Origin of the sequence: Actinomadura rayongensis, assembly GCF_009831215.1 — a bacterium.
Taxonomy (GTDB): Bacteria; Actinomycetota; Actinomycetes; order Streptosporangiales; family Streptosporangiaceae; genus Spirillospora; species Spirillospora rayongensis.
Map to the genome: position 1 here is coordinate 284,276 of NZ_WUTW01000004.1, position 112,832 is coordinate 397,107.

The 112,832-nt window shown below is 73.7% G+C and carries 106 protein-coding genes, 1 tRNA gene and 1 other RNA gene (2 of these 108 running past the window's edge); 40 read left to right on the forward strand and 68 right to left on the reverse strand.

Annotated features, from left to right (window positions below; translation table 11 throughout):
• Positions 1-640: the 3' portion of a potassium channel family protein gene (locus tag GQ466_RS20530; RefSeq protein ID WP_161104610.1), read on the forward strand. 20 nt of this gene lie to the left of the window's left edge; 640 of the gene's 660 nt are visible here — the last part of the coding sequence; its start codon lies off the left edge, out of view; the stop codon is at positions 638-640.
• A gap of 20 nt (positions 641-660) precedes the next feature.
• Here the strand turns inward: GQ466_RS20530 and GQ466_RS20535 are convergent, their stop codons facing one another.
• The 7 genes from GQ466_RS20535 to GQ466_RS20565 form a co-directional block, all read right to left on the reverse strand.
• Positions 661-1,359: a DUF3159 domain-containing protein gene (locus GQ466_RS20535; protein ID WP_337193557.1), complete on the reverse strand. Its 699-nt coding sequence runs from the start codon at positions 1,357-1,359 to the stop codon at positions 661-663.
• 35 nt (positions 1,360-1,394) lie between these two features.
• Entirely contained in the window at positions 1,395-1,802 is a 408-nt protein-coding gene (locus GQ466_RS20540) for an OB-fold nucleic acid binding domain-containing protein (RefSeq protein WP_161104612.1), read from the reverse strand.
• A 53-nt stretch (positions 1,803-1,855) separates the two neighbouring features.
• On the reverse strand, positions 1,856-3,184 hold the full coding sequence (locus GQ466_RS20545) for an FtsX-like permease family protein (protein WP_161104613.1): 1,329 nt from the start codon (positions 3,182-3,184) through the stop codon (positions 1,856-1,858).
• Positions 3,181-3,966, reverse strand: a complete 786-nt coding sequence (locus tag GQ466_RS20550) for an ABC transporter ATP-binding protein (protein WP_161104614.1) — start codon at positions 3,964-3,966, stop codon at positions 3,181-3,183. The genes GQ466_RS20545 and GQ466_RS20550 overlap by 4 nt, the downstream gene beginning before the upstream one ends.
• A gap of 136 nt (positions 3,967-4,102) precedes the next feature.
• A complete protein-coding gene (locus GQ466_RS20555; RefSeq protein WP_161104615.1) occupies positions 4,103-4,912 on the reverse strand; it encodes a DUF3710 domain-containing protein in 810 nt (269 codons plus the stop codon).
• A gap of 12 nt (positions 4,913-4,924) precedes the next feature.
• Positions 4,925-5,410: a dUTP diphosphatase gene (gene dut / locus GQ466_RS20560; RefSeq protein ID WP_161104616.1), complete on the reverse strand. Its 486-nt coding sequence runs from the start codon at positions 5,408-5,410 to the stop codon at positions 4,925-4,927.
• Positions 5,411-5,504: 94 nt separating this feature from the next.
• Entirely contained in the window at positions 5,505-6,386 is an 882-nt protein-coding gene (locus GQ466_RS20565) for a metal-dependent hydrolase (protein WP_161104617.1), read from the reverse strand.
• A gap of 248 nt (positions 6,387-6,634) precedes the next feature.
• On the opposite strand from GQ466_RS20565, the gene GQ466_RS20570 reads away from it, so the two are divergent.
• On the forward strand, positions 6,635-7,342 hold the full coding sequence (locus GQ466_RS20570; protein WP_161104618.1) for a TetR/AcrR family transcriptional regulator: 708 nt from the start codon (positions 6,635-6,637) through the stop codon (positions 7,340-7,342).
• A 7-nt stretch (positions 7,343-7,349) separates the two neighbouring features.
• Here GQ466_RS20570 and valS read toward each other — a convergent pair whose 3' ends face one another.
• Positions 7,350-9,884: a valine--tRNA ligase gene (gene valS / locus GQ466_RS20575; RefSeq protein WP_161104619.1), complete on the reverse strand. Its 2,535-nt coding sequence runs from the start codon at positions 9,882-9,884 to the stop codon at positions 7,350-7,352.
• Positions 9,885-9,977: 93 nt separating this feature from the next.
• Here valS and GQ466_RS20580 point away from each other — a divergent pair, with 93 nt between their 5' ends.
• On the forward strand, positions 9,978-10,271 hold the full coding sequence (locus GQ466_RS20580) for a DUF4235 domain-containing protein (protein ID WP_161104620.1): 294 nt from the start codon (positions 9,978-9,980) through the stop codon (positions 10,269-10,271).
• A 58-nt stretch (positions 10,272-10,329) separates the two neighbouring features.
• Here the strand turns inward: GQ466_RS20580 and GQ466_RS20585 are convergent, their stop codons facing one another.
• Positions 10,330-11,178 (reverse strand): hypothetical protein, encoded by an 849-nt coding sequence (locus GQ466_RS20585; RefSeq protein WP_378186550.1) that lies wholly within the window; start codon positions 11,176-11,178, stop codon positions 10,330-10,332.
• Between the two features lie 20 nt (positions 11,179-11,198).
• A complete protein-coding gene (locus tag GQ466_RS20590) occupies positions 11,199-11,495 on the reverse strand; it encodes a DUF4193 domain-containing protein (protein ID WP_019631276.1) in 297 nt (98 codons plus the stop codon).
• A 546-nt stretch (positions 11,496-12,041) separates the two neighbouring features.
• On the opposite strand from GQ466_RS20590, the gene GQ466_RS20595 reads away from it, so the two are divergent.
• The gene (locus tag GQ466_RS20595) at positions 12,042-13,736 is read left to right on the forward strand and encodes a serine/threonine protein kinase (RefSeq protein ID WP_161104621.1); all 1,695 of its coding nucleotides are present in this window, start codon (positions 12,042-12,044) and stop codon (positions 13,734-13,736) included.
• Between the two features lie 55 nt (positions 13,737-13,791).
• Positions 13,792-16,539, forward strand: coding sequence for an ABC transporter substrate-binding protein (locus GQ466_RS20600; protein ID WP_161104622.1), 2,748 nt, complete (start codon positions 13,792-13,794; stop codon positions 16,537-16,539).
• Here GQ466_RS20600 and GQ466_RS20605 read toward each other — a convergent pair.
• Both GQ466_RS20605 and GQ466_RS20610 read right to left on the reverse strand, forming a co-directional pair.
• Positions 16,532-17,770, reverse strand: a complete 1,239-nt coding sequence (locus tag GQ466_RS20605) for an ATP-binding protein (protein ID WP_161104623.1) — start codon at positions 17,768-17,770, stop codon at positions 16,532-16,534. The two genes, GQ466_RS20600 and GQ466_RS20605, sit on opposite strands and share 8 nt — an antisense overlap.
• A complete protein-coding gene (locus GQ466_RS20610; protein WP_161104624.1) occupies positions 17,767-18,420 on the reverse strand; it encodes a response regulator in 654 nt (217 codons plus the stop codon). Before GQ466_RS20610 ends, GQ466_RS20605 begins: the two co-directional genes overlap by 4 nt.
• A 184-nt stretch (positions 18,421-18,604) precedes the next feature.
• On the opposite strand from GQ466_RS20610, the gene GQ466_RS30950 reads away from it, so the two are divergent.
• Complete coding sequence (locus GQ466_RS30950; protein ID WP_202420818.1) at positions 18,605-18,769, forward strand: hypothetical protein; 165 nt, start codon at positions 18,605-18,607, stop codon at positions 18,767-18,769.
• Here the strand turns inward: GQ466_RS30950 and GQ466_RS20615 are convergent.
• Complete coding sequence (locus tag GQ466_RS20615; RefSeq protein ID WP_161104625.1) at positions 18,753-19,976, reverse strand: DUF3089 domain-containing protein; 1,224 nt, start codon at positions 19,974-19,976, stop codon at positions 18,753-18,755. The genes GQ466_RS30950 and GQ466_RS20615 overlap by 17 nt on opposite strands.
• A gap of 57 nt (positions 19,977-20,033) precedes the next feature.
• On the opposite strand from GQ466_RS20615, the gene GQ466_RS20620 reads away from it, so the two are divergent.
• Positions 20,034-20,681, forward strand: coding sequence for a TetR/AcrR family transcriptional regulator (locus tag GQ466_RS20620; protein ID WP_161104626.1), 648 nt, complete (start codon positions 20,034-20,036; stop codon positions 20,679-20,681).
• On the opposite strand, the gene GQ466_RS20625 is transcribed toward GQ466_RS20620, so the two are convergent.
• From GQ466_RS20625 to GQ466_RS32915, 3 genes are read right to left on the reverse strand one after another with little or no spacing between them, the layout of a single operon-like run.
• Positions 20,678-21,487 carry an inositol monophosphatase family protein gene (locus GQ466_RS20625; protein ID WP_161104627.1) on the reverse strand — a complete coding sequence of 270 codons (810 nt, stop codon included), beginning with the start codon at positions 21,485-21,487 and terminating at the stop codon, positions 20,678-20,680. The two genes, GQ466_RS20620 and GQ466_RS20625, sit on opposite strands and share 4 nt — an antisense overlap.
• Entirely contained in the window at positions 21,484-22,413 is a 930-nt protein-coding gene (locus GQ466_RS20630) for a ferrochelatase (RefSeq protein WP_161104628.1), read from the reverse strand. Before GQ466_RS20630 ends, GQ466_RS20625 begins: the two co-directional genes overlap by 4 nt.
• 14 nt (positions 22,414-22,427) lie before the next feature.
• Positions 22,428-23,585: a lytic murein transglycosylase gene (locus GQ466_RS32915; RefSeq protein WP_161104629.1), complete on the reverse strand. Its 1,158-nt coding sequence runs from the start codon at positions 23,583-23,585 to the stop codon at positions 22,428-22,430.
• A gap of 136 nt (positions 23,586-23,721) precedes the next feature.
• Between GQ466_RS32915 and GQ466_RS20640 the strand changes: the two genes are divergently transcribed.
• Positions 23,722-25,032, forward strand: a complete 1,311-nt coding sequence (locus tag GQ466_RS20640) for a D-arabinono-1,4-lactone oxidase (RefSeq protein ID WP_161104630.1) — start codon at positions 23,722-23,724, stop codon at positions 25,030-25,032.
• A gap of 4 nt (positions 25,033-25,036) precedes the next feature.
• Here the strand turns inward: GQ466_RS20640 and GQ466_RS20645 are convergent, their stop codons facing one another.
• Entirely contained in the window at positions 25,037-25,945 is a 909-nt protein-coding gene (locus GQ466_RS20645) for a hypothetical protein (protein WP_161104631.1), read from the reverse strand.
• A gap of 443 nt (positions 25,946-26,388) precedes the next feature.
• On the opposite strand from GQ466_RS20645, the gene sepH reads away from it, so the two are divergent.
• Entirely contained in the window at positions 26,389-27,801 is a 1,413-nt protein-coding gene (gene sepH, locus GQ466_RS20650; RefSeq protein WP_161104632.1) for a septation protein SepH, read from the forward strand.
• On the opposite strand, the gene GQ466_RS20655 is transcribed toward sepH, so the two are convergent.
• Together GQ466_RS20655 and GQ466_RS20660 are read right to left on the reverse strand one after the other, a co-directional pair.
• On the reverse strand, positions 27,773-29,260 hold the full coding sequence (locus GQ466_RS20655) for a PH domain-containing protein (protein WP_161104633.1): 1,488 nt from the start codon (positions 29,258-29,260) through the stop codon (positions 27,773-27,775). The genes sepH and GQ466_RS20655 overlap by 29 nt on opposite strands.
• Positions 29,257-29,820 carry a PH domain-containing protein gene (locus GQ466_RS20660; RefSeq protein WP_161104634.1) on the reverse strand — a complete coding sequence of 188 codons (564 nt, stop codon included), beginning with the start codon at positions 29,818-29,820 and terminating at the stop codon, positions 29,257-29,259. The genes GQ466_RS20655 and GQ466_RS20660 overlap by 4 nt, the downstream gene beginning before the upstream one ends.
• A 137-nt stretch (positions 29,821-29,957) precedes the next feature.
• On the opposite strand from GQ466_RS20660, the gene GQ466_RS20665 reads away from it, so the two are divergent.
• Positions 29,958-30,932 carry an ATP-binding cassette domain-containing protein gene (locus GQ466_RS20665; RefSeq protein ID WP_161104635.1) on the forward strand — a complete coding sequence of 325 codons (975 nt, stop codon included), beginning with the start codon at positions 29,958-29,960 and terminating at the stop codon, positions 30,930-30,932.
• A complete protein-coding gene (locus tag GQ466_RS20670; RefSeq protein WP_161104636.1) occupies positions 30,929-31,765 on the forward strand; it encodes an ABC transporter permease in 837 nt (278 codons plus the stop codon). The genes GQ466_RS20665 and GQ466_RS20670 overlap by 4 nt, the downstream gene beginning before the upstream one ends.
• A gap of 4 nt (positions 31,766-31,769) precedes the next feature.
• Here GQ466_RS20670 and GQ466_RS20675 read toward each other — a convergent pair whose 3' ends face one another.
• A complete protein-coding gene (locus GQ466_RS20675; protein WP_161104637.1) occupies positions 31,770-35,000 on the reverse strand; it encodes a BTAD domain-containing putative transcriptional regulator in 3,231 nt (1,076 codons plus the stop codon).
• A 98-nt stretch (positions 35,001-35,098) separates the two neighbouring features.
• Positions 35,099-36,460: an NAD(P)/FAD-dependent oxidoreductase gene (locus tag GQ466_RS20680; RefSeq protein WP_161104638.1), complete on the reverse strand. Its 1,362-nt coding sequence runs from the start codon at positions 36,458-36,460 to the stop codon at positions 35,099-35,101.
• A 328-nt stretch (positions 36,461-36,788) separates the two neighbouring features.
• On the opposite strand from GQ466_RS20680, the gene GQ466_RS20685 reads away from it, so the two are divergent.
• The 3 genes from GQ466_RS20685 to GQ466_RS20695 all read left to right on the forward strand — a co-directional run bounded on the left by GQ466_RS20685 (position 36,789) and on the right by GQ466_RS20695 (position 40,340).
• Entirely contained in the window at positions 36,789-37,370 is a 582-nt protein-coding gene (locus tag GQ466_RS20685) for a YbhB/YbcL family Raf kinase inhibitor-like protein (RefSeq protein ID WP_161104639.1), read from the forward strand.
• 266 nt (positions 37,371-37,636) lie between these two features.
• Positions 37,637-39,484 (forward strand): hypothetical protein, encoded by a 1,848-nt coding sequence (locus tag GQ466_RS20690; protein ID WP_161104640.1) that lies wholly within the window; start codon positions 37,637-37,639, stop codon positions 39,482-39,484.
• Between the two features lie 94 nt (positions 39,485-39,578).
• Positions 39,579-40,340, forward strand: a complete 762-nt coding sequence (locus GQ466_RS20695; protein ID WP_337193559.1) for a carbonic anhydrase — start codon at positions 39,579-39,581, stop codon at positions 40,338-40,340.
• Between the two features lie 201 nt (positions 40,341-40,541).
• Here the strand turns inward: GQ466_RS20695 and GQ466_RS20700 are convergent, their stop codons facing one another.
• The gene (locus GQ466_RS20700) at positions 40,542-40,751 is read right to left on the reverse strand and encodes a hypothetical protein (RefSeq protein WP_161104641.1); all 210 of its coding nucleotides are present in this window, start codon (positions 40,749-40,751) and stop codon (positions 40,542-40,544) included.
• Between the two features lie 276 nt (positions 40,752-41,027).
• On the opposite strand from GQ466_RS20700, the gene GQ466_RS31830 reads away from it, so the two are divergent.
• Together GQ466_RS31830 and GQ466_RS20705 are read left to right on the forward strand one after the other, a co-directional pair.
• Entirely contained in the window at positions 41,028-42,938 is a 1,911-nt protein-coding gene (locus tag GQ466_RS31830) for a hypothetical protein (RefSeq protein WP_237418186.1), read from the forward strand.
• Positions 42,842-43,210: an NUDIX hydrolase gene (locus GQ466_RS20705; RefSeq protein WP_337193571.1), complete on the forward strand. Its 369-nt coding sequence runs from the start codon at positions 42,842-42,844 to the stop codon at positions 43,208-43,210. The genes GQ466_RS31830 and GQ466_RS20705 overlap by 97 nt, the downstream gene beginning before the upstream one ends.
• On the opposite strand, the gene GQ466_RS20710 is transcribed toward GQ466_RS20705, so the two are convergent.
• From GQ466_RS20710 to GQ466_RS20735, 6 genes are all read right to left on the reverse strand, one after another.
• A complete protein-coding gene (locus GQ466_RS20710; protein WP_237418187.1) occupies positions 43,149-43,829 on the reverse strand; it encodes a DUF2306 domain-containing protein in 681 nt (226 codons plus the stop codon). The two genes, GQ466_RS20705 and GQ466_RS20710, sit on opposite strands and share 62 nt — an antisense overlap.
• Before the next feature lie 206 nt (positions 43,830-44,035).
• Positions 44,036-44,458 (reverse strand): hypothetical protein, encoded by a 423-nt coding sequence (locus GQ466_RS20715; protein WP_161104643.1) that lies wholly within the window; start codon positions 44,456-44,458, stop codon positions 44,036-44,038.
• A 49-nt stretch (positions 44,459-44,507) separates the two neighbouring features.
• An RNA gene (gene rnpB / locus GQ466_RS20720) (RNase P RNA component class A) lies at positions 44,508-44,892 on the reverse strand.
• A 42-nt stretch (positions 44,893-44,934) separates the two neighbouring features.
• Positions 44,935-46,032 (reverse strand): bifunctional RNase H/acid phosphatase, encoded by a 1,098-nt coding sequence (locus GQ466_RS20725; protein ID WP_161104644.1) that lies wholly within the window; start codon positions 46,030-46,032, stop codon positions 44,935-44,937.
• Complete coding sequence (locus GQ466_RS20730) at positions 46,029-46,772, reverse strand: CT398-like coiled coil hairpin domain-containing protein (RefSeq protein WP_161104645.1); 744 nt, start codon at positions 46,770-46,772, stop codon at positions 46,029-46,031. Before GQ466_RS20730 ends, GQ466_RS20725 begins: the two co-directional genes overlap by 4 nt.
• Positions 46,769-47,587: a Nif3-like dinuclear metal center hexameric protein gene (locus GQ466_RS20735; RefSeq protein ID WP_161104646.1), complete on the reverse strand. Its 819-nt coding sequence runs from the start codon at positions 47,585-47,587 to the stop codon at positions 46,769-46,771. The genes GQ466_RS20730 and GQ466_RS20735 overlap by 4 nt, the downstream gene beginning before the upstream one ends.
• A gap of 212 nt (positions 47,588-47,799) precedes the next feature.
• On the opposite strand from GQ466_RS20735, the gene GQ466_RS20740 reads away from it, so the two are divergent.
• Both GQ466_RS20740 and GQ466_RS20745 read left to right on the forward strand, forming a co-directional pair.
• Complete coding sequence (locus tag GQ466_RS20740) at positions 47,800-48,150, forward strand: DUF6191 domain-containing protein (protein ID WP_161104647.1); 351 nt, start codon at positions 47,800-47,802, stop codon at positions 48,148-48,150.
• An 8-nt stretch (positions 48,151-48,158) separates the two neighbouring features.
• The gene (locus GQ466_RS20745) at positions 48,159-48,521 is read left to right on the forward strand and encodes a hypothetical protein (protein ID WP_161104648.1); all 363 of its coding nucleotides are present in this window, start codon (positions 48,159-48,161) and stop codon (positions 48,519-48,521) included.
• On the opposite strand, the gene GQ466_RS20750 is transcribed toward GQ466_RS20745, so the two are convergent.
• The 5 genes from GQ466_RS20750 to GQ466_RS20770 all read right to left on the reverse strand — a co-directional run bounded on the left by GQ466_RS20750 (position 48,518) and on the right by GQ466_RS20770 (position 56,191).
• The gene (locus GQ466_RS20750) at positions 48,518-49,444 is read right to left on the reverse strand and encodes a hypothetical protein (protein ID WP_161104649.1); all 927 of its coding nucleotides are present in this window, start codon (positions 49,442-49,444) and stop codon (positions 48,518-48,520) included. The genes GQ466_RS20745 and GQ466_RS20750 overlap by 4 nt on opposite strands.
• Positions 49,441-50,679, reverse strand: coding sequence for a glycosyltransferase (locus GQ466_RS20755; protein ID WP_337193560.1), 1,239 nt, complete (start codon positions 50,677-50,679; stop codon positions 49,441-49,443). Before GQ466_RS20755 ends, GQ466_RS20750 begins: the two co-directional genes overlap by 4 nt.
• Positions 50,676-50,936, reverse strand: a complete 261-nt coding sequence (locus GQ466_RS20760) for an acyl carrier protein (RefSeq protein WP_161104650.1) — start codon at positions 50,934-50,936, stop codon at positions 50,676-50,678. The genes GQ466_RS20755 and GQ466_RS20760 overlap by 4 nt, the downstream gene beginning before the upstream one ends.
• A gap of 31 nt (positions 50,937-50,967) precedes the next feature.
• A complete protein-coding gene (locus GQ466_RS20765; protein ID WP_161104651.1) occupies positions 50,968-55,053 on the reverse strand; it encodes a type I polyketide synthase in 4,086 nt (1,361 codons plus the stop codon).
• A 139-nt stretch (positions 55,054-55,192) separates the two neighbouring features.
• A complete protein-coding gene (locus GQ466_RS20770; RefSeq protein ID WP_161104652.1) occupies positions 55,193-56,191 on the reverse strand; it encodes an alpha/beta fold hydrolase in 999 nt (332 codons plus the stop codon).
• Between the two features lie 224 nt (positions 56,192-56,415).
• Between GQ466_RS20770 and GQ466_RS20775 the strand changes: the two genes are divergently transcribed.
• Entirely contained in the window at positions 56,416-56,868 is a 453-nt protein-coding gene (locus GQ466_RS20775; RefSeq protein ID WP_161104653.1) for a universal stress protein, read from the forward strand.
• Between the two features lies 1 nt (position 56,869).
• Here the strand turns inward: GQ466_RS20775 and GQ466_RS20780 are convergent, their stop codons facing one another.
• Both GQ466_RS20780 and glnII read right to left on the reverse strand, forming a co-directional pair.
• The gene (locus tag GQ466_RS20780; protein ID WP_161104654.1) at positions 56,870-57,490 is read right to left on the reverse strand and encodes a DUF6069 family protein; all 621 of its coding nucleotides are present in this window, start codon (positions 57,488-57,490) and stop codon (positions 56,870-56,872) included.
• Positions 57,491-57,674: 184 nt separating this feature from the next.
• Positions 57,675-58,694, reverse strand: coding sequence for a glutamine synthetase (glnII, locus tag GQ466_RS20785; protein ID WP_161104655.1), 1,020 nt, complete (start codon positions 58,692-58,694; stop codon positions 57,675-57,677).
• A gap of 262 nt (positions 58,695-58,956) precedes the next feature.
• Between glnII and sepF the strand changes: the two genes are divergently transcribed.
• On the forward strand, positions 58,957-59,193 hold the full coding sequence (sepF, locus tag GQ466_RS20790; RefSeq protein ID WP_161104656.1) for a cell division protein SepF: 237 nt from the start codon (positions 58,957-58,959) through the stop codon (positions 59,191-59,193).
• Positions 59,194-59,202: 9 nt separating this feature from the next.
• Here the strand turns inward: sepF and GQ466_RS20795 are convergent, their stop codons facing one another.
• Positions 59,203-60,063: a LysR family transcriptional regulator gene (locus GQ466_RS20795; protein WP_161104657.1), complete on the reverse strand. Its 861-nt coding sequence runs from the start codon at positions 60,061-60,063 to the stop codon at positions 59,203-59,205.
• Between the two features lie 95 nt (positions 60,064-60,158).
• Between GQ466_RS20795 and GQ466_RS20800 the strand changes: the two genes are divergently transcribed.
• Entirely contained in the window at positions 60,159-61,340 is a 1,182-nt protein-coding gene (locus GQ466_RS20800; protein ID WP_161104658.1) for an MFS transporter, read from the forward strand.
• 26 nt (positions 61,341-61,366) lie between these two features.
• On the opposite strand, the gene GQ466_RS20805 is transcribed toward GQ466_RS20800, so the two are convergent.
• The 4 genes from GQ466_RS20805 to GQ466_RS20820 form a co-directional block, all read right to left on the reverse strand.
• Positions 61,367-62,818 carry an alkaline phosphatase family protein gene (locus tag GQ466_RS20805; protein WP_161104659.1) on the reverse strand — a complete coding sequence of 484 codons (1,452 nt, stop codon included), beginning with the start codon at positions 62,816-62,818 and terminating at the stop codon, positions 61,367-61,369.
• Positions 62,819-62,991: 173 nt separating this feature from the next.
• The gene (locus GQ466_RS20810; protein ID WP_337193561.1) at positions 62,992-63,828 is read right to left on the reverse strand and encodes an NAD-dependent protein deacetylase; all 837 of its coding nucleotides are present in this window, start codon (positions 63,826-63,828) and stop codon (positions 62,992-62,994) included.
• A 14-nt stretch (positions 63,829-63,842) separates the two neighbouring features.
• Positions 63,843-65,027 carry a thiolase family protein gene (locus GQ466_RS20815; protein WP_161104661.1) on the reverse strand — a complete coding sequence of 395 codons (1,185 nt, stop codon included), beginning with the start codon at positions 65,025-65,027 and terminating at the stop codon, positions 63,843-63,845.
• Positions 65,028-65,090: 63 nt separating this feature from the next.
• The gene (locus GQ466_RS20820; RefSeq protein ID WP_161104662.1) at positions 65,091-66,011 is read right to left on the reverse strand and encodes a TauD/TfdA dioxygenase family protein; all 921 of its coding nucleotides are present in this window, start codon (positions 66,009-66,011) and stop codon (positions 65,091-65,093) included.
• A 136-nt stretch (positions 66,012-66,147) separates the two neighbouring features.
• Between GQ466_RS20820 and GQ466_RS20825 the strand changes: the two genes are divergently transcribed.
• Genes GQ466_RS20825 through GQ466_RS20845 form a run of 5 tightly spaced genes read left to right on the forward strand, consistent with a single transcriptional unit; the run spans position 66,148 to position 73,447 of the window.
• Positions 66,148-67,710, forward strand: coding sequence for an ABC transporter substrate-binding protein (locus GQ466_RS20825; RefSeq protein ID WP_161104663.1), 1,563 nt, complete (start codon positions 66,148-66,150; stop codon positions 67,708-67,710).
• 10 nt (positions 67,711-67,720) lie between these two features.
• The gene (locus GQ466_RS20830; RefSeq protein ID WP_161104664.1) at positions 67,721-68,680 is read left to right on the forward strand and encodes an ABC transporter permease subunit; all 960 of its coding nucleotides are present in this window, start codon (positions 67,721-67,723) and stop codon (positions 68,678-68,680) included.
• Positions 68,677-69,531 (forward strand): ABC transporter permease, encoded by an 855-nt coding sequence (locus GQ466_RS20835; protein WP_161104665.1) that lies wholly within the window; start codon positions 68,677-68,679, stop codon positions 69,529-69,531. Before GQ466_RS20830 ends, GQ466_RS20835 begins: the two co-directional genes overlap by 4 nt.
• Positions 69,528-71,132 (forward strand): dipeptide ABC transporter ATP-binding protein, encoded by a 1,605-nt coding sequence (locus GQ466_RS20840; protein WP_161104666.1) that lies wholly within the window; start codon positions 69,528-69,530, stop codon positions 71,130-71,132. Before GQ466_RS20835 ends, GQ466_RS20840 begins: the two co-directional genes overlap by 4 nt.
• Positions 71,129-73,447 carry an arylsulfatase gene (locus GQ466_RS20845; protein WP_161104667.1) on the forward strand — a complete coding sequence of 773 codons (2,319 nt, stop codon included), beginning with the start codon at positions 71,129-71,131 and terminating at the stop codon, positions 73,445-73,447. Before GQ466_RS20840 ends, GQ466_RS20845 begins: the two co-directional genes overlap by 4 nt.
• 268 nt (positions 73,448-73,715) lie before the next feature.
• Here the strand turns inward: GQ466_RS20845 and GQ466_RS20850 are convergent, their stop codons facing one another.
• The 6 genes from GQ466_RS20850 to GQ466_RS20875 all read right to left on the reverse strand — a co-directional run bounded on the left by GQ466_RS20850 (position 73,716) and on the right by GQ466_RS20875 (position 77,110).
• Complete coding sequence (locus GQ466_RS20850; protein ID WP_161104668.1) at positions 73,716-74,117, reverse strand: hypothetical protein; 402 nt, start codon at positions 74,115-74,117, stop codon at positions 73,716-73,718.
• A gap of 302 nt (positions 74,118-74,419) precedes the next feature.
• Positions 74,420-74,776 (reverse strand): hypothetical protein, encoded by a 357-nt coding sequence (locus GQ466_RS20855; protein ID WP_161104669.1) that lies wholly within the window; start codon positions 74,774-74,776, stop codon positions 74,420-74,422.
• 608 nt (positions 74,777-75,384) lie between these two features.
• Positions 75,385-75,663, reverse strand: a complete 279-nt coding sequence (locus GQ466_RS20860; protein WP_161104670.1) for a hypothetical protein — start codon at positions 75,661-75,663, stop codon at positions 75,385-75,387.
• A gap of 9 nt (positions 75,664-75,672) precedes the next feature.
• Positions 75,673-76,035 carry a hypothetical protein gene (locus GQ466_RS20865; protein WP_161104671.1) on the reverse strand — a complete coding sequence of 121 codons (363 nt, stop codon included), beginning with the start codon at positions 76,033-76,035 and terminating at the stop codon, positions 75,673-75,675.
• A 397-nt stretch (positions 76,036-76,432) separates the two neighbouring features.
• Positions 76,433-76,505 (reverse strand) — tRNA-Val (locus GQ466_RS20870).
• 56 nt (positions 76,506-76,561) lie between these two features.
• Positions 76,562-77,110, reverse strand: coding sequence for a dihydrofolate reductase family protein (locus GQ466_RS20875; RefSeq protein ID WP_161104672.1), 549 nt, complete (start codon positions 77,108-77,110; stop codon positions 76,562-76,564).
• A 113-nt stretch (positions 77,111-77,223) separates the two neighbouring features.
• Between GQ466_RS20875 and GQ466_RS20880 the strand changes: the two genes are divergently transcribed.
• Positions 77,224-77,844 carry a TetR/AcrR family transcriptional regulator gene (locus GQ466_RS20880; RefSeq protein WP_337193562.1) on the forward strand — a complete coding sequence of 207 codons (621 nt, stop codon included), beginning with the start codon at positions 77,224-77,226 and terminating at the stop codon, positions 77,842-77,844.
• A 64-nt stretch (positions 77,845-77,908) separates the two neighbouring features.
• On the opposite strand, the gene GQ466_RS20885 is transcribed toward GQ466_RS20880, so the two are convergent.
• The 6 genes from GQ466_RS20885 to GQ466_RS20910 all read right to left on the reverse strand — a co-directional run bounded on the left by GQ466_RS20885 (position 77,909) and on the right by GQ466_RS20910 (position 83,178).
• Positions 77,909-78,463, reverse strand: a complete 555-nt coding sequence (locus GQ466_RS20885; RefSeq protein WP_161104673.1) for a carboxymuconolactone decarboxylase family protein — start codon at positions 78,461-78,463, stop codon at positions 77,909-77,911.
• Positions 78,460-79,338: an SDR family NAD(P)-dependent oxidoreductase gene (locus tag GQ466_RS20890; RefSeq protein WP_161104674.1), complete on the reverse strand. Its 879-nt coding sequence runs from the start codon at positions 79,336-79,338 to the stop codon at positions 78,460-78,462. Before GQ466_RS20890 ends, GQ466_RS20885 begins: the two co-directional genes overlap by 4 nt.
• Before the next feature lie 45 nt (positions 79,339-79,383).
• Positions 79,384-80,289 carry a PAC2 family protein gene (locus tag GQ466_RS20895; RefSeq protein ID WP_161104675.1) on the reverse strand — a complete coding sequence of 302 codons (906 nt, stop codon included), beginning with the start codon at positions 80,287-80,289 and terminating at the stop codon, positions 79,384-79,386.
• 74 nt (positions 80,290-80,363) lie between these two features.
• Positions 80,364-81,323, reverse strand: a complete 960-nt coding sequence (cbbX, locus tag GQ466_RS20900) for a CbbX protein (RefSeq protein WP_161104676.1) — start codon at positions 81,321-81,323, stop codon at positions 80,364-80,366.
• Positions 81,320-81,745, reverse strand: coding sequence for a ribulose bisphosphate carboxylase small subunit (locus GQ466_RS20905; RefSeq protein ID WP_161104677.1), 426 nt, complete (start codon positions 81,743-81,745; stop codon positions 81,320-81,322). The genes cbbX and GQ466_RS20905 overlap by 4 nt, the downstream gene beginning before the upstream one ends.
• Positions 81,745-83,178 (reverse strand): form I ribulose bisphosphate carboxylase large subunit, encoded by a 1,434-nt coding sequence (locus GQ466_RS20910; protein ID WP_161104678.1) that lies wholly within the window; start codon positions 83,176-83,178, stop codon positions 81,745-81,747. Before GQ466_RS20910 ends, GQ466_RS20905 begins: the two co-directional genes overlap by 1 nt.
• A gap of 219 nt (positions 83,179-83,397) precedes the next feature.
• Here GQ466_RS20910 and GQ466_RS20915 point away from each other — a divergent pair, with 219 nt between their 5' ends.
• Together GQ466_RS20915 and GQ466_RS20920 are read left to right on the forward strand one after the other, a co-directional pair.
• Positions 83,398-84,264 carry a LysR family transcriptional regulator gene (locus GQ466_RS20915; protein ID WP_161104679.1) on the forward strand — a complete coding sequence of 289 codons (867 nt, stop codon included), beginning with the start codon at positions 83,398-83,400 and terminating at the stop codon, positions 84,262-84,264.
• 40 nt (positions 84,265-84,304) lie between these two features.
• On the forward strand, positions 84,305-85,480 hold the full coding sequence (locus tag GQ466_RS20920; protein WP_161104680.1) for a saccharopine dehydrogenase family protein: 1,176 nt from the start codon (positions 84,305-84,307) through the stop codon (positions 85,478-85,480).
• Here GQ466_RS20920 and GQ466_RS20925 read toward each other — a convergent pair.
• Positions 85,440-86,570, reverse strand: a complete 1,131-nt coding sequence (locus tag GQ466_RS20925; RefSeq protein ID WP_161104681.1) for a histidine kinase — start codon at positions 86,568-86,570, stop codon at positions 85,440-85,442. The two genes, GQ466_RS20920 and GQ466_RS20925, sit on opposite strands and share 41 nt — an antisense overlap.
• 112 nt (positions 86,571-86,682) lie before the next feature.
• Positions 86,683-87,339, reverse strand: a complete 657-nt coding sequence (locus GQ466_RS20930; protein ID WP_161104682.1) for a response regulator — start codon at positions 87,337-87,339, stop codon at positions 86,683-86,685.
• 149 nt (positions 87,340-87,488) lie between these two features.
• Here GQ466_RS20930 and GQ466_RS20935 point away from each other — a divergent pair, with 149 nt between their 5' ends.
• The 4 genes from GQ466_RS20935 (at position 87,489) to GQ466_RS20950 (ending at position 91,402) form a co-directional block, all read left to right on the forward strand.
• Complete coding sequence (locus GQ466_RS20935; protein ID WP_337193563.1) at positions 87,489-88,460, forward strand: phosphoribulokinase; 972 nt, start codon at positions 87,489-87,491, stop codon at positions 88,458-88,460.
• A 325-nt stretch (positions 88,461-88,785) separates the two neighbouring features.
• The gene (locus tag GQ466_RS20940; RefSeq protein WP_161104683.1) at positions 88,786-89,778 is read left to right on the forward strand and encodes a trypsin-like serine peptidase; all 993 of its coding nucleotides are present in this window, start codon (positions 88,786-88,788) and stop codon (positions 89,776-89,778) included.
• A 311-nt stretch (positions 89,779-90,089) separates the two neighbouring features.
• Positions 90,090-91,091, forward strand: a complete 1,002-nt coding sequence (locus GQ466_RS20945; RefSeq protein WP_161104684.1) for a trypsin-like serine peptidase — start codon at positions 90,090-90,092, stop codon at positions 91,089-91,091.
• A gap of 95 nt (positions 91,092-91,186) precedes the next feature.
• Positions 91,187-91,402, forward strand: a complete 216-nt coding sequence (locus tag GQ466_RS20950; protein WP_161104685.1) for a hypothetical protein — start codon at positions 91,187-91,189, stop codon at positions 91,400-91,402.
• Positions 91,403-91,622: 220 nt separating this feature from the next.
• Here the strand turns inward: GQ466_RS20950 and GQ466_RS20955 are convergent, their stop codons facing one another.
• From GQ466_RS20955 to GQ466_RS20990, 8 genes are all read right to left on the reverse strand, one after another.
• Complete coding sequence (locus tag GQ466_RS20955; protein ID WP_161104686.1) at positions 91,623-91,934, reverse strand: hypothetical protein; 312 nt, start codon at positions 91,932-91,934, stop codon at positions 91,623-91,625.
• 352 nt (positions 91,935-92,286) lie between these two features.
• A complete protein-coding gene (locus GQ466_RS31835) occupies positions 92,287-92,484 on the reverse strand; it encodes a DUF397 domain-containing protein (protein WP_161104687.1) in 198 nt (65 codons plus the stop codon).
• The gene (locus GQ466_RS31840; protein WP_161104688.1) at positions 92,481-93,290 is read right to left on the reverse strand and encodes a Scr1 family TA system antitoxin-like transcriptional regulator; all 810 of its coding nucleotides are present in this window, start codon (positions 93,288-93,290) and stop codon (positions 92,481-92,483) included. The genes GQ466_RS31835 and GQ466_RS31840 overlap by 4 nt, the downstream gene beginning before the upstream one ends.
• A 316-nt stretch (positions 93,291-93,606) precedes the next feature.
• Positions 93,607-97,683: a trypsin-like peptidase domain-containing protein gene (locus GQ466_RS20970; RefSeq protein ID WP_161104689.1), complete on the reverse strand. Its 4,077-nt coding sequence runs from the start codon at positions 97,681-97,683 to the stop codon at positions 93,607-93,609.
• Positions 97,684-97,746: 63 nt separating this feature from the next.
• Complete coding sequence (locus GQ466_RS20975) at positions 97,747-98,082, reverse strand: CU044_2847 family protein (RefSeq protein WP_161104690.1); 336 nt, start codon at positions 98,080-98,082, stop codon at positions 97,747-97,749.
• A gap of 38 nt (positions 98,083-98,120) precedes the next feature.
• Positions 98,121-98,564 carry a redoxin domain-containing protein gene (locus GQ466_RS20980; RefSeq protein ID WP_161104691.1) on the reverse strand — a complete coding sequence of 148 codons (444 nt, stop codon included), beginning with the start codon at positions 98,562-98,564 and terminating at the stop codon, positions 98,121-98,123.
• Positions 98,565-98,638: 74 nt separating this feature from the next.
• Positions 98,639-99,067: a DUF3052 family protein gene (locus GQ466_RS20985; RefSeq protein WP_161104692.1), complete on the reverse strand. Its 429-nt coding sequence runs from the start codon at positions 99,065-99,067 to the stop codon at positions 98,639-98,641.
• A 192-nt stretch (positions 99,068-99,259) separates the two neighbouring features.
• Positions 99,260-99,673, reverse strand: coding sequence for a YjbQ family protein (locus tag GQ466_RS20990; RefSeq protein ID WP_161104693.1), 414 nt, complete (start codon positions 99,671-99,673; stop codon positions 99,260-99,262).
• A 263-nt stretch (positions 99,674-99,936) separates the two neighbouring features.
• Between GQ466_RS20990 and aceE the strand changes: the two genes are divergently transcribed.
• Positions 99,937-102,723, forward strand: a complete 2,787-nt coding sequence (aceE, locus tag GQ466_RS20995; RefSeq protein WP_161104694.1) for a pyruvate dehydrogenase (acetyl-transferring), homodimeric type — start codon at positions 99,937-99,939, stop codon at positions 102,721-102,723.
• A gap of 135 nt (positions 102,724-102,858) precedes the next feature.
• On the opposite strand, the gene GQ466_RS21000 is transcribed toward aceE, so the two are convergent.
• The 6 genes from GQ466_RS21000 to GQ466_RS21025 form a co-directional block, all read right to left on the reverse strand.
• Positions 102,859-103,236 (reverse strand): VOC family protein, encoded by a 378-nt coding sequence (locus GQ466_RS21000; RefSeq protein ID WP_161104695.1) that lies wholly within the window; start codon positions 103,234-103,236, stop codon positions 102,859-102,861.
• 95 nt (positions 103,237-103,331) lie between these two features.
• On the reverse strand, positions 103,332-104,036 hold the full coding sequence (locus tag GQ466_RS21005; protein ID WP_161104696.1) for a WYL domain-containing protein: 705 nt from the start codon (positions 104,034-104,036) through the stop codon (positions 103,332-103,334).
• 39 nt (positions 104,037-104,075) lie between these two features.
• A complete protein-coding gene (locus GQ466_RS21010; protein WP_161104697.1) occupies positions 104,076-105,032 on the reverse strand; it encodes an alpha/beta fold hydrolase in 957 nt (318 codons plus the stop codon).
• A 99-nt stretch (positions 105,033-105,131) separates the two neighbouring features.
• Entirely contained in the window at positions 105,132-106,319 is a 1,188-nt protein-coding gene (locus GQ466_RS21015; RefSeq protein WP_161104698.1) for an RNA polymerase sigma factor, read from the reverse strand.
• Between the two features lie 5 nt (positions 106,320-106,324).
• Complete coding sequence (locus GQ466_RS21020; RefSeq protein ID WP_161104699.1) at positions 106,325-106,672, reverse strand: YciI family protein; 348 nt, start codon at positions 106,670-106,672, stop codon at positions 106,325-106,327.
• Positions 106,673-106,692: 20 nt separating this feature from the next.
• Positions 106,693-107,094, reverse strand: coding sequence for a DUF6069 family protein (locus GQ466_RS21025; RefSeq protein ID WP_161104700.1), 402 nt, complete (start codon positions 107,092-107,094; stop codon positions 106,693-106,695).
• 227 nt (positions 107,095-107,321) lie between these two features.
• Between GQ466_RS21025 and GQ466_RS21030 the strand changes: the two genes are divergently transcribed.
• From GQ466_RS21030 to GQ466_RS21055, 6 genes are all read left to right on the forward strand, one after another.
• Positions 107,322-108,437 (forward strand): PucR family transcriptional regulator, encoded by a 1,116-nt coding sequence (locus GQ466_RS21030; protein ID WP_202420901.1) that lies wholly within the window; start codon positions 107,322-107,324, stop codon positions 108,435-108,437.
• 113 nt (positions 108,438-108,550) lie between these two features.
• Positions 108,551-109,468 (forward strand): acyltransferase domain-containing protein, encoded by a 918-nt coding sequence (locus GQ466_RS21035; protein ID WP_161104702.1) that lies wholly within the window; start codon positions 108,551-108,553, stop codon positions 109,466-109,468.
• The gene (locus GQ466_RS21040; RefSeq protein WP_202420822.1) at positions 109,465-110,433 is read left to right on the forward strand and encodes a beta-ketoacyl-ACP synthase III; all 969 of its coding nucleotides are present in this window, start codon (positions 109,465-109,467) and stop codon (positions 110,431-110,433) included. The genes GQ466_RS21035 and GQ466_RS21040 overlap by 4 nt, the downstream gene beginning before the upstream one ends.
• A 37-nt stretch (positions 110,434-110,470) precedes the next feature.
• A complete protein-coding gene (locus GQ466_RS21045) occupies positions 110,471-110,728 on the forward strand; it encodes an acyl carrier protein (RefSeq protein WP_161104703.1) in 258 nt (85 codons plus the stop codon).
• A gap of 86 nt (positions 110,729-110,814) precedes the next feature.
• Positions 110,815-112,119 carry a beta-ketoacyl-[acyl-carrier-protein] synthase family protein gene (locus GQ466_RS21050; protein ID WP_161104704.1) on the forward strand — a complete coding sequence of 435 codons (1,305 nt, stop codon included), beginning with the start codon at positions 110,815-110,817 and terminating at the stop codon, positions 112,117-112,119.
• A gap of 41 nt (positions 112,120-112,160) precedes the next feature.
• Positions 112,161-112,832: the beginning of a carboxyl transferase domain-containing protein gene (locus GQ466_RS21055; protein ID WP_161104705.1), read on the forward strand. The gene runs 756 nt beyond the window's last position; only the first 672 of its 1,428 coding nucleotides appear in the window; its start codon is at positions 112,161-112,163; its stop codon lies off the right edge, out of view.

Here is a 112,832-nt window from a genome sequence, read left to right on the forward strand (position 1 = left end):
CGCGGGCGCGGTGGGCCGGTCCATCGCCCAGGAACTGCTGGAGAACGGGCACGAGGTCCTGCTGATCGACAAGAGCCCGAAGGCCATCAAGGTGGAGATGGTGCCGCGCGCCGAGTGGCTGCTGGCGGACGCCTGCGAGATCTCCTCCCTGGACGACGCGGCGCTGGAGCGCTGCCAGGTCGTCGTGGCGTCCACCGGGGACGACAAGGCGAACCTGGTCGTGTCGCTGCTCGCCAAGACCGAGTACGGGGTGCCGCGCGTGGTGGCGCGGATCAACCACCCGAAGAACGAGTGGCTGTTCAACGAGTCGTGGGGCGTGGACGTGGCCGTGTCGACGCCGCGCCTGCTGTCGGCGCTGGTCGAGGAGGCCGTGAGCGTCGGCGACCTGGTCCGGCTGATGACGTTCCGGCAGGGCGAGGCGAACCTCGTGGAGCTGACGCTGCCCGAGGACGCGCCGCTCGGCGGCGAGCGGGTCGGGTCGGTGCGGTGGCCGCGCGACACGGCGCTGGTGGCGATCCTGCGCGAGGGCCGGGTGCTGGTGCCGACGCCCGACGACACGCTGGAGGCCGGGGACGAGCTGATGTTCGTCGCCAGCCAGGACGTCGAGGACGAACTCGCCGACCTGCTCAACGCGCGCTGAGCGCCGGTCCGGGGCCGGGGTCAGGCGTCCTCGGCCTCGGGGCGGGCGGCGAGCGGGGTGTTGCCGCGGGCCAGCAGCGCGACCATCAGGGCGAGCGCGGCGACCTGGAGCGGCCAGCCCATCGCGATCTTGGCGATGCCGAGCGGGCCGCTCTGGTCGCCCGACATCAGCCAGATCGGGTACTGGACGACCACGCGCAGCAGGCACGGCGCCATCAGCAGCCACGTCAGCCGGGAGCACAGCCGGACGACGCCGGGGTCGGAGCGCCAGGCCGTCGGGTCGCCGGTGACGGACCCGATGATGAACCCGACGAGCGGCCAGCGCACCGCGATGGACGCCAGCATCCCGGCGGAGTAGACGGCGTTGTAGATGATGCCGGGCAGGAACGCGTCCTCGGCCTTGCCCGAGCGCAGCGCGAAGAACGCGGCGATCGCGATGCCGACGAGGCTGTTGAGGACGAACTGCGGGTTGGAGCGCTGCGCGACCCGGACGGCCAGCAGCACCACGGCGGCGGCGACCCCGGCGATCACGGCCGTCTTCACGTCCTTGGCGACCAGGTAGGTGCCGGTGAAGCCGATCGTCGGGACGGCCGCCTCGATCATCCCGCGCACGCCGCCGAGCGCCTTGGCGAGCTGGGCGCGGACGGCGGCCTCGACGGTGTCGTGGGCGCGCGCGTCCCGCCGGTCCGCGCTCACGCTCTCATCCACGCTCTGGTCCACGCCGCCTCCCCCGTCCGGGCCGAGCCCCGGCGCGTTCACGAACCGCCGCGCAGCTCGTACCGGGGGTTGAACATGACCTTGCGCCCGTCCTGGACGCTGACCAGGCCCTCGGCGCGGAGCCTGCGGCCCGGGTCGATGCCGGCGATCCGGCGGCGGCCCAGCCACACGAGGCTGATCACGTCGGTGCCGTCGTACAGCTCGGCCTCCAGCGCGGGGGCGCCGCCGCGCGGACGCAACGTCACGGTACGCAGCGTACCCGCCACGCAGTGCCGTGTGCGCTCACCGCAGGCGGTGATGGGCGTGGCGCCCTCGCGGCCGGACGTCTCCTGCAGTTCGGCGGCCTCCAGCTCGGCGTCCGAGGAGGCCATCCGGCGCAGGAAGCGCCGCAGGCCGCGGGGCTCGCGTCGCGTCCCCGGCGCGGCGGCGGCCGGTACGTCGTCCATGAAACGAACTTTAGGCCATCTCGCGCCGTGCTGAACCTTCCGGGACGCCCGGATCAGGCGACCGCCGCGACGGCGGGCGCCCGCAGCGCGCGGCGGGCCGCGAGCCAGGCCGTCCCGCCGGTGAGGACGACGGCCAGCGCCGCGACGCCCACGAAGATCAGCGGGCCGCCGGCGGGCAGGGCCGAGCCCGTCCGGGCGACGGCGAACGGGACGGACGTGAACGCCGACGCGACCGTCCCGGCGGCGATCCCGAGCGCGGCGAGCACCGCCGACTCGACGGCCACCGCCGCGAGCACCTGGCCGGGCGCGGCCCCGGCGAGCCGCTGCTGCCCGAACTCGCGCCGCCGGTCGGCGACGGCCGCGACCAGCGTGTTCACCAGCATGATCGCGGCGAACAGGATGATCATCCCGATGACGACGAGGTTGAGGACCTCGACGGACCGGTCGTCGGCGCTCGCCGCGCGCCCGGCGGACGCGGCGTTCTCGGTGGCCTGGAGGTGGAGGGTCCCGATGCCGATCCCGGTGAACAGGATGATCGGCAGGACGACCGCCGCGAGCCGCCGGGACCGCCGCGCCAGCCCGGCGAGCACGAGGTCACCGACGGCGCCGAGGGCGCGCAGCGGCCCGGCCAGCGCCCGCGCGGCGCCGCCGACGAGCGCGGGGGCGAGCAGGGCGAGGGCGAGCGCGGCGACGATGTCGGCCTGCCCGGACGTGGCCATCGCGTCCAGGCCCTTCCCGCGCATGACCGTGGCGGTCGTGACGGCCTCGCCGGACGCGGCGGCGAGCAGCACGGCGGCCGCGATGATCCGGCCCCGGCCGAGCCCGCCCGCCTCGTCGCCGGACGCGACGGTCGTCCCCCGCACCGCCCGGCGCGCCGCGAACACGCCCCCGGTCAGCGCGGAGGCGAACGTGACGCCGAGCCCGACGCCGAGCGCGCACGGCCCGAACGCGTAGCCGACCGTCTCCGGGACCATCGCGCCGTCGTGCATCAGCGCGAGCACGCCGTGCCCGAGCGCCCAGCCGGGGACGATCGCGAGGACGCCGCCCGCGACCGCGACGAGCAGGCACTCGGCGATGATCATCCGGGCGACCTGCCCGGGGGTGGCGCCCGCGCTGCGCAGGAGCGCGATCTCCTCGGCCCGCTGCCGGACCGCGAGCGACTGCGTGGACGTCACGGCGAACGCCACTAGCAGCAGCCCCCAGCCGCCGACGACGAGCCCGACGGTCAGCAGCGTGTTCCGGGCGGTTCCGGTGGCGTCCCCGGCGACGTCGAGCATCGCGCCGAAGGACATGAGCAGGGCCGCGCCGAGGAACACGGCGAGGAACGTGGCGGTGAAGGCGCTCGCGCGGCGGCGCAGCGAGCGCAGGGCGAGCCCGGTCACGCGGCGGCCCCCCGCTCCACCGCGGCGGCCAGGCGGGTCATGCGCTCGGCGACGGCCTCGGCGGTCGGGGCGTCCAGGCTTCCGGCGAGGGCGCCGTCGGCGAGGAACACCACCCGGTCGGCGTAGGACGCGGCGACGGGGTCGTGGGTGACCATGACGACCGTCCGGCCGTGGACGCGGACGGCCTCGCTCAGCAGCGCCAGCACGTCCCGGGCGCTGCGCAGGTCGAGCGCGCCGGTCGGCTCGTCGGCGAACACCACGTCCGGGGCCGTGACCAGGGCGCGGGCGATGGCGACGCGCTGCTGCTGGCCGCCCGACAGCTCGGCGGGCAGGTGGTGCAGCCGGTCCCCGAGGCCGACGCGGGCGAGGATGTCGGCGGCGGCGGCGCGGTTCGCGCGGCGGCCCGCCAGCTTCGCCGGGAGCAGGACGTTCTGCAGGACGGTCAGCGTCGGCAGCAGGTTGAACCGCTGGAACACGAACCCGACGCGCTCGCGCCGGAACCGCGTCAGCGCCGCCTCACTGCGTCCGGCCAGCTCGGCGCCGGCGAGGAACACGCGTCCCTCGGTCGGACGGTCCAGGCCCGCCGCGCACTGGAGCAGCGTGCTCTTGCCCGATCCGGACGGCCCCATCACCGCCGTGAACGTCCCGGCGGCCAGGCGCAGCGACACGCCCGCCAGCGCCCGGACGCGGTTCCCGTCCGTCCCGTGGACCTTCCCGACGTTCTCCAGCCGCAGTGCTTCCCGCGGGGCCTCGCCCCGGCCCGTGTGTTCCCGCCCTGACATCCGCGTCTCCCGCAGTCACGGCGTCCCGCCTGCCGGAACGCCCGTGGCCACGACGCTACGGAGCGGGCGGACCCGTCACGAGGGGTCCAGGACGCCGCCGGAGGTAGGGGAAAGCCCACCCTCCGGCGGCGGACGGTCAGCGGACCTCGGTGATCTCCGGGCCGCGCTCGAACGGGTCGAACGTCTGCTCGGCGCCCTCGCCGTCCTGCTCGCCCGCCTCGCTGAACTCCTTGGGGATCCGCAGCTCCAGCAGGTCGCGGGGCGGCATCGGCTGGTCGCCGCGGTGGATGACCACGCCGCGCAGCACGTCCTCCAGCACCTGCCACTGCTCCTCGTCCTCGATCGCGGCGCCCTGCACCACGGCCTGGAGGAACCAGCGCGGGCCGTCGATCCCGAGGAACCGGACGACCTGCGGCGCCCAGCCCTGCTCGACGAACTCGGCCGGGATCTGCTCACGGACCTCGGCGGGCATCTCGGCGAGGACCTCCTCGGTCAGCGCGGCCGGGACCATCGCGATCAGCTCGGGGCCGAACGGTCCCTCGCCCTCCTGCGTCTGGCCCTGCGCCTGCTCCTCGATGTCCTTGGCGGTCTCGCGCCGGACGTCGTCCCAGATGCCGGACCGCTTGGGCGCGGCGAAGACCTGGAGCTGCATGGCGCTCTCACCGTGCTGCACGAGGACGGCCACCGGACGGCCGTTGACCGGGTTGCCCTCCTCGTCCACCTCGGTCGCCTCGAAGTTGACCTGGAAGCCGAGCCCCGAGGCCACCGGGACCTGCAGCGCCCCGAAGTCCAGGCGCTGGATGTCCGGGTAGGACTCGGCGGAGTCCCAGGGGCCGCCCTCGGCCGGGTCGGCGGCCTCCGCCTCGGCCTCCTCGACCGCCGGAGCCAGGTCCTCGGCGTCCTCCGCCACCTGCTCGTCGGCCTGCCGGCGACGTCCAAAAGCCACGACACACGCTCCTTATCGACGATCCTCGTTGTCGGCCACCCGGTCCCCTTCCCCGAACCCCCCGGTGGAACCGAAGCCGCCCGCCCCCCGGGCGCTGCCCGGAAGATCGGCGACCTCGTGGAAGACCGCGTGCGCGACGCGCTGCACGACCATCTGCGCGATGCGGTCGCCGCGGCGCAGCCGGACGGTCTCGCGAAGATCGGTGTTCAGCAGGGTCACCCTGATCTCACCTCGGTAGCCGGCGTCGACCGTACCGGGTGCGTTGACGATGGTCACCCCCAACCTAACCCCCAAACCCGAGCGCGGGTGGATGAAGGCCGCGTAACCGTCGGGCAGGGCGATCGACACCCCGGTCGGGACGCTCGCGCGCTCCCCCGGCGGCAGCTCGACGTCGACGGCGGCGTACAGGTCGGCGCCCGCGTCGCCGGGGTGGGCGTAGCCGGGCACCGGCAGCTCCGGGTCCAGCCGCTTGATCAGGACGTCGACCTTCTCGCTCACGTGCCACCTTCGCCGTCGGGATCGGGGGTCCGGCGGACGAGCGTCGCCGCTCACCGGCCGCTCGGATTTTACCGGCGCGGGGCCTCCCCCGCCGTCAGGACGCGGCCCGGGCAGCGGGGGAGGTGGTGAGGTAGGCGGTGGCGAGCCGGGTCGAGCACTCGCGGGACGGGTGGAAGTCGCGGCGCAGGTAGCGGCGGGCGGCGGCGATCATGAAGCGGTTGCTCGGCAGCAGGCCCTTGCGGACGGCCCGCCGGTAGTCGCGGACGCGCGGCCGGACGCCCTTCAGCGTCGGGTCCTGCGCGCACAGGAACACCGCGCCGAGGTAGACCGCGAGCGGCATCGCGACGACCCCCGCGAGGAACGCGATGAAACGGCGCCAGTACGCGCCGGAGACGTGCTGGTACACGTCGAACGCGACCGATCGGTGCTCGACCTCTTCGGCGCCGTGCCAGCGCAGCAGGTCGAGCATCGTGGGGTCGGCGCCGGCCGCGTCCAGCGCGCGGGCCTCCAGGATCCACTGGCCGAGGACGGCCGTGTAGTGCTCGATCCCGGCGATGATGCCGATCCGGGCGTTCAGCCACGCCCGCCGGGGCAACAGCGGGACGGGCGGACGGTCGCCGAGCAGCGTCTGGAACAGCCACTCGATCCGCGCGGTGAGCGGGCGCGGGTCCAGGCCCCGCGCGCGCATCTGCCGGTCCAGGACGCCCTGGTGGGAGTAGGCGTGGACGGCCTCCTGCCCCATGAACCCGCGCACCTCGGCGTGCAGCCGCTCGTCGCCCGCCACCAGCGGCAGCGCCTGCTTGTAGACGCGCACGAACCACCGCTCGCCGGCGGGCAGCAGCAGGTGCAGGACGTTGATGAAGTGGGTGGCGACGGGCTCGCCGGGGATCCAGTGCAGCGGGGTGTCCGACCAGTCGAACCGCACCCGCCGGGGGGCGATGACGGGGTGACGTTCGTCCGGTACGGGGTCGTTCATGCCGCCTCCTCCGTGTGTTCCGCATCACTCGTCGCGTCCGTCCCGGCACGAACTTGCGTCGCACCGGCGATCGGTCCGACGATCGAGGGGAGCCGCCGGACGGGGGGCGCGCCGGACCCGTCGTACTCACGCGAGGCCGGAACCGCGGCGCGGTTTTTGATCGTCCGCGCGTTAACCGCGTCCGCCACGCCAATTAGACTTCCGATCTAATATGAGCAGCCGCTGAACGAAAGTCAAGAGAGGACGCGATGACGGCCCAGGCGAGCCAGGACCAGACCCGATCCGGCCGGCGGGGCGAGGCACGGCGCGGCGCGATCCTGGAGGCGGCGGGCGCGCTGTTCGCCGACCGGCCCTACGACGTCCTGTCCATCGACGAGATCGCCGACGCCGCCGGGGTCGCCAAAGGCCTCATCTACTACTACTTCGGCAGCAAGCGCGGCCTGTTCCTCGCCGTCATCGAGTCCGCCGCGTCCGCGCTGGAGGAGCTGACCGAGGAGTACGACGGCCTCTCCCCCGCCGAACGGCTCATCCGCACGCTCGACGGGTTCCTGTGGTGGGCCGACGGGCACCGCTCGGCGTTCCACACCATCCTCAGCGGCGGCATCGGCGTGGACGACGAGGTCGCCGCGTTCTACCGGCGCGTCCGGACCCGTCTGGCCACCGCGCTCAGCCAGGGCCTCATCGGCTCCCCCGACCCCCGGCCCGTCCTGCGCGTCGCCATCGACGGCTGGATGTCGTTCGTGGAGGGCGCCGCCGTCGCCTGGCTCGAACGCGGCGACCTGGAGCGCGACGACGTCCGCGACCTGTCCGTCCGGGTGCTCGGCGGCGTGCTCCAGGCCGTCGGCGCGACCGACCCGGCGTGCGACCGGCCCGCCGACCGGACCTCCGACCGGCCCACGACCCCGGACGCGCCGCCCGCGGCGGTCCCGGCCGAGGTCGCGGCCGAGACCGCCTGAGGGCCGGTCAGCCCGCCGCCAGCTCCACGTCCACGGCCAGCTCCGCCGGGCCGTCCTCCAGCAGCAGCTCGGCGATCCGGCCCGCCGCCGCGAGGTCGCCGCGCGCCACCCGGTCCGCCGCCGCGCCCCGGACGACCGCGCGCGTCACGTCCGCCCGCATCGACGCCCGCGCCGCCGACTTGGCCCGCCGGACCTCGCGCAGCGCCGCGCCCGTCACCGCGAGGACGTCGGCGTCCCCGGCGTCGGCCAGCTCGGCGGCCTCGGGCCACGGCGCGCGGTGCACCGAGCCCTCCCGCCACCACGACCAGACCTCCTCGGTCACGAACGGCAGGACCGGCGCGAACAGCCGCAGCAGCACGCCGAGCGCCGTCCGCAGCGCCGACCGCGCCGACGCCGCCGCCGGGCCCGTCCCGTACGCGCGGTCCTTCACCAGCTCCAGGTAGTCGTCGCAGAACTCCCAGAAGAACCGCTCGGTGCGCTCCAGGGCCCGCGCGTAGTCGTAGTCGTCGTACGCGCGCGTCGCCTCGTCCACCACGCGCGCCAGCCCGGCGAGCATCGCGCGGTCCAGCGGCTCGGTCGCCGGGCCGTCCGCCGCGCCGAACCCGAGGACGAACTTCGACGCGTTCAGGATCTTGATCGCGAGCCGCCGGCCGACCTTGATCTGCCCGGTGTCGAACGCCGTGTCGGTGCCCGGACGGCCGCTCGCCGCCCAGTACCGCACCGCGTCCGACCCGTACTCCTCCAGCAGCGCGATCGGCGTGACCACGTTGCCCTTGGACTTCGACATCTTCTTGCGGTCCGGGTCGAGGATCCACCCCGACAGCGCGGTGTCGCTCCACGGCAGGCCGCCGTGCTCGGCGTCCGCCCGGACGACCGTCGAGAACAGCCACGTCCGGATGATGTCGTGCGCCTGCGGACGCAGGTCGAACGGGTACACGCGGCCGAACAGGTCCGGGTCGCGCTCCCAGCCGCCCGCGATCTGCGGCGTCAGCGACGACGTCGCCCAGGTGTCCATGACGTCCGGATCGCCGGTGAACCCGCCAGGCTCGCCGCGCTGGTCCTCGTTGTAGCCGGGCGGGGCGTCCGACGACGGGTCCACCGGCAGCTCGGCCTCCGCCGGGACGATCGGCGCGTCGTAGCGCGGCTCCCCGGCGTCGTCCAGCGGGTACCAGACGGGGATCGGCACCCCGAAGAACCGCTGCCGCGAGACCAGCCAGTCGCCGTTGAGGCCCTCGACCCAGTTCTCGTACCGCGCCCGCATGTACGCCGGGTGCCAGCGCAGCTCCCGGCCCCGGGCGAGCAGCCGCTCCCGCCGCTCGGCGTCCCGGCCGCCGTTGCGGATGTACCACTGCCGGGTCGTGACGATCTCCAGCGGGCGGCTGCCCTTCTCGAAGAACTTCACCGGCCGGACGAGCCTGCGCGGCTCGCCGTCCAGGTCCCCGGACGCGCGCAGCAGCTCCACCACGCGCTCCTTCGCCGAGAACACCGTCTTCCCGGCCAGCTCGGCGTACGGCCCGGGCGCGACGCCCGGCGGCGGCTCGGCGGCGAACCGCCCGTCCCGGCCGAGGACGGCGCGGGTCGGCAGGTCCAGCTCGCGCCACCACGTGACGTCGGTGAGGTCGCCGAACGTGCAGACCATGACGATGCCCGAGCCCTTCTCGGGGTCGGCGAGGCGGTGCGGAAGGACGGGCACCTCGGCGTCGAACAGCGGCGTCCGGACCGTCGTCCCGAACAGCTCCTGGTAGCGCGCGTCGTCGGGGTGGGCGACGAGCGCCACGCACGCGGGCAGCAGCTCCGGCCGCGTCGTCTCGATGTAGACCGGACGGTCCGCGCTCCGGAACCGCAGCCGGTGGAACGCGCCGGGCTCGTCGCGGTCCTCCAGCTCGGCCTGCGCGACGGCAGTGCGGAACGTGACGTCCCACAGCGTCGGCGCCTCCGCCAGGTACGCCTCGCCGCGCGCCAGGTTGCGCAGGAACGCGCGCTGGGACGCGGCCCGGGCCGTCGCGCCGATCGTCGTGTAGAGGTGGTCCCAGTCGACCGACAGGCCGACGCGGCGCCACATCTCCTCGAACGCGCGCTCGTCCACCTCGGTGAGCCGTTCGCACAGCTCGATGAAGTTCCGCCGCGAGATCGGGATCTGTCTCGGACCATCCCCGCGGGCGCGGGGCGCACGCTGCGCGAACGGCTCGAATTCAGGATCGTATGGCAGGGACGGCTCGCAGCGCACGCCGAAGTGGTTCTGGACGCGGCGCTCGGTCGGCAGCCCGTTGTCGTCCCAGCCCATCGGGTAGAAGACCGCCCGGCCGCGCATCCGCTGGTAGCGCGCGACCGCGTCGGTGTGGGTATAGGAGAAGACGTGCCCGACGTGCAGGGATCCGGAGACGGTCGGGGGCGGGGTGTCGATGGAGTAGACGTCGGCGCGGGGGCGGGTCCGGTCGAACCGGTACGTCCCCTCCTCTTCCCAGACGCGTACCCACTTGTCCTCCAGGCCGTCGATCGAGGGCTTGGCGGGGACCTGTGGGGTAAACGACTGTCCGGTCATGCGGCCATCGTATTGACCGGCGCGGCCCGGGCGGCCGGGGATGGGCGATTCCGGTAGCGTCGTGATCAGGATTGGACGATCGGGAGGACGAAGATGGCGGACAAGGGCGACATCGGCTGGCGGCTGGTGGCCGGGGCCGCGGCGTTCGCGGGCGGCTGGGCCGCCAAGAAGGCGATCGGCGTCGCCTGGAAGAAGAGCACCGGCAAGGAGCCGCCGGTCAACCCCGAGTCGCCGGACGTGGCGCTGAGCGAGGCGGTCGGCTGGGTCGTCGTCGTCGGCATCGGCGTCGAGGTCGCGCGGCTGCTCGCCACCCGCGCCGCCGCGCGCCAGTGGGCGAAGGGGACCGGCGAACTGCCGTCCCAGCTCGTGGCCGACGCCGCGCCCTGACGCGCGCCGGGGCGGGCGCCGTCGACAAGGCCGCTCCCGCCCCCGGCCGGACGCCGGGTCAGCGCTCGTCGGCGCGCGGGAGGCGCAGGACCTTGCCCGGGGACGTCCCCGGGGCCGCCGACGACACGACGACGCCGGGCCCGGCGCGGCGCAGGTCGGCGCGGACGGCGCCGGCGAGCCTGCGCGTCGCGGCGCGGTTCAGCGCGGCCCCGGCGGCGGCGCCGGTCAGGAACGGGCCGATCGTGGTCAGGCTGCGCCCGAGCGTCTTCAGCAGCCGTTTGCGGAGGGCGGACTTGGCGGCGGTCCCGAGCGCTCCGGTGAGCGTCCCCTCCTCCAGCGGGTCGATGCCCCGCCGTTTGGCCCAGGCCGTCACGTAGGACGTCGCCCGGACCGTTCCCGAGCCCTCGACGCGCACCCCGTACACCTCGTGCAGCTCGGCGATCATCTTCACCTCGATCGCCGCGACCACCAGGGTCTCGGCGACCAGTTGCGCGGGCGCGGTGAGCAGCAGCGGCGGCGCGGTGAACTGCACCGCCGCGAGCGCCCCGCCCGCCGCCCCGACGGCGGTCGTGCCGTGCCCCGCCATCCGCACCACGCTGTCGGCCAGGGCTTCCCCCGCCAGGCCGTGGTGGTGCTCGCGGAGCGTCGCGAGATCGCGGACGGGGATGTGCGGTCCGGCGGCGAGGAGCAGGTCGGCGAGCCAGCGGCCCCCGGCCACCCCGGCCGTCCCGGCACGGCGCGCGCTCGCGCCGAGCAGGCGCGCCAGCCGCGCGAGCAGACGGCCGCGGGTCTCGCGGTCCATGTCGCCCGGCACGGCGAGGCGCCCGATGAGCGCGCCGATCTCGGTGGAGCCGCCGTCGGCCGACTCCGCCTCGTCCCGGCCCGTGCCGGTCGTCCCGTCCGTCATCCCGTCCTTCACCGCGCCGGTCAGGCGGCGCACTCGCGGCAGACCAGCCGGCCGTTCTTCTCGCTGGCGAGCTGGCTGCGGTGGTGCACCAGGAAGCACCGGGTGCACGTGAACTCGTCGGCCTGCCGCGGCACCACGCGGAAGGTCAGCTCCTCGTTGGAGAGATCGGCGCCCGGAAGCTCCGCGACCTCGCCGGCGTCCAGGTCCTCGTCGATGATGCTCGCGGCCTTGTCGGCCCGCCGAGCCTGGAGTTCCTGAAGGCTGTCCTCGTTGATGTCGTCGTCGGTCTTGCGTGGGCTGTCGTAGTCGGTCGCCATCTTGGTGTCTCCATCCCCCTCGATGCTTTATGCGCCCCGTCGCGCGGATCTAACGCGCGAAGGGCCGTTCTTGTGCCCGATCCGGGCGGGAAATTCTGTCACGTGCGGTGAGCTGCGACACACGAGGCGCGACCACCTCCACGGTTGACGGCCGACATCGACATGGCCGCCGATGATGTGGTTTGCGTCACCTTCGTGCAGGTCGTCACGGTGTGGAACAGGCCGTGACTTCCGGCTCGGCAACCCACGGCGGCCGGGATCATATCGGTACCCAGTGCCCGGCGCGCACCAACCTCACACGCGCCGCGCCGGTGCGGGTTCCCGGCGGGTCCGGTGGGACGGGACGCATCTGGCGCGCCGCGGCGGACGCCGAGGACGGTCCGGAGCGAAAGGACCGAACCACGAGCTTCGGTGAAACGTCCGAACTAACGCGATATCGTGCCCGCCTGAGACCGGGGCGGCCCCGTGGAGGACGGGGCGCGCCGCACGGCCGGGCCGGGCCGGGATCGACGGCGGGCACATTCACTGCGGGTGGAGGAACTGGACATGCCGGATGCCGCTCCCCTGGAGCCAGGGGACCCCCGGGCGCTGGGACAGTACGAGGTGGTCGGGCGACTCGGCGCGGGCGGGCAGGGCGCGGTGTTCCTCGGCCGTGTCCGCGGCGGCGGCGCCTATGTGGCGATCAAGCTGCTGCACACCCAGATGGCGGCCGACCCGTCCGCGCGCGCCCGGTTCACCCGGGAGGTCGCGGCGGCGCAGAAGGTCGAGCCGTTCTGCACGGCGCGGGTGCTGGAGGCCGACGTCCAGGGCGACCAGCCCTACGTCGTCAGCGAGTTCATCGACGGGCCGTCCCTGCACGACGCCATCGCCCACAACGGGCCGTTCGGCCGCGAGGAGCTGGAACGGCTCGCGATCGGCACCGTGACGGCGCTCGCGGCGATCCACGAGGCGGGGATCGTCCACCGCGACTTCAAGCCGAACAACGTCATGCTGGCGTCCGACGGCCCCCGCGTCGTCGACTTCGGCATCGCGCGGACCGTCAACTCGCAGGAGAGCGCGGTCACCGCGACGGGCATGGTCGTCGGGACGCCCGGCTACCTGGCCCCCGAGCAGCTCACCGGCGCGCCGCTGACCCCGGCCGTGGACATCTTCGCGTGGGGCGCGACGATGGTGTTCGCGGCGACCGGGCAGTCGCCGTTCGAGGCCGAGACGCTGCCGGTCATCATCAACAAGATCCTCAACGACGAGCCTGACCTGTCGGCGCTGCCGGCGGGCCACCTGCGCGACCTCATCGGCCGCTGCCTGTCCAAGGACGCCGGGCTCCGCCCGCCCGCCGCGCAGCTCCTGCTGTTCCTGCTGGACGGCGCGGGCGCCGCGCCCGCCGGGCAGGGCGCGGACGCCGAGGCGCTGATGAACCAGGGCACCCGGATCGCGTCCCAGCTCCCGGCGCCGCCCGCACCGCCCGCGCCGCGTCCGCCCCAGCAGCCGCCGCACCACCAGCCGCAGCAGGCGATCACGCCGCCGCCGATGCCGCTGAACCAGGCCGGGTTCGGTCAGCAGGGGATGGGCCAGGCGGGGCCGCACACGCCGCCGCCGCAGCCGCTGACGCCCCCGCCGATGCCGATGTACCAGGGCGGTCCGCAGCCGGGTCCGGGGACGCCGCCGCCGATGCGGGGGCCCGCGACGCCGGGGCCGATGATGGCCGGACCGTACGGCCCGCCGCCGCCCAAGCCGTCCGGGACGAACCCGGGGGTGTTCATCGGGATCGGGTGCGGCGTGCTCGCGCTGATCGCGCTCATCGCCGTCGTGGTGGTCGTGGTCGTGGCCAACAGCGGGAACGACGACCCGATCATCGACTACTCGCCGTCCCCGACGTTCAGCTCGGCGCTCGGCGGCGGGCTCATCGGGACGTACAAGGGCACGGGCTACCAGCCGAACACGTCGTCCGGCGGCGAGTCGTTCACGCCGTCGTTCTACCTGTTCGGCAAGGCGGGCACGGCGACGTACACCTACACCGACGGGCACAGCACCTGCTACACCAAGCTGACGCTGATGCCGGAGAACACCAACAGCGTGCGCTACGTGTACCGCGAGGAGTCGCTGCTGTCGGACAAGTCGCAGTGCGCGGACGGGTACGTGAGCTTCCTGCCGTCGTCCTCGACCACGATGCGGTGGGAGTGGCGGCAGAGCACGCCGACGGCCGGCAGCGCCCTCGCGTACGGGACGGTGACCAAGCAGTAGCGGCTGCCCCGCTCGTCCCCCGTCCCGCCGTCCTCCCGTCCGGAGGTGCTCCGCCGTGCCCGCGACCTCGCCCCTGCGTTCCGGCGACCCCGAACGGCTGGGCCGGTACCGGCTGACCGGCCTGCTCGGCGAGGGCGGGCAGGGGTCGGTGTTCCTCGGCGTCGCCACGGACAGGGCCGCGGACGGGCCGGACGAGCGGGTCGCGGTGAAGCTGCTGCACGCCCGGTTCAGCGGGGACGCGCGGGCGCGGTCGCGGTTCGCCGCCGAGGTCGCGGTCGCGCGGCGGGTGGCGCCGTTCTGCACCGCGCGGATCGTGGACGCCGACGTGGACGGCGACCGGCCCTACATCGTCAGCGAGTTCATCGAGGGGCCGTCGCTGCTGGAGGTGCTGCGGATGCGCGGCCCCCGGTCGGGCCCGGAGCTGGACCGGCTGGCGATCGGGACGATGACGGCGCTCGCCGCGATCCACGAGGCGGGGATCGTCCACCGGGACTTCAAGCCGGGCAACATCCTGCTGGCGTCCGACGGCCCGCGCGTGATCGACTTCGGGATCGCGCGGGCGCTGGACGCGACCGGCACGCTGTCCAGCACGGCCGTCGGGACGCCCGCGTACATGGCGCCCGAGCAGATCTCCGGCGCGCCGGTCGGGCCTGCGGCGGACGTGTTCGCGTGGGGCGCGACGATGGTCTACGCGGCGTCCGGACGGCCCGCGTTCGGCCAGGACTCGATCCCGGCCGTCATGCACCGCATCCTCAACCTGCCGCCGGACCTCGGGCTGATGACGGGCCCGCTGCGCGACGTCGTGGCCGACTGCCTCGCCAAGGACCCGGCGCGCCGCCCGGCGTCCCGCGACGTGCTGCTGCGGCTGCTGTCGCTGGCGGGCAGTGCGCCCGCGCCGGGCGGACGCGCCGCCGACGTCCTCGGCCAGGGCGCCGCCGCCGCGTCCACCCACGCGGGCACGACCTCGCCCCCGCACAACGCGCCCACACCGCACGGCGCCGCCACTCACGCACCGAACGGCGCGGGCACGCCGCAGGGCGCAGGCACGCCGCAGGGCGCGGGGGCGCCGCTGGGCGGGCACGGGGCGGTGGCGGCGCCGCCGCTGCCGCCGTGGGGCGGGCCGGGGACGCCGCAGCCGTGGGCGACCGTCCCGGCCGGGCCTCCGGCGCGGCCCGGGCGGCGCAAGGGCCTCGCGCTGCTGGCCGGGGGCGGCGGCGCGGCGGTCGTCGCGGTGGCCGTGGCGGCGGTGCTGCTCCTTCCGCACGACGGCCGGCCCGACGTGACCGCGTCGCCCGTCACAGGACGGGTCGGCGGGACGCTCACGGTCTCCGCGCCCACCCTCCAGTCGTCCACCGGCGCGATCGACCCGGCCGCCGATCTCGGCGGCTCCACCGAGCGGACGATCACCAAGGCCCTCTTCACCGGCCTCACGGAGATCACGCCGGACGGGAAGCTGCTGAACCGGATGGCGACGTCCCTGACCCCGAACGGCGACTGCACGCACTGGACCATCGCCGTCCGGTCCGGGACGACGTTCAGCGACGGCGAGCCGGTCGACGCCGCCGCGTTCGCCCGGGGCTGGTCCCGCACCGCCCAGAACCCCAACGGCAACGCCCTGTACGTCATGGGCGGCATCAAGGGCTACGACGAGGTCGCGGCGGGCAGGGCCGAGACCCTGACCGGCGTGACGGCCGACGGATCGACCCTCCAGGCGGACCTGCGGTCCCCCGACTGCGACTTCCCGCTCCGCGTCGCGAACCTCGCGTTCGCCCCGGCGCCGAAGGACGCGGGACGCTACAACGACGCGTCCTACCGCGTGAACCCGGTCGGGAACGGCCCGTTCAAGCTCGGCGGGACGTCGTCCGGCGTGATCACGCTCGTCCGCAACAAGGCATGGGCGTTCGGTTCGACCCCGCTGGACAAGGTCACCCTGAAACTGAGCAGCGACGCCCCCACGGCCGGGATCGCCGGCCTGGCGTCGGGGACGCTCGGTTTCACCCCGCTCAGCTCGTCCGCGCAGGGAACGACCGGCACGCGGCTCACCCGGGCGATCCCCGGCGCACGGTTCCTGCTCCCGCTCACCGCGCGCGGACCGATGGCCAATGCCACCGCGCGGCAGGCGGTGTCCTACGCGCTGGACCGGCGCCAGGCCGTCGCGGCGGTCGGCCCCGGATACGCCCCCGCGACGGGCATCGTCCCGGCCGCGACGCCCGGCTACAGCAACCCGGGCGTATGCCCGTCGTGCGCGCGGCAGGACGTCGCGAAGGCCGTCGGGCTCGCGACCGACGCCAAGCTGCCGAGCGGGTCGACGGTCCGGCTCTACACGATGAGCTTCCCGGCGCAGCGCGGCCTCGCCGAGGTCGTGCAGAACCAGCTCCGGCAGGTGCTCGGCTGGCGGGTCGAGATCAAGACCTACGACCGGTACCCGGACCTGGCCAAGGCGGTGTCGGCGGGCGACGCGTCCGGGCTCGTCCTGTACGCGTGGACGGCCGACGTCCCGACCGCCCCGCTCCTGCTCGGCCCGCTGCTCGGCGACGCGGGCGTCTACGGCGACCTCGGCCTCGGGAACGTCGCGCGCTGGCGCGACGGACGGTTCGACGCCCTGCTCGCCGAGGCCGCCCGCACCCCGGACGCGTCCCGGCGGCTCGACCTCGCCCGGCAGGCCGAGAAGATCGCGGCGGACGCCCTGGCGATCGTCCCGCTGGTGGACATCGGCGTCGGCGCCGCCTACGACCCGCGCTACACCGGCCTGCGCCTCGACCTGGACGGCGACCCCACGCTCGCCACCGCCGCGCTCAAGTAGGCGGCGCGAGCGGCAGCCGGATCGTGATGATGAGCCCGCCGCCCGTCCGGGACGTCGCGTACAGCGTCCCCCGGTGCGCCAGGACCACCGACCGGACGATCGACAGCCCGAGCCCCGCGCCCTTCGCCGACTCCACCCGGTCGGAGTTCAGCCGCCGGAACGGCTCGAACAGCCGCTCCACCTCGTATCCCGGGACGTTCGGCCCCGTGTTCTCCACCTGGACGGTCGCGAACCCGTCCAGGACGCCGGTCCGGACCCAGACCTCGCCGCCGTCGTCGTTGTGCTTGATCCCGTTGTCCACCAGGTTCGACACCAGGTGCTCCAGCAGGACCGGGTCCCCGAGCGCGGTGCCCGTCGTCAGCTCCGGGTGCAGGACGACGTCGTTGTCGTGGTCGCGGCGCCCGGCGTTCTCCAGGACCGTCCGGGCCACGTCCGCGAGGTCCACCGGGGTGCGGGTCGTCAGCTCCCGCTCGCTGCGCGCCAGCAGCAGCAGGCCCTCGATCAGCCGCTCGTGCCGGGCGTTGGTGGCCAGCAGCGTCCGGCCGACGGCGCGCAGGTCGTCGGAGACCTCCTCGTCGCCGAGCGCGACCTCCAGCAGCGTCCGGTTGATCGCCAGCGGCGTCCGCAGCTCGTGCGACGCGTTGGCGACGAAGCGGCGCTGGGAGTCGAACGCCTGCCCGAGGCGCTCCAGCATCGCGTCGAACGTGTCGGCCAGCTCCTTGATCTCGTCGTTGGGCCCCTGGAGGGCGATCCGCTCGTGCAGGGTGCTCTCCGACAGCCGCCGCGCCGTCGCCGTCACCCGCTGGAGCGGGCTGAGCGCCCGGTCCGCGACGAAGTAGCCGAGGACGACCGCCAGCACGGCCACGCCCGCGAACGCCACCAGCGACCGCGCCACGAGCTGCCGCATCGTCTCCTCGACGAACCGGCGCTGCAGCTCGGCCGCCTCGTCGTCGGTGATCCCGAACCCGATCACCTTGATGTTGCCGAGGATGTTCGCGACGAGCACCGACATCACGAACAGCAGCAGCGCGCCCGCCAGCAGGAACAGCAGCCCGTACAGCGCCGTCAGCCGCAGCCGGACGCTCACCCGCCCGAACGGCCCCCGCATCCCGCCCGGCCGCAGGCTCCTCTGCGCGGGGCGCGGGAACTGCTGCGGCCCGGGCCCGCGCCACTCCTTGTGCTCCGGACGCGGCTCAGGGCGGCTCTCGGGACGCTCGGTCTCCTGCGTCACAGCCGGTACCCCACGCCCGGCACCGTCTCGATCACGGCGGGCTCGCCGAGCTTCTTGCGCAGCGTCATCATCGTCACGCGGACCACGTTCGTGAACGGGTCGATGTGCTCGTCCCACGCCTTCTCCAGCAGGTGCTCGGAGCTGACCACCGCGCCGTCCGCGCCGAGCAGCACCTCCAGCACCGCGAACTCCTTGCGGGTCAGGTCCACCGGACGGCTCTCGCGCCACACCTCGCGCCGCGCCGGGTCCAGCCGGATCCCGGCGCGCTCCAGCACCGGCGGCCGGGGCGCCGCCGCGCGCCGGCCGAGCGCCCGCACGCGCGCGATCAGCTCCTTGAACGCGAACGGCTTGGCCAGGTAGTCGTCGGCGCCGAGGGTCAGGCCCTCGACGCGGTCGTCCAGCTCGCCCGCCGCCGTCAGCATGATGATCCGGGCCGGGTACCGCTGGTCCACCAGCCTGCGGCACACCTCGTCGCCGTGGACCTTCGGCAGGTCGCGGTCCAGCACGATCACGTCGTAGGCGTTGACCGCCGCCCGCTCCAGCGCGCCCGCGCCGTCATAGGCCACGTCCACCGCCAGCGCATCGCGGCGGAGGCCAGTGGCGATGGCGTCGGCGAGCACGCGCTCGTCCTCGACGACCAGAACACGCACGTCCCGTTCCCCCTCCTCGCGGACCCGTCCTCCCAGGTATCCCACGCGGCCCGTAAGACGTCCGTAAGACGTTCACCTGCGGTTCTTATCGTGTTGCCGGGCGACGGGGCAAAATCCTCATTAGAACAGGTTTAGCTTAAGGAAAGATCTGGGTACCGAAAGCCTGATTCCGGGAGGAGGCCTCATGGGCGAGTTGACCCGCACGATCCAGCAGCGCCTCGACGACGCGTACGCGTCGCTGCGCACCGCCCGCGCCGACGGCGACACCTATCTGGCCGACATCCGGCAGGAAGAGATCAACGAGCTGCTGCGGATCGCGGCGAACAACGACATCAACCTGCCGGACTGAGCTTCGGACGGGCGCCCAGGTAGGCGTTCGTCTGGAGCGCCGCCAGGCGCTGCAGGTCCCCCTGGACGAGGTCGTAGTCGGCCATGTGGAGCCCCATGACGTTGCGGGGCGTCGGGACGAAGTAGAACGCGAACGGCGTCATGTCCCCGCCGATGTCGTCCACCCGGGGGTCGGCGGGGTCCCGGTGGACGGTGATCTCGAAGAAGCTGTAGCCGTCCTTGTGGACGCAGCGGCCCGTCACGAAGCGCGGCGTGCGGACGAACGCGGTGGTGACCGTCCCGTGGTCGGCCCGGACCCACGGCCCCGGGGCCTGCCAGGTGAAGTACGGGTACTGGCCGAACGGGAACCGCGTCGGGAAGTAGGAGTCGAGCCAGGTGCTCGCGGCCGGGTCTGCGCTGGGCTTCAGCAGCGTGGCGGGGTTGACGCAGGGGAAGTGCGTCCCGTCGGCGGGGTCGCGCCCGAACAGGGACGGGAGCAGGGCTTTCGCGGTCGGCGCGCGGTCGGAACGGTAGGACGCCCAGGTCACGACGCAGCCGGTCTGCCAGTAGCGCGAGCACAGCGGCGTGGTGGGCGAGGCCCCGTCGGCGGACGGCATGTAGGCGCCGATCAGCCGCGCGTGCAGTTGCGGATCCGGGTCGATCTGCTCCCGCAGGAGGCGCTGGACCATGCCCGCGCCCTGGGAGTGGCCGAGCAGCAGGAACCCGCGTCCGCCGTTGTCGTGCGCGAGGTAGTGCTTCCAGGCGCGCAGCACGTCGGCGTAGGCGAAATCGTCCGCCGCGCGCTGCTTGGCGGTGTCGGACGTGCGGCCGTCGATGATCGCGGTCAGCGTGATCTGCCGGTACCCGGGGGCGAAGACGCGGCAGGTGGATCCGAACCTGGCCGCCTGCTGCCGGGTGATCAGGCCCTCGACGTCGGGCGACCAGTTCGTGTCGCTGTTCATGCCGGGGTCGCCGGAGACGGTCGGGTAGACGTAGAAGCAGTCGACGGGCGGGGCGGTCGCGTGCCGGGCGTGCTCCACCGACAGCCGTCCGTCGGCGGGGACGACGGTGGCGTCGAGGTCGTCGTCGCAGGGCCCGCGGACGCCCGGACGGCAGATCCAGGACCGGGCGTCGCCGTAGTCGGGGTCGCCGTCGGCGCGGGCCGCCGGGGCGGTCAGGAGGGCCAGTACGCTCGCGACCGCGAGCGTGACGAGGGGGTGTGCGCGCATGTTCGGCCTCCCGGCCGCGCGGAGATGGAACCGCCGATAATATACAGATCCTGGATCATGTCTACTTTTTCCGATGACAAGAAACCGGGGCCGACCAGGCGCAGGGGACGGCCCCCGGGCGGCGGGCTCAGCCCGGCGCAGGCCCGGGAGGCGCTGCTGGACGCCGCCGAGCGGGCCGTCCTGGAGTCCGGCACGGCGGCGACGATGGAGGCGATCGCCCGGCGCAGCGGGTACACGCGCGCCGTCCTCTACCGCCATTTCGCGAACCGCGACGAGGTCGTCGGCGCGCTCGCGCTGCGCGCCACCGAGCGGTCCGTCGCCGAGGCGACCGCCCGGTTCGTCGGCCCGTTCGACCCCCAGCGCGTGATCACCGAGTCGCTGGTGTTCGTCGCGACCGAGGTGGCCCGCGACCCGCTGCTCGCCCGGCTGACGGGCGAGGGCGGCTTCGCGCGCCTCGTCACCGCCCATCCGGAGATCGCCGCGCTGCTCACCGAGAGCTATGAGCTGGGCCTCGCGGGCTGCCTGCCGGGGAGCCTGCGGCCGGGGCTCGGTTCCGCCGAGGCGGCCGGGTACGTGCTGTCGATCGCGCTGGCGCTGCTCATGGGGGCCGTCCCGGACGCGGGCGACCCGGACGCGGTCCGCCGCTACGTCCGGGCGTTCGTGCTGCCCGCGCTGTTCACCGACCCGCCGCCGCTGCCCGGCTAGTCGTGCGCGGGGTCCAGCGGGGCCAGCAGGGCGTGCAGGGCCTCGAACGTGCCGGGGCCCGCGGCGATCGTGAACTCGGGGCTCATCGGGGCGCCGTCCAGGCCCTCGACGCGTCCGCCCGCCTCGGCGACGATCAGCGCGCCCGCCGCGACGTCCCACGCCTGGGTGCCGCGCTCGTAGTAGGCGTCCACCCGGCCCGCCGCGACCGCGCACAGGTCGACGCAGGCCGAGCCGCCCCGGCGGATGTCCCGGACGTTCGGCACCACGCCCCGCAGCACCTCGGCCTGGTGCGCGCGGCGCCCGGACGCGTAGCCGAAGCCCGTCGCGACCAGCGCCCGCGCGAGCGGCACGTTCTCGTTGACGCGCAGCCGCCGCCGGACGCCCGCCGCCTCCAGGTACGCGCCGCCGCCCCGGCTCGCCGTGTAGACCTCGCCCCGGCGCGGGATGACGATCGCGCCCGCGACCGGGACGCCGCCGTCCTCCACGCCGATGCTCACCGCCCAGTCCGGCAGGTCGTACAGGAAGTTGACGGTCCCGTCGATCGGGTCGATCACCCAGCGGACGCCCGAGCCGCCGCCGGTCTCGCCGCCCTCCTCGCCGAGGAACGCGTCGTCCGGCCGGGCCTCGGCGATCCGCTCCACGATCAGCTTCTCGGCGGCGCGGTCCAGCGCGGTGACGACGTCGGTCGGGCTCGACTTGGTCTGGACGACGTCGGGTCCGGCGGCGGGCCGCTCGGCGACGAGCATCCGGGCCGCCTCGCGGGCGGTCGCGACGGCGAGTTCGAGCAGGTCCTCGGGGCTGGTCATCGGTCGTCTCCCAGGTCGGCCAGCAGGGCGCGGGGCAGCGTCGCGAAGCGGGGGTCGGCGCCCGGCGTGGCGGCCCGGACGAACGCGAGCCCGAGCTTGTCCGCCACGTCCGCCGCCTGCACGTCCAGGTCGTACATGACCTCCATGTGGTCGGACACGAACCCGACCGGCACGACGACGACCGCGTCGTGCCCGGCGTCGTGCAGCCGCTCCAGGTGGTCCCCGACGTCCGGCTCCAGCCACGGCTGGCTCGGCGGCCCGCTGCGGCTCTGGTAGACGAGGTCCCACGGGTGGCCGGGCGCGGCCCGCTCGGCGACCCGCGCGGCGACGGCCCGCAGTTCGGCCGCGTAGGTCTCCCGTCCGGGCTGCGCGAGCGGGACGCTGTGCGCCGTGAACGCCAGCGGGGCGCCCGCGCGCAGATGGGCGGGCAGCTCGGCGAGCGCGGCGCGGACGGCGTCCACCAGCGGCTCCACGAACCCCGGCCGGTCGTAGTAGACGGGCAGCTTGTCGATCTCCGGCGCCCCCGGGACCTCCGACCGTGCCTGCTCGATCGCCTCCACGTACTGGTCGCACGCCGAATAACCGCTGTAGGCGGACGTGACGAACGCGGCGGCGCGGCGGATCCCGTCGTCGCGCATCGCGCGGACGGCGTCGGCGAGGAACGGGTCCCAGTGCCGGTTGCCCCAGTAGACGGGCAGGTCCACGCCGTGCGCGGCGAAGTCCGCCTCGATCGCGGCCTTCAGCGCGCGGCAGTGGCCGTTGATCGGGCTGACGCCGCCGAACAGCATGTAGTGCTCGCCGACGACCGCGAGGCGTTCGCGCGGGACGTTGCGCCCCCGGGTCACGTTCTCCAGGAACGGGATCACGTCGTCAGGCCCTTCGGGGCCGCCGAACGACACCAGGAGCAGCGCGTCGTAGGACGTCATGCCCCCATCCAACCTCACGGGAAGCGGGTGGCGTACGCACGGGCCAGATTGAGCACCTTCTGCACGTACCAGTCGGCGTGGTTGTAGTGCCAGATCGCCTGGTAGAGGGATCGGCCGCCCTTTCCTGCGCCGTTGGCGCACAGGTACTTGGCCGCGCCGGGGACGGCGTCGTAGGGGTTCATGATGTCGGCCTTGCCGTCGCCGTCGCCGTCCACGCCGTAGGACTTCCACGTGGCGGGCATGAACTGCATCGGCCCGTAGGCGCCCGCGCTGGACCGGCCGGCGTTGCGTCCGTGGTCGCTCTCGACCTGGCCGATCGCCGCGAGCACGGTCCACGACAGGCCGGGGCAGCTCTTCGCGGCCTGCTTGTAGAGGTCGAGGTAGCTGCCGGGCCGCTGGCCGCCGCCGGTCGGCTGGTACCGCTTCTCGTGCAGGTTGACGCCGCTGACGCCCGTCCCGAGGGCCTTCTGGACGGCCGCGGCGAGCTTGGCCGGGTCCACGCCGGGCGCGTTGACGAGCACGGCCACGTTCTCGACCAGGCCCATGTCCGTCCCGGTCTTGCGGCTGACGAGCATGTCGATGCCGGGGATCCCGAGGTCGCCGGACCCGCCCATCGTCACCTGCGGGACGGTCTTGGCGACGATCGGGTACGGCCGTCCGGGGCTCAGCCCGAGCTGGGTCGCGGCGGACTTCGAGGTGACGAACCGGTGCTCGGCGAGGGCCGTCCACAGCTGGGTGTCCTTGGCGGTGCCGGGCGGCGTCCAGGACCGGAACGCCGACGGATCCACCGCGAAGGTGTTGACCGCACGCCCCTGCAACTGGACGGCGCCGCCCGCGACGGCGATGACCGAGTCGATGCGCTTGACGCGCCGCAGCCGGTCGATGCGCTCCTGGGGGATCGGCTGCCCGCTGGAGACCGCGAGGACGTCCGGCGGGACGACCCGGCGCAGCGGCGCGAGCTGCCCGGTGTCGTCCACGGTCGTGACGGGCGAGCCCGTGACGCGCGGCGGGTCGCTGTGCCCGCCGCCGTCCGCGCCGCCTCGCCCGAGGACGGCGTAGGCGCCGCCGCCGAGCGCGGCGGCGGCCAGCGCGGACGCGGCGGCGACCGCGACCACCGGCCGGACGCGGCGGCGCGGGCGGCCGGTGGCGCGGGGCGGTGAAGACGGAGGCACGGCCCATCTCCTGCAAGAGTCGGTACGGGTGAGACGAGACTAACCGCCCGGTCCGGACACCTGCCGCGCCGGTCAGTCCCGCCCGGGATGGAACGTGAACTTTCCTCATGAACACCCGGACGAGTAGCATCCCCCCATGTCTCCCGCGAGCACCGAGAACTGGCGGAACTGGGCCGGGAACCAGCACGCGTCCCCGCGCCGCGCGACGACCCCGCGCACGACCGCCGAGGTGGCCGAGGCCGTGCGGGCCGCCGCCGACGACGGCCTGACCGTCCGCATGACCGGCACCGGTCACTCCTTCACCGGCGCGGCCGTCGCCGAGGGCGTCCTGCTGCGGCCCGGCGGGCTGACGGCCGTGCGCTCGGTCGACACCGCCGGCGGGCTCGTCACGGTCGAGGCCGGGCTGCCGCTGCACCGGCTCAACGCCGTCCTGGCCGACCACGGGCTCGCGCTCGCCAACATGGGCGACATCCAGGAGCAGACCGTCGCGGGCGCCCTCCAGACCGCCACGCACGGCACCGGACGCGACGCCGCCGGGCTGGCGTCCCAGGTCGCGGCGCTGGAACTCGTCCTCGCCGACGGCAGCGTCGTGACGTGCTCGCGCGACGAGCGGCCGGACCTGTTCGACGCAGCCCGCGCCGGGCTCGGCGCGCTCGGGATCGTCACCGCGATCACGTGGCGGACCGTCCCGGCGTTCCTGCTGCGCGCCGAGGAGGCGCCGATGCGGTGGGACGAGGTCGTGGCGCGCATCGACGAGTTCGACGCCGCCAACGAGCACTTCGAGTTCTACTGGTTCCCCCACACCGAGGGGTGCAGCACCAAGCGCAACAACCGGACCGAGGGCCCGGCCGCGCCGCTGTCCCCCGTCAAGTACTGGCTGGACGACAAGTTCCTGTCCAACACGGTGTTCGGGTGGATCAACCGGGTGACCCACCGCGTCCCGGCGGCGGCGCCGGCCATCAACAAGGTGTCGGCCAAGGCGCTGGGCGCGCGGACGTACACCGACACGTCGTACAAGGTGTTCACCAGCCCGCGCACCGTCCGGTTCAAGGAGCAGGAGTACGCGATCCCGCGCGAGCAGCTCGTCCCGGCGCTGAAGGAGCTGCGGGCGCTGTTCGACCGGCGGGACTGGCGCATCAGCTTCCCGATCGAGGTGCGGATGCTGCCGGAGGAGGACGCCTGGCTGTCGATGGCGCACGGCCGCCGGAGCGCGTTCATCGCCGTCCACGTCTACAACCGCGACCCGCACGAGGACTACTTCGGCGGCGTCGAGGACCTGCTGACCGCGATGGGCGGGCGCCCGCACTGGGGCAAGCTCCACACCCGCGACGCCGCGTACCTGGAAACGGTCTACCCGCGCTTCGGCGACTTCCGCGCGCTGCGCGACGAGCTGGACCCCGACCGCCGCTTCGCCAACCCCTACACCCGGCGCGTCTTCGGCGACTGACCGGTCAGGGCGTCGTCCGCTCGATCCCGCGCGGTGTCTCGGCGCCCCCGGCGGGCGGGGACGTGGACGGCCCGGTGCTCGGCCGGGTCGTCGTCGGCGCCGGGGTCGTGGGGGTGGTCGTGCCGGGCGTCGGGGACGGGGTCGTCTCCGGCTTCGTCGTGGGCGTGGGCGACGTCGTCGGGGTCGTGGTCGGCGTGCCCGACGGCGTTACCGACGGCCGGTGCGTCGGCTCGTGGGACGGCGTGCGCGCCTCTCCCCCGCCGAACACCCGCACGACCGTGGGGCCGTTCCCGCCGTCCCTGCCGATGCCGCCCGCCGCGACCTCCCACAGCGTGATCCCGCCGATGACCAGCGCGAACACGACCGCCGACGAGGCCGCGAGCTTGATCCAGTGGCGCCGCGTCCAGTCCCCGGTGTCGGCGAGCGCGGCCCGCCAGGACGCCCGGCGCAGCGCGTCGTCGCCCGCCGCGTCCGCCAGCGCGCCCGCGACGGCCGCCGGGCCGTCCAGCCGGGTCGCGCCCGGGTCGGCGGGGAGCGGCAGGTCGCGGCGGGTGGCGCCGGGGTCGAACGCGGACGGGTCCAGGACGGTCGCGTTCGGGTCCAGGCCCGTCCGCGCCGCCCACGGCACGGTCCGCGCCGGGTGCGCGGACGTGACGGCCGCCGCGGCGCGCTCGGCCTCGTCCCGGGCGAGGACGGCCGACACCAGGTGCGCCCGCTCCCTGATCTGTTCCTTGCCCCGGTCCAGGTAGTGCTTGGCGACGATGCCGCCCGCCGTGGACGCGACGCTCATGAACGCCGCGCCGATGATCGTTCCGTAGACGCCGAGGTACGACGCTCCGACCGCTGCTCCCAAGGTCGCCACTCCACTGGCGATCAATTGGGTGGTGCTCAGCTCCGGCAGCTTGCCCGGCATCGACGAACTCTCCCATCACGGTTGACCAGCAGGAATCCCGACAACAGGAACTAACGGGACGACGAGGCTGTTCCAGTACCCGGACGTGAGGTTCGCAACCCGTCGGGACTGGAGTCCCCCCAAACCTTCGGGCACAGTGGGGTAAGGATCCAGGAAGAAAGCGCCGGGCGTCCCCGGACGGGCGCCCGCCCCCGGCAAGCTGGGCCGCAGCCGTCTTTCGGCTCGTGACGAGCGCTGCGGAGCGGCGATGTTCGGACATGCCGGGTACGGTGCTGGCAGCAGGTGTGTCCGAAAGACAGACTCGGGAATCCGGGGGAGGGCACGCATGCGCCCTCGGCAGGGGCCGGACGTCCGGCCGGTGCGAGCATGGCCCGGTCCACGCTCGCGGCGGCGGGTGCCCGCGGCGCCCTCCGTGCCGTCAGGGACAGGCAGGAAGGACACGCATGCAGGAGCTGCGCCTCGTCGCGGTCAGCGAGGACGGTACGTACCTCGTCCTGGCCACCGCGGGCCGAGGCACCCGGTTCACCCTGCCCGTCGACGACCGTCTGCGGGCGGCGGTCCGCGGGCACTTCTCCCGGCTCGGCCAGTTCGAGATCGAGGTGGAGAGCCCGCTGCGCCCGAAGGAGATCCAGGCCCGCATCCGCTCCGGCGAGACCGCCGAGGAGATCGCCGAGTCGGCCGGGATCCCCGTCGAGCGCGTCCGCTGGTTCGAGGGGCCGGTCCTGCAAGAGCGCGAGTACATGGCGCAGCAGGCGCAGCGCGTGGCGGTCCGCCGTCCCGGCGACTCCGCGCCCGGACCGGCGCTCGGCGAGACCGTCGAGGAACGGCTCGCGCGCGGCGGCGTGGACCTGGAGGAGGCCGAGTGGGACTCCTGGAAGTGCGAGGACCGCACCTGGCGCATCCGCCTGTCGTTCTTCGAGGGCGGCCGGCCGCACGCCGCCGAGTGGGTCTTCGACCCGCGCCGCCGGCACGTGTCCCCGCTGGACGAGATCGCCGCGCGGCTGACCGCCGTGGAGTGGGACGACGAACCGGCCGCCGACACCGTCACGCCGCTGCGCCGTCCCACGATGACGGTGGTGCCGGACGGGCGTGACACCGCGCCGCCGTCCCGGGGACTGCCCGAGCCGCCGGTCCGGCCGCCGGCGCAGGAGCGTCCGCGCGTGCCCGAGCCGCGTCCCGAGCCCGCGCCCGAGCCGGTGCGGGCGCCCGCACCCGCCGCCGAGGAGGACGAGGCCGAGCGCGAGTACATCGTGGAGCGCGGCCGGATGGTCGACGCGAGCCCGGCGTTCCCGCCCGACGAGCCCGAGATCGAGGCCGAGCCCGAGATCGTGGACGAAGCCGAGCCCGAGGACGAGGACGAGGCCCCGGCCGAGCCGGAGGCGGTCGACGAGCCGTCCGTCGAGCCGTCCGTCGAGGCGGACGAGCCCGAGGCCCCCGAAGACGCCGAGGAGCCGCCCGCGGACGTTCAGGACGTCCCGGACGAGGCTCCCGCCGAACCGGAGCCCGAACCCGAACCCGAGCCCGTCGCCGAGGCGGAACCGGAGCCCGAGCCCGAACCCGAGCCGGAGCCGGTCGCGGCGTCCGAGCCCGAGCCGGTGCCCGAGCCCGAGCCCGCCCCGCAGGAGGAGCCGCCCCGGGTCGCCGCGCCGCAGCGCCCGCAGCATCCCCGGCCCGCGCAGAAGAAGAAGCCGACGACCCGGCCGTCGATGCCCGCCGCGTCCGACAAGCCGGTCGCCGCGGCGGCGGCCGACACCCCGGCGCAGCGCGCGGCGCGGGGCCGCCGCAAGCCGAAGGGCAAGCGCGCGTCCGTGCCGTCCTGGGACGAGATCATGTTCGGGGCGCGCCGCCCGGAGTAGCCCCCGGCGGCTCCAGGAACGGCAGCACCCAGTCCGGGGTGAGCGCGGCGGCGAACGCGACGGCGTCCGGCGCCGCCATGTCCAGGCCCGCGTAGCCGCCGTCGCCCGCGCCGACGGCGGCGTCCAGCGTGGCGAGCCCGGCGCGCCGCTGGAACAGCGACTGCCGGACGCGCCAGCCGACGACGGCCGTCCGGTCCACGACGACCTGGCGGCGCAGCAGCGACCCCGACCGCAGCGTGAACCGGGTGGCGTCGGCGGCGTGGCCGAGCTGCCGGTACCGGTCCAGCCCGAGCGGCACCGCGAGCACCGTCAGGACGGCGCACAGAACGGCGACGCCGCCCTGCCCGACGGAGGCCGCGACCACCCCGACGCCGAGCGGCGGCGCGGCGGCCCGCACGACGCGGCGGCCCCGCGCGGCGGACGGATGCGCGGTCAGCGGCCCGGGAACCGGCCCGAGCACCCGTTCGGCGACGTCCACCGCGTACGCGCGGGGTGCGGCGGGCAGCAGCCGCCCCCGGTGCGCGGCGTCGCCGAGCCCGGTGACGAGCGCGCCGAGCCGCACCACGCGCGCGGCCCGCTCGAACGGGTTGTCGACCAGCTCGACGCCCCGGACGCGGCGCAGCTCCAGCGCGACGCTGCGGCGCGTGACGAACCCGCGCTCGGCGACCAGCGACCCGTCCCGCTCCCGGACGGTGAAGTCCCCGTTGAACAGCGTGAACACGATGACCGACATGACCGGCATGGCGACCAGCAGGACGGCCGCCGCCGCGACCACCGCCGCCCCCGGCAGCCCGGCGACGTCCTGCCCGAGCCGGGCGATGCGGTCGCGGGTGACGAGCCCGAGATCGTCCCCGACGTCGTAGAGGAACCCGATCAGGCTCCCCGCCAGCGCGAACGGCGTCAGCAGGTACGCGCCGCTGAGCGGGGCGTACAGGTACCAGCGGCGCCGCATCCGGGCGAGGACGCGGGCGCGCGGCGGGGCGGGCGCGGCGGTCCGGGCCAGCAGGACGCGGCGCAGCCGGGCCGCCTCGCGCCGCGACACGGCGTTCAGCTCGCCCTCGCCGCCGTCCGCGCCCGCGTCCACGCGCACGACCGCGAGACCGAGCAGCCGGTGACCGAACGACGTGGTGACGTCCACACCGCGGATCCGGTCGCGGGGGATGCTCTTGACCGTCCGCCGGACCAGCGACCGGCGCAGCTCGATCCGGTCGTCCTGGACGGTGTAGGTGAACGTCGCCCACGCCGTGACGTGGAACGCCAGCCCGAACGCCAGCCCGATCAGCGTGAAGAAGAACGCCGTGGATAAACCGCCGACGAGCAGCCCGGTCGCCCCGGCGGCGAGCAGCGCCATCAGCTCGCGGGTCGCGCCGACGACGAACGTCAGCGGGTGCAGGCGCTGGCGCCCGGCCGGCGCGACGGCCCCGCGCTCCCCCGGCGGGCGCGTCGCCGGACCGGTCATGTGGCGTCGTCGCGCAGGTCGTGGGCGCGGCGGGCGAGGTCGGCGGCGAGCCGGACCGCGACGTCCACCGGCAGCCCGGTCAGCTCCGACGACCCGGTGTGCGACGCGGTGTTGATCTCGACGGTGGCCAGCCCGAGCAGCCGCTCCAGCCAGCCCTGCCCGGCCGTGGCGGTCTGGATCCGCCCGACCGGGACGAGCAGCCACTCGCGGTCGAACCAGCCGGTGCGGGTGTAGACGACGTCGGCGCTGACCTCCCAGCGGTGGACGCGGTACCGCCAGACGGGCGCGATCGCGGCCGTGAGCGTCCCGGCGACGCCGATGACGATCGGCAGCAGCGCCGCGTGCCGGGCGAGGAGGCCGGGGGTGCCCGTCCAGTCCGCCGACCCGGCCCAGGCGGCGACGCCGAGCGCGAGCCCGAACGCCAGGCCGAAGACCAGGACGTACTCGATCGTCCAGTGCGCGACGGCGCGGCGCGAGACGTGGTGGGCGGGCGGGCGCAGGCGCGGCGCCGGGGGGACGTCCCCGCCGTCGTCCCGAGGGGCGCCCCGAACCGCCGTCACGGGACGAGTCTACGTGGGCACGCCCGCCGGGCCGCGTGCGCGCGCGCCGTCAGCGCCGTGTGCGGGAACTGTCAGTGGCGTGGAGCACACTTGGGACATCGGGCGGCGAACCGCCACGCATCACAGAAGGAGGGGACATGCCCCACGCGATCCGGGCCGACGGCCTGGAGAAACGCTTCGGCGAGACCGTCGCGCTCGCCGACGTCTCGCTCAGCGCCGAGGCCGGCACCGTCCTCGGGGTCCTCGGCCCGAACGGCGCCGGCAAGACGACCACGACGCGCATCCTCGCGACGCTGACCGCGCCGACGGCGGGTCACGCGGAGGTCGGCGGCTTCGACGTCACCACGCACGCCCACCAGGTGCGGCGGCTCATCGGGCTCACCGGCCAGTACGCCGGGGTGGACGAGATGCTGACCGGCGCGGAGAACCTGCTGCTCATCGGCCGCCTGCTCGGGATGTCCCGCAAGGACGCCAAGGCCCGCGCGGCCGAGCTGCTGGAGCGGTTCCGGCTGTCGGACGCCGCCGAGCGCGCCGCCAAGACGTTCTCCGGCGGCATGCGGCGCCGCCTGGACCTGGCCGCCAGCCTGGTCGGACGGCCCCAGATCCTGTTCCTGGACGAGCCCACCACCGGTCTCGACCCGCGCAGCCGGGGCGACCTGTGGGAGATCGTCCGGGGGCTGACCGACGACGGCGTGACCGTCCTGCTCACCACGCAGTACCTGGAGGAGGCCGACCAGCTCGCCGACGACATCGTCGTCATCGACCGCGGGCGCGTGATCGCCAGCGGCACGCCGGACGCGCTGAAGTCCCAGGTCGGCGGGCAGGTCCTGGAGGTCACGCCGGTGCGCGCGGACGACCGCGAGGCCGCCGCGAAGATCGTCGGCGAGCTGGCCGAGGCCGCGCCGGAGATCCGCGACGCGCTGGTCTCGGTGCCCGTCGCGGACACCGGCGTCATGCCCGCCGTCGTCCGCCGCCTCGACGACGCGGGCATCGCCGTGGCCGAGCTGTCCCTGCGCCGGTCCAGCCTGGACGAGGTGTTCTTCGCGCTGACCGGCCACCACACCGACGACGCGGCCGGCGACCCCGCCGCGCGAGAGGAGGTCCCGGCATGACGACCGCGACCGCCGCCCGGCCGGGTCTCGCCACGCGCGTGACGCCCGTCGAGGCGTTCCGCCAGACCCTGACGCTGACCTGGCGCAACCTGGTGCAGATCAAGCACAACCCGATGGAACTGGTCGACCTGAGCATCCAGCCGATCATGTTCGTGCTGCTGTTCGCCTACGTGTTCGGCCCCGCGATGGCCGGGAGCGTGTCGGCGTACATGCCGATCCTCATCCCGGGGATCATCGTGCAGAACGCGCTGTTCGCGTCCATGACGACCGGGACCGGCCTGAACGCCGACGTCGGCAAGGGCGTGTTCGACCGGTTCCGCAGCCTGCCGATCGCGCGGAGCGCGCCGCTCGCCGGGCGGATCCTCGCCGACACGGTGAAGCAGGTCTGGTCGATGGCGATCCTGCTCGGCGTGGGGCTGCTCATCGGGTTCCGGATCGAGACGTCGTGGCTGAACCTCGTCCCGGCGTTCCTGCTGCTCCTGGCGTTCGCGCTGCTGTTCTCGTGGGCGTCGGTGTTCATCGGGCTCGCCGTGGACGCCCCGGAGAAGGTGCAGATCTTCGGGTTCACGGTCATCTTCCCGATCACGTTCCTGTCGAACGCGTTCATCCCCGTCTCCGACCGCTACCCCGGCTGGATCCGGGCGATCATGGAGAACAACCCGGTGTCCAAGCTCGGCGACGCGCTGCGGGGCCTGCTCGTCGGGCACCCGGTCGGCAACCCGGCGGGCGACCAGCCGGTCGGCGGCCCGGCCCTCACCGCGCTGCTGTGGGGCGTGGCGATCGCGGCCGTGTTCGTGCCGCTGTCGCTGCGCCTCTTCCGCCGCAACACCTGAGCCGTCAGCCGGGCGTGCGGGCCGGGCCGGACGCGGCGGCGACGTCCGCGAACGTCACGGCCCGGCCCCGGTCGCGGGCGGCGGCGAACGCGGGCTCGCCGAGGGCGGCGCGGACGGCGGTGTCCACGGCCGTGACGTCCGCGAGCGCCAGGTCGGGCCCGCCGCGCAGCGCCTCGGCCGTGCCGAGCAGTTCGGCGGCGCGCACGGCGTCGCCGTCGTGCAGGGCCAGCGCGGCGGCGCCGCCGAGCGCGTGCGCGAGGACGGGGTAGTCCAGCGCCGCCACGGCCGCGCGCACGGCCCGGTCGCACCGGTCGCGGGCGGCGGCGCCGTCCCCGTCGGCGAGGTCCAGCAGCGCAGCGGACGTCAGCACGGTCGCGTGGAACTGCGGCGGGCCGGTGAGCCGGGCGGCGGCGGCCTCGGCGGCGGCGAACCGGGCGCGGGCCTCGTCCCGGCGGCCGAGCCGCAGCGCGAGGACGCCGAGCCAGTAGGTCATGAGCGCGGCGCCCTCCGGCGCGCCCGCGCGCTCGGCCCGGCGCCGCCCGTCGCGCAGGACGGCCGCCGCGCGGTCCCGCTCGCCCGCCAGGAACAGGGAGTTCGCGAGCTTCGTCCGGGAGAACGGGTTGGCCGCCTCGCCCTCACCCAGGCTCTCCTGGAGCCGCAGCGCCTCGGTCAGCAGCCGCACCGCCGCCCGGTGCTCGCCCGCGCGGGCGAGCAGTTCGGCGCGCGCGTCCAGCGTGAACGCCAGGCCCCAGCGGTCGCCCGCCGTCCGGAACGCCTCCTCGGCGGACGCGTAGTGCCCGGCGAGCCGGGCCGTCCGGCCGAAGTTCCCCGCGATCTGCCCGCACGCGAACGCCGCGACCCCGCGCACCCACGGGTCGGGGTCGGCGCGGAGCGCGCGCAGCGCCGGCAGCACCTCGCCGTCCGGTTCGGCGGCGATCATCGCCTCGCTCCACCCGCCGCCGAACAGCTCGAACATGACGGTCACCAGCCGCAGCACGGGATGGGCCGGCCGTTCCCCGGACGCCGCCACGATCGCGTGCGCCTCGCGCAGCCAGGCCACGGCGTCGGCCGAGTGCTCGCCGTCCATCAGCGGCATCGCCGAGACCGCGAGGGCGAGCGCGGTCGTCGTGTCGCGCGGGACGTCCGGCAGCGCCAGCGCCTGCGCCATGTGCTCACGGCTCTCGGCGACCCGGCCGCGCAGGTACCAGTACCAGCCGAGCGCGGCGCAGAACCGGACGGCGGTCCGGGCGTCCCCGGCCGCGACCGCCCCGCGCAGCGCAGCGTTCAGGTTGTCGTGCTCGGACGTGAGGCGGGCCAGCCAGACGAGCTGGTCCGCGCCGTGCAGGCGCGGCGCGGCCGTCTCGGCGAGGTCCAGGAAGTACGCCGCGTGCGCGCGCCGCACCGCCGCCTCCTCGCCGGACTCGGCCAGCCGGTCCAGCCCGTAGGCGCGGATCGTCTCCAGCATCCCGTAGCGGGGCGCGCCGCCGGACGCGTCCACGGTGACGAGCGACTTGCCGACCAGCGCGGTCAGCACGTCCAGGACGTCCGCCCGGTCCAGCCCGGCGCCCGCCCCGACGATCTCGGCGGCGTCCAGCGTCGCGCCGCCGTGGAACACCGCAAGCCGCCGCCACAGCGCCCGCTCCGGCGCGGCCAGCAGGTCGAAGCTCCAGTCCACGACGGCGCGCAGCGTCCGGTGCCGGGGCAGCGCCGTCCGGCTGCCCGCGCGCAGCAGCCGGAACCGGTCGTCGAGCCGGTCGGCGACCTGCGCCGGGGTCAGCGCGCGCAGCCGCGCGGCGGCCAGCTCGATCGCCAGCGGCACGCCGTCCAGCGCCCGGCAGATCCGCAGGACGTCCGCGGCGTTGGCGTCGGTGACCGCGAACCCGGGCGCCGCCGCTGCCGCCCGCTCGGCCAGCAGGCGGACGGCCGGGTACTCCAGCGCCGCCGCCGCGTCCACCGGCCCCGGCGGCGCCGCCAGCGGTCCGACGGGCCACAGCGCCTCGCCGGTGATGCCGAGCGGTTCCCGGCTGGTGGTGAGGATCCGGACGTCCGGGCAGCCCGCCAGCACCCGGTCGGCGAGCCGCGCCGCCGCGTCCAGCAGGTGCTCGCAGTTGTCCAGGACGAGCAGCAGCCGCCGTCCGCGCAGCGCCCGGACGAGCCGGTCCAGCGGATCCCCGGCGTCCCGCGCGGGCAGCCCGCCGCGCACGCCCGGTCCGAGGCCCGCGCCGGGCAGCCGCAGCGCCGCGAGGGCGGCCGGGGCGACCTCGCCGGGGTCCTCCACCGGCGCCAGTTCGACGTTCCACACCCCGCCGGGGAACTCCGCCGCCCGCGCGCCCGCCTCCAGCGCCAGCCGCGTCTTGCCCGCGCCGCCCGGCCCGGTGAGCGTGACGAGCCGTCCGGCGGCCAGCAGCCCGGCCACGCGCTCCAGGTCGCGGTCGCGGCCGACGAAGCTGGTCAGCGGCGCGCGCAGGTTGCCCGGCGGCTCGTCCGGAGTCTCCTGTGGGGGCGCCAGCAGGACCGGGTCCCGCCGCAGCATCGCCACGTGCAGGTCCGCCAGCTCCGGCGACGGGTCGACGCCCAGCTCGTCGGCCAGCTCCCGGCGCAGCGCCGCGTACTCCGCGAGCGCGTCGGCCTGCCGTCCCGCCGCGTACAGGGCGCGGATCAGCCGGGCGCGCAGCGGCTCGCGCAGCGGGTCGGCGGCGACCAGCGCCGCCAGCTCGGGGATCAGCCCGGCGTGCCCGCCGAGCGCGAGGTCGGCGTCCAGCCGCTCCTCCAGCGCCGCCCGGCGCAGCGCCTCCAGCCGCGCGGCGCGCGCGTCGGCGGCCGGACGGCCCCGCGCGTCGGCCAGGGCGGGCCCGCGCCACAGGTCCAGCGCCGCGCGCAGTCCGGCGGCGCGGTCGGCGGCGGATCCGGCGCGGCGGGCGGCGGCGACGCGGGTCTCGAACTCGTGGGCGTCCACCGCCTCGGGCGGCACCGCCAGCCGGTACCCGGCGGGCGAGGACGGCACCAGGTCGCGCCCGATCGCCGCCCGCAGCCGCGACACGAGCGACTGGACGGCGTTCGGCGCGGCGGCGGGCACGTCCTCCCCCCACAGCGCGTCGACGAGCGCGTCCACCGGGACGGGGCGTCCGGCGTCCAGCGCGAGCAGGGCCAGCAGCGCCCGCAGCCGCGCGCCGCCCACCGCGACGGGACGGCCGTCCGCCGTGACCTCCAGCGGGCCGAGGATCGCGATCCGCACCCGCCGATTGTCCCCCATCCCGGGCACCGGGCCGGGACATGCGGACGCCCCGGCGGTCACGGGGACCACCGGGGCGTCCGGCCGGGAGAACGGGCGGGTCAGGCCGCGTTCTCCTTCGGCTTGGCGTCCGCCGTCGCGGCCAGCTCGAACTCGGCGCGCGGCTGCTCGATGCTGCCGAGCGAGACGGTCTCGCGCTTGAAGAACAGCGCGAGCGTCCAGTCGGCCAGGACGCGGACCTTGCGGTTGAAGGTCGGGACGCGCGACACGTGGTACGTGCGGTGCATGACCCAGGCCGGGAAGCCCTTGACCTTGATCCCGTAGGTGTTCGCGACGCCCTTGTGCAGGCCGAGGCCCGCCACCGAGCCCACGCTGTTGTGGACGTACGGCTTCAGCGACTTGCCGCGCAGCGCCCGGACGAGGTTGTCCGCGAGCACCTTCGACTGCCGCACCGCGTGCTGGGCGTTCGGGGCGCAGAACATGCCGTCCTGGGTCAGGTCCGGCACGGCCGCGTTGTCACCGGCGGTGAACGCGCGGACGACGCCCTCGACCGTCAGGTACTCGGTCGCCTTCACCTGGCCGCGCTCGTTCAGCGGGAGGTCGGAGTTGCGGACGACCGGCGCCGCCTTCACCCCGGCCGTCCAGACCAGCGTGCCCGCCGGGAAGCTGCTGCCGTCCGAGCACTCGATCACGCCGCCGACGGCCGACTGCAGGAACGTCTTGAGCTTGACGTCGATGCCCCGGCCGCGGAGCTGCTCGGCCGTCCAGCGGCCCATGTCCGGGCCGACCTCGGGCAGGATGCGGTCGGCGGCCTCGACGAGGACGAACCGCAGGTCCTGCGGGGTGACCTTGCGCATGTACTGGACCGCGCCGCGGGCCATGTCCTCCAGCTCGGCGAGCGCCTCGACGCCCGCGAAGCCGCCGCCGACGAACACGAAGGTCAGCGCCTTGCGGCGGATCTCCTCGTCGTCGGTCGACTCGGCGATCTCCAGCTGCGCCAGCACGTGGTTGCGCAGGTGGATCGCCTCGCCGATGGTCTTGAAGCCGATGCCGTTCTCGGCGAGGCCGGGGATCGGGAGGGTGCGGGAGACCGAACCGGCCGCCATGACGAGGTAGTCGTAGGAGATGCGCTCCGGCGGCCCGGCGAGGGGCTGGACGATCGCCCATCGCTCGGCGTGGTTCAGCTCGGTCACGCGGGCGTTGCGGACGACGCAGCGGGGCAGCACCCGGCGCAGCGGCGCGACGACGTGGCGCGGGGAGACGTTCCCCGCGGCGGCCTCGGGAAGGAACGGCTGGTACGTCATGTACGAGTTCGGGTCCACGACGGTGATGCTGACGTCGCCCGTCTTCAGCTCGCGGCGCAGCTTCTTCTGCAGTCGCAGAGCGGTGTACATGCCCACATAGCCGCCACCCACGATGAGGATGTGGGGAGCGCCAGGGGTTCCCTCGGCGGTCCTGGCCATTGCGGCCCTCCAATGTTCACGGTCGGCTTGTGAAGACATTCACAAGCTAGCCGATGGCACGGACCAAACGCCAACCGGTATCCATGAAAGAACGCCCGTTCTTTCCGTACCGGCAAATTGGACCGCGCCCAGGGCGTGAACTTCGCCACTCCTTCTCCCAGAAACGGTCATCCAGCAGCAAACCACGCATGACTAACGTCACACCACGAATCTGCCGGGCGCGCGGAGCCGCGAGCCGAAGTCCCGCCCCACCCCGCCGCACACTCTATGGTTGGGGCGGACGAGGAAGGGGGCGCCCGCGCGGGCGTGCGACGCGGGACGAAGCATCATGAGCATTGACCGACGCCCGGCCCTGGCCGCGGCGGGCGCGCTCGCGCTCACCGCGCTGCTGAGCGGCTGCGGAACGGTCGGCCTGCCGGAGAACGCCAGCGCCGAGCTTTCCGACGGTTTCACCGTGACCAGCCCCGCGTTCCACGATGGCGGCGACTTGCCCACGCGGTTCGCCTGCGCGACGTACTCTGGCTCCGACGCCCTGGGCCGGACCCCGCCGTTGCGGTGGTCCGGGGCGCCGACGGGCACGCGGTCGTTCGCCATCGTCATGGACGACCCGGACGCCAGCGACGGGGCCTACGTGCACTGGGTGTACGCGGGCATCGACGGCAACAGGCAGGAACTCGTCGAGGGCACCCATTTGGACAAGACGGTGGAGGGGCTCAACACCGGCAAGAAGGTGGGCTACAGGCCGCCGTGCCCGCCCAAGGGGGAACGGCACCGCTACCGGTTCACCATCTACGCCCTGAACTCCCCCGCGCCGTTCGCGAACGGGGCACCGCTCAAGGACTCGCTCGCCGCGATAGCCGAGCACGTCATCGCCCGGGGCAGGATCACCGGGAACCTCGGCGGCAGGTAGGCGCGTTCAGTCATGAGGCCGTCCCGCCCGCGACGCCGCCGGGGTCCCGATCCGGGACACCGGCCGACAGACAGGCGCCGTCCGGCCGGACTGGCCGTACGGCACACCGCCATGTGAGGGTAGATGTGCACGAAGGGTGTGACAACGGTCATAGCGGTCGGCCAGAATCAATCTAGGTCCGCGGGAAACCGGCTGCTTGCGACAATGGGCACGGCCCCGTGGTCCGTGCCTGGGACTCTCGCCGGGCCAAGGCATTGGGTGGTGGCATGACTTCTTACATCGTGGTCTTCGGCCTGATCGTGGTCGTCGTCCTCGTGGTGATCCTCGTCGCCCTGGGGCTGCGCGCCAGCAGAGCCGGGCAGGACGACGACGACTGGATGGACGAGGAGCCGCAGCAGAGCCGCGGCAGACGCGCCGCTCCCCCCGTCCCGGACCAGCAGGCCGACGACGGCTACGGGCACGACGCCGACGGCTACGGCGCCGGTCCGCAGCCCGGCGCGCCCGCCGAGGCCCCCGAGTTCGACCGCCGCGTCGCCGGCGGTGGCGGCGGGCCGCTCGCCGCCCCGCCCTCCCCCGCGTCGGCCGCCCCGTCCCGGGGCGGCTCCAGCGACGAGCTGGAGGACGACGACTACTGGGCGACGATCACCTTCGACAAGCCCAAGTTCCCCTGGCAGCACGACGACGCGGGCGACCGCCGCGAGCCGGACCCGGCGGCCGATCCGCTGAACGTCCAGGCGGCGCAGGCGGCTCCGCAGCCCGGTCCGCAGACCGGCCCCCAGACCGGTCCGCAGGCGGTCGAGCCGCCCGGCCTCACCCAGCCGGTCCCGGCGGACATGTTCCCGAACGGCGTGCCGGGCTCCACCGGCCCGCAGCAGGCGCCCGGGTCGTTCGCGCCCGCCGCGTTCGGCGCCGACCCGTCCGCGACGGCCAGCGACCCGCTCCCGGTCGAGCCGCCGTCCTACGACCAGCCGTCCTACGACCAGCCGGTGTACGAGCAGCAGCAGCCCTCGTACGACCAGCCCTCGTATGACCAGCCGTCGTACGACCAGCCCTCCTACGGGCGCACCGAGCAACAGGGCTACCCGGACAAGCCGGGCTACGGCGAGTCCTATCCGGACTCCCAGCCGACGTACGGCACGCCGGAGCCCGCGCCGTCCTACGACTCCTCGCCGTACGGCGGCGACCCGCTCGGCGGGGGGCTGTCGGTGCCGCCCGCCGCGACGCCGTCCCCGGCGTCGTCGTTCGACCGGCCGTCCGACCCGCTCGGGCTGCCGCTCGGCCGCTCCGAGGAGCCCGCCGCGCCCGCCGCGAGCTGGGACTCCGGGCCGCTCGCCCCGCCGCCCGCGACGCCCCCGCCCGCGCCGCCGGTCACCCCGCCGGTCACCCCGGCCGCGCCGCAGCCGGCCGCCGCGGACACCGACGGCGGCAGCAAGCTCCCGACCGTGGACGAGCTGCTCCAGCGCATCCAGTCCGACCGGCAGCGGTCCGCGAGCACCCCGGCCGCGCCCGCCACCCCGGCCTCGTCGGGCGAGACGCAGAGCACGTCCTACGGGAGCGGGCTGCCCGACCCGCTCGGCGGCGACCCGCTGAGCACCGGGCCGACGTACGGCGGGTCCTCGTCCTCGTGGTCGTCGTCGGCGCCGTCCACGCCGTCCTACGACACCGAATCGTCCGGAACGTCCAGCGGCGGGTACTCCACCAGCGGCACGGGCGGGTACGGGACGTCCGGCGACGGCTACCCGAGTTCGCCCTACGGCGACCCGCTGAGCACCGGCCCCACGTACGGCGGGTCGTCCTCCTACGGGACGACGGGCGAGCAGCCGTCCGAGCCGGGCCGCTACGGCGACTTCAGCGGCAGCAGCTACAGCGGTTCGAGCGACCCCCTCGGCACGGGCGGCACCCCCGCGCCCGCCTACGACCCGAACGCGACCCAGGCGTACGGCGGCGGGTACTTCGGGCCGTCGTCCGGCAACCAGGACCAGCAGGGCGGCTACCCGGCCGCGCCCGGCACCCCGGCGCCGGAGAACGGCGGCCGGTACGGGTCGTCCTATCCCGGCCAGGAGCCGCGCTCCCCGCAGGACGACTGGGAGAACCACCGCGACTACCGGCGCTGACGGCGTCCGCGCCGGACCGGCGCGCTCCGGTCTCGCTCTGAGGGAAGGGTCACCGCACCGCGCGGTGACCCTTTTCATTTGGTATGAAAGAGATGTGACAGGTGATTCGTCCGCATCGCGCCCTTCGTCCCAGCGCTGGTGGGCCCCCTGGGCGAACCGGAAGCGCCGGGCCCCGGCCGATCTCGACGCGCCCGGGGTCTCGCCGAGCGACGTGCTGCTCGACGGCGTCCGCGACTACCACGGCACGATGGCGCCGCTCGTCCGGCCGATCATGGCCGAGCTGGCGTTCGCGCAGAAGCCGCAGCACCTCTTCATCACGTGCGTGGACTCGCGCGTGGTGCCCAACATCATCACCGCGAGCGGCCCCGGCGACCTGTTCATCAACCGCAACGTCGGCAACCTCGTGCCGCGCTTCGGCTCCCGGACGCCGGACGACTCGGTGGCCGCGACCGTCGAGTACGCGGTGAACGTCCTCGGCATCCGGACGATCACCGTCTGCGGCCACTCCAACTGCGGCGCGATGGCCGCCCTGCTCGCGGGCGGCACCGAGGTCGAGCACCTGCGCTCGCTGACGCACTGGCTGCGCCACGGCCACCGGAGCCTCGCCCGCTTCCTGGACGAGGGCCCCGACGAGCGCGCGCCGCTCGCCCGCCTCTGCCAGATCAACGTGGAGCAGCAGCTCGACAACCTGCTCACCTACCCGTGGCTGCGCACGATGGTGGACGCCGGGGACGTCGAACTGGTCGGCCTCTACCTGGACCTGGAGTCCGCCGAGGTCAGCGCCCTGAACCGCGAGACCCGCGCGTTCGCCCCCGTCGCCGGCACACCTCCGCAGGAACCCGTCCCGGCCCCCTGACGCCCCCTGACGCCGCCCCCTGGCGCCCCGCCCCTAGCCCCTGGCTCCCCGTCCCGAGCCCCTGACGATCCGCCCGGGCCCGTCCCGGTCCGCGGACGGCCTGCATCAGCCCGTCCGGCCCCCGACGGCTCGGACGGGCCTTCCATCCAACCCCGGACGCGGCAGGGCCGCCCCGCTCCGGTGCGGGGCGGCCCGTCCCCGTCAGCGGCGCACGAGCCGCTCGTCGTCGCGCGCGGCGGCGGGGAGGTTCCCGCCACGCACGTACATGCCGGTCAGCCGCCGCGCGCGGCGCGCGTGCGCCGAGGACGCCGGCTGGAACAGGGAGTCGTTGCGGCTGGCCCGGGCGAAGTCCACGAGCCAGCCGATGAGCAGGAGGGGCACCAGCGCGAGCGCCGGCAGAAGGACGATCATCTGCACTCCTCTCCGCGGGGCTCGTCGCGCCCCGCCGGCCGCCGCCGGTCGTCGCCGCCGACCGGCCGTGTTCCTCACGGTAGGCCGCGCCACCGCACGACTTTGTGTCCGGCGACCCGAATTCTCCGGTAATTCGCCACACCCCGCCCACAAACGAAAAATCCACCGCTCCGGCCGCCGGACGAGGCCACGAACGGCCATCCCGCCGGACCGGGATCTCCGCGCTGCCATGCTGCGTCTCACTGAAGAGAGAACCGTCGCGGCAGAGGAGGATCATTGACCACCGGGCATGTCGGTGACGTCAGTTTCACGAAGCTCCTGTCCGGTGATCTCGCCGGGACCATCGCGGCGGTCCCGCAGGCGCTGGACAACCAGTGGCTCGACCGGGAGCTGCTCGGCGCGTCGCTGGCGAAGGGCGGGATGTCCAAGCGCGTCGCCCGGGAGCACGCCGACCGGGCGCGCCGCGAGTACCTGCGCTCGCTGCTGAACGCCGAGAAGATCATCGTCAACCGGGCGTACTTCTACAACAGCCACGCCGTCTACTCCGACTACCTCACCGAGGGCCCCGACGAGCGGGCGTTCCGGGAGCTGCTGGCCGGCGCGGTGATCGTCCCGCTGCTCCTCCAGGAGACCTCGCCGCTGCCCGAGGACGACGTGGCGTTCGACGTCGGCGCGGGCTTCGCGGCGTGGCGCCGGATCGCCGAGAGCACCGAGATCTCCTGCCTGCGGCTGTCCTGGGACGACCGCGAGAACGACCACCTCGCCCGCGCCGCCTACCGGGGCTACGCGGAATTCCTCACCGGCTTCAACCACTTCGAGGCGTCCGCGCTGCGCCGCGACTTCGACCTGGACCAGGAGGAGGCGGCGAGCGCCCTCCTCCGGCTCAAGGAGATCGCGCGGTGGGCGTTCGAGGAGACGTCCGAGGACCGCCCGGTGACGCGGCAGCGGGTGTACGAGCGGTTCGTGACCAAGCCCGGGATCAACGTCGCGGAGCGGCAGTACGACCCGTCCCAGCCGCACGTCGCGACCGTGAAGCAGCTGGTCGACCTGAAGTACAACACCAACCTCGCCGACGCGTTCGACGTCTTCACCCTCACCCCGAGCGACACGGCCCGCCGCACCGCGCTCCAGGAGGGCCTAGCCCTCGCCCGGCGGCGGCGCGACGCCGCGCCCCCGCAGACCACCGACGCGGACGAGCTGATCCACGCGCTGCGGACGCTGGCGTTCGAGGAGGTCCAGGGGCTGCTGGAGGCCGTGCCGACGCTCGACCGGCTCACGCTGACCGACATCCGCGACGTCCGCGCGGAACGCGAGTGGCGCGCCTACCGCAACGCGCTCGCCGGGCTGCTGGAGCGTCCGTCGGTGCAGGCGCTGACGGACCCGGAGATCGGCGTCGTGGCGATCAGCCGCGCCTACCTGGAGATGATGAACAAGGCCGAGGAGATCCACGCGCGGAACTGGGCGCAGGGCGGCGGGCGGCGCTTCGAGGCGCTGACGGAGATCGCGATCGACATCGGCTCCCTTACGATCAATGTCATGTATCTGAACGGTCACGCGCTGGGGTTCCAGGTCGCCGGGGAACTCGGCGCGCTGGCCGGGTCGCGGGTGGCGCGGGTGACGCTGCGGCTCGGCATCGGGCGCTTCCTCGCGGGCCGGGCGCGGCACCGGATCGAGACCACGGCCCAGCTCCTCGACCTGCGGATGGACGACCCGTACCGGGAGGCCGGGAAGCTGATCGCGTACCTGACCCGGGAGGCGGCCGACACTGATCCCGGCGTGACCGGCTCCGACCTGTCGAGCGAGGGCGAGGGACGGCGCCGGACGACGCGCTGGCGGAGTACGCCCGGCTGCGCGCGGCGCGGCCGGGCCTGTTCGGCAACCCGTCGGCGGCCCCGTTCCCCATCCTGGACGAGATCCCGCCGGAGGGCGGCCCGTACGGCGTGCTCTACCGGGACCCGTACGTCACGCTCGTCCGGGACCCGGTGCGCTTCCCGGACGGGCGGGTCGCCGGTTACGTCCGGACGGTCCCCGCCCACCACGGCGGGTCGGTGGTCTTCCCGGTCTACGCGGGCAAGGCGGTGCTGCTGCGCGTGTTCCGGCACGCGACGCGGCGCTGGCACGTGGAGTTCCCGCGCGGGTTCGCCGAGGCGGGCGAGACCGGCGCGCAGACGGCGGCGCGGGAGCTGACGGAGGAGGTCGGCGTCCCCCCGGCGGTCGTCGAGCCGCTCGGCACCCTGCACACCGACACGGGCATGACGTCGGGCGAGGTCGGCCTGTTCTGGGCGCGGATCGACGCTCCCCCGCGTCCGGGCGGCGGCGAGGGCATCGACCGGGTGCTGCTCGCGGACGCCGCCCGGCTCGGCGCGCTGCTGGACGACGGGACGATCACGGACTCGTTCACGCAGGTCGCGGTGCTGAAGGCGGAACGGCGGGGGCTGCCGCCCTTCGGCGGCGGATGAGGTACTCGACGAGGACGAGGTTGACGATCCAGCCGAGGGCCTGGCCGACGGGGATCGTGCCGTCGACCAGGGCCTGCCGCCCGCCGGCGGGGGTGCCCTCGATCGCCAGGCGGGCGAGCAGCAGAAACGGAACAAGGATCCGGGACGTGACGGCGAGGAACGTCAGCGCGTAGTTGCGGGTCATCCAGTCGCGGTGCGCGGCGTGGTCCCCGCGGCGGGCGGCGCGGACGGCGAGGAACGCCGTCACCGGCCAGAGCAGCGCCGGGATCGTGAGGCCGATCTGCGTGAGGAGCCGTCCCGACAGCAGCGCGACCGGGACGCCCGCCGCCGCCGACGGCAGCACCCCGGCGAACACGTAGCAGCGGCCGAGGACGCGGTGGACCCGGCGCCGCGCCCGCACGGCGGGCAGGAACTGGAGCGGGCCGAGGACGAGCGCGACGAACGCCGTGAAGATGTGCGTCACCAGCAGGGCGTAGTGGACGCCGTGCGCCTCGACCCGGCCGCCGTCCATGTCCAGCGTGGCGTAGGGGACGACCAGGACCGTCCCGACGACGACGGCCACGGCGAACAGCAGCAGCAGCCGGCGCGGGTTGCGCGGCCCCTCCACGGTGTGCGCCAACGGTCCTCCCAGGGTCGCGCGGCGGCGCACGGGACCGGGCCGCCGCTCCGGACGAGCGATCGGCCCTCATCGTCGGCGCACGACCCGCCCGTCCGCGTCCCCCACCGGGCGACACCCGCCCTAAGCCCCCGGGAGTACGCACCCCGTCCCCGCCTGCGCACAGCGCACGCCCGCATGACGCCCCGAGCCCGCCGGCGGCGCGGGGGTCAGTGGCGGCGGGTGAGGCTGTCCAGGACGAGGCTCGCGCCGATGCCGAGGAGCCAGGTGTCCTTGGCGATCGGGACGCCCTGTTCGGTCGGGCGGAGGCTGTTCTCGCGGCGCAGGCCGGGCGTCTTCAGGTACAGACCGACGAGGCCGCCCGCGAAGGCGGTGAGCGCCGCCCCCGCGACGAGCGACGGGACGAACGGCAGGACGAGCGCGGCGCCGAGCGCGATCTCCGCCTGGGACAGCCGCCGGGTGAACTCCTCGGCGTCCATCTTCCCCAGGAACGGATAGGTCCCGGCGGCCATGCCGTGGATCCCGGCGGCGGTCTTCTCGTCGGCGCCGGACTTGCTCAGCCCGGAGTTGAGGATGAACGCCCCGGCGGCCAGCCGCGCGGGCATCTGGTGAAGCAGGGTCAGTTTCGCCATGATGACCCGATTCCCCGGCCGACCCGGCCCAATCACCCAGGTGGGACGGCGGACGAGTCGGCCTGTAAGCCGGGTTCTGTCCCCGCCTCGCGGCGGGTGACGGCCATCCATCTCGGGCCGCCGTTGCCGACGGCCTCCAGCGGTCTACCCGCAGGCTCGGGCGGGCCGCCCTCGAACGCCTGCGCGGAGAACTGGCGCTCTCCTTCTTGACCTTGCTCCGGGTGGGGTTTACCGAGCCGCCCACGTCACCGTGGGCGCTGGTGAGCTCTTACCTCACCGTTTCACCCTTACCACCGGCGCGCCGGTGGCGGTCTGCTTTCTGTGGCACTGTCCCGCGGGTCGCCCCGGGTCGGCGTTACCGACCACCCTGCCCTGTGGAGCCCGGACTTTCCTCGACGGGGATCGCTCCCCGACGCGACCGTCCGGCCGGCTCGTCCGCCGTACCCAGAGGATAGTGGACGCGGCAGGAATTCCGGTCAGCCGAGGTGGTGGGTGTCGTTGAAGGCGCGCAGGACCGCGGGCCCGTCGGCGTACCACTGGACGGACGACAGCGATGCCACGTCCAGGTGCATCCGGTAGAGCGCGTTCATCGGCGCGCCGAGCGCCCGCCGGACGAGCAGCTTGATCGGCGTCACGTGCGACACCACGAGCACAAGCTGCTCCCGGTGCCGCGCCGTCAGCTCGTCCAGCGCCGCGTCCACCCGCCGGGCGGCCTGCGCGAAGCTCTCCCCGCCGGGCGGGGCGACGGCGGGGTCGGCGAGCCAGGCCCGCAGCGCGTCCGGGTCGCGTTCGCCGACCTCGGCGAACGTCAGGCCCTCCCAGGCGCCGAAGTCGGTCTCGCGGAAGCCGGGCTCGACGCGGACGGGCGCGCCGGTCGCGGCGGCGACCTCCTCCGCCGTCGCCCGGCAGCGGACGAGCGGGGACGTGACGATCGCGTCGAGCCCGGCCGTCTTGAGGGCCCGCGCGGCGGCACGGGCCTGCGCGCGACCGTTCTCGGTGAGCGGGAAGTCGCCCGTCCCGGCGAAGCGGCGCTCCACCGACAGCGGCGTCTCGCCGTGCCGGAGCAGCAGCGTCGTCGTCGGCGCGGTCGTCGCCCCCGACCATCCCGGCGTCGCGGCGGGCGCGGGCGCGGCGCCCGAGCGCTCCCACTCCTCGCCGCGCGCGGCGGCGTCCATCGCCTCGTTGGCGAGCCGGTCGGCCGCCGCGTTGTCCGCCCGGGGCACCCAGCCGTACGCGACCGACCCGAGCGTCCCGGCGATCTCGCGGGCCTCCAGCGCCAGCGGGACCAGGTCCGGGTGCTTGACCTTCCAGCGGCCCGCCATCTGCTCCACGACGAGCTTGGAGTCCATCCGGACCTCGACGCGCGCCCCGGCGTCGATCGACGCCGCGAGCCGCAGCCCCTCGATCAGCCCCCGGTACTCGGCGACGTTGTTGGTGGCGTGCCCGATGGACCGGGCGTGCTCGGCCAGGACCTCGCCGGTCCGCGCGTCCCGGACGAGCGAGCCGTACCCGGCGGGCCCCGGGTTGCCCCGCGACCCGCCGTCGGCCTCGACGATCAGCGTCCGTCCGGTCACAGGCCCGACTCGGCCGTGCGGACGAGGATCCGGCGGCACTCCTCGCACCGGATCACCTCGTCCGGCGCGGCGGCGCGGATGCGGTTCAGGTCGACCGTGTTGAGCGTGAGGCGGCACCCCTGGCACGACCCCCGGTGCAGGACGGCTGCGCCGACGCCGCCGAACTGGCCGCGCAGCTTCTCGTAAAGCGCGAGGAGATCGTCCGGAATATCCCCGGCGACGCCCTTGCGCGCGGCCGTCGTCAGCTCGACCTCCGAGTCGATCTTCTGCTGCGCCTCGTCGCGGCGCGCCTGGAGCGCGGTCAGCTCCTCCTCGGCCTTCTCCCGCTCGGCGCGCAGCGCGGCGACGCGGGCGTCGGCGGCCTCCCGGCGCTCCATGATCTCCAGCACGACCTCCTCCAGGTCGGACTGGCGGCGGTGCAGCGACTCGATCTCGGTCTGGAGGCCGCTCAGGTCCTTGGCGGACGTGATCTGCCCCGAGTCCAGCCGCTTCTGGTCCCGGTCGGCGCGGGCGCGGACCTGGTCCACGTCCTGCTCGGCCTTGCGCTGCTCGCGGTCCAGGTCGCCGACCTCGGTCTCGGCGGCGACGATCGCGTCGCGCAGCTCGGTGCGGCGGGCCTCCAGCCGCTCGATCTCGGCCAGCTCCGGCAGCGTGCGGCGGCGGTGGGCCAGCCGGTCCAGCGAGCCGTCCAGCTCCTGGAGGTCGATCAGGCGTTTCTGCGCGTCCGGTGCGGCTTTCACTTCACTCCTTCGTCGTGCAGGCTCCACGCGTCGGTGACGAGCGTGGACACCCTGGTCTCCAGTGTGCCCGGACCGAGCCGCTCGGTGAGCCGCCGCTCGGCGTCCGCCAGCCAGGGCCACTCGGTCGCCCAGTGTGCTGCGTCCACGAGGGCGGGGCCGTCCTGTTCGGCGAATTCGGTCGCGGGATGGTGGCGGAGGTCGGCGGTGAGGTACACGTCGGCGCCGACGGCGCGGGCCGCACCGAGCAGGGAGTCGCCCGCGCCGCCGCAGACGGCGACGGTCGCGACCGTCCGGCCGGGATCGCCCGCCGCCCGGACGCCCCACGCCGTGGCGGGCAGGCCGCGCGCGACGGCGGCGGTGAACGCGGCGAGCGTGACGGGCTCGGCCAGGGTCCCGACGCGGCCGAGCCCCCGGCGCGGATCATCGGCGGACGGCACGAGCGGGCGCAGCTCCCCCGTCACCCCGACCGCGCGGGCCAGCGCGTCCGACACGCCGGGGTAAGCGACGTCGGCGTTCGTATGCGCGGTGAACAGCGCGACGCCGTTGCGGATCAGGGTGTGGACGGCCCGTCCCTTGGGCGTCGTCGCGGCCACCCCGGTGACCCCGCGCAGCAGCAGCGGATGGTGCGCCACAATCAGGTCGGCGTTCCACGCGACGGCCTCGGCCACGACCGCAGCCAACGGGTCCACGGCGAACAGCACGCGCCGGACGTCCTGGTCCGGATCGCCGGTGACGGGCCCGACCGCGTCCCAGGACTCGGCCCAGGCGGGCGGGTACAACTCGTCGAGGGCCGCGAAGACGTCGGAGAGGCGCACGACCGGCAGGCTACCGCCCGGCGGGGTGCCGCCGGAGCGGGCGGAGGTCGGCGCCGGGGGCCGCCGGCGGCTAGGGTGTGGAGGTCGCGGAGTCCCAGGTGAGCGCGTTCCGGCGCGCGGCCGGGGACGGCGCGGCACGACCCGGGGCGGCTCCGCCGTCCGTCCGCCCGGTCGGCGGGATCAAAATGCCGGCTCATCGCGTTGGAGTGTGTGTGAAGTCACCTTTCCGCCGCCGCAGGCGCGTCAAGGGGCGCGCGGCCGTCAGGCGCGCGCCCGTGGAGCAGGAGACCGTCGACTGGCCCACCGAGGGCACCGGCAGGTCGTCGCTGATGGGCGCGATCCGGGGCGACGGCGAGACCGGCGCCGGGTTCGGCGGCGGCATGTTCGAGGACCTCGCCTCCGCGTTCGAGGGCTCCCGCAAGGTCAAGCAGGAGGAGCAGGAGGCGCAGAAGGTGCGCCGGCAGGACGACCACCGCCAGGAGGGCGGGGGGCGCGACGACCTGGACTCGGGGCGGATCCGCATCCGGCGCGGGCCGGGCGGCGGTTCCGGCACGTCCGCCTGATCTGTCCCGTGGGGGCCGAGGTACCGCCTGGATGGCCCGGCGAGGTGCGCCCGCCGGGCGCCGAGGGGTTCGAGGAGACGGCGCTGGCGTGGCTGCTGGAGATCGTCCCGCCCGAGTACCGGCGGTACGGGGTGCTGCGCCGGTATCCGGTCGCGCTCGCGCGGATGGCGCGCCAGCACGTCGCGGCGTCGGTGACGGCGGCGCGCGAGGGCTTCCGGTCGGCCCGGGTGGAGTTGAGCGCGACGGTGCCGCCGCACGGCGTCGAGGCCGTCTTGGACGCCTACCGGGCCGAGGGGACGCGGCTCGTGGCGCTGGCGGCGGCGGTCGAGCTGGTGGAGGCGGCGTTGCTGCGCGTCCCGCCGCGCGACTAGGACGGTGTGGCCAGGCGGAAGCGCGGCGCCCGGCCGAGACTTTCGGTGATGAGCGCGCGGACGCCCGGCACGGCCGTCAGCGGGACCAGCGCGACGACGCAGCGGCCGAGCGCCCGTCCGCCTAACGCCCCCGCCGCCCGCGCGGCGGCCAGCGCCTCGTCGGCGGCCCGCGAGCCCGGCAGGTGCGCCTCGGTGAGCAGCGGCCCGAGTTCGGCGACGTTCCCGGTGCGCAGCACGGCGGCGGCCCGGTCCACGACGCCGAGCGGCGCGGGCCCGGCGGGCGGCGCGGGCGCGTCCGGGCCGAGGTCGGCGATCAGCAGCCGCAGCCCGGCCGCCGCCAGATCGCACGGCAGGTGCCGGATCTCGCCGCCCGCGACGAACAGCGCGTGCGCCTCCCGCGCCCGCAGCGACGCCGTGTAGGACGGGTCGTGCGGACGGCGTCCCGGCCCGACCGGCGGCCCGTACAGGTCGCCGAGCGCGAGCGACACCGCGCACCGCGCCGCGCCGCCGTCCACCAGGCCGAGCGCCTCGGGCAGCTCCCGGTTCAGGACGATCCGCGCGGCGGGCGGCGGCACGGAGTGCGCGGTGAGCGCGGCGACGGCGGGCACCGCCCACGCGGGGACGGCCCCGGCCGCGACGGTCGCCGCGAGATGGTCGGGCCCGGTGGTGAAGCGGTCGGTGTGCCGGTTCGCCGAGGACAGGTCGACGCGGCCGTCGCGGGACCGTCCGGCCGCGACGACGGCGCCCCACGGCAGGGCGAGGGCGAGCGCGGCGCCGTCCGGGCCCGCGAGCAGCGTGCAGCCGCCGCGCACGTGCCGGACGGTCTGCGGCGCGCTCCCGTTGACGCGGCCGAACAGGTCGGCGGTCAGCCGGATCTCCGGCGGCGGGACCGGGTCGGCCGTGCCGGCGCCGGCGGCGGTCACGTCAGCTTCTCCAGCCGGTCGGCTGCGGCGGCGGCCCCTCCCGCCGCGCGGAAGGAGTCGCGGACGCGGACGGCGGCGGCCCGGTAGGACGGGCCGGTGAGCACGTCGGCGAGCGCGGCGCGCAGCTCGGGGGCGGTGCACCGGCCGAACCGCACGGACCGTCCGGCGCCGCACGCCTCGACCTGCCGGGCGACGACGGGCTGGTCGTCGCGGATCGGCGCGACGACCTGCGGCAGCCCGTGCGCCAGCGCCTCGGTGACCGTGGTGTGGCCGCCGTGCGAGACGACGGCCGCCACGTGCTCCAGCAGCGCCCGCTGCGGGACGTGCGGGAACACCAGGGCGTTCGGCGGCGGGTCGGGCAGTTGCGCGTCCGTCGCGACGATGACGGCCTGGACGTCCATCCCGGCGACGGCGTCGGCGGCGGCCCGGTGGAACCGCGCGGCGGCCGGGCCGTCGGCGCCGCCGAGCGTGACGAGGACGACGGGCCGTCCGTCCAGCCGGTCCAGCGGGAAGTCGCCGCGCGGCGGGCGGCCGAGCGCGGGGCCGACGAACGCGACGTGGTCCGGGAAGTAGGACACGTCCCCGAACAGCGCGGCGGTGCTGTAGACGAGCGCGAGGTGGTCGGAGAACCGCAGGTCGACGAGGTCCTCGATGCCGTTGTCGAGCTGGAACCCGCCGATCAGGTCGCGGATCCACTCCTCGACGAGCGGCAGCGCGGCGAGCGGCCGGGTGAACTCGGCCGAGGTGGACGCCGACGTCGCCCAGGGCAGCCCGCGCCGCCGCGCGGCGACCGGGGCGGCGAGGACGTGCTGGTCGGCGACGACGACGTCCGGGCGGAACCGGTCGATCGCGTTCTCGACGCCGGGCAGCATCGCGTGGCCGAGCGGGACGAGCAGGCGTTCCCATCGGAAGCGCAGCGCGGCGGGCCCGCGCAGGTCGCGGCCCTCGCGGCGGGCGGTGTCCAGGGCGGCGGTCCAGGCGGGGTCCTCGGCGTGGAAGACCCGCGACCCGCCGCGCAGCAGCGGTTCCAGCCGTCCGCGGTGCCCGGCCCACGCGACGCGGTGGCCGCGCGCGGCCAGCTCGTCGGCGACGGCGCGGGCGGGCGCGACGGCCCCGGCGACGGGCGGGACGGCGAACAGGAACCGGCGCCGCTCGGGCCCCTCGTCCTCGGGCGGGACGGGCGCGCTGCCCATGATCGTGTCCAGCGACGGCACCTGGACCCGGCGCGCCCTCACCGCGTCCCCCCGTCGACGTACGCCGCCAGTTCGCCGACGGTCAGCCCGATCAGCGCGTCGATGTCCAGCGCGGCGAGCAGGCCCGGGACGTCCGCGCCGTAGCGTTCGCGCAGCTGCCCGGCGAGCGCGGCGAACTCGACGCTCTCCAGCGCGAGGTCGCCGAACAGGGCGGTGCCGGGTCCGATCCGGGCGGCGGCCCGCTCGCCGGCGATCCCGGCGAGCAGGCCGGTGATCTCGGCGACGGTGGTCGCGGTCATGTGCTGTCCTCTCGGCGGGCACGGGTACGGGTCATGGGGCGGGGGCGAGGACGACGCGCGGCTCGTCCCCGTGCGCCAGCTCGTGCAGCAGGACGCGCACGGCGGCGTCGGCGTCGCCCGGCCCCCAGTCGGCGGCGAGGACGCGGCAGCCGAGCGCCTCCCGCCAGAGCGGGACGAGCGCGGCGCAGGCGTCGTGCGCGGCGGCGTGGTCGGCCCGGCCCGCGCCGCCGAGGACGGCGAAGAACCGCAGGCCGCGCGGGACGGCGGCGGCGAGCGCGCGGGCGCCGTCCACGCGCGTCCGGTAGACGCGGTCGAACAGGCGCGGCGACATGTCGCGGACGAGCCGGTCCGGCGCGAGCCCGGCGGCGTGGACGACCCCGTCCAGGCGGCCGTGGCGGCGGCGGACGTCGGCGACGAGCGCGCGGACGGCGGCGGCGTCGCGCACGTCCGCCTGGTGGTACCGGACGGACGCGCCGAGGTCGCGCAGCGTCGAGCGCATCTCCCGCTCGGCGAGGACGCGGCGGACGGCCCGGTCGACGTCCCCGGACGTCCGCCGGGCGAGGACGCGGCGCAGGGCGGCCTCGTCGCGGGCGGCGGCGAGCGCGGGGTCCTCGGGCGGCGGCTGCGGCGCGCGGCCCGCGAGTTCGAGCCGGCAGCCGGTCGCGGCCAGCGCCCGCGCGACCCGGGCCGGGACGCCGCGCGCTCCCCCGGTGAGCAGGACGACCGAGCGCCCGTCCAGGCCGAGTCCGCCGCGCGGGGCGGGCAGCGCGGCCGGGACGGCCTCCGGCGCGAGCCGGGCCGCGCCGGAATGGACGACGGCGACGGGTCCCTCGGCGTCGAGGAGTTCGGCGAGCAGCAGGGCGGCGAGCGCGGCGGGCGCGCGCTCCTTGGCGTCCACCTCGACCGACCGGACGCGCACGCGCGGGTACTCGCGGGCCAGCGTCCGGGCGAGGCCCTGGAGCCCGGCGCCCGCCTCCCCGCCGGACGCCAGCAGCACCCAGCGCGGCCCCCCGGCGAGCGCCGCGCGGATCCCCGCGTACGCGCCGGGCAGCACGGGCGCGGCGCCGGGCCGCAGCGCGCCGAGATGGATCAGCCCGTCGCACGGGCCGCCCGCGTCGGGCGGCGTGGTGACCCGGGCGCCCTGGCGTTCGAGCAGGTCGGCGAGGGCGAGCGCGACGCCGCCGCCGTCGTCGGCCACGACGAACCTGCGCCCGGCGAACCGGCCGGGCGCGGGCTCGGGGACGGGCAGCGGCGGCAGGTCCCGGGTCCGGACGACGTGCCGGACGGGCTCGGCGGGCCGGACGTCGGGCAGCACGACCGCGTCCCGTCCGGCGAACAACGCGGACGCGTCCACCGGCACCCCGGCGGCGGCGAGTTCGGCGAGCGCGAGCAGCAGGCGCGGCAGGCCGGGCTCCCCGGCGACGTCGCAGGCCACCGCGCGGTGCGGCCGGTCCCCGAGGATCTCCCCGACGAGGCCGGTGAGCGCGTCGCCCGGCCCGGTCTCCACGAACACCCGCGCGCCCGCCGCGTACATCGCCTCGACCAGCTCCACGAACCGGACGGGCGCGGCGGCCTGCCCGGCGAGCGCCGCCGCGAGCGCGCCCGGCTCGGCGGGATGCGGGGCGGCGGTCGCGCCGGACCAGACGGGGAACGCGGGCGAGCGCAGGTCGCGTCCGGCCAGGGCGCGGCGCAGCGGCGCGGCGGCGCCCGCGACGGACGGCCCGTGCAGCGCGCAGTCGACCGCGAGCCGTTCCACCGGCAGGCCGCGCGCGGCGAGCGCCGCGACGGCCCGGTCCAGCGCGGCCGTCGGGCCGGACACCACGACCTGGCGGGGCGCGTTGTGCTGCGCGACGACCACGTCGGGAATGCCCGCGAGCGCGGCCCGCACCGTGCCGGGCGCGGCGGCGACGGCGGCCATACCGCCGGGGTCCCCGTCGGCGGCGCACGCGGCGTCGCGCAGCGCGGCGGCGCGGGCGGCGCCGAGCGGGACGAGGTCGCTCTCGGCGATCACCCCGGCGGCGCACAGCGCGACCAGCTCGCCGGCGCCGTGCCCGGCGGCCAGGTCGGGCCGGACGCCGAGTTCGGTGAGCAGCCGATGGACGGCGAGGCCGACCAGCGCGGGCGCGTCCCGCCGCCGGGGCGGCCCCGAAGCCGGGAACAGCGCGGCGACGCCGTCCGGTCCGGCGAGGCGCAGCAGCCGCCGCAGGCGCGGGAACGCCAGGAACAGGTCGGCGGGCGGACGTGCGGGCGCGCCGTCGTGGCCCGGGTGCAGGAACGCGACGGCGCCGGGCGCCGGGGTCGCGGGGAACACGCCGGGCGCGGGCCGGGCCGCGCGCACGGCGTCGATCTTGGCGAGCAGGTCGGCGCGTCCGGTGGCGACCAGCGCGGCCCGCACCGGACCGGTCCAGGCCGCGCACGTGCGGGCGAGGTCGCGCAGCCGGACGCCGTCGCGGCGGGCCAGTGCGGCGAGCCGGGCGAGGGCGGCGTCCCGGTCGGCGCCCCGGACGAGGAACAGCTCCGCGGGCCAGGCGTCCAGCCCGGACACCGGGTCGGGCGCGCCGTCGTAGCCGGTGAGGACGGCGTGGAAGACCGTCCCGCCGAAGCCCGCGCCGCTGACGGCCGCGACCCGCGCGCCCGGCTCGGCGGGCCACGGACGGGCCGCGTCGCCCGTCGCGAACGGCCCACCGCCGGGGACGGCGTGCGGCGTCGCGGGCAGGATCCCGGTGTGCAGGGCGTGCGCGGCCTTGACCAGCCCGGCCAGGCCCGCCGCGCACCGCGTGTGCCCGATCCGGGACGTGACGGCGCCGAGCGTCGCGGTGCCGGGCGGGGCGGCGGCGTGGACGGCGGCGAGCGCGTCCGGGTCCACGCCGTGCGCCTCGACCAGCCCGGCGGCGGGCAGCGGGTCCGCGCCCGTCCCGACGGACGCGACCAGCGCGTGGACGCGGTCGCCGTCGCGCTCGGCGTCGGCGCGGCGCTTCAGCACCAGGCACGCGGCGGCGAACGGACCGCCCCGGGCGCCGTCGAAGGACGCCGCGCCGCCGCACAGCACGGTGTCGCTCGTCCCGGCGGCCAGTTCCTTGCAGGCGGCGTCGAGCGCGGCGAGCGGGGACGCGCACGCGGCGTCCACGGTGTAGGCGGTGCCGCCGAGGCCGAGCCGGGACGCCAGCCAGGCCGCGATCCCCCCGTCCGCGCCCACGATCACGGCGGTGCGGGCCCGGTCGAACGGACGGTCGGCGTATCCGGCGTCGGCGAGCGCGCGGCCCGCGACGTCCAGCGCGAGCCGCGCCGGGTCCCCGCCGGGCGCGGCGGACGGGCGCGGGCGCGTCCCCGCGACGACGTGCGCCCAGTGCCGGGCCGCGTCCGGCGCGCCGGGGAACGCGCACCCGACCCCGACGACCGCGATGTCGAGCGGCGCGGGCCGGGCGGGCGCGGCGCCGCCGTGGACGCGGGCGTCGATCGCCGCGCGGAACGCCCGCACGACCCCGCCCGCCGTCTTGTGCCGGACGGCCGGGGACGCGGCCGGGTTCCCGGCGAGCGCGGCGGCCACGTCGGCGGGCAGCCCGGTCTCGCGGGCGAGCGCGAGCTGCAGGTCCAGGACGATCCCGGCGGCGCCGTCGGCCACCGCCCGCGCCGCCCCGGCCGGGTCCAGGTCGCCCGCCGCGTACACCGGGCGGGCCAGCCGCGACCCGGCGAGCAGGCGCGGGAGCAGCGAGTCGCGGGCGATGAGGCCGCCGGGCGGCCCGTCGCCGTCCAGCAGGCGCAGCGCGGCGGCGACCTCGCCGAGATCGGTGACCTCCAGCAGGGCGCGGCGGCCCGCGGCGTACGCGGCGGCGGCGTCGGAGCGCAGGACGGTCCCGGCCAGGACGACGGCGCGGACGGCGGCGGGCAGCTCGTCCGGCCGCACCCCGCAGCCCGCCGGGACCCGGACGCCGAACGGGCCGCGCCACCAGCGCCCGACCTCGGCGAGCGCGGCCAGCGCGACCTGCCGGTCGGTGCCGAGGTCCAGGACGCCGAGCCCGCCCGCCCGCGCGACCGCCACCGCGACGCGCGGCGCCGGCCGGCCGAACGGGCCGATGCCGACGATCTCGCCGGTGGTTTCCCCGGTGGAGCCCGTCATCCGTCGCCCTTCCGCCATCCCTCGCCCCGCCCGGGGACTCGTGCGAACCGGTCCGCCACACTACGTTCCGTGACGATGTGATCGCAGGGACGACACACCAGGGATGGCGGAATCCGCGCGAAACCGGGGGCGGGGCGCGTCAGCCGGAGGCGGCGGCCACTCGGCGGGGCGCGCGGATGCCGTGCCGGACGGTGCCCTCGTCCAGCCAGCGGTCCAGGTGCGCCCACGTGGTGCGGCGGGCGGACCGGCCGGTGAGGACGCCGAGGTGCCCGCCCGGCGCGACCGCGAACCGCACCTGCGGCGCGCGCGGCAGCAGCCGGGTCAGCGGCCGGACGGACGCGACGGGCGCGACGTCGTCGGACTCCCCCGCCACGGCCAGCACCGGCACGCGCACGCCGTCCAGCCCGACGCGGCGGCCACCGATCGCGACGCCGTCCCGGGCGAACGCGTTGCCGCGCAGCAGCGTCCGGTAGATTTCGGCGGCCGGCGGCCCGGCGGCGAGGTTCGCGAAATGGTCGACGGCCTCGGCCTGGGCGAGGAATTCGGCGTCGTCCAGATGCGTGATCGTCCGGTAGGGCCGCAGCAGCGAATTGTCGATCCCGGTGAGCCGCCGGGCGCGTTTCAGGGCCGTCTGCGGCAGGGGAACGGTGCGGCGGACGGCGGCGGCGTCCACCGGCGTCGCGATCACCGCGACCGACGCGATCGGCAGGTCCGGGTCGGCGGCGGCGGCCAGCAGCGCGGCCAGCCCGCCGAGGCACCAGCCGACGAGCTGGACGGGCTGCCCGCCCGCGGCGGCGCTGACGGTGCGGACGGCGTCCGGCAGGACGGTCCCGGCCAGGGTCGCAAGGTCCGGGTCGGCGCCGGGATCGAGCAGGTAGCTCAGCCGTCCGGCGTTCACGACGTGCTCGGCGAGGCTGCACCCCCGGCGCAGGTCGTAGCAGCGCGCGGGCGCGGCGGGCGACGGGACGAACAGCACGGGCGGCCCGGCGGGCACCACCCCCCGGGGCGGCCGGTACCGGCGGACGAAGCCGTCCGACGTGTCGGCGGGCATGGGCCGCAGGTCGGCCACACCGCCGTACAGGACCTTGTGGGCGACGTTGACGGCCACGGTGCGCAGCGTCCGGGGGGAGCGAATCATTTCTTTGTCATCCATCTCCAGGCGGTGTCCGGACGCGAGGGCCGATTGGCCGGAGCCGGTCGGTGCTCGCCGTGAGGCATTTCTATCCTGGCCCCCGATCCGGCGAAATCTCCAGCCGATGAAGTGCGTGTTAAATAACGTTGACAACCGTCCGGTAAGACGCGAACGCGCGCGCGGAATTCCTGACCGCCCGGTCGTTTCCGCCGGGCCCTAGGCTGGAGCGCATGACCGAGCAGCCGATCGTGCCGGCCGACGACGGCCCGCGCGTGGTCGTCGCGGGCGTCGACGGCTCCGCGACGTCCCTGCGCGCCGCCGCCTACGCCTGGGGCCTCGCCCGGCGCAGCGACGCGCGGCTGGTGTTCGTCCACGCGTCCACCGTCGCGTCCCTGTCCACGCTGACGCCCGCGGGCGCGAACGCGGTGCGCGAGGCCGAGGCGGAGATCACGGCCGAGCTGCGGGCGACCTTCGCGGCGGCGGCCCGGACGTACCCGGGCGTGCGCTACGAGCTGGTGTCCGAGCCGGGCGACGCGTTCGGCGTCATCTCCCGCGTCGCCGACGAGCGGCGCGCCGACGCGGTCGTCGTCGGGGCGTCCGCGCAGGCCGGGCACCGGCTCATCGGCTCGGTCGCGGTCCGGCTGGTGCGGACCGGGCGCTGGCCCGTGACCGTCGTGCCCTGAGTCAGCGGCGCCAGCGACGGCGACGGCGCGGACGGGCGTCCGGCCACTCGCGGGACGCGGCGCCCACCAGCGTCAGCATGCCGACGATCAGCGTTCCGCCCGCGAGGTTCAGCGCGGCGGTCGCGACCATCGCCGCGATGTCCCCGCGCACGGTCAGCGGCAGCAGCGCCGCGATGACGACGACGAGCGCGCCCGTCCACGCGAACGACCGCACCGGCCGCTCGGCCGTCCCGGACAGGACGTGCAGCAGCGCGGTCGCCTGCACCGTGACGGCCCCCGCGCACACGCCGTAGGTGAGCCCGGCCGAGCCCGGCCCCGCCTCGGCGTCCAGGAACGCCGGGACCGGGACGCCGAACAGCGCCCGGCCGAGGAACGCCGCCGAGGCCGCGAGCGCCGCCGCCGCGAACGCCAGCGCGACGCCGCACCACCAGACGCGGCGGACGTCGATCTCCGGTTCGGCCGCCCACCGCTCGTGCAGGGCGACGAAGTCGTCGTAGCGGCGCACGGCGCGCTCGGGGGCGCGGTCCAGGGCCGTCCGGCAGCGGTACGAGCGCCGGTAGGAGGCGGGCGGGCGCGTGCCCCGCGCCGCCCGGCGCCGGTGTTCCGACGCGCCTGAGCCCATGACCCCTCCCCCCGGTTCGGTCATCGGTGAACTACCCGCCGTCACCGCGCCGAACGCTCGGCCTTTCCGCTCTTTGTCGTCATTTGAGGCGGGACGCCGAACGGCCGAGAGGCCCCGGAGCGGAACTCCGGGGCCTCTCGGCGTGCGAAACGGCGTGCGAAACGGCGCGGCGGCGCCGGGGGGATCAGACCTGGCCGGCCTTCTCCAGCGCCTCGCAGCAGGTGTTCACCAGCAGGCGCGTCACGTTGTACGGGTCGATGTTGGCGTTCGGGCGACGGTCCTCGATGTAGCCCTTCTTCTCCACCTCGACCTGCCACGGGATGCGCACCGAGGCGCCGCGGTTGGAGACGCCGTAGCTGAACTCGTTGTACGGCGCGGTCTCGTGCAGGCCGGTGAGGCGGTCCGCGATGCCCTCGCCGTACCCGGCGATGTGCTCCTCGACCTTGCCCTCGGCGCCGAGCGACTCGCACGCGGTGATGATCGCGTCGTAGCTCTCGCGCATCGCCTTGGTGGAGAAGTTCGTGTGCGCGCCCGCGCCGTTCCAGTCGCCCTTCACCGGCTTGGCGTCGATGCTGGCGGCGACGTCGTGGTCCTCGGCGATGCGGTAGAGCAGCCAGCGCGCGAGCCACAGGTGGTCGGAGACCTCCAGCGGGCCCGCCGGGCCGATCTGGAACTCCCACTGGCCGGGCATGACCTCGGCGTTGATGCCGGAGACCTTGATGCCCGCGAGGAGGCACGCCTCCAGGTGCTCCTCGACGATCTCGCGGCCGAAGACCTCGTCGGCGCCGACGCCGCAGTAGTACGGGCCCTGCGGGGCCGGGAAGCCGGTCTCGGGGAAGCCGAGCGGACGGCCGGCCTGGAAGAACGTGTACTCCTGCTCGATGCCGAACCAGGCGTCCTGCGCGGCGTACTTCTCGGCGACCGGGCGCAGCTTGGCGCGGTTGTTGGTCGGGTGCGGCGTGCCGTCCACGAGGTAGACCTCGCAGAGCACCAGCTTGTTGTCGCCGCCGCGGATCGGGTCCGGGACGGACAGGACGGGCTTGAGCACGCAGTCCGAGTTGTCACCGGGGGCCTGGTTGGTGCTGGAACCGTCGAATCCCCAGTCCGGCAGGTCCGCGCCGTCGGGGAGGATCCTGGTCTTGGACCGGAGCTTGGCGGACGGCTCGGTCCCGTCGATCCAGATGTACTCGGCCTTGTAGCTCAACGTCGGTTCCCTTCGTCATGCCCGCCTGTTGGTGACCGAGAGCGAGCATGGCAATCGGGCATTTCACACCTGTTGCTCATATGTGAACGCCATGTTAAACAGGGCTTGACCTGCCGCTATAGCATGAGAGAGATGTCACATGGAGCGTTTTAAGGGACTTTGCTTCACATAGGGTTCACCGTCACCAACCGTGGACGCGTGACCGCACGGTGACGATCCGTCGATCTGGACAGCCCCCCGGTCGCCCAGCACACTGACCCTCGTGGACTTCCGGACGGTCAAGCCCCGCGACTACGACGACGTGATCCATGTGGGCCACTTCTTCTGCATCGGCCACCGCATCGTCATGGACCTCGCCCATCTGAGCGACGAGGACGCCAAGCCGCTCATCGACTTCGCGTCCGGCATGGTCTTCGGCCGCCAGGGCGCGATGGACCGCATCGCCCCGAAGGTCTTCCTGCTCACGCCGCCCGGACTGATGAGCCCGGCCGCGTCCTGACGTCCCGCGTCAGGCGTCCGGCAGCATCGCCAGCAGCGCGGCCGTCGCGGGCGCGGGCGGACGGTCCGCCGCCGTCGCGACCGCCAGCTCGAACGGGATCGCGGGCTCGACGCCGACCGCGACGACGCGCGGCCCGGCCCGGCGCAGCGCCGACCGGGGCACCAGCGCGACCCCCAGCCCCTCGGCGACGAGGTCGACCAGGTCGGGCATCAGGTCGACCTCGCAGGACGCGCGGCGGCGCAGCCCGATCGCGGCGCAGTGGCGGTCCACCAGCGCGCGCAGCGCCGAGTCGGCCCGGAACTCCACGAACTCGCGGTCGCCGAGCGCGGCCAGGCCGACCGACGGCTCCCCCGCGAGCGGATCGCCGGCCGCGACGGCCAGCACCATCGGCTCGGCCGCGAGCGGGACGAGCCGCAGGTGCCGCGCCCGCACCGGGAGGCCGAGGAACGCGAGGTCCAGCTCCCCGTCGGCGACGGCGGCGGCCATCGCGTCCACGCTGGCGGTGGACAGCCGCAGCGTGACGCCCGGATACGCCCGGTGGTAGCGGGCGATGAGGACGAGCGGGTCGAACGACTGGACGGTCCCGATCGCGAGGCGCCCGCGCAGCAGGCCGCGCACGGCGTCGACGGCGTCCCTGCCGTCCTGCGCGGCGGCGAGCGCGCGGCGGGCGGCGGGCAGCAGCGCGCGGCCCGCCTCGGTCAGCTCGACCCGGCGGCTGCTGCGGACCAGCAGCTCGGCGCCCAGCTCCCGTTCCAGCGCGCGGAGCGAACTGGACAGGCTCGACTGGACGAGGTGGACGCGCCGCGCCGCCCGCGTGAAGTGCCGTTCTTCGGCGATCGCCACGAAATGCCTGAGCTGGCGCAGCTCCATGCAGGGATGGTACCGATCGAAGCTATGGGAAGAATCTGTTGGATAGATGCCTCCGTGGGCGTTCATCCTGGTCTCTCGTGAGCACCCCAAGGACTATGGACCGATCCACCGAACGTCCCACGGCGCGCGCGGGCGTGCTGTTCGTCGCCTTCGCCTTCACCGTGGGAATGCTCGGCACGACGCTTCCGACCCCGCTGTACGGCCTCTACCAGCAGCAGTTCGGCTTCTCCAACCTGCTGACGACCGTGATCTACGCGGTCTACGCGTTCGGGGTCCTGCTGGCGCTGCTGCTGTTCGGGCGCGCCTCCGACGTGCTCGGCCGCCGCCCGCTGCTGCTGGCCGCGCTCGCGACGTCCGCCCTGTCCGCCGTGTTGTTCCTCACCGACGGCGGCGTGCCGGTGCTGATCGCCGGGCGGCTGGTGTCGGGTCTGTCCGCCGGCTTCCTCACCGGCACCGGGACGGTCGCGCTCGTCGAACTCGTCGCCCCCCGGCACCGGCCGCGCGCGGCGATGCTCGCGACGGCCGTCAACATGCTCGGCCTCGGCACCGGCCCGCTGCTGGCCGGGCTGCTCGCCGAGTACGCGCCCGCGCCGCTGCGCCTGCCGTTCCTCGTGGACCTGGCGCTGCTGGCGGTCGCGGCCGTCGGCGTCTGGCGGACGCCCGAGACCGTCGCGGCGCCGCGCCGCGAGCTGCCGCGCCCGCAGCGGCCGGGCGTGCCGCCGGAGGTGCGGCCGGTGTTCGTCCCGGCGGCGCTCGCGGTGTTCGCGGCGTTCTCGGTGTTCGGCCTGCTCACCGCGATCGAGCCGGGCTTCCTCGCGACGCTGCTGCACCTGACGAACCGGGCGGTCGCCGGGACGGTCGTGTTCTCGATGTTCGCGGGCTCGGTCGTCGGGCAGACGGCCCTGTCCCGCGTGCCGGGACGGCTCGCGCTGCGGCTCGGCTGCCTCGTGCTGATCGCCGGGCTGGGCGCGATCGCCGTCGCGCTGGCGACCAGCACGCTCGCGCCGCTCGTCCTCGGCACGATCGTCGTGGGCGTCGGGCAGGGCCTCGGGTTCCGCGCCGGGATGACGGCGATCAGCGAGGCGAGCCCCGCCGCCCGGCGCGCCGAGACGGTCTCCAGCTTCTTCGTCGTCGCCTATGTCGGCATCTCGGTCCCGGTGATCCTCGTGGGCGTGGCCGCGCACGCGTGGGGCCTGCGCACGGCGGGCCTGACGTTCACGGGCGCGGTCGCCCTCGTGGCGCTGACGGCGTTCCTGCTCCTGCTGCGCCGCCGCTGAGCCGCCGCTGAGCCGCCGCTGACCCGTCAGCCGCGCGGACGCGGCCGGTCGCCGCGCTCCTGGACGGGACGCTTCTGCTTCGCGCCGGGCAGCCGCGGCGCGGGCAGCGTCTCGACGTTCCCGATCGCCCGCGCCAGCTCCCGCCCGGTGTTGGGCAGGCTCGGGAACCGGGCGGCGGACGCGAATCCGAACGCCGAGGTCAGGTCGCCGAACGTCCGGCGCCGCCAGGCGGTGAGGTTCGGGATCGCGACGCCGGTCAGCCGCTCCAGGAACCGCAGCGGCGAGGTGTGGTCGAATTTCTCGCTCGCGACCCAGCCGCCCCGCGTCCACGGGGAAACGATCACGCACGGCACGCGGAAGCCGCCGCCGATGGGGAGGCCGCCGATGAACTCGTCCGGGGTGCCGTCCGGCGGCGTGGGCGGCGGGACGTGGTCGAACAGGCCGTCGTTCTCGTCGTAGGTGAGGATGAAGACCGTCTTGGCCCAGACGTCCGGGTTGGACGCGATGGCGTCGATCTTGCTCGCGATGAAGTCGGCTCCGGCGGCGGGCGTGTAGTCGGGGTGCTCGGACTGGTAGCTGGTCGGGATGATCCACGAGACCGTCGGGAGGCGGTCGTGGGAGGCGTCGTACTCGAACCGTCCGGCCGAGGACGTGCGCATCGCGCTGCGGTGGAGCGTCGAGCCGACCGGCGCGTCCTGGTAGACCTCGAACTGCTCCAGGACGTTGCAGCCGTAGTTGTCGGACTCCTGGTAGACCTTCCACGTCACACCGGCCTCGGTGAGCGCCTCCGGGTACGTCTTCCACCGGTAGGGCGTGGGGGCGACGTTGCTCGTCACCGGCCCGCCGCGCTCGCCGGACGGGTCGATGCTCGCGCTCATGAGGTACAGCCGGTTGGGCCACGTCGGGCCGAACACCGAGCAGTGGTACTGGTCGCAGACGGTGAACTGCTCGGCCAGCGCGAAGTGGAACGGGATGTCCTCGCGGGTGTAGTAGCCCATCACGTAAGGGCCGTTGACGCCGTCGGCCTTGCGGTGCGCGGGCAGCCAGGCGTCCATCTTCCCGTGGTTCCACGCCGCGTGCTGGACGCTCCAGGCGTGGCTGGTGGACGGGATGGCCTGCGCGCTGGTCGTCCCGGTGTCCAGGTGGAACGGCAGGACGTAGCCCGCCGGGTTGACCTCGTCGGGCTGGTGGAACACCGAGCGCCCGGTGCTGAGCGTGAGGGCGTCCGGGTCGTCGAAGCCGGCGACGCCCGGGAGCGTTCCGAAGTAGTGGTCGAAGCTGCGGTTCTCCTGCATGAGGATCACCACGTGCTCGATGTCGCCGATCCTGCCGGCGCGGCGCGCGGGGGCGGCGGCGAGCGCGCGGCGGACGTTCGGCGGGAGGACGTCGGCGGCGAGGGCGGCGGCGGTGGCGGCCCCGGCGGCGGTCAGGAAGCGGCGGCGGGTGGGCGTTCCGTTGGGCAGGGCGGTGTCGGGCATGGGAGCGGCACTCCTCGCAGAAAATGCGGATGAACCCGACAAGGAACGATCTATGGCGCGTTCTGCCGCGCGGCGGACGCGGCGTGAATGCGGGGAGAAAACAACCGGTCACCCGGGATCACCCACGAGTGAACCCTATGTCACTCAACGGCCACACAAAGTAGCCACGCCGGTCAGGCGGTGAGCCGATCCGCCAGGTCGGTGAGCGTCGTGCCGAGCGGCGCGTCGATCCGGACGAGCGCGTCCGCGTCCCCCCGTGTCGGCCCCTGGTTCACGATCGCGACCGGGACGGCCAGCCGCGCCGCCCGCCGCACGAACCGGTACCCCGACATGACCGTCAGCGACGTGCCGAGGACGAGCAGCGTCCCCGCCCGCTCGGTCAGCGCGAAGCACCGCTCGACCAGCGGGCGCGCGACGTTCTCGCCGAAGAACACCACGTCCGGCTTGAGGACGCCGCCGCAGCCCGCGCAGTCCACGATGCGGAAGGCGGCGACCTGCGCGTCGGTGAGGACGACGTCGCCGTCGGGGTTGACGGCTCCGGCGGCGGCCGTCCAGCCGGGGTTGGCGGCGCGCAGCCGGGCGTCCAGGGCCGCGCGGGGCGTGCGGGCGCCGCAGCCGAGGCAGACGACGCGGTCGAGCGCGCCGTGCAGTTCCAGCACGTCCCGGGCGCCCGCCGCCTGGTGCAGGCCGTCCACGTTCTGGGTGATGATCCCGGCGAGCAGGCCGTGCCGCTGGAGCGCCGCGACCGCGCGGTGCCCGGCGTTCGGCGCGGCGCCGGTCACGTGCCGCCAGCCGACGTGGCTGCGCGCCCAGTACCGCCGCCGGGCGGCCTCGCTCCCGACGAACGTCTGGTAGGTCATGGGCGTGGCGGGCCGGCCGCGCGCCGCCGGGCCCCGGTAGTCCGGAATGCCGGACTCGGTGGACAGTCCGGCCCCGCTGAGCACCACGACATCGCCGTCGGCGAGCAGGTCGGCGAGCACGGCGGTCGCATCGGGGGCGAAAACGGTCACGCTTTCATAGTGCCTCAGCGTTCGAGGACCAGCGCCACGCCTTGCCCGACCCCGACGCACAGCGCGGCGACGCCCGTCCCGGACCCGGCGGCGGCGAGCTGATGGGCGACCGCCCCGGCGATCCGGGCGCCGGACGCGCCCAGCGGGTGGCCGATCGCGATGGCCCCGCCGCGCGGGTTCACCACGGCCGGGTCCAGCTCGGGCCACTCGGCCAGGCAGCCGAGGGCCTGCGCGGCGAACGCCTCGTTCAGCTCCAGGACACCGACGTCGGCGAACGTCCGTCCGGCCCGCTCCAGGGCCGTCCGGACGGCGCGCACCGGCCCGAGGCCGAAGTACTGCGGCTCGATCGCCGTCACGGCCGACGCCCGCACCCGCGCGAGCGGTTCCCGTCCGGTCGCCGCGAGGCCCGCCGCGTCGGTGACGAGCAGCGCGGCGGCGCCGTCGTTGAGCGGGGAGCTGTTCCCGGCCGTGACCGTCCCGCCCGGCCGGAACGCGGGCTTCAGCCGGGCCAGCGCGTCCAGCGAGGTCGTGTCGCGGATCGTCTCGTCGCGCGTCAGGTCCGTGCCGGGCACCGGGACGCTCTCGGCGTCGAACAGCCCGTCCTTCCACGCGCGGGCGGCCTTGCGGTGGCTGGCCAGCGCGAACGCGTCCTGGTCCGCCTGCGTGATCTCGTGCTTGTCGGCGACCAGCTCGGCGCCCTCGCCGAGCGCGACCGTCCACTGCGGCTCCATGCGCGGGTTCACCATCCGCCACCCCAGCGTGGTGGAGAACATCTCCGGCGCGCCCGCCGGGAACGCCCGCTCGGGCTTCGGGACCACCCACGGCGCCCGGCTCATCGACTCGACGCCGCCCGCGACCACGACCGACGCCTCACCGACCGCGACGGCCCGCGCCGCCTGGATCACCGCCTCCAGCCCGGACGAGCACAGCCGGTTGACCGTCGCGCCCGGCACCGTCACCGGCAGCCCGGCCAGCAGCGCCGCCATCCGCCCGACGTTGCGGTTCTCCTCCCCCGCGCCGTTGGCGTTCCCGAGGACCACGTCGTCCACCCGCGCCGGGTCCAGCGCGGGCGACCGGGCGAGCAGTTCCCGCACGGCGTGCGCGGCGAGGTCGTCCGGCCGCACCCGCGCCAGCGCGCCGCCGTACTTCCCGACCGGCGTGCGCACGGCGTCCACGATGAAGACGTCCCGGTAGCCCATGAAACCGAGTCTGGTTCGGGAGCTGGGACGCTGTCAACGCGCGGCGCACGCCGGCCCGCCCGGCTAGGCGGCGAGGGACGAGAAGCCGGACGCGTCGCCCTCGATGACGGTGCTGACGTCCCCGTCGATGCCCACCGGCACGTCCCCGGCCACGGTGATCCGGTGCAGGCGCCGCGGGTGGTCGTCGTAGTCGGCGACGGCGTAGTGCTGCGTCGCGCGGTTGTCCCAGATCGCGATGTCACCGGGCCGCCAGGTCCACCGGACGGTGTTCTCCAGCTTGGTGATGTGCCGCTGGAACAGCGTGTAGAGGTCCTGGAAGTCGGCCGAGGACAGCCCCCGGATCGACTGCGCGAAGTGGCCGAGCAGCAGCGACGGCTCGCCGGTCTCGGGGTGGACGCGGACGAGCGGGTGCTCGGTGACGAACGAGGTGTGCCGGAACTCGGCCCGGTACGCCTCCTCCTTGACGTCCACGCCGCCGATCACCGGGCGCTCGATCGCGTAGTCGAACGCGTTGCTGTGCAGGACGCGCAGCCGCGCCGCCAGCGCCTGGAGCCCGGGGTGCAGGGTCGCGTAGGCGTTGACCGTGTTCGCCCAGACCGTCGTGCCGCCGTAGGGCGGCAGCGTGATCGCCCGCAGGACGCTGATCGCCGGGACGCGGTCCACGAACGTGACGTCGGTGTGCCAGCTGTTGGCCTTGCCCTGCTCGGAGTCGATGGGCAGGATCGCCCGGCCGTCGCCGCGCACGGTCGGGTGCGGCGAGGTGACCTCGCCGAGCTGCGCCGCGAAGGCGTACTGGTCGTCGTCGGTGGCGTGATCCTGGTCACGCAGGAACACGACCCGGTGCTTGAGCAGCGCCGCCCGGAACTCCGCCACGGCCGAGGGAGCGAGGTCCGCGCCGATGCGCAGGCCCGAGACGACCGCGCCGATGTTGCCCCCGACGGGCGTGACGTCCAGCGCCGCCCGACTGCCGGTGAACTGGGTCATAGGTCATAATCCTCTCGAAAAGACGCCATCTCGGACGCCGCCCAAACCCGTCTAACTTGATCGGGTAAGTAGGAATACTATACAAACGAGGCACCCCGGTAGGTGCCCCGTCGCGGGCGAGCGAAGAGAGACCCCCATGAACCCAGCCCTGTCCCGACGCGCACTGCTGTCCGGCGCCGCCGGCGGCGCCGCCCTGCTGGCCCTCGCCGGCTGCACCTCGGCGGTCGGCGCCCAGAACTCCGGCACCGTCAAGAAGGGCGGGACGTTCCTCGGCGGCATCTCCACCGACCTCGTCCCCGCGAACTTCTTCACCAACTCCAACGCCGGCGTCACGACGATCATCGGCCTGGTCTACGAGAGCCTGATCCGCTACCCCGTGGACCGGCTGCGGCCCGAGCCCCGACTGGCCAAGGACTGGACGATCTCCCCCGACGGCCGCACGGTCACGCTCCACCTGCGCGACGACGTGACGTTCCACACCGGCCGCCCGTTCACCTCGGCCGACGTCGCCTTCTCGCTGAGGACCTACGCCGACCCGAAGTGGAACGGCCAGCTCAAGAGCACCGCGCAGGCCATCACGTCGATCGACGCGCGCGACCCGCACACGGCCGTCCTGCACCTGGCGCACCCGCTCGGCAACATCCTCGACCTGCTGGAGATCGTCCCGATCGTGGACGAGAAGACGTTCGCGGGCGTCGGCGACGGCAGCCGCTACGTCGGCACCGGGCCGTTCGTGTTCGAGAGGTGGAGCCCGAACTCGCGCCTGAAGTTCACGAAGAACCCGCACTACTGGGTGCCGGGCCGTCCGTACCTGGACGCCGTGGACATCGCGGTCATCACCGACGCGACGCCCCTCACCAGCCAGCTCCGCAGCGGGCAGATCGACTACGCCTACGGCAGCAGCTTCCTGGACATCGAGCGGCTGGAGAAGTCCGGCAAGTACGACACGATCCAGCTCCGGGGCGCCGAGACGCAGGTGTACGTCGGGACGAACGTCACCGCCGAGGGGCTGTCGGACGTGCGCGTCCGGCAGGCCATCGCCTACGCCCTCGACCGGGACCGCGTCATCGCCGAGGTCTTCCGGGGCAGCGGCTACACGGCCAACCTGCCGTGGCCGAAGACGTCCCCCGCCTACGACGCGAAGCTCAACGCGTCCTACGGGCGGAACGTCGCCAGGGCCAAGAGCCTGCTCGCCGAGTACGGCAAGCCCGTCCCGACGCTGAAGTACAGCTACGTCGGCAAGGACCCGCTGCTCGCGGCGACCGCGCAGATCGTCCAGGCGAACCTGAAGGAGATCGGCGTCACCGTCGCGCTGGACCCGCTGGACCCGCCGACGTTCGTCGCCCAGCTCATCGGCGGCAAGTTCCCGGGGCTCTGGACGACCTACCACTCGTGGGCGCAGTACACGCCGTCGACGCTGACGGTCAGCGCCTATCCGTTCAACGCGCTGAAGAACACCTCGCACTACTCGTCGGCGGCCTACACCAAGGACGCGGACACGGCGTGGCGGCAGGTCGCGGGCGACGGCGTCAAGGCGCGGGAGGCGTACGCGGCGCTGTCCAAGGACCTGCTGGACGGGCTGTTCCTCATCGAGATCGGCGTGATCGAGGGACGCTGGGCCGTCAGCGACCGGGTCAAGGGCGTCGCGTACACCAAGCGCTCCGAACTCGTGCTGACCGACGCGCAGCTCACCGCGTGAGGACGCCGCCGTGACGTCCTATCTCCTGCGCCGGCTGCCGTCGCTGGCCGCCGTGCTCGCGGTGTCGTCCGTGCTGATCTTCGGGCTGATCCGGCTCGTCCCCGGCGACCCCGCGACGACGCTGGCCGGGGCGAACGCGACCCCCGACGCCGTCGCGGCGATCCGGCACCAGCTCGGCCTGGACCAGCCGCTTCTGACGCAGTACCTCCGCTGGCTCGGCGACCTGGTGACGTTCGACCCCGGACGGTCGTACATCATCGGCGGCGGCATCGGCGCGCTCGTCGGCGACGCGCTCGGCAACACGCTCCTGCTGACCGGGAGCGCGCTGCTGCTCGCCGTCGCGTCCGCGCTGCTGCTCGGCCCGCTGTGGGCCGGGACGCGGCGGCGCTGGCTGGAGCACCTGCTGACGGGCGTCAACACGCTGGCCATCGCGATTCCGACGTTCGTGCTCGGCGTCGCGCTGGCGCTGGTGTTCGGCGTCCTCGTGCCGGTGCTGCCCGCCGGGGGCGTGCCGCGCGCCGGGCTGCTCGCCGACCCGTCCATCACGGCGCAGTACCTGCTGCTGCCCGCGGTGTGCCTCGGGCTGCCGGTCGGCGCGGTGCTGACCCGGTACCTCGCCGAGTCGCTGCGGACGGAACTCTCCAAGCCGTACGTCGTGACGGCGCTCGCGGCGGGCGTGGCGCGGCGGCGGCTGCTGTTCCGGCACGCGCTGCGCAACGTCCTGCCGACGAGCCTCACCGTGCTCGGCCTCCAGACGGGCGCGCTGCTCGGCGGCGCGGTCCTGGTCGAGTTCACCTTCTCCTGGCCCGGCCTCGGGCTGCTGATCGAGCGCGCGGTGACCGGCCGCGACTACCCGGTCGTGCAGGTGCTGCTCATGCTGTCGGTGACGGTGTTCGCCGTCCTGCAACTGCTGACCGACGCCGCGCACGCCCTGCTCGACCCGCGCATCCGGCTCGGGGGTGCCCGATGACCGATCTCGCGCTGAAAGTCGGGAAGGCCCCGCGCGTCCGGCGGGGCGCGCTCACGCACGGACGCGGCCTCGCGGGGCTCGTGCTCGTCGGCGCGGTCGTGCTGCTCGGCGTCCTCGCCCCGCTCATCGCGCCGTACGCGCCGCAGCAGCAGATCCCGGGCGCGAACCTGCTCGGCGCGAGCGGCGCGCACCTGTTCGGCACCGACGAGGTGAACCGGGACGTGTTCTCCCGAGTGCTGTACGGCGTCCGGATCGACCTCGCGATCTGCCTGGTCGCCGTGCCGTGCGGCGCGCTGCTCGGCGGTCTCGCCGGGCTGGTCGCCGGGCAGGCCGCGCCCGCCGACGTGCTCGCGCAGCGCGTCTTCGACGTCCTGCTCGCCTTCCCGCCGATCATCCTCGGCATCGCGATCGCGGCCGTCACCGGACCCGGCGTGCTGCCGGTCGTCTGCGTCGTGGTCGGGGCCGAGGTGCCGCTGTTCGGACGGCTCGTCCGGACGGCCGCGCTGGAGGTCCGCGAACTGCCCTACGTGGACGCCGCCGAGACGATGGGCGCGTCCCGGACGTGGGTGCTGCGCAAACACGTCGTGCCCAACATCCTCGACGCGGTGATCGTCCAGCTCGCGCTGTCGGCGTCGGGCGCGGTGTTCATCGACAGCGCGATGAACTTCATCGGGATCGGCGTCCGGCCCCCGACGCCGTCGCTCGGCGGGGTCCTCGCCGCCGCGATGGGACAGCTCGGCGCGAACGCGTTCTACGCGGTCGGGCCGCTGCTGGTGATCGTCGTGCTCGTGCTCGGTTTCCAGCTCATCGCGCAGGCCCTGCTGGCCGCGCGGCGCGGAGGTGCGCGATGACCCCGGTGCTGCGGATCAGGGACCTGGCCGTCCGGTTCCCCGGCGGGACGGCCGTCCAGGGCGTCGATCTCGACCTGAACCCGGACGAGGTGCTGGCCGTCGTCGGCGAGTCCGGGTCGGGCAAGTCGGTCACCGCGCTGGCGGTCATGGGGCTGCTGCCCCCGGCCGCGACCGCGTCCGGCAGCGTGACGCTGGACGGCCGGGAACTGCTCGGCCTGCCCGAGGAGGAACTGCGCCGCGTGCGCGGGGCCCGGATCGCGCTCGTGTTCCAGGAGCCGTCGACGGCGCTCAACCCGGTCGAACGCGTCGGCTGGCAGATCGGCGAGGTGCTGCGCGCGCACGGGACGTCCTCACGCCGCGAGCGGACGCGCCGGGCGGCCGAGCTGCTGGCGTCCGTCGGGATCCCGCCCGGGCGGGCGCGCGACTACCCGCACCAGTTCTCCGGCGGGCAGAAGCAGCGGATCGTGCTGGCCCTCGCGCTCGCGGCCGGTCCGGACGTCCTCATCGCCGACGAGCCCACCACCGCGCTCGACGTGACCGTCCAGGCCGAGATCCTGGCGCTGCTGCGGGAGCTGCGGCGCGAACGGCGGCTGGCGGTGCTGCTCATCACGCACAACATGGGCGTCGTCGCCGACCTCGCCGACCGGGTCGCGGTCATGCGCGACGGCCGGGTGGTCGAGACTCAGGACGCCCTCCGCCTGTTCGACGCTCCGGAGACCGAGTACGCGCGGAAGCTGCTGGCGGCGGTGCCGCGCCTGGACGGGGCCGACCACCCGTCACGGGCCGCGCGGCACGGCGAACCGGTGTTCGCGGTCTCGGACCTGGTCGTCGACTATCCCGGACGTCGGGCGACCCTCGACGGCATCACGCTGTCGGTCGCGCCCGGCGAGGTGCTCGGGCTGGTCGGCGAGTCCGGGTCCGGGAAGACGACGCTCGGGCGGGTCGCGGTGGGGCGGCTGCGGCCCACGTCCGGGAGCGCGCGGCTGTTCGGGCTCGACCTGGCCTCGCTCCGGCGGTCGGAGCTGCGCGCGGTGCGGCGGCGGATCGGGGTCGTCCACCAGGATCCGGCCGCGTCGCTCGACCCGCGCCGGACCGTCCTGGAGTCGATCACCGAACCGCTCGACGTCCACGGGATCGGCACCCCGGCCTCGCGGGTCGCCCGCGCCGAGGAGCTGCTGGACCAGGTCGCGCTGCGCCGCGAGCACGGCCGGCGGCTGCCCCGCGAGCTGTCGGGCGGGCAGCGGCAGCGGGTGGCGCTCGCGCGGGCGCTCGTCCTGGAGCCGGACCTGCTGCTCGCCGACGAGCCGACGAGCGCGCTGGACGTGTCCGTGCAGGCGGCCGTCCTGGATCTGTTCGCCGAACTCCAGGAGCGGCACGGCTTCGCGTGCGTGTTCATCAGCCACGACCTCGCGGTCGTGCACCGGGTCGCCGACCGGGTCGCGGTGCTGCGCGGCGGGCGGCTCGTGGAGTCCGGGCCGGCGCGGGACGTCCTGACGCGGCCCGCCGACCCGTACACGCGGACGCTCGTGGCGTCCGTCCCGATCCCCGACCCCGTCGCCCAGCGGTCCCGGCGCGGACCCGACCTGGAGGTTCCGGCATGACCGTCCCCCCGTACGCCCGCGGCTACGAAGGCTTCCAGGGCCGCGTCGGCCGGACGGCGGCCGAGTCCTCGCCGTGGTGGCCGGACGTCCCGACGCCGCGCGCGGGCGCGCCGAACATCGTCGTCGTGCTCGCCGACGACCTCGGCTACTCCGACATCGGCCCGTTCGGCGCCGAGGCGGCCACCCCGACGCTGGACCGGCTCGCGGCGCGCGGCTACCGGTTCTCCAACTACCACACGACCCCGGTCTGCTCGCCCGCCCGCGCGGCGCTGCTGACCGGCGTGAACCCGCACCGGGCGGGGTTCGCGAGCGTCGCGAACTTCGACCCCGGCTTCCCCGGCCTCACGCTCGAACTGGGCGACGACGTCGTCACGCTGCCCGAGGCGCTGCGGGAGGCGGGCTACGCGACGTTCATGGCGGGCAAGTGGCACCTCACCCGCGACGCGCAGATGAACGACGCGGGGCGCCGTCGCTCCTGGCCCGTCCAGCGCGGCTTCGACCGCTACTACGGGACGCTGGAGGGGCTGAACAGCTTCTTCGCGCCGAACCGGCTCGTCCGCGACAACAGCCCGGTCGAGGTCGAGCGCTATCCGGACGACTACTACCTGACCGACGACCTCACCGACGAGGCCATCGGGATGATCCGCTCGCTGCGGGCGTCCGACGACCGTCCGTTCTTCCTCTACTTCGCCCACCACGCGATGCACGGGCCGCTCGGCGCCCCGGCCGACGCGCTCGCCCGGCAGCGCGGCCGGTACGACGGCGGCTGGGATCGGCTGCGGGAGGAGCGGTTCGCGCGGCAGCTCGCGTCCGGGCTGTTCCCGTCGGGGACGCGGCTCGCGCCCCGCAACGCCGAGCCGGGGTTGGACGTGCCCGCCTGGTCGTCGCTGCCCGCCGCGGAACGGTCGTTGCTCGCCCGGTACATGGAGGTTTATGCGGCGATGGTCGAGAACATCGACCAGAACCTCGGCCGCCTGCTCGCCGCCATCGAGGAGTACGGGGAGCTGGACAACACCATCGTCGTGTTCACGTCCGACAACGGCGGGACGGCCGAGGGCGGCGCCGCCGGGACGCGGAGCTACTTCAGCCAGTTCGTCCATGTGGCGGGGCTGCCCGCGTCGTGGGAGCGGGACACGCCGCTGGATCCGTCGCTCATCGGCGGGCCGCAGGCGATGGTCCACTATCCGCGCGGGTGGGGCATGGCGTCCAACACGCCGTTCCGTCTCTACAAGGGGAACACGTTCGCGGGCGGTGTGCGGGTGCCGTTCGTGCTGTCGTGGCCTGCGGGGCTGCCGCGCGCCGCAGACGACTCGGGACTACGCCCGCAGTACCAATACGTCACCGACCTGTACCCGACGCTGCTGGAACTCGCTGGCGTGTCACGCCCCGCGACCCGTCAGGGCGTGCCCGCGCTGGATCTGGACGGCGCCAGTTTCGCGTCCGTCGCACAATCGGAGCAGGCGGCGAGCACGCACCCCGAGCAGTACGCCGAGTGGGGCGGCCAGCGCGGCTACTACCGCGACGGCTGGAAGCTGCTGACGCTGCACGCGCCGGGGACGCCGTACGACGACGCGGAATGGGAGCTGTACGACGTCACCGCCGATCCCACCGAGATCGACGACGTCTCCGCCCAGCACCCGGAACTGACTCGCGAGTTGGCGGACGCATGGGAGAAGGCCGCCTGGCACAACACGGTCTTCCCACTGACGGACGCGTCGGGACGGCTGAACGTCCGCCGTCCCGCCGAGGCCGCGCTGACCCGCCCGGTGACCCTTCCGGCGGGCACGCCCGCGCTGGAGCGCTACCGGTCGTCCAAGCTGATCGCTTTGCGCGACGTGGACATCGAGGTCCGCGCGACGCTCGCCTCCGGCGACGCGGGCGTCCTGGTGGCGCACGGCGACCAAGGCGGCGGCTACGTCCTGTTCGTGGAGGACGGCCGCCTGCGCCTGGACTGGAACGACTACGGCGCCCTGCGCTCCCTCGACGCCGGCCCGGTCTCCCCCGGCCCCGCCTCCTGGGTGCTACGCCTGACGGCCTTGCCCGAGTTCCGCTGGCGGGTGTCGGTCCACTCGGGCGACACCGAACTGGCAGCCCTGGACGAGGTCGCGATGCTCGTGGGAATGGCACCGTGGACGGGCATCTCCGTCGGCATCGACCGGGGCGGCCCAGTCTCGTGGCCACTACACGAACGCCACCGCGCCTTCCCGTTCACCGGCCGCCTGCACCACGTCCGCTACGTGCCGGGCGCGCCCGCCGACTACGCGCCCGGCCGCGTCCACGCCGCCACGGCCGCGGCGACAGACGTCTACGAGTAGCTACTTCAGCGCGCGCAGCGCCTTCCTGAGCCGCTTCTCCGGCGCGGGGTGATAGCCCCAGGCGAGCGGGGGCGGCGCTGTCCGGCCCGCGCGCCGATCGCGTGCTGCTGAAGGACGGCCCACGGCGCGGCGTCGCGTCAATCTCCTCCGCGAGCTTCTCCGCGCCGTGCCACCGGCACGGCTCGACGTGAACGACGAACCCGTCCCGGCCGAACAGGCGGCGCGCACCGTCCAGCCAGGCCGGCACTGCCGTGGCGAACGCTTCTTCTCACTGACGCACGCACTGGCCGCCGCCGAAGTAGTCCGGCCCGGCGGCGCGCAGCTTCGACGCCTGCGCCATGACGAGCAGGCCGTAGAAGGGAATCGCGCTGAGCATGCCGATGGCGTTGTCGAACTCCTCAGGGGTGAGCCGGTTGCCGGTTTGGCATACGACGGTCCTGGGCGCGTTGCTTCCCAGCTCGTTCTCGATCTGGAGGGTGTAGGGAGCGTCGCCGCCCTGGCCCGGCCCGCATCCGCCGGCCAGCACCAGCCCGCCGCCGACGTCGACGACCAACCCAGTGGTGCAGGTGGTGCCGGTCGCAGCGGTGGCCGGGCCGGCGACGGCGGTGGCGAGGCCGAGCGCGGTGACGACTGCGGCGGCGCCCGCCGCGACGGCATTCCTGATGATCATGATGCTGCCCTCCTGTACGGCGCGCCGGAATCGAATCCACTTCCGGCCACAGCGGGTCTACCAGGCTCCGCTGCGACACTCCATGCATTGGATTGCACATCTTCCGGCGAGCAGCTCGTCCTTCCGAACGATTTTCACCCGTACAGCCCTCCTGAACTGCCGATCAGGCGCCGGATGCTACCCCGGGCGAGCGAGGCACCAACATCCACCCCTGCACGCTGCCTCGACCGTCCGCGAACACGCACTGGCGGTCGGTGCAGGAACGCACTGCGACACGTCGATTCAACCAGTGTTTCGGAAATCTAGACCAACAGACATCGACTGGCGATTGCCATCTTCGGATGGACACATATTTTCAAGTCGATCATCGACGTGCCCGTCCTGAACTCAAGCGCGATACCATATGACGATGAATCGGACCACAGGCGAAAGAGCTCTGCACCCTCATAAAAAATATCAAGGTTCGGCCCGTGCGCTTGGTTCAACCGCAACCTGACCGACCTCTCCACGACATCGTAGGAAAGGTCGAGCTCTTCACCCGACCCGCCCACCAAACGGATCGCGCGCGTGAATTCACCAGTCCCGGATGCGCGCGGCTCGACGCCCAGGGCGACAAGAACCTCCTCATCGGAAGGCACGACGAACTCAGAGCGACCCATCGAAAACCCCTTTCGAGCTGATGAGGGCCGGTCCCTCACTCCTCGTCACCGACGACGACACGCTGATACTCGTCTCCCGTGTCGAAGAACCGATCAATATACTCGTTTTTGCTCAACGAACCTTCCGTCAAAATCACCCTCCTTCAGAACAGCAGTCCGCTCATTTCGGGCGGGGGCGCCGTCGGCCCCACCTCGTCCAGACCTTCCGGAGCAGCCGGAATCAGTCGTCGGACGGACGATTCCAGTCCATCCTCACTTTCTGCAACTGCTCCGTGATCCATGCACGAGTTTCGGCGTCGGAATTACTCCAGAGGTAGCTGAGCGGCCGATTCGCAGCCTCCCAGCCCAGCCCAGCCCGGCCGCATCATGAGCGGCACGGTTCTGCGACTCGCCACCGGAAGCCGTGCACAAATCCCCGCCAGAAAATGAATTCGATCCAAAGTCTCCCGACGCTCACGACCGCCGTTGGACGGCGAAGACAGCGCCCCGATCTCCCTCAGCGCCCTAGTGACAAGTCCGCCAGAAAGTCGATACTCATCAACTGCGGTCGGCCTTCGCCAAGTCCGGAATCGCCGGAACACCACCACTCCTCCAGTCTCTTCCGTCAATCAACGATCTCCTGGGATCGACGCCGAAGACAATGCGCCAAAATGGGCGGCGAAGTGTTCAATAAATGCGCGCGACCGCTCACGCATTGCAGGATGCCGAGACTGTGCCATGGACCAGAGCGCGGCCAAACTGGCCACCGCGCCGTCACGATCCCCGACTAAGGCGCATGCGATGGCCAACTTCCGTCGGCGATCCAATGGCTTCTTGTCATGCCACATGAAACGAAGCACGTCGTCCACCGAACGAAATTCATTGAAGAACGGCCAGCCGACGCGCATCACGTCGGATTAAATTCGACTGCCGAGCGTTTCGCCACCCACTCCCGGCAGAACACTCCACCTTTCGTCAACTTCCCCGCCTTGTTCACAATGCAGATCCACGACGCTTCTTCCGATGGTGGCGACATATTTGGCCACATCGGGCGGCAGTGCCAGAAAAGGACCTTCCAACCGCGCCACTTCGGGCCACCTGACGGCTACCGCCGGAAGGAACATCGAGCCGTCCGAGCAGGTTTCAGGGCTGCCGAGGCCGATCTGGTAGACGATCGTCTCCTGCTGCTGAAGCTGGAACGAGTCGGGGCGCTCATCCGCCCGGCTCCAGCCTGCGCCTACCAGCCGGCCGCCAACATGACGGCGTACCTCGTCGATCACGGACACCAACGGGAACACCGCCAGAGACACCGTCTGCGCGGAGGAAGCTGTTTCACGCGCACCCCATCGAATCCACCGAAGCCACATGCATCTCCAGGCGCCTGGTTCGCTCGATACTTTTACGAGGCACTGGATCACCTTGTTCTGGCCGAGAGTCGCGCTCCGCACTCGTCGGTCATTATTCAGCCATGGCAATGCGGGATCGGGGGCGAGCCCGGCTCACGTTGGCATCATTGAGGTGGCCCGCTGTCCGCGCAAGGGATCGCCAACGGCCGAGCGGAATGCCGGGCGTGCCGTAGCGACCGCTCATCGTGTTCCAGCGGTTCGCGGGTGATCGAGGTTCGTCCGCGCCCGGCAGGGTGCGCGGCGGCGGACTGCCGGGACGGGACGGGATGGGTGGGGCTGGCCGGACTCGAACCGACGACCTACGAGGTGTAAGCTCGCCGCGCTACCAACTGCGCCACAGCCCCTTGACCGCAAAGACGATACCGTCTTCGGGGGCGTTGGCTGTACTCGGTTGTCGGTGTCAAGGGGCGGCCGGGGTGTAGGTCGTGTGCAGGACGCCCGTCGTGAAGGTCTTCTGCTGCGTCAGGGTCAGCGGGTGGGTCTCGGTGTCGGTGAAGAGGCGTGCGCCCTTGCCCACCACGATCGGGTGGATCAGGAGTTCCAGGCGGTCCAGGAGCTTTTCGGCCAGGAGCCAGCGAACGAGCGTTGCGCTGCCGGACATGCCGATGTCGCCGGGCAGGGACGACTTCAGGGTGCGGAGCTCCTCGGCGGCGGTGGCGCCGGGGACGATCGTTGTGTTGGACCAGGTCGCTTCGGTCAAGCTGTTGGAGACCACGTACTTGGGAATCTCGTTGATGAAGGCGGCGAAGGGCTCGTCGGCGCTCTGCTGCGGCCAGTACTGGGACCACTCGTCGTACATGGTGCGGCCCATGAGGAAGGCGTCGTAGGTCTTCATGCCCGCGCCGATCACCTCCCCCATCTCGTCGTTGAAGTAGGGGAAGTGCCACTGGTCGGGGCGTTCCACGACGCCGTCCAGCGAGATGAAGAAGTTCGCGACGATCTGTCCCATGATGACGACTCCTGGCGGCCTGCACGCCGGTCCTTCCGGCGCGACCCACTATCGCGGCCGGGTACGACAGAACCGAGGGGTCGGCGACGGAAGGCTTGTTCTAAAGTGTGAGCGTGACCGTCCCCACACATCGACGCCTGCCCCGCGGGCGCCACGCGCTGCCCCCCGACGAGGTCGCGCGGACGCAGCGCGCGCGGCTGTTCCTGGCGATGGCGCAGGCGATGAGTCGGCAGGGGTTCGCGGCCACGTCGGTCGGGGACGTCCTGAAGCTCGCCGGCGTCTCGCGCCAGACGTTCTACCAGCTCTTCTCGTCCAAGCTCGACTGCTTCATGGCGACGTTCGACGCGGCGACCGAGCTGCTGGAGGCGCGCCTGAACGAGGCCGTGGAGGGCGGCGGCACGCCGCTCGAACGGTTCGAGCGGGCGATCGACGCGTACGTGACGTCGCTGGCGAGCGAGCCGGGCTACGCGCGGCTGTTCCTCGTGGAGGCGCACGCGGCGGGGCCCGAGGCGATCAAGCGGCGGCTCCAGTTCCAGTACCGGCTGGCCGACCGCATCGCGGGGCTGTTCGACTCCGGGTCGGAGGACTCGCGGTTCGCGTGCCGGACGATCGCGGCGGCCGTCGCGTCGATGGTCGTCGGCCCGCTGCTGGACGACGACCCCGAGGCCCTGCGCCGGCTCGCCGACGACATGACGCGGCACGTCCGCAGGCTCAGCGAGTCCGGCGTCCTTTGACGGCCGCCGGGGTGACGGGCGTGACGAAGGTCGCCACGGCCGGGTACCAGCACGGCGAGACGTCCTACGCCCGCCGGATCTGACCGCGCGGCGCGTCCGGCTCGATGCGCAGCGCGCCGATGACGGTCGCCAGCATCTCGTAGTGCCCGGCGAGCATGCACAGCTCGACGCACTCGGGCTCGGTGAGGTGCCGCCGCAAAGCGGCCCAAACTGCGTCGGACAGGTCGCGGGAAGCGTGCAAAGCGTCCACGGCGGCGAGGACCGCCCGCTCCCGCTCCGTCCAGCCCGGCGCGGACGGCCCGGCGAGCACCCGCTCCACGTCGGCGGACCGCACCCCGGCGCGGCGGGCGAGCCGGACGTGGTGGTCGAACTCGTACTGACACGACCGCAGGTGGGCGACGCGCAGGATCACCAGCTCGCTCTCCCGGCGCGGCAGAACGCCGCCGGGCATCAGCGACCCGGCGAACAGCAGCCAGGTGTGGAACAGCCGCGGACGGCGCCCGAGCGTGAGGAACAGGTTGAGCGGCCCCGTCCCGGCGACGCGGCCGGACAGGCGCGCGAACAGCCAAGTGAACGGCCCGATCTCGGCGAGCCGGCCGGGCCGGACGCGCGGTGTCACACGGTCTCCCCGGGCTGCGGCGTGGTGAGCGGGGCGTTCTCGCCGCGCGCGATCTCCAGGGCGCGGTCCAGGTCGCGCTGGACGATCCGGTCCAGGAACGGCTGCACGGCCATCCGCACCGGCAGCACCCCGCCGACCCACCAGGGCGCGACGACGCGGCGGGCGCGCCGGGCGATGCCGCGTTCGAGGGCGTCGATGCCGACCTCCAGCGGCGTGACGCCGGCCAGCCCGGACGCCGAGCGCCGCTTGCCGATGAGCGCGGCGGCGGCCTCGGTGCCGAACCCGCGGCTGGTCATGTCGGTGTCGAGTTCGGCGAAGTAGGCGACGCCGACGCGGGCGCCGGACGGCCGCAGCTCGGCGCGCAGCGTGTTGCCGAGCGTCTCGACGGCGGCCTTGGACGCGCTGTAGGCGCCGAGCAGCGGGAGCTGGACGGCGGCGGCGGCCGACGCGACCGCGAGCGCGTACCCGCGCCGGTGCGCGACGTGCGGCCCGGCGGCGCGCAGCGTGTTGTAGGTGCCGGTGGCGTTGACGCGCAGGGTCTGGTCCCAGACGGCCGGGTCGCCGCCGAGGACGGGCAGCTGCGCGGCGATCCCGGCGTTGGCGACGACGACGTCCAGCCCGCCGAGGGCAGCGACGGTCGACGCGACGGCGGCGTCCACGGCCGCGCGGTCGGCTACGTCGCACACCGCCCACGGCGCGGACCCGCAGCGCGCCGCGACGTCGGCGAGCAGGTCGGGTTCGAGCCCGGCGAGGGCGACGCGGGCGCCGCGGGCGTGCAGGCGCTCGGCGAGCGCGGCGCCGATGCCGCGCGCGGAGCCGGTGATGAGGACCCGGCGCCCGGTCAGCGGGGGGAGGCGGCGCGCGTTCGCAATCATGCGCGGGACCGTATCACACGCAAACAGGCGTGTTCTTTTGGAAACTCACACCGGGTCCGTGCCGTCCTGCTCGGCGAGGAACCGCTCGAACTGGGCGGCGATCTCGTCGGCGGTCGGCATGTCCCGCTCGTCGGCGAGCAGGCTCTCGCGCTCGGCCGCGCCCGCGAACGCGTCGTACTGCTGCTCCAGCGCCCGGACGACCTTCTCCACCTCGGCGTTGCCCGCGACCTGCTCGGCGATCTCGGCGTCGGTGCGGGCGGCGGCGTCGCGCAGCCCGTCCGACGGCAGGACGAGCCCGGACGCGCCCACGATCGCCTCCAGCCCCGCGACCGCCGCCGCCGGGTACGACGCCTGCGCCAGGTAGTGCGGGACGTGCACGGCGTACCCCACCGCGTCGTGCCCCGCCTCCCCCAGCCGGAACTCCAGCAGCCCCGAGACGCTGCCCGGCACCTGCATCCGGTCGAACCACGCCGCCTTGTTGACCAGTTCGGGACGCGTCGCGTGCGACGTCATCCCCACCGGCCGGGTGTGCGGCACGCCCATCGGGATCCCGTGGACCCCGACGACGAGCCGCACCCCGAGCCGCTTGACGAGGTCGCGCACCGACGCCACGAACCCCTCCCAGAGCCGGTCGGGCTCCGGGCCGGTGAGCAGCAGGAACGGCGTGCCGACCTCGTCGCGCAGCAGGTGGACGGCGAGTTCGGGCGCGGCGTAGTCCGACCAGTGGTCCTTGTCGAACGTCATGGTCGGGCGCCGCGCCCGGTAGTCGATGAGGGAGTCCACGTCGAACCGGGCGATGACCCGGTGCTCCAGGGCGTCGAGCAGGTGCTCGCGCAGGAGCTGGCCGGTGGACCCCGCGTCGACGAAGCCGTCGAGGCTGTGGAGGAGGACCGGCCCGTCCAACGCGGGCAGGTCCCCGTCCAGCTCGTACAGGTCCTCTGGGTTGCGCACCGTACCCCCCAAGTCCAACGTCGAATGAACTCAACATTAGGACATGGCGGGCTTCTTCCCCGTCCCGCCGAACGTCAGCTTCCGGCGCCGAACACGCGGCTGCCGAGGAAGTCGTCGGCGCGCAGCGTGGTCAGCTCCGCGCGATCGACGGACCCGCCCGCGTCCAGCAGCCGGTTGGCGTGCCGGAGCCTGGCCCGCTCGATCGCGTTGCGCACCGACCGGGCGTTGGCGAACCGCGGCTGCTTGCGCCGCCGTTCGACGTACTCGCGGAAGACGGGCTCGGCGGCCGGGTCGAGCCGGTAGCCCTCGCGCTCCATCATCATCGTCCCGATCTCCTCCAGCTCGCCGGCGGCGTAGTCGGGGAAGTCGATGTGGTGCGCGATGCGGCTGCTCATGCCGGGGTTGGACGAGAAGAACGAGTCCATCCGGTCCTTGTAGCCGGCGAGCACCACCACGAGGTCGTCGCGCTGGTTCTCCATCACCTGCAGCAGGATCTCGATGGCCTCCTGCCCGTAGTCGCGCTCGTTCTCCGCGCGGTACAGGTAGTACGCCTCGTCAATGAACAGGACGCCGCCCATCGCGCGCTTCAGGACCTCCTTGGTCTTCGGCGCGGTGTGGCCGACGTACTGGCCGACGAGGTCGTCGCGGGTGACCGACACAAGGTGGCCGCGCCGGACGTACCCGAGCCGGTGCAGCAGCTCGGCGAGCCGGACGGCGACGGTCGTCTTGCCCGTCCCCGGACTGCCGGTGAAGCACATGTGCAGGTTGGGACGGCCCGAGTCGATCCCGAACCGCTCCCGGACGCGGTCGATCAGCAGCAGCGCCGCGATCTCCCGGATCCGGGTCTTGACCGGGACGAGCCCGACCAGTTCGCGGTCGAGCGCGTCCAGGACCTCGTCCACCTGCGAGTCGGCGCGTTCTTTGGCGAGGTCGATCGACGCGTCCGGGGGGAGCGGCTCCCCGGCGGAAGAGGTCTCCTCCTCCGCCGGGGAGCCCGACCCGGGACGCATCCCGAAGCCGACACGCTCGGTCATGACGTCGGGTACCGGTCGCCCTGCGGGCGGTCGAGCGCGTACGGGTGGGTCGTGTACTGGGTGCGCCGGTCGGAGACCTCGGTGCGGTCCAGCCGGAACCCGGGCTCCTCGGCGGGACGCTGGACGATGAACTGCAGCGCGGTCGTCTGGCGTCCGTACCGGGCGTCGTAGGCGTTCAGCCGGATGTAGTGGTTCGGGTAGGCCTTGCGGCACTCGTTCACTTCCAGCAGGACGCCCGCCGGGTCCTTGAGGTCGAACATCGGCAGGCCCCACATCTCCCAGTAGGAGTTCCGGGGGTGCGGGTCGTCGGTGAACTCCACCGAGCAGGGCCAGTCCCGGTCCAGGGCGTAGGCGATCTGCTTGGTGATCTCTTCGTCGGTGAAGTCCGGCAGGTACGAGAAGGTTCCTTGGGTCACGCGCATCAGATGCTCACCGGGGTCTCGACGACGTCAGGGGTGTCGGTGGACTCGTAGTTGAACGTGATGTCGCCCCAGGTGGACAGGGCGACGTCCAGCTCGCGGCTGTGCTTGGCGGCGGCGCGCAGGATGTCGCCGCCCTCCTTGAGGAAGTCGCGGCCCTCGTTGCGCGCCTTGATCATGGCCTCCAGCGCGACGCGGTTGGCGGCGGCGCCGGCGGCGATGCCCATCGGGTGGCCGATCGTCCCGCCGCCGAACTGCAGGACGACGTCCTCGTCCAGGTAGTGCAGGAGCTGGTGCATCTGCCCGGCGTGGATGCCGCCGGACGCGACCGGCATCGTCCCCGGCAGCGACGCCCACTCCTGGTCGAAGTAGAGGCCCTTCACCGGGTCGGCGGCGACCTTGTCCAGCCGCAGCGTGTCGTAGAACCCGGCGACGCTGTTGGGGTCGCCCTCCAGCTTGCCGACGACCGTCCCGGCGTGGATGTGGTCGACGCCGGCGAGCCGCATCCACTTGGCGATCACGCGGAAGCTGACGCCGTGGTTCTTCTGCCGCGTGTAGGTGGAGTGCCCGGCGCGGTGCAGGTGCAGGATCGTGCCGTTGGCCCGCGCCCAGTTCGCCATCGACTGGATCGCGGTGTAGCCGATCGTCAGGTCGATCATGACGATGACGCTGCCCAGCTCCTTGGCGAACTCGGCCCGCTCGTACATCGCCTCCATCGTCCCGGCGGTGACGTTGAGGTAGTGGCCCTTGATCTCGCCCGTCGCGGCCTGCGCCTTGTTGACGCCCTCCATGCAGTAGAGGAACCGGTCGCGCCAGCGCATGAACGGCTGGGAGTTGATGTTCTCGTCGTCCTTGGTGAAGTCGAGGCCGCCCCGGAGGGCCTCGTAGACGACGCGGCCGTAGTTGCGGGCCGACAGGCCGAGCTTCGGCTTGACGGTCGCGCCGAGCAGCGGGCGGCCGAACTTGCCGAGGTACTCGCGCTCCATGACGATGCCGTGCGCGGGTCCCTGGAACGTCTTGACGTAGTGCGTCGGGATCCGCATGTCCTCCAGGCGGAGCGCCTTCAGCGCCTTGAACCCGAACACGTTGCCGATGATCGACGACGTGAGGTTCGCGATCGACCCCTCCTCGAACAGGTCGAGGTCGTAGGCGATGTAGGCGATGAACTGGCCCTCCTGCCCCGGGACGGGCTCCACCCGGTAGCACTTGGCCTGGTAGTTCTCGTAGCTGGTGAGGCGGTCGGTCCAGACGACCGTCCAGGTCGCCGTGGACGACTCGCCCGCGACGGCCGCGCCGGCCTCCTCCGGCGGCACGCCCTGCTGCGGCGTGATCCGGAAGGCGGCGAGGATGTCGCTGTCCTTCGGCTGGTAGTCGGGGCGCCAGTAGCCCATTTCCGCGTACGGGATCACGCCCGCCGACCATCGGCCGCCGCTCATGTGCGCTCTCCTTCTCCGCCCTGACGGCGGGTCTTCCGGGCCGGAACGCGGCGCCGCTCCCGAGAAAGGACGGCAGGCCCAGGGGTCGACGGGAGAAGCGCCGCGTTCCGGCCACGGTGTCTCGTGGACGGGACGAGCTTCGCCGCCCGATACTTGCGCTGTCCATCAAGTGTTCCGGGCCGAATATCAAGCATTCGGTTGAACCAGGAGGTCGGGCCGATGACCGAGGGACGGTTGCGGACGTTCGTCACCCTCGCCGAGACGGGCTCGGTCCGCGAGGCGGCGCGGCGGCTGTACGTGACGGAGTCCGCAGTGTCGGCCGCGGTGGCGGGACTGGCCCGTGACCTGGGCGTTCCGCTCGTCCGGCGGGCGGGGCGGGGGCTCGCGCTGACCCCGCCGGGCGCCGTCTACGCCGGGTACGCGCGGCAGGTGCTCGGGCTGCTGGAGCAGGGCCGGGCGGCGGCGCGCGGCGCGGCGGACCCGGCGCGCGGGCCGCTGCGCCTCGCGGCGGTCACCACGGCCGCCGACGAGCTGGTCCCCGACCTGCTCGCCGGGTTCCGGACGCGCTGGCCGGAGGTGGAGCTGACCCTGTTCGTCGGGCCGCGCCGCGCGGTGTTCGACCGGCTCGCCGCGCACGACGCCGACCTCGTCCTCGCGGGCCGGCCGCCCGCCGAGCTGGCCGCGACCGTCCTCGCCCGGCACCCGAACGACCTCGTGGTCGTCGGCGCGCCGGGCCTGGCCGCCTCGTTCTCGCTGGACGCGACGCCGTGGGTGATGCGCGAGCCCGGCTCGGGCACCCGCGCGACCGCCGAGGCGTACCTGGCCGAGCACGACGCGGCGCCGCCCCGGCTCGTCCTCGGGTCCAACGGCGCGGTCGTCGCGGGCGCGGCGGCGGGGCTCGGCGCGGCGCTGGTGTCCCGGGAGGCGGTCGGCGCGCACCTGGCCGACGGCCGGCTCGTCGTCATCGACGCGCCCGGCACCCCGCTGGACCGTCCCTGGCACGCCGTCTCCGGCCCCGATCCCACCGCGACCACGCGGTTGTTCGTGGACCACCTCCTCGGCGCGCCGGGCTGGACGGCGGCCTGACACAATCGGCGCAGCCGATCCGTCCGCCAGGGAGCCGCCCATGCCCGCCGACCGCGCGTACGACATCGTCCTGTTCGGTGCCACCGGGTACACCGGCGGGCTCACCGCCGAGTACCTGGCCGCCCACGCCGGCCCGGACGTGCGGTGGGCCGTCGCCGGACGGGACCGGGGGCGGCTGGAGGCCGTCCGGGACCGTCTCGCCGCGCTCGACCCCGCGCTCGCCGAGCTGCCGCTGCTGCACGCCGACACCGGCGACACGGCGTCCATCGAGGCCGTCGCGACCATGACCCGCGTCGTGATCACGACGGTCGGCCCCTACGCGCGGCTCGGCGAACCGCTCGTCGCCGCGTGCGCCCGCGCCGGGACCGACTACGTGGACCTGACGGGCGAGCCGACGTTCGTGGACGAGATGTACGTCCGCCACCACGAGCAGGCCGTCCGGACCGGCGCGCGGATCGTCCACGCCTGCGGGTTCGACTCGATCCCGCACGACCTCGGCGCGTACTTCACCGTCAAGCACCTGCCCGAGGGCGTGCCGCTGCGCGTCGAGGGGTTCGTGCGGGCGCGCGGGGACGTCTCGGGCGGCACGCTGGAGTCGGCCGTCGGGATCTTCGCCGACCCGGTGCGGATGCTGCGCGCCGAGCGCGCCCGCGCCGCCGCCGAGCCGCGTCCCGCCGGGCGCCGCGCGCGGATCTCGCGGCGGCCCGTCCCGCACGCGCGGGTGCGCGGCTGGGCGCTGCCGCTGCCGACGATCGACCCGGCGATCGTCGTCCGGTCGGCCGCCGCGCTGGAGCGGTACGGGCCGGACTTCTCCTACGGGCACTACCTCGCGACGCGGCGGTTCGCGACGGCGGCCGGGCTCGCGGCGGGCTCGGCGGCGCTGCTGGCCGTCGCGCCGGTGAAGCCCGCGCGGGAGCTGCTGCTGCGGCTGCGGCGGCCGGGCGAGGGGCCGTCGGAGACCGTCCGCGCGCGCAACTGGTTCCGCGTGACGTTCGTCGGCGAGGGCGGCGGACGGCGCGTGGTGACCGAGGTGTCCGGCGGCGACCCCGGTTACGGCGAGACGGCCAAGATGCTCGCCGAGTCGGCGCTGTGCCTGGCGCTGGACGAGCTGCCCGACACGTCCGGGCAGGTCACGACCGCGACCGCGATGGGCGACGCGCTGATCGAGCGGCTCGTCAAGGCCGGGCTGTCGTTCCGGGTCCTGCGGGCCGGATGAACGCCGGGACGGGCACGATCGCCTCGACCGTCGTCCCGACCCCCGGGCGGCTCGTCACGGTGACGCGTCCGCCGAGCAGTTCGGCGCGCTCGGCCATGCCGCGCAGGCCGTAGGAGTCCAGCGGGATCCCGGCGTCGGGGACGGCGAAGCCCCGGCCGTCGTCGGCGATCCGCAGCCGCACCCGGTCGCGCTCGTTGTCCAGCAGGATGTCGACGGCGGTGCCGTGCGCGTGCCGCAGCGCGTTCGCGACCGCTTCCTGCGCGATGCGGTACAGCGCGGTCTGGACGTGGTCGGGCAGCGCGTCGTCCAGTTCGCCGGTCACGGTCACGGTGACGTCCAGGGACGCGCCGGTCTCGCGCGCCAGCCCGGCGAGCGCCGCCGACAGGCCGAGGTCGTCCAGCACCGGCGGGCGCAGCCCCCCGATCGCGGCGCGGGTCTCGGCGCCCGCCCGGTCGCACTGCGCGCGGGCGAGGCGGAGCTGTTCGCGGGCCTCGGGGTGGTGGTCGGGCAGGGCGCGTTCGGCCGCCGACAGGTGGAAGCCGAGGCTGGCCAGGCGCTGCGCGATGCCGTCGTGGATGTCGCGGCTCAGCCGGGTGCGCTCGGCCTCCTGCGCCTCGACCGCGCGCTCGGCGAACCGCTCGGCGGCGTGCTCGCGCTCCTCGGCCGCGCGCAGCCGCCGCGCCGAGCACAGGACGGGCGCGAACAGCTCGCCGAGCGCGGTGACGAGCGTCACGTCGTCGGGGCGGCACGGACCCGCGAACCGGATGTCGAGCACCGCGATCGTGGCGTTGCCCCGGTGGACGGGGATGGCGATGCCGCGTCCGTCGGCGTGCGGGCGGGCGCGGCCGTGCGCGGCGACCCAGCCCGCGTCGCCCATCCCGAGCGGGACCGGCGGGCCGCCCCATTCCAGCCGCCGCCCGTCCTGGTCGACCACGTAGACGTCGCAGAACGCCACCGCCTCCGCCGACCGGACGACGAGCCCGGACAGCTCGGCGGCCAGTTCCGGCAGGTCCCGGTCCGAGCAGGCGACGGTCACGATCCGCACGAGCAGGTCGCGGCCTCGTCCGGCCAGCAGGTCCAGCGCGCTCACTGTGTCCCCCGCTCGCCTACGGCGCGCCTTGAGCCGCGCGCTTCCCTCGTCGCTCTGGTCGCAAGCTCCCGACGCTCCTCAGTCCACCGCACGGCGCGCGCCTCCGGCGCGCTCATCGGAACAGGCCCTCGCGGAGCGCGACCGCGATCGCGGCGGAGCGGTCGGCGACCTCCAGTTTCCGGTAGAGCGCGCGCAGATGGCTCTTGACCGTCTCCTCGCTCAGGACGAGCCGCGCCGCGATGGCCTTGTTCGAGAGGCCGCCGACGAGCAGGCTCAGCACCTCGCTCTCGCGCTGGGTGAGGCCGCGGTTGGCGCCCGGCCAGAACTCGCCGCGGGTGAGGCGGGCGGCGGTGACGGCCATCCGTCCCGCCAGCGTCGGGTCGACGACCGTCTCGCCGCGCGCGACCTCCTCCAGGCGCCGGACGAGTTCCGGGCCGTCCACGCGTTTCAGCAGGTAGCCGCCCGCGCCCGCGCGCAGCGCCTCGAAGACGTACTGCTCGTCGTCGTAGACCGACAGGAACACCACGCGGGACCCCGGCGACCGTCCGGTCAGCGCGCGGCACAGGTCCAGGCCGCTCTCGGGGCCGAGCCGGACGTCCAGGAGCACGACGTCCGGGCGCAGCGTGCTGACCAGCCGGGTCGCGTCCTCGGACGTGGCCGCCTGGCCCACCACCCGCACGCGGCCCGCGAATCCCGCCAGCATCGCCTGGAGGCCGGCGAGGATCATCTCGTGGTCGTCGACGAGGACGACGCGTACGGGGGTGCCCATCGGGGCACGATAACAACCGCAAACTACCCGCCAGTAGCCCCCGCCGGACCGGGTTCACCCCCGCCCTCACCCATCCGGGGGACGACCGGTGAGGACGCCCTGCCTAGCGTGTCGGAGGACACATTGACCCCCTGCGAGGAGGAGGCCAGGTGCCCCATCGGATCGTGCACATGCTCCGGGCGCGCGACGCGGGCCGGCGGCCCGTCATGCTCGCCATCGCCGGCGACAGCGCGGCGGGCAAGACGACCCTCACCAAGGGGCTCGTGGAATGCCTCGGAGAAGACCGCATGACGGCGGTCTGCGTGGACGACTACCACCGGTACGACCGCAAGGAGCGTGTCGGCAAGCCGTTCACCGCGCTGCACCCCGACTGCAACCACATCGACATCATGGAGCAGCACCTGCAGCTCCTGTCGATGGGCGAGCCGATCCTCAAGCCCGTCTACGACCACGCGACGGGCGAGCTGGTCCGGCCCGAGCTGGTCACGCCGAAGGACTTCGTGATCGTCGAGGGCCTGCTGCCGCTGCACACGCGGCTGGCCCGCGCGTGCTTCGACATCACCGTCTACCTGGACCCGCCCGAGCCGCTGCGCCACTCCTGGAAGCAGCAGCGCGACTGCGGCAAGCGCGGCTACACCCCCGAGCAGGTCCAGGCCGAACTCGACCGGCGCGAGCCCGAGAGCGCCGCCTACATCCGCCCGCAGCGCCGCTGGGCCGACATCGTCGTGCGGTTCGCGCCCGTCGCCGGACGCGTCGACCCGCCCGGCACCCCGCTGTCCGCCGAGCTGCTGCTGCGTCCGACGATCGACCACCCCGACCTGGCCGGCGTGCTGGCCGAGGCCGGTCCGGCGGGCGCCGAGACCGCGATGCACCTGAGTCTTCACCGGGACGACGACGGGCGTCCGGTCGACGCGCTGCACGTCCACGGCTATGTTCAGCCCAACGAATCTGAAATCGTGAAAAAGGCGATCTGGGAACGGGTGGGGCAGCGCACCGGCGACGGGCGGCTCGACCCCGACGCTCTCGGCCGGTTCGGCGAGGGCACCAGCGACCCGCTGGCGATCACGCAGCTCCTGCTGCTGTACCACCTGCTGGACGCCGACCACCGCCAGGCCGCCTGATCCGGTTCCCCGCCCGCGCGGCGGGGTACCGGACGGGCTCGCGGGCCGCGCGGGGAGGCCCCGGTTCGCCGGGCCGCGCGGCACGCCACGACCGGGAGGGCCGCCCGACAGGGCGCTCGGGCGCCCTCCCGGTCTGTGTCTCCTGCCACGAGCCGCATGCGGACTGATCCCCGCCCACCGGCCGGCCTCACGCACACGCCGGGGTGCTGACCTCTTACGGACACCTGTCCCACATTGTCCTTTTTGCGGCACTGGCGTCTCATGAACGTCGTCAGCGAGAACCCCAGGAATCGAGGTCCGCATGCGGTCCCCCTTACGACTGATCATGGCGTCGGCCATGGCGGCGGTGCTCGCCGCCGCGACGGCGTCCGCGGCGAACGCCGCACCGGCCGTCCCGGCGGCACCGGCGGCGAAGACCGCCGGGACGAGCGCGAGCACGGCCCGGCTCTCGGACGGCAGCGCGGTCAACAGCGCCGCCGCGGCGGCGAAGGTCGCCAAGTACTGGACGGCGGCGCGCATGAAGGCCGCCCGTCCCGTCCCCGTCCCGAAGGCGCGCGCCGGGGCCCTCGGCGCGGCCGGGCCGACCGGGAGGGCGGGGTCGTCGCCGTCGGCCAGGGCCATCGCGTCGGCGGCCAACAAGATGGCGGGCGGGAACCTCAAGCTCGCGGCGGCCATCACCGAGTCGGCCGTGGTCGGCAAGGTGTTCTTCCACAAGCCGAGCGGCGGGGACTGGGTGTGCTCGGCGAGCGCGCTCAACAGCCCGTCCAAGCAGCTCGTCATCACCGCCGGGCACTGCGTCCACGAGGGCGCGGGCGGCACGTGGGTGACGAACTGGACGTTCGCGCCCCGCTACCGCAGCGGATCGCGTCCGTTCGGCACGTTCGCGGCCAAGCAGTTCCGGACGTTCAATTCCTGGATCAGCAGCAGCGACCTCCAGCGCGACGTCGGCATGGTGACGACGTGGCCGCTGAGCGGGAACAAGCTCGTCAACGTCGTCGGCGGCAACGGCCTGAACTGGAACTGGCCGAAGAACGTCGCGGTGACGATTCTCGGCTACCCGCAGAACGCGAACAACGGTGAGATCCAGCAGTGGTGCCAGGGCACCACGTACGACGGCGGGAACTACACGATCGCGCTCAACTGCAACTTCAACGGCGGGTCCAGCGGCGGCCCCTGGATCATGAGCTTCGACAACGGCACGGGGCTCGGCCAGACCGACGGCGTGATGAGCACGCTCGGCTCGGGCGGCGTGAACCGGGCGTCGTACTTCGACGACGCCGTCAAGGCGATGTTCGACGCGCAGGGCAGCGTGACCTGACGCACATTCCGCGTTCTCCGTCCCGTCGGACCGGTTTTTGGCCGGATCCGGCGGGACGTCGCCGTTTCACGACAATTCCGCTTCGACGCGGGCGCGCCCGGCGCGGTTCCCGGTTTCTCGGTTAATTCCGAATGAACGGACGGGCGACGACCGGCGGGCCGGACCCTGGTCCCCACCCTCCGACCGTCTAAGACGCAGCCGGATGGCTCCCGGTTCGTGGCCCTTTTCGGACTTGCGAAGAACATTGTGCTTTGCCCGGAGACAGGGTGTCATTGGACCCGTCCAGAAGCACTGAAGGAATTGAGGTCCGCATGCGGTCCGCCCTCCGACTCATCACGACGACGGCCACGGCCGGGGTCCTCGCCGCGGCGCTGGCCTCGGCCGCGAACGCCGCCCCGGCGAACCCGGCCGGCACGAGCGCGAGCACGGCCCGGCTCACCGGCGGCGGCGCGGTGACCAGCGCCGCCGCCGTCGAGCAGGTCTCCAAGTACTGGACGGCGGCGCGGATGAAGGCCGCCCGTCCCGTCCCCGAGCCGAAGGCGCCCGCCGGGACCCCCGCCGCCGCCGCGACGGCGACCGGCAAGCCCGGCTCCACCCCGTCCGCCGGGGCGATCGCCTCGGCGGCCAACTCGCTCGCGGGCGGGGACGCGAAGCTCGCCGCGGCCATCACCGAGTCGAGGGTCGTCGGGAAGGTCTTCTTCCACAAGCCGAGCGGCGGCGACTGGGTCTGCTCGGCGAGCGCGCTCAACAGCCCGTCCAAGCAGCTCGTCATCACCGCCGGGCACTGCGTCCACGAGGGCAAGGGCGGCAAGTGGATGACGAACTGGACGTTCGTCCCGCGCTACCGCAACGGATCGCGTCCGTTCGGGACGTTCGCCGCCAAGCAGTTCCGCACGTTCAACGCGTGGATCAGCAGCAGCGCCTACAACCGCGACGTCGGCATGGTCACGACGTGGCCGCTGAACGGCCGCAAGCTCGTGAACGTCGTCGGCGGGAACGGGCTGAGCTGGAACTACCCGAAGGCCCTCAAGGTGACCGTTCTCGGTTACCCGAGGAACTTCAGCAGCGGCCAGGTCCAGGCCTGGTGCCAGGGCACCACGCGGGACGCGGGCGGCGGCCGGATCGCCCTCAACTGCAACTTCCAGCCCGGCTCCAGCGGCGGCCCCTGGATCCGCGCCTTCGACAACTCCACCGGTCGCGGCCAGACCAACGGCGTGACGAGCACGATCAGCAGCACCGGCGGCGTCAACAAGTCGCCGTACTTCGACACGGCCGTGAAGAACATGTTCGACGCGCAGGGCAGCGTCACCTGATCCCGTCCGATCCTCGCCCCGCCGGCGCCGGCCGCATAGGCTGGCGCCGGCGGGTCTCGCGTCCGGTCGGGCGCGGCAACAGAGAAGAGTCACCCATGAAGCGCACTCTCGTCCTGGTCCTCGCCGGCGCGGCGACGGCCGGCGTGCTCGTCGCGGCCGGGTTCGCCCTCTCGGCGTCCGCCGACGGCCCGAAGCCCGCCGACGACCCCGGCGCGTCCACGTCCGGCCCGGTCCAGAAGCAGGACCCGGGCTACTGGACGAAGGAGCGCATGGAGCAGGCCCAGCCCGCCCCCATGCCCACCGACGACTGACGCCGCGTCGCGCTCATCCGCCCGGACGAGCGCGACGCACGCGCACCGGAACGCACAGCGTCCGCCCCGGAGACGCGGGGTGATGCCGCGCACGAGGGTTGCAGTGCGCGCTCGTGTGGGTCTCGGCGGCCGAGATTCCGACGGACGGCGGCAGGCCGCACGATCGACGAGCAGGTGGATCTTCGACCCGTTCGTCCGGAGCGAGGCCGGGCGGATCCCATCAGCTGCAGGGATTGTCGCCGGCCTGACCGCAGGGACTTTCAGCGATTACTTCACCGCTGTCGCAGTAGATTGCGCAGCCGGCGCCGTCGCCGACGATCTCGATATGATGATATCCCCCGGACAACTCCTCCTTCGTATTTACTGGCACGAATTTCCTGACCGTGGTGGGATCCAGTCTCCTGCCCACGAGTCGCGCGTGGATCAGTGCCAGTTCCTCAAGCCTCCCCTGGATCTCCTCCCGGAGCCGGACGAGCCGAGCGGCATCTTCCGGACCCGCCTGAACAGCGCGACCGCGATCGCCATCAGTCATCAGCGAACCCTCTCCTTCCTCGCCGTAAGGCACGACCGGGCCCGTCAATCCGACGCCGAGCCCACTGGACAGCGGTCACACTCGGGACCACAGACTGTGCCGATTACCACCACATCGGACATACCCGGAGACGCAACCCCCAGCGCACCAACCGATATGAGCACTACGGTCAACATTTGACCTCGGCCAGCCGGACGCGATCATCCCCGCGCCCACGTGGCGCAAGTGCCGCGGGGCGACCTGGAACCGCAGCTCGCACTGCCCCAGTGCCGAGGCGTTAACGAGCGGACCACCGGGAAATGCGTGAACCCCGGCGCTCGGCCGGGGTTCACGTGGTCTTGCGAGGGGTTGGTCAGAGGTTGAGGTCGTTGCGCTTGGCCTCGGCGAGCAGGGCGGCGAACGTGGCGGGGGTGAGCGTCAGGTGACCGGCGGACGGGGCCTTGCTGTCACGCAGGCCGACCGTCTCGGAAAGCTTCGCCACCTCAACGCACTCGGACATCCCGCCGTTGTTTCCGCCGCTTCGGGTGCTTTTGCGCCACTGTGGGGTCACTGGAACTTCTCCATCGTTTCTCGGATGAGCCGCAGGGAGGCGTCCACGGGCAGAGCGTGGTCCCCGATGCGCGCGAACTTCACTCGCAACGAGCTTACATCCGCGCTGTCTGCGGTGAGCCGTCCTCCCGCACTGGCCTCGGTGTACGCCTGCTCTTCCTTGGCCGTTGCCATGAGCATGAAGGCGCCGTCGCGGCCGACGGTCGCGCCGACCGAGCGGGGCAGGATGCGAATCGTGATGTTGGGCTGCTCGGCCAGCTCCAGGAGGCGGGCGAGCTGTGCGCGCATGACCTCCGAGCCGCCCACCGGCGACTCGATCACGTCCTGGTAGACGTAGGCCCAGACGAGCGGCCACGGGTCGCGGGACAGGAGAGCCTGCCTCTTCATGCGAGCTTCGACGAGCTTGTCGATCCCGCTCAGGCCGTAGCACTCGAACACGGCGCTGGCGTACTCGGGCGTCTGGAACAGGCCGGGCACCCAGGACGTTTCCCAGATCCGCACCTCGTCGGACTTCGCCTGGAACTCCTCATGGGCCTTGAACCACTGCGGGTCGTGCCCGGACTTCGCGAATTTCACGAGTCGCCCATACAGGCCACCCGTATTCCATGCGGCATCAATCTTCGCCGCGTGGAACGCCTGGAGTCGCGTATGTCCCGACTCAACACGGGACACCAGCGAGCGCGTGCGGTCGATGACCCCACCGACCGCGTCCTGCGACAAGCCCCTCGATTCGCGGTCGTTCCGCAGGTGATCGGCTATGAGATCCCACAGCGAACTGTCGGGATCGAAGTCGTGACGCAGTTTCACGGACCCTCCTGTTGTTGCATTTCGCGGGCTCACCTGGCCAGGGGGTGGCCTGGGAGGCAGTCTTGGAGTACCGAACCGAGAGAATCGGGAAGGTCCGTCGTGGGGGCACGATGACCTTGAACGTTACGTCGGTTCGCGTCTCGGGTTAAGACGATGCATGGTTCGCGGCGGCAGCGCAAGAAGTCTTTCGGAAGTTTGGGAAAGAATTCTGTAGCTAGCTCGCGTCCCACCCGTCAGATGCCACGAGACCACCGAACGTGATAAAAGGAAAACAACAGTCGATCGTCACACCGACCACGAAAGGACACCCAATGGCTCAGGTGATGTTGCGCCCGTCCAGCCGGATGAGCGCAATGCCGGCGTCCATGCCGACCGCCAGCCCGGACGCCACGCTCGCGACCGCGTGCGCGGTGTGGTGGACCGGGATGGTGAGCGGCGCCGCCGACCGCAGGTCCCACACCCGGACCGTCCGGTCACTGCTCGCCGTCGCCAATCGCACCCGACCGTTGCCGCCGGGCAGCGCGCAGACGGCATTCACCGAGTCGGTGTGCCCTTCGAGTACCTGCCGCACGGTCCCGGTCTCCGGATCCCAGAGCCGGACGGTGCGGTCGTTGCTCGCACTCGCCAGCAGCACGCCTCCCCCGGCGTCGGGACTGACCGCCAGCGCATTGATCCCGCCCTCGTGGCCTTCGAGGACCGCACACAGGGACGCAGTGCGCGGATCCCAGAGCCGGATCGTCCGGTCCTCCCCGGCGGTCGCCAACAAGATCCCGTGACCCGGGTATGGAACGGCGCAGACCGCGCGAACCCAGTCGGCGTGACCGCGTAGAACGCGCTGGACGGTCCGGGTCCGCAGGTCCCAGATCTGCACTTCGCAGTCGGTGCCCCCGGTGACCAGCAGTGTTTCGCCTTGCATGGGAAGCATGCAGACCGTAGTGACCGAATGCCCGTAGCCCTGCCTTAGCAGCCGGTGCTGTCCGGTACCCGGATCGACGAGCCGTACCGTGCCGTCGTTGCTGGCCGTAGCGAGGTAGACGCCGCCCGAGACGCGCAATGCGCATACAGCGTTCACCGACCGGTTGTGGCAGTGGTAGGAAACTACGGTCGCTCCGTCGACCTCGTCCACAACGTTCACTGTGCTTTCTCTGCCGACGGCGGCCAGCAACGGGCGTCCATCGGGACCGGTGAACGGGCAGAGCGCGTTCACCGAGTCCGCGATGGGCGGGAACGGAAGCGCGTCGTCGCGGTCTCCGTAGTCCCAGATGCGCACCGTGTGGTCCTCCCCGCCGGTTGCCATCAGCGTCTTGCCGCCGGGCTCGGGGAAGGTGCAGACGGCGCTCACCCGCTCCGTGTGACCGATGAGCACCTGGTGTCCGAAACGATCGTGGAGATGGCAGATCCGCACGACGCGATCGTCCCCGACGATCGCCAAGCGGGCGCCGCCAGCCGGTTCGCGAAGCGCGCACACCGCACTTCCGTTCGTGTGATAGCCCACCAGGATCCGGCTTGTGTTGTTCTGCAGGTCCCAGAGGTACACGGCGCGCGTGTCGTCCACGATCGCCAATACCGTTCCGCCGTCGGCGCCTGGCACGGCGCACAGAGCCCGCACGGGCAGGCCAGAACCCAGATGGCTCTTGAAGACAACGCCGGAGTTGGGGTCCCAGATTTTCACCGACCCGTCCTCGCTGCTGCTGGCCAGTAGGGGAACCTCACCGGGGACGGGGCAGATCGCTCCGCAGAAACCGGAGTATGCACGAAAATTCTGCCCGGCGAGCGGGTCACAGATCCAAAATATGCCGTTCAGTCCGCCGCTCACGACCAACGGCGTCCCGTCCTGGTCGCGCAGTGCGCAGAGCGTCTGCACAGGTCCGACATGGGCCTCGAACTCACGACGCGCGATTCCGGTGACGGGATCCCAGAGTCGCACGATCCCGTTCACGCCGGCCGTGGCCAGCAATGCCCCGCCGTCCGGCAGTGGCACCGCGCACAGCGTGAGCACCCAGTCCTTGTCGAATTTCAGGACGTGGCGAGTGCTGCCCGTCGTCGGATCCCAGATGCGGACGGTGCCGTCGTCGGCGGCGGACGCGAGCACCACCACCCCGTCCGGGAGGATGAGCGCACACAGTGAGCGCACCGGCCCGGTGTGGCCCTCGAAGCGGGTGACCTCCTGCCGGAGGCGCGTGGTCGCCCAGACGGGCCGGTAGGGGATGTCGGCAGTGTCCGTCAGCGCGGTGAAAGTACCGTCAAGCCCTTCCATCTTCTCGGTGAGGGCCAGCATCGCCAAGCGTTCGGCCGCGTCGGCGCGCCGGGCCTGCGGTGTCAGGTCGAGCAGGCGGACGCGCGTGCGTCCCGCGTCGGTCCGGGCCAGATGCTTGTCGGCCAGCAGGCGCGGCAGGTCGGCGTGCAGGATGTAAGCGGGATCGGCCAGCAACGCGTCGAGCATCCCGGCGGGTGCCGCGTGGGCGGGCAGTGAGCGCAGCAGGTAGGCGGGCGCGTCGTCCCAGCCGGTCGCGTGGCCGTGTGCCAGGAAGGCCGTCACGATGGCGCACTCGTCGTCCGACCTGGGCGTCAGCTTGGCGCGCGCTTCGAGCAGGACGTCGTCCAGCGCTTGATGGAAAAGCCGGTACGACCGGCCGTGTGCGGTCTCGACCAGGAAGTTCGCCGCCGATGAGCGGGCGAACGCGCGCAGGTCGCGGTCGGTGAACGGGACGTCGGTCAGGGCGTTCACGGCGATCCGCCACAGGTCGATGGGCAGACCGGGTGCTTGGGCGTAAGCGAGGACGGTGAGCAGGTCGGCGGCCGGGATGCCGCGCACCGGCGGGACGCGGGCGAGGAAGGCGTGCAGCGCGTTGTCGACCGTGCCGACGAACGACAGAGCGTTCGGATCGACCGGGTCGGTGTCGTACAGGCCGTGACTCTTGGCGACCAGGCCCGCCACCAGGAAGTTGCGGTCGGAGCGCTCGGCGATCCGTTCGGCGACCGCCTCCGCGATGTCTTTGTCGTCGTAGGGGTTGCCGAGGCGTTCGGCTCCTCGGAGCTGGAGCGTGGCTAAGGCGTAGGCCGCGAGGTCGCGCAGCTCGAAGTATTCGGGCAGGTCCAGGTCGATGAGCGCGCGGCCCGCGCCGAACGTCTCCAGCAGGTCGCCGATGTCGTCGTGGCGGCGCGTGCCGACGACGAGCCGGACGCCGACGTCGGCGCAGGTCTGGGCGAGCGGCAGGACGATGTCGCCGACGACGCGGCGGGCGTCGACCGGTGTGGACGCTTCGTCCAGCGCGTCCACCACGATCGCGAATGGGCGGGGACGCTCGGTCAGTTCGGCGCGCACGGCGGGGGCCAGGTCGTCGGGGCGTTCGGGAAGCGGGGCGGACGCGGCGCGTGCGATCTCCGCCGCGACTTCCAGGGCCGTCTTGCCCTTGGCGTGGACGGCGCACTGGACCGTCCCGGACGTCGCGCGGACGCCCTTGTCGTCGGCGGGGAGTTCCGCGCGGAGCGTGGGGTCGGCGGTGGTGACGATCCGGCCGAGCACGGCCGACTTGCCGACGCCCGGTGAGCCCGTCACGACGAGGACGCGGCGGTCGGGACGGTCCGCGTCGAGCCAGCCGACGATCTCCGACAACGCAGTGCGGCGGCCCTCGAAGCGGTGGCCGCGCTCGCTGTCCACGGTCACGCCCCGGGCGCGCGGGCTCCAATGCCGCGCGGTCTCGGGATCGTCGCTCAGATTCCAGCCGGAACCCGGACGGCGGGTGATTCCCCAGGACGTTCGGGCGACCTCGTCGGCGTCCCCGGCGGTCCAGGCCGCGAGGCGGTCCAGTTTCGCGTCGGGAAAGCAGGAGATCGCCTTGTGAAAGGTCACGGCCTTTCCGTCGCCCGCCGGATTGGCCTGCACGACGACGCCGACGACCGCCTGGTACTCCGGCGACCACAGGCCGCTTCCGCTGAAGCCCCGGCGCAGCGTGGAACGCGAATCCGGACGGGCGTCGAGACGCACGAAACCACGTCCGAGGTCGATCCCGACAACGCCCCGAGCGTCATTTCCGTGTACTTCCCCGTCCGGATATCCGAACGTCCACCAGGCCCGGTCCACCAGCCCGGCCGGCGGCGGGTGCCGGACGGGCGCGGGCGCCACGCCGCACGGCCCGTCGAGCGTCAGCAACGCCAGGTCGTAGCGCGGCGCCCGCTCGACCCGGACGACCCGGTGCCGCTCGTCGTCGCGCTCGGATTTCGGGAACTCGACCCACAGATCGTCGGTGACTGCCACATGGTTGCAGGTCAGCAACCGGGTGGCGTCGACGAGCACCGCGCTGCCGCAGGCCCGGTCGCCCGCATAGACCAGCGCCGCCCATGCGCTGTCGGCGGGATGGGGCGACGCCGAGCCGCCCGGAAAAGGGGACATGAAAGGTTCCAGAGAACGGGGCTTTTCAGCTTAGAAGCCGCGCGTCCGGCCCGTCCGCCGAAACTAGACGTCCTCGGGTTCCTCTTCCGGCACAGCGGCCGGGACCCCGGACCGCCAGACGAGTTTCACCTCGAAGTTCGCATCCGTGGCGGCCTTGGCGACGAGCCAGTTCGCCGTGCCGGACACCTTGACGCCGAACTTCACCTCGACCTCGTCCGGCGAGGCGTCCTTCAGCCGCTCCAGCACGACCCGCGCCGCCCGCACCGCCGGGTCGATCGCGTCCCGCACGCGTCCCTGGACGTCCTCGGCCGTCCCGACCGGCCGGAACTCGTCCGTGGGAGCGATCTCGAACGCCACCTGCGTGGCGTCGTCCAGCTCGTACTTCACTACCTCGCCCATGCCCCCACCGACGCGCGACGCGCCCCGGCGGTTCCCGGTCAGAGGGCGGCGAGCGCCGAGCGGTAGTCGGACAGGCTGCGCGCGTCGGGCAGGGCGTTCTCGACCTTCCACCGCACGACGCCCGACGCGTCGAGAACGAACGTCCCGCGCGTGGCCACCCCCCGGTCGGCGTCGAACACGCCGTAGCGGCGCGCGACGTCCCCGTGCGGCCAGAAGTCCGACAGCAGCGGAAACGGAAAGCGCTCCTGGTCCGACCAGGCGCGCAGGGCGAACATCGAGTCCACCGAGACGGCCAGCACCTGAGCCTCCAGCGACGGCGCAGCGTCCCGCAGAGCACGCAGCTCCCCGGTGCACACCCCGCTGAACGCCAGCGGGTAGAACACGAGGAGCACGGGCGCGCGGACGTCCGACAGCCGCACCGGCGCGCCGTGCTGGTCGTCCAGCGTGAAGTCCGGCGCGACGGCGCCGATCTCGACGGCCACGGATCCTCCAGGTCAGGTCCCGGCCAGTCTGCCACCCGCGAGGGCGCGACGGCCGCCCGGGACCCGCCCGCGTCCTACTTGCGCACCTTCGGGGCGACGAGCCGGGTGCCCGACCACTCCCCCGCCGCGCTGATGCTGCTGGTCTGCGCGAGACCGGCGGTCTGGGCGGCCTCGCCGATGTCGCTCGGCTCGACATGCCCGTCCCGGCCCGCCTTGGGGGTCAGCAGCCAGATCTGGCCGCCGCCGTCCAGCGCCACCATCGCGTCGGTGAGGGCCTCGAAGAGGTCGCCGTCCTCGTCCCGCCACCACAGCAGGACGACGTCCACGACGTCGTCGTAGTCCTCGTCGACCAGGTCGGCGCCGGTGACGGCCTCGACGGAGCTGCGCAGCTCCTCGGCCACGTCGTCGTCGTAGCCGATCTCCTGCACCACCTGGCCGGCCTTGAGGCCGAGCCGTTCGGCCAGGCTGCGCTCAGACTGCGCCTGGCCCGCGGTCGCGCTCACGAAAGTCCTCCCCTTGTCGTCAGCCCGCGCCGTTCCGGCGGTTCTCGACCACCGGCCGCCGACGCGGCGTTTGCGGGACAGTCCACACAAGGTGGAGCCGTCGCGCAAGTGTCTTCCCGGCTTTTGGCGCCCTCATTGGCCGATCACCGGAATCGCGGTGACCGGGTTCCCACGGAGCGTAACAACCCGTGCTCATCCCGCGAGGAACGACAACCGGACGCTGCGGTCGCGATTGTCGACGTTCAGGTCGACCAGCGCGATGGACTGCCATGTCCCGAGTGCCGGCCGGCCGCCCAGGACGGGAATCGTCGCATAGGGCGCGACGATCGCCGGCATCACGTGCGAGCGGCCGTGGCCGCGCGAGCCGTGGGCGTGCCGCCACCGGTCGTCGGCGGGCAGCAGGTCCCCGAGGGCGGCCAGCAGGTCGTCGTCGCTGCCCGCGCCCAGCTCGATGAGCGCGATCCCCGCCGTCGCGTGCGGGACGAAGACGTGCAGCAGCCCGTCCCCGCCGCCGGACGCGTCCGCCGCGAAGCGCGCGCACGCGGAGGTGATGTCGTGGACGGTCTCCGTGCCGCCCGTGGTCACCTCGATGACAGTGCTCTCCACAGTTCCCCTCCATCATGTCCGGTCTACCCGTTCCGTCCCATGCGACGCGTCCGCCTCGCAAGTCGGGACGAATCGGACCCCGCCGGTGCTCCCACCCCCGCTGACCGGGGAGAATGGTTACCGGTTGGTAGAGATGCGTTAGCCGCCACGAACGGCGACGATGGATCACGAACCACTGCGACCAACAGTCGTTCCGGGCATCACTCCCCCGCTCCGGGGGCAGGGGGCCCACCAGCAGAAACGGTAAGCACAGAGGGGATCCCGTGGCTTCCGGACGTCAACGCTTTTCGATCATCAGCGACGGCCTGCCCACCCAGTTGCCCGACATCAACCCGGACGAGACCCGGGAGTGGTTGGAGTCACTGGACACGGTCATCAAGACCGAGGGGCGCAGCAGGGCGCGCTACGTCATGCTCCGCCTCCTGGAGCGAGCGCGGGAGCAGCAGGTCGGCGTGCCCGGCCTGCGCAGCACCGACTTCATCAACACCATCCCGCCGGAGGAGGAGCCCTGGTTCCCCGGCGACGAGCACATCGAGCGGCGGGTCCGCGCCTACATCCGGTGGAACGCCGCGATCATGGTGTCCCGGGCCAACCGCCCGAACCTCGGCGTCGGCGGGCACATCGCGACCTACGCCTCGGCGGCGTCGCTGTACGAAGTGGGCTTCAACCACTTCTTCCGCGGCAAGGACCACGGCGAGTCCGGCGACCAGGTGTTCATCCAGGGCCACGCCGCGCCGGGCATCTACGCGCGCGCGTTCCTGGAGGGACGTCTCCCGGAGGAGAAGCTGGACGGCTTCCGCCAGGAGATGTCGCACCCGGGCGGCGGGCTCTCGTCCTACCCCCACCCCCGGCTCATGCCGGACTTCTGGGAGTTCCCGACCGTCTCGATGGGCCTCACCGCGATCGACTCGGTGTACCAGGCGCGGTTCAACCGCTACCTGTACAACCGGAAGATCAAGGACACGTCCCGCTCGCACGTCTGGGCGTTCCTCGGCGACGGCGAGATGGGCGAGCCCGAGTCGCTCGGCGCGATCGGCCTGGCCGCCCGCGAGGAGCTGGACAACCTGACCTTCGTGGTCAACTGCAACCTCCAGCAGCTCGACGGACCGGTGCGCGGCAACGGAAAGATCATCCAGGAGCTGGAATCGTTCTTCCGGGGCGCGGGCTGGAACGTCATCAAGGTGGTGTGGGGCCGCGACTGGGACCCGCTGCTCGCGCAGGACGCCGACGGCGTGCTCGTCAACAAGATGAACACCACGCCCGACGGCCAGTTCCAGACGTTCACCGTCGAGTCCGGCGCGTACATCCGGGACAAGTTCTTCGGGGACGACCCGCGCCTGCGCAAGATCGTCCAGGACCTCTCGGACGACGAGCTGCGCAAGCTGTCACGCGGCGGCCACGACTACCGCAAGGTCTACGCGGCGTTCAAGTCGGCCCGTGAGCACGTGGGCCAGCCGACGGTGATCCTCGCCCACACGATCAAGGGCTGGACGCTCGGCACCGACTTCGAGGCCCGCAACGCCACGCACCAGATGAAGAAGCTCACCAAGGCCGAGCTGAAGGAGTTCCGGGACCGCCTGTACCTGGACATCCCGGACTCAGCGCTGGAGGGCGAGCTGCCGCCGTACTACCACCCGGGCGAGGACTCCGACGAGATTCAGTACATGCGGGAGCGGCGCGCGGCGCTCGGCGGGTTCCTGCCGAAGCGGGTCGTGCGGGCCAAGCCGCTGAAGCTGCCCGGCGACCCGGTGTACGCCGAGCTGCGCAAGGGGTCGGGCAAGCAGAACGTGGCGACGACGATGGCGTTCGTCCGGCTGCTGAAGGACCTGATCAAGGACAAGGAGATCGGCGCGCGCTTCGTCCCGATCGCTCCGGACGAGTACCGGACGTTCGGCATGGACTCGCTGTTCCCCACGTCCAAGATCTACTCACCGCACGGCCAGACCTACGAGGCCGTGGACCGCAAGCTGCTGCTCTCCTACAAGGAGTCCGAGCAGGGCCAGATGCTGCACGAGGGCATCAGCGAGGCCGGGTCGATGGCGTCCACGATCGCGGCGGGCACGGCCTACGCGACGCACGGCGTCCACATGATCCCGGTCTACATCTTCTACTCGATGTTCGGGTTCCAGCGGACCGGCGACCAGATGTGGGCGCTCGGCGACCAGATGGGCCGCGGGTTCCTGCTCGGCGCGACGGCGGGCCGCACCACGCTCACCGGCGAGGGCCTCCAGCACGCCGACGGGCACTCGCCGCTGCTGGCCGCGACGAACCCGGCGTGCGTCCACTACGACCCGATGTGGGCGTACGAGCTGGCGTACATCACGCAGGACGCCCTGCGCCGCATGTACGGGTCGTCGGAGGAGCACCCCGACGGCGAGAACGTCTTCTACTACCTGACCGTCTACAACGAGCCGTACCAGCAGCCCGTCGCGCCGGAGGGCCTGGACGTGGACGGCCTGCTCAAGGGCCTCTACCTGTTCGGGACGGGCCCGGCGGTGGAGGGCAACGGGACGGCCCCGAAGGCGCAGATCCTGGCGTCCGGCGTGGCCGGGCGGTGGGCGGTCGAGGCGCAGCGGATGCTCGCCGCGGACTGGGGCGTCAGCGCGGACGTGTGGTCGGCGACGTCCTGGAACGAGCTGGCCCGGGAGGCGCGGGCGTGCGAGGAGTGGAACCTCCTGCACCCCGACGCGGAGCAGCGCGTCCCGTACCTGACGAGCAGGCTCGCCGACGTCGCCGGGCCGATCGTCGCGGTGTCGGACTTCATGCGGGCCGTGCCGGACCAGATCGCGCCGTGGGTCCCCGGGGACTACACCTCGCTCGGCACCGACGGGTTCGGGATCTCCGACACCCGCGCCGCCGCGCGCCGGTACTTCCACGTGGACGCGGCGTCGATCGTGCTCGCGGTGCTGAGCCGGCTGGCGGGCCAGGGCGAGGTCAAGCACGAGGTGCTGCAGGCGGCCATCGCCAAGTACCAGCTGGACGCGCCGGTCAGCGCGGTGTTCGCGGGCGGCGTCGGCAGCCCGGAGAGCAACACCGGCGGCGACGCGTGATCCGGCGGGAGGTTGCGGAGGTGTAGGCCGCGACCTCGCGCGGAGGGGCCGGTGTCCGAGGGGGACACCGGCCCTTCTCATTGCGCAGGGGCGCGCAGCCGGGCGCGTGCGGCCGGGTGCGGGCCCGTGCGGGCATTAGACGGCGGGCGGCGTGAACACCCCGAAGTGGTGGCCCGCGCTGTCGGCGAGGTGCGCGAACACCAGGCCGTTGGCGGCCTCGGTGCGCGGGACGATCACCTTGCCGCCGAGTTCCTGGGCGCGCTCCACGGTCGCGGCGACGTCCTCGACGACCACGTAGAAGATCGCGTAGTCCGGGGCGGCGCCGCCGCTCGGAAAGATCCCGCCGCTCGGGGCGTCCGCGCCGGGCGCGGTGATCTCCTGGTAGGACAGCTCGCCCTCGGGACCGATCGCGAACGTCCAGTCGAACAGCTCGCCGAAGAACTTCCGCACCTCGGCGGGCCGGTCGGTGCCGATCTCGAACCACGCCACCGAGTTGTAGGCCGTCGCGCTCATGGTCTCGCTCCTCTCGCAGGACCGGCCGGTCGCCGGTGTGAACGATCCTGCGCCCGCCCCGCGACAACCCCCTGTCGGTGTTTCCGGAGAAGTTCTCAGGCCAGTTCGAGCGACCGCATGACCATGTGGTGCGGCCCGACGTCGAGGTCGCCGATCGTGCGTTCGGGCGCGGTCTCGTCGAGCAGCACGGCCCGGCGGACGCGGTCGATGCGGAACACGCGGGCCGCGCCGCGCAGCCGGCACCAGCCGATGAGGTACCAGACGCGCGTCCCGGCGGTGAACGCGACGGGTTCGACGTCGCGGTCGGTGACCGTCCCGACCGCGTCGGAGTAGGCCAGCCGGACGACGCGCCGGGTCGTCATCGCCTCCTCCAGCACCGCCGGGACGGACGCGGGGACGTCGGCGTCCGGCCGGGCGAAGAAGTGGATGCGGGCGGCGAGGTCGCGGGCGGCGGCGCCGTCGCCCGCCGACATGGCCGTGACGATCTTGTTGAGCGCGGTCCGGGCCGCCCGGGAGTAGGGCGACCCGTCCGCGCGGGCGAGCGTGATCGCGACCGCCACGGCCTCGGCGGGCGTGAAGTTCAGCGGCGGCAGCGTCCGGCTCGGGTCGACGGTGTAGCCGCCGCCGCGGCCGACGTCGGCCCAGATCGGGACGCCCGCCTGCTGGAGCGCGCCGATGTCGCGCTCGATCGTGCGGGCGCTGACCTCGTACAGGTCGGCCAGTTCGCGGGCGGTGACGCGGCGCGGCGCGCGCGCCCGCAGCTCCTCCACGAGGGCGTACAGCCGGTCGGTGCGGTTCACCCCGCCGACCGTACGCCGGGGCGGTGACATTTCCGGGGGTCAGAGCGACCCGAGGAAGTCGATCAGGGCGGCGGAGACCTCGGCGGGGCGTTCCTGCTGCGTCCAGTGGCCGCAGCCGGGCAGCAGGACGGGCTCGCGCAGGGCCGGGACGTCGCGGCGCATCCGCTCGATCGCCTGCAGCGCGCCGGGCGCGGTGACGACCATGTCGCGCTCGCCCGCGACGAACAGGGCGGGCGGCGTGATGGGGGCGTCCTGCCAGGCGGCGGTCAGCTCCCAGTTCCGGTCCAGGTTGCGGTACCAGTTGAGGGGGCCGGTGAAGCCCGTCTCGGCGTACTCGTCGGCGAAGACGCGAATGTCGTCCTCGGTGAGCCAGGACGGCAGGGTCTCCGGCTCGGGGCAGACATCCAGGAAGCCCTTGCCCTCGGGGATGATCGGGACGAACGGCTCCGCGTCCCCCGACAGCGCCCACAGCACGCGCCGGAACGTCGCCTCGCGGTCCTTGGCGAACTCGGCGTCGGGCACGCCGGGCTCCTGGAAGCGGACCATGTAGAAGCCGTCCCCGGCGAGCGCGCGCAGCGACTCCACCGGCGGCCGGGACGGGCGCGGGTAGTGCGGCACCGACAGCCCGACGACGCCCCGGACGAGGTCGGGCCGGTACTGCGCGGCGGCCCACGCGACCGGCGCGCCCCAGTCGTGCCCGGCGACGACGGCGGTCTCGGCGCCGAGCGCGCCGATCAGCCCGAGCGCGTCCCCGGCGAGGTGGAGCAGGGAGTAGGCGGCGACGTCGGCGGGGCCGCCGGTGCGGGCGTAGCCGCGCTGGTCGGGGGCGACGGCGTGGTACCCGGCGTCGGCGAGCGCGGCGAGCTGGTGCCGCCAGGAGTACCAGCACTCGGGGAAGCCGTGCAGGAGCAGGACGAGCGGACCCTCGCCCGCCTCGGCCACGTGCAGGTCCAGGCCGCTCGCCGAGCGGACGACGCGATGCGTGATCTCGGTCATCGACCCACGCTAACCGAGGCACCGTACGCGGGCGTGACGTCCGTGCCCGGCTTCGGCGGCGTTCCGGCGACATGCGCCGGGGCTCGTCCGGGCGGGCGGCTAGTTCGGGGCGAGGCGGGCGCGGCGGGTCTCCAGGAACGTCCGTTCGGTGGCGTTGGCGGCCAGGGCGATCGCCGCGTCGTAGGCGGCGACGGCGTCGGCGGTGCGGCCCAGGCGGGCGAGCAGGTCGGCGCGGACGGCGGGCAGCAGGTGGTAGCCCGGCAGGTCCAGGTCGTCCACGGCCGCGAGCGCCGCCGCCGGGCCGTGGACCTCGGCGACGGCGACCGCGCGGTTGAGCGCCACGACCGGGGTCGGGACGAACTGGAGGAGCTGGTCGTAGAGCGCGAGGACCTGCGTCCAGTCGGTGGCCGTCCCGTCGGTGTGGACGGCGTTGATCGCGGCCTGGATCTGGTACGGCCCCGGCTGACCGCGCCGCAGGCAGCGACGCACCAGCTCGTGGCCCTCGGCGATGAGGGCGCGGTCCCACAGCGTGCGGTCCTGGTCGCCGAGGACGACCAGTTCGCCGTCCGGGCCGACCCGCGCCGGACGCCGCGCCTCGATGAGCAGGAGCAGGGCCAGCAGGCCGATGACCTCGGGCTCGTCGGGCATCAGGTCGGCGAGCGCGCGGGCGAGGCGGACGGCCTCGCGGCACAGGTCCGTCCGGACCAGCTCCCCCGACGTGGCGGCGTAGCCCTCGTTGAACACCAGGTAGAGGACGGTCAGCACGGGCGGCAGCCGGTCGGGGAGTTCGGCGTGGCCGGGCACCCGGTACGGGATCCCGGCGTCGCGGATCTTCTTCTTCGCCCGGACGATCCGCTGCGCGACCGTCGCCTCCGGCACCAGGTAGGCCCGGGCGATCTCGGCCGTCTCCAGCCCGCCGAGCAGCCGCAGCGTGAGCGCGGCCTGCGCGGACGGCGCCAGCGCCGGGTGGCAGCAGGTGAAGATCATGCGGAGCTGGTCGTCGCGCACCGGTCCCACGTCCTCGGGTTCGTCGGGTTGCTGGAGCAGGAGGGCCTGCGCGTGGCGGGCCTCGCGGGTCGATTCGCGGCGCAGCCGGTCGATCGCGCGGTTGCGGGCGGTGGTGACGATCCACGCGCCGGGGTTGGGCGGCGGCTCGTCCCATTTCTCCAGGGCGGTGGCGAACGCGTCCTGGACCGCTTCCTCGGCGAGCCCGATGTCGCCGAGGAAGCGCGTCAGCGTCGCGACGCACCGGCCGTACTCGGCCCGGAAGACGCCGTCCAGATCCATGCGGGCTAGACCCACTGCGCGCCTTCGAAGGGGCGGACCTCGATCGCCGCCCCGCAGGCCAGCGCGCACTTCTCCGCCCAGGCCAGCGCCTGGTCCAGGTCCGCGCAGCGGATCACCCAGAACCCGCCGAGCTGTTCCTTGGTCTCGGCGAACGGGCCGTCGGTCACCGTGACCGCGCCGCCGGCGGGCCGGACGACCGTCGAGGCGTGCGAGGGCAGCAGGCCGCCGAGGAACACCCAGGTTCCGGTCATTTCCTCGTTGACCTTGGCCACCTGCGCCCGCTGGGCCGCCACCTCCTCCTCGGACCACTCGGTGGTCTCGTCGAACTGGACGGCGAGCAGATAGGTCTTCATCGCTTCTTCTCCTTCGAAGGTCAGGCGGACAGGCGGCGGGCGACGGCCGGGATCACGATCGCGGCGGCGACCAGGTGGGTGAGCATGAGCAGCGCCTTGGTGCCGACGGACGCGTCCGCCAGCACGTCCGGCACGAGCGACAGGGCGGTGAGCGCGACCGTCGTGCGGACGAACACCGCGCGCGGCCGGCGGACCGTGCGGGCCAGCACCAGCGCGAGCGCCAGGCCGATCACCGAGAAGACGGCGGTCAGCATCGCGAACCCGGGCACCGGGATCGGCTTGCCGCTGACGTCGAGGCTGACCCCGGCCGCCGAGCCCACCGCCGCGACGACGGCGGTCGCGACCGACGCGGCGGCCGTGGCGGCCAGGCCGCCGAGGATCAGGGCCTTGGCGGGAGCGGGGGTGACGGTGGTGACGGACATGGTGTGCCTCCGAAGGCTGCGGCGACCGGGCGCTTCCCGGTCTCTCACCCTTGCTACGAACGGGCTCGACGCCGATCGACATCATCGCCGAAAAACTTTCCGGAGATCTTTCGGCGGCGACGGCGCCGGTCAGTCCATCGGGTCCGGGGTGGCACTCTGGGGGCGTGGACAACGGCGACGATCTCGACCTCATCCGCGCCCGGACGACCGAGCGCCTGGAGAAGGCGATGGGCACGTTCGGCACGGCCGCCCTCGCCAGCATGGAGGACCAGCTCCCCTGGTTCCGGCGGATGCCCGCCGACCAGCGGTCCTGGATCGGCCTGGTCGCGCAGGCCGGGATCGCCGCGTTCGTGGAGTACTTCAAGAACGGCGAGCAGACGCGGCCCGCCATCGCGGGCGAGGTGTTCGGCACCGCGCCCCGCGAGCTGCTGCGGTCGATCAAGCTGCGGCACACGATCGACATGGTCCGCGTGATCATCGACGTGGTGGAGACCCGGCTGGACGACCTCGCGGCCCCCGGCGGCGCCGCCCAGCTCCGCGAGGCCATCCTGCGCTACACCCGCGACGTCGCGTTCGGCGCCGCCCAGGTCTACGCGCAGGCCGCCGAGACCCGCGCGGCCTGGGACGCCCGGCTCGAAGCGCTCGTCGTCAACGCCGTGCTGCGCGGCGAGGTGGACGACGGGATGCACTCGTGGGCGGCGGCGCTCGGGTGGACGTCCAAGCCCGTCACGGTCGTCGCCGGGCAGACCCCCGAGGACGAGGACCCCGAGGTCACCATCGACCAGATGCAGCTCGCCGCCCGGCGCGCCCGGGTGGACGTCCTCGCCGGGGTGCAGGGCCGCCGGGTCGTGGTGATCGTCGGCGGCGCGGCCGACCCGATGAGCGCCGCGAAGATCATTTCGGCGAAGTGCGGGCCGGGGCCGGTCGTCGTCGGGCCGTCCGTCGCCGATCTGTACGAGTCCACGCTGTCGGCGCGGGCCGCGATGGCGGGGCTGCGGGCGGCGGCGGGGTGGCCGGACGCGCCGCGTCCCGTCCACGCCCACGATCTGCTCCCCGAACGCGCTTTGGACGGCGACGAGGCCGCCCGCGCCTACCTCGTCGACGAGGTCTACACGCCGATGCTCTCCGCCGGCGCGCCCCTGCTGGACACGCTGACGACCTATCTGGAGCAGGGATCGTCCCTGGAGGCGACGGCGCGGTTGTTGTTCGTCCACCCCAACACCGTCCGGTACCGGCTGCGCCGGGTCACCGAGCTGACCGGGCTGGCCCCCGCCGACGGGCGCAACGCGTTCACCCTGCGCATCGCGCTGGTCCTCGGCCGGTTCGGCGGCCGGACGGGCTGACGCGCGCGTCCCCGCAGGTCGGCGGAACTGTAGGGGTCGTACAAACCCGAGTGACGAAAGTTCGTGGGCGGCGGCATCGGCACCGAGGGGCCGCACAGGGGAGGGTTGTCGCTGTGATCCTCCTCGCCGCGCCCGGACAGGGCGCCCAGACCCCCGGATTCCTGACCCCCTGGCTGGAACTCCCCGGCGTCGCCGACCGCCTCGGCTGGTGGTCGGCCGTGACGGGGCTGGACCTGGTCCGGTACGGCACCGAGGCCGACGCCGAGGAGATCCGCGACACGGCCGTCGCGCAGCCGCTGCTGGTGAGCGCCGCGCTGGCCGCGTTCGAGACCCTGTACGAAGGCGCCGACCGTCCGGACGCCGTCGCCGGGCACAGCGTCGGCGAACTGGCCGCCGCCGCCGTCGCGGGGGTGCTGTCGCCCGAGGCGGCGCTGGTGCTCGTCCGCGAGCGCGGCCGGGCGATGGCCGACGCCGCCGCCGTCACCGAGACCGGCATGACGGCCGTGCTCGGCGGCGACCCGGACGAGGTCCTCGCCGTCATCGAGCGGCACGGGCTGACCCCCGCCAACGTCAACGCGGCCGGGCAGGTCGTCGCCGCCGGGACGCTGCTCCAGCTCCAGGCGCTCGCCGACGACCCGCCCGCCAAGGCGCGGCTGCGCAAGCTGTCGGTCGCCGGAGCGTTCCACACCGAGCACATGGCCCCGGCCGTCGCGACGCTGCGGCGCCTCGCGCCCGGCATCCGCGTCGCCGACCCGGCGATCACGCTGCTGTCCAACCGGGACGGCGCGGCCGTCGCGTCCGGCCGCGAGTACCTCACCCGGCTCGCCGAGCAGGTCAGCGCGCCCGTCCGGTGGGACGCGTGCATGGCCACGATGCGCGACCTCGGCGTCACCGCGATCATCGAGCTGCCGCCCGCCGGGACGCTCGTCGGCATCGCCAAGCGCGAGCTGAAGGGCGTCGAGACGCTGGCCCTCAAGACCCCCGCCGACCTGGAGAAGGCCCGCGAGCTGATCAAGGCGCACACGGCATGATCGGCGGCCTGAAGACCAACGCCCTCGTACCCGGCTCGAAGGTGCTCGGGTTCGGCGACTACCGGCCCGCCCGGATCGTCACCAACGACGAGCTGGCCAAGATCGTCGACACCGACGACGCCTGGATCCGCAGCCGCGTCGGCATCGTGGAGCGCCGCATCGCCGCGCCGGACGAGACGATCATCGACATGGGCGTCCACGCCGGCGGCAAGGCCATCGCCGCCAGCGGCCTCACGCCCGGCGACATCGACCTCGTCATCGTCGCGACCTGCTCGGCCGAGTCGCCGATGCCCGCGCACGCCGCGAGCATCGCGCACCGCCTCGGCATCGCCGCCCCCGGCGCCTACGACCTCAACGCCGCCTGCGCGGGCTTCTGCTACGCGCTCGCGTCCGCCGACGCGGCCGTCCGCACCGGGACGGCCCGCAACGTCCTCGTCATCGGCGCCGAGAAGATGTCGCAGTGGCTCGACTGGACCGACCGGTCGACCTGCATCATCTTCGCCGACGGCGCGGGCGCGGCGGTCGTCGGCGCCGCTACCGAACCCGGCGTCGGGCCGGTGGTGTGGGGCAGCGACGGCGGCCAGGCCGACAAGATCGTCATCACCGGGCGGGCCGGGAGCATCCGGCAGGAGGGCCAGGCGGTCTTCCGCTGGGCCACCAGCGCCGTCGCGCCCGTCGCGCTCGCCGCCTGCGAACGCGCCGGGGTCCGTCCCGAGGACCTTGCCGCGCTCGTCCCGCACCAGGCCAACCTGCGGATCATCGAGGCCATCGCGCGGCGGGTCGGGGCGGTGAACGCCGTGGTGGCCGACGACATCGTCCACTCCGGGAACACGTCCGGAGCGTCGATTCCGATCGCGCTTTCGCACATGCTCGAACGCGGCGACGTCCCGTCCGGCGCCCCGGCCCTTCTGGTCGGGTTCGGCGCCGGGCTGGCCTACGCTGCCCAAGTCATCCAGATCCCGTAGGCCGACTTTCGCCTGCGCAACCCACTAAAGGAGAACCATGGCAATCGCCACCGAACAGGACATCCTGGACGGCCTCGCCGAGATCATCGACGAGATCGTCGGCATCGACAAGTCCGAGGTCACCCCGGAGAAGAACTTCATCGAGGACCTGGACATCGACTCGCTGTCGATGGTAGAGATCGCGGTTGCCGCGCAGGACCAGTTCGGCGTCGAGATCCCCGACGACGAGCTGCGCAACCTGAAGACGGTCAAGGACGTCGTCAACTTCGTCCAGAACCTGCAGCAGCAGGGCTGAGCGACGCGGGAGCGCGCCGCCGGTCCCCCGGGCACGCGGCCCGGCGGCGCACCCTCTCTCCCCCCAGTTTGCGAGGAGCACTCACTATGAGCACAAGCCCGACCACCGTCGTCGTGACCGGACTCGGCGCGACAACACCGCTCGGCGGCGACGTCCCGTCGACCTGGTCTGCGCTGCTCGCCGGTAAATCCGGGGTACGCAATCTGGACTGGGAGGGCGTCGAGGAGCTGCCCGTCCGGTTCGCGGCGCAACTCGCCGTGGACCCGGCCGAGAGCATCCCGCGCGCGCAGCTCCGCCGGCTGGACCGCAGCCAGGCCATCGCGCTGATCGCGGCGCGGGAGGCGTGGCAGGACGCCGGGTTCGCGCCGCCGGTGAAGCGCGCCAAGTCCGGGAAGGCCGCCGAGGCCGCGCCCGGCGAGGGGTTCGTCGTGGACGGCGACCGTCTAGGCGTCGTCGTCTCCAGCGGCATCGGCGGCCTGCACACCGCGCTGAACAGCTACGACGTGTACAAGGAGAAGGGCTGGACGCGCGTCTCGCCGTTCACCGTTCCCATGCTGATGCCGAACGGCGCGTCCGGGCACGTCGGCATCGAGTTCGGCGCCACCGCCGGGTCGCACGCGCTCGTCAGCGCCTGCGCGTCCAGCGGCGAGGCCGTCGGGTACGCCATCGACATGATCCGCGCCGGCCGCGCCGACGTCGTGATCTGCGGCGGCACCGAGTCGTGCATCCACCCGCTGCAAATGGCGTCGTTCGGGTCGATGCGGGCGATGTCCACCCGCAACGACGAGCCGCAGCGCGCGTCGCGGCCCTACGACAAGAACCGCGACGGCTTCGTCCTCGGCGAGGGCGCCGCCGTCATGATCCTGGAGTCGGAGGAGCACGCGCGGGCGCGCGGCGCCACGGTCCACGCCGTCGCGGCGGGCTGCGGCTACTCCAACGACGCCTACGACATCGTCCTGCCCGACCCGAGCGGCAGCGGGCAGGCCAAGGCCATGCTCCGCGCCCTCGACGACGCGGGGCTGCGGCCGGAGGACATCGTGCACGTCAACGCGCACGCCACGTCCACCCCGGCGGGCGACGTCGCCGAGCTGGCCTCGATCCGGGCCGCGCTCGGGCCCGTCGCCGAGAAGCTGACCGTCACCGCGACCAAGTCGATGACCGGGCACCTGCTCGGCGGGGCCGGGGCGCTGGAGTCGGTGATCACCATCCTGTCGCTGCGGGAGGGGCTCGTCCCGGCCGTGGCGAACCTGGAGGACATGGACGACGAGGTCGACCTGGACATCGTGCGCGGCGAGCCGCGGACGATCCCGGCCGGTCCCGCCGCGGCCCTCAACAACTCGTTCGGTTTCGGCGGCCACAACGTGTCGGTCGCCTTCCGCCGCGCCGTCTGACGCGGGGTTCCGCTCCGCCACGGCCCATTGAAGGAGCATTCGTGACCGTTCTCGACAACCGGGTCGTCCCGGACGAACCGGCGTCCGACCCCCGGCACCCCCGGGTCCGGCTCGCCGTGCTCTTCGACGAGGCGACGTTCGTGCCCCTGAGCGACGAGGACGACGGCAGCGGCGCGCTCGCCGGCGTCGGCCGGGTCGAGGGCCTGCCCGTCGTGGCGTTCGCGTCCGACCCGCGCATCCAGGGCGGGGCGATGGGGACGGCGGGGTGCGCGGCGATCGTCGCGGCCTACGACCACGCCGTCCGGGAACGGCTGCCGATCATCGGGCTCTGGCACTCGGGCGGCGCGCGGCTCGCCGAGGGCGTGGAGTCGCTGCACGCCGTCGGGCAGGTGTTCGCGGCGATGACGCGGGCGTCGGGGATCGTCCCGCAGATCTCGGTGGTGCTCGGCGCGGCGGCGGGCGGGGCGGCCTACGGGCCCGCGCTGACCGACATCGTGGTGCTGTCGGAGAGCGGCAAGATCTTCGTGACGGGCCCGGACGTGGTGCGCTCGGTCACCGGCGAGGACATCGACATGGCCTCGCTCGGCGGGCCGGAACCGCACTCGCGCAAGTCGGGCGTGGTGCACGTGGTGGCGCGCGACGACGCCGAGGCCATCGCGCGGGGGCGCCGGCTGGCGGTGCTGCTCGGGCACCAGGGTCGGGTGCGGCTGTCC

What these genes read in the sequence shown, in the direction of transcription:
- GQ466_RS20580 (WP_161104620.1), top strand. Translation starts at nt 9,978, where the DNA reads ATGGCGGACAAGGGCGACATCGGCTGGCGGCTGGTGGCCGGGGCCGCG.
- GQ466_RS20840 (WP_161104666.1), top strand. Translation starts at nt 69,528, where the DNA reads ATGACCCCGGTGCTGCGGATCAGGGACCTGGCCGTCCGGTTCCCCGGC.
- GQ466_RS20835 (WP_161104665.1), top strand. Translation starts at nt 68,677, where the DNA reads ATGACCGATCTCGCGCTGAAAGTCGGGAAGGCCCCGCGCGTCCGGCGG.
- GQ466_RS20615 (WP_161104625.1), bottom strand. Translation starts at nt 19,976, where the DNA reads ATGCGCGCACACCCCCTCGTCACGCTCGCGGTCGCGAGCGTACTGGCC.
- GQ466_RS20690 (WP_161104640.1), top strand. Translation starts at nt 37,637, where the DNA reads ATGACTTCTTACATCGTGGTCTTCGGCCTGATCGTGGTCGTCGTCCTC.
- GQ466_RS20800 (WP_161104658.1), top strand. Translation starts at nt 60,159, where the DNA reads ATGGACCGATCCACCGAACGTCCCACGGCGCGCGCGGGCGTGCTGTTC.
- GQ466_RS20550 (WP_161104614.1), bottom strand. Translation starts at nt 3,966, where the DNA reads ATGTCAGGGCGGGAACACACGGGCCGGGGCGAGGCCCCGCGGGAAGCA.
- GQ466_RS20770 (WP_161104652.1), bottom strand. Translation starts at nt 56,191, where the DNA reads ATGATTCGCTCCCCCCGGACGCTGCGCACCGTGGCCGTCAACGTCGCC.
- GQ466_RS20670 (WP_161104636.1), top strand. Translation starts at nt 30,929, where the DNA reads ATGACGACCGCGACCGCCGCCCGGCCGGGTCTCGCCACGCGCGTGACG.
- GQ466_RS20625 (WP_161104627.1), bottom strand. Translation starts at nt 21,487, where the DNA reads ATGACCAGCCCCGAGGACCTGCTCGAACTCGCCGTCGCGACCGCCCGC.
- GQ466_RS20815 (WP_161104661.1), bottom strand. Translation starts at nt 65,027, where the DNA reads ATGGGCTACCGGGACGTCTTCATCGTGGACGCCGTGCGCACGCCGGTC.
- GQ466_RS20655 (WP_161104633.1), bottom strand. Translation starts at nt 29,260, where the DNA reads ATGACCGGTCCGGCGACGCGCCCGCCGGGGGAGCGCGGGGCCGTCGCG.
- GQ466_RS20950 (WP_161104685.1), top strand. Translation starts at nt 91,187, where the DNA reads ATGAAGCGCACTCTCGTCCTGGTCCTCGCCGGCGCGGCGACGGCCGGC.
- GQ466_RS20970 (WP_161104689.1), bottom strand. Translation starts at nt 97,683, where the DNA reads ATGTCCCCTTTTCCGGGCGGCTCGGCGTCGCCCCATCCCGCCGACAGC.
- GQ466_RS20630 (WP_161104628.1), bottom strand. Translation starts at nt 22,413, where the DNA reads ATGACGTCCTACGACGCGCTGCTCCTGGTGTCGTTCGGCGGCCCCGAA.
- GQ466_RS20715 (WP_161104643.1), bottom strand. Translation starts at nt 44,458, where the DNA reads ATGGCGAAACTGACCCTGCTTCACCAGATGCCCGCGCGGCTGGCCGCC.
- GQ466_RS21050 (WP_161104704.1), top strand. Translation starts at nt 110,815, where the DNA reads ATGAGCACAAGCCCGACCACCGTCGTCGTGACCGGACTCGGCGCGACA.
- GQ466_RS20825 (WP_161104663.1), top strand. Translation starts at nt 66,148, where the DNA reads ATGAACCCAGCCCTGTCCCGACGCGCACTGCTGTCCGGCGCCGCCGGC.
- GQ466_RS20685 (WP_161104639.1), top strand. Translation starts at nt 36,789, where the DNA reads ATGAGCATTGACCGACGCCCGGCCCTGGCCGCGGCGGGCGCGCTCGCG.
- GQ466_RS20930 (WP_161104682.1), bottom strand. Translation starts at nt 87,339, where the DNA reads ATGGGCACCCCCGTACGCGTCGTCCTCGTCGACGACCACGAGATGATC.
- GQ466_RS20845 (WP_161104667.1), top strand. Translation starts at nt 71,129, where the DNA reads ATGACCGTCCCCCCGTACGCCCGCGGCTACGAAGGCTTCCAGGGCCGC.
- GQ466_RS20795 (WP_161104657.1), bottom strand. Translation starts at nt 60,063, where the DNA reads ATGGAGCTGCGCCAGCTCAGGCATTTCGTGGCGATCGCCGAAGAACGG.
- sepH (WP_161104632.1), top strand. Translation starts at nt 26,389, where the DNA reads ATGCAGGAGCTGCGCCTCGTCGCGGTCAGCGAGGACGGTACGTACCTC.
- GQ466_RS20920 (WP_161104680.1), top strand. Translation starts at nt 84,305, where the DNA reads ATGCCCGCCGACCGCGCGTACGACATCGTCCTGTTCGGTGCCACCGGG.
- GQ466_RS20955 (WP_161104686.1), bottom strand. Translation starts at nt 91,934, where the DNA reads ATGACTGATGGCGATCGCGGTCGCGCTGTTCAGGCGGGTCCGGAAGAT.
- GQ466_RS20590 (WP_019631276.1), bottom strand. Translation starts at nt 11,495, where the DNA reads ATGGCGACCGACTACGACAGCCCACGCAAGACCGACGACGACATCAAC.
- GQ466_RS20915 (WP_161104679.1), top strand. Translation starts at nt 83,398, where the DNA reads ATGACCGAGGGACGGTTGCGGACGTTCGTCACCCTCGCCGAGACGGGC.
- GQ466_RS20860 (WP_161104670.1), bottom strand. Translation starts at nt 75,663, where the DNA reads ATGCGCGTCGGCTGGCCGTTCTTCAATGAATTTCGTTCGGTGGACGAC.
- GQ466_RS21040 (WP_202420822.1), top strand. Translation starts at nt 109,465, where the DNA reads ATGATCGGCGGCCTGAAGACCAACGCCCTCGTACCCGGCTCGAAGGTG.
- GQ466_RS20665 (WP_161104635.1), top strand. Translation starts at nt 29,958, where the DNA reads ATGCCCCACGCGATCCGGGCCGACGGCCTGGAGAAACGCTTCGGCGAG.
- GQ466_RS20975 (WP_161104690.1), bottom strand. Translation starts at nt 98,082, where the DNA reads ATGGGCGAGGTAGTGAAGTACGAGCTGGACGACGCCACGCAGGTGGCG.
- GQ466_RS20620 (WP_161104626.1), top strand. Translation starts at nt 20,034, where the DNA reads ATGTCTACTTTTTCCGATGACAAGAAACCGGGGCCGACCAGGCGCAGG.
- GQ466_RS21000 (WP_161104695.1), bottom strand. Translation starts at nt 103,236, where the DNA reads ATGAGCGCGACGGCCTACAACTCGGTGGCGTGGTTCGAGATCGGCACC.
- GQ466_RS20640 (WP_161104630.1), top strand. Translation starts at nt 23,722, where the DNA reads ATGTCTCCCGCGAGCACCGAGAACTGGCGGAACTGGGCCGGGAACCAG.
- GQ466_RS20565 (WP_161104617.1), bottom strand. Translation starts at nt 6,386, where the DNA reads ATGAACGACCCCGTACCGGACGAACGTCACCCCGTCATCGCCCCCCGG.
- GQ466_RS30950 (WP_202420818.1), top strand. Translation starts at nt 18,605, where the DNA reads ATGGGCGAGTTGACCCGCACGATCCAGCAGCGCCTCGACGACGCGTAC.
- GQ466_RS20760 (WP_161104650.1), bottom strand. Translation starts at nt 50,936, where the DNA reads ATGACCGCGACCACCGTCGCCGAGATCACCGGCCTGCTCGCCGGGATC.
- GQ466_RS20585 (WP_378186550.1), bottom strand. Translation starts at nt 11,178, where the DNA reads ATGACGGACGGGACGACCGGCACGGGCCGGGACGAGGCGGAGTCGGCC.
- GQ466_RS20910 (WP_161104678.1), bottom strand. Translation starts at nt 83,178, where the DNA reads ATGAGCGGCGGCCGATGGTCGGCGGGCGTGATCCCGTACGCGGAAATG.
- GQ466_RS20875 (WP_161104672.1), bottom strand. Translation starts at nt 77,110, where the DNA reads ATGGGACAGATCGTCGCGAACTTCTTCATCTCGCTGGACGGCGTCGTG.
- GQ466_RS21015 (WP_161104698.1), bottom strand. Translation starts at nt 106,319, where the DNA reads ATGGATCTGGACGGCGTCTTCCGGGCCGAGTACGGCCGGTGCGTCGCG.
- GQ466_RS20940 (WP_161104683.1), top strand. Translation starts at nt 88,786, where the DNA reads ATGGCGTCGGCCATGGCGGCGGTGCTCGCCGCCGCGACGGCGTCCGCG.
- GQ466_RS20540 (WP_161104612.1), bottom strand. Translation starts at nt 1,802, where the DNA reads ATGGACGACGTACCGGCCGCCGCCGCGCCGGGGACGCGACGCGAGCCC.
- GQ466_RS21020 (WP_161104699.1), bottom strand. Translation starts at nt 106,672, where the DNA reads ATGAAGACCTATCTGCTCGCCGTCCAGTTCGACGAGACCACCGAGTGG.
- GQ466_RS21030 (WP_202420901.1), top strand. Translation starts at nt 107,322, where the DNA reads ATGGGCACGTTCGGCACGGCCGCCCTCGCCAGCATGGAGGACCAGCTC.
- cbbX (WP_161104676.1), bottom strand. Translation starts at nt 81,323, where the DNA reads ATGACCGAGCGTGTCGGCTTCGGGATGCGTCCCGGGTCGGGCTCCCCG.
- GQ466_RS20595 (WP_161104621.1), top strand. Translation starts at nt 12,042, where the DNA reads ATGCCGGATGCCGCTCCCCTGGAGCCAGGGGACCCCCGGGCGCTGGGA.
- GQ466_RS20805 (WP_161104659.1), bottom strand. Translation starts at nt 62,818, where the DNA reads ATGCCCGACACCGCCCTGCCCAACGGAACGCCCACCCGCCGCCGCTTC.
- GQ466_RS20850 (WP_161104668.1), bottom strand. Translation starts at nt 74,117, where the DNA reads ATGATCATCAGGAATGCCGTCGCGGCGGGCGCCGCCGCAGTCGTCACC.
- GQ466_RS20680 (WP_161104638.1), bottom strand. Translation starts at nt 36,460, where the DNA reads ATGGCCAGGACCGCCGAGGGAACCCCTGGCGCTCCCCACATCCTCATC.
- GQ466_RS21045 (WP_161104703.1), top strand. Translation starts at nt 110,471, where the DNA reads ATGGCAATCGCCACCGAACAGGACATCCTGGACGGCCTCGCCGAGATC.
- GQ466_RS21010 (WP_161104697.1), bottom strand. Translation starts at nt 105,032, where the DNA reads ATGACCGAGATCACGCATCGCGTCGTCCGCTCGGCGAGCGGCCTGGAC.
- GQ466_RS20780 (WP_161104654.1), bottom strand. Translation starts at nt 57,490, where the DNA reads ATGGGCTCAGGCGCGTCGGAACACCGGCGCCGGGCGGCGCGGGGCACG.
- GQ466_RS20945 (WP_161104684.1), top strand. Translation starts at nt 90,090, where the DNA reads ATGCGGTCCGCCCTCCGACTCATCACGACGACGGCCACGGCCGGGGTC.
- GQ466_RS20890 (WP_161104674.1), bottom strand. Translation starts at nt 79,338, where the DNA reads ATGATTGCGAACGCGCGCCGCCTCCCCCCGCTGACCGGGCGCCGGGTC.
- GQ466_RS21025 (WP_161104700.1), bottom strand. Translation starts at nt 107,094, where the DNA reads ATGTCCGTCACCACCGTCACCCCCGCTCCCGCCAAGGCCCTGATCCTC.
- GQ466_RS20905 (WP_161104677.1), bottom strand. Translation starts at nt 81,745, where the DNA reads ATGCGCGTGACCCAAGGAACCTTCTCGTACCTGCCGGACTTCACCGAC.
- GQ466_RS20775 (WP_161104653.1), top strand. Translation starts at nt 56,416, where the DNA reads ATGACCGAGCAGCCGATCGTGCCGGCCGACGACGGCCCGCGCGTGGTC.
- GQ466_RS20700 (WP_161104641.1), bottom strand. Translation starts at nt 40,751, where the DNA reads ATGATCGTCCTTCTGCCGGCGCTCGCGCTGGTGCCCCTCCTGCTCATC.
- GQ466_RS20855 (WP_161104669.1), bottom strand. Translation starts at nt 74,776, where the DNA reads ATGGGTCGCTCTGAGTTCGTCGTGCCTTCCGATGAGGAGGTTCTTGTC.
- valS (WP_161104619.1), bottom strand. Translation starts at nt 9,884, where the DNA reads ATGACCGGACAGTCGTTTACCCCACAGGTCCCCGCCAAGCCCTCGATC.
- GQ466_RS20820 (WP_161104662.1), bottom strand. Translation starts at nt 66,011, where the DNA reads ATGACCCAGTTCACCGGCAGTCGGGCGGCGCTGGACGTCACGCCCGTC.
- GQ466_RS20645 (WP_161104631.1), bottom strand. Translation starts at nt 25,945, where the DNA reads ATGCCGGGCAAGCTGCCGGAGCTGAGCACCACCCAATTGATCGCCAGT.
- GQ466_RS20765 (WP_161104651.1), bottom strand. Translation starts at nt 55,053, where the DNA reads ATGACGGGCTCCACCGGGGAAACCACCGGCGAGATCGTCGGCATCGGC.
- GQ466_RS20570 (WP_161104618.1), top strand. Translation starts at nt 6,635, where the DNA reads ATGACGGCCCAGGCGAGCCAGGACCAGACCCGATCCGGCCGGCGGGGC.